Origin of the sequence: Kribbella sancticallisti (assembly GCF_039530625.1) — a bacterium.
GTDB lineage: Bacteria > Actinomycetota > Actinomycetes > Propionibacteriales > Kribbellaceae > Kribbella > Kribbella sancticallisti.
On sequence record NZ_BAAAOS010000055.1, the window covers coordinates 1 to 113,449 of the forward strand.

A 113,449-nucleotide genomic window follows, 5' to 3' on the forward strand; every position below is an offset into this window, starting at 1 on the left:
CTTCGCCGGCGCGCCGGCGCCGCCGCGGCGCGGCGAATCGCCAGCGCTCTTGCGCGGCGCGGCGCCTCTGGCACCCGTCTTGCCGGCTTCGCTTGTCTTCCGTCCTCCAGCTGCGGACTTGCGAGGCTCTCCCGTGGCCTTGCGGGGTCCGGCTGCTTTGCGGGGCCGTGGTTCGCCTGCGCGGGCGTCGTCTGCGCGGGGTATGCGGGCCCAGGGAGCTTTGCGGGGCTCGTCGGCGGGTGGGGGCTTGCGGGCGTTGCCGCGGGGAGCCGCCTTCTTGGCTTCGCCTGGGGGCTTGCGGCCTTCGCCGGTGCGTGGCTTGCTGGGACGCTGAGCACCGGAGCGGGTGCTGTCCGTAGCGGACGGACGGCGAGACGGGTTCTTCCGGCGCGGGTCTCCCCGGTCCGGCTCACCGCCACGCCTGCGTGGCGGTTCGTTGTCCCGTCTGTCCGTCATCCGCTCATCCCCCGGTTGTCGTGTTCGCCTGCGCCCCTGTCGAGGCCCGCGTGTTCGCGGGCGGCTTGGTGGTCGCCCCCGGCTTCGGCGTCACCGGCTTGTTCGTGGCCACCGGCGGCTTCACGGGCGTCTTCACCGCCGGCTTCACTGCCGGCTTGACCGGCGGCTTGGGAACCACCGGAGTGGACGGCGTCAGCCCGGTCGGCGTTCCCGGCCCGAACATCGCCGTACCGGTTCCGGCCTTGCCCTCCGCGGGCACGCCGAGCACCCGACCGTCGGACAGCCGCAGGAACACCGGGTTCGGGTTCGGCACCATGCCCATCTTCAGCGAGCGGTCGGCCAGGTTCTGCGGCGACTCGAGCGTGCGGACCTGCCGCTCCAACTGCTCCTGCTGGTCGCGCAACTGGTTGGCCTGCGCGTTCAGCTTCGTCACCTCGAACGTGCCCCGCTGCAGCTCGGTGTTGAGCAGCAGCAGGCCGACCAGGCCGGCCGCGAGCAGCGCCACCACGAAGATGACGAACGGCATCCGCGGCGGCCGGAACGGCGCGCCGTAGACGACTCTGAGCTTCGGCTCCGCCTTGACCGCCGGCGCCGGCGTGACGCGCGCCTTCGACGGACTGAACACTGTGCTCATCAGGCCACCAAGCCCTTCTCGCGAACGCGTTCGGCCGCCCGAACCCGGACCGAGGCGGAGCGCGGGTTCTCCGCCAGCTCCTCGTCGGTCGGGCGCTCGGCACCCCGCGTCAGCAGCTTCAGATACGGCTCGTGACCGGCCGGAATCACCGGCAGGTCGTCGGGCACGTCGGACTTGGTCGCGGCCGCCAGTGTCTGCTTGGCGATCCGGTCTTCCAGCGACTGGTAGCTCATGATCACGATCCGGCCGTGCAGCGCGAGCGACGCAACCGCGGCGGGCAGGGCGCGCCGCAGTACCTCGAGCTCGCCGTTGACCTCGATCCGCAGCGCCTGGAAGGTCCGCTTGGCCGGGTGTCCCCCGGTCCGGCGGGCCGCCTGCGGGATCGCGTCGCGGACCAGTTCGGACAGCCGGGCGCTGGTCGTGAACGGCTCGACCTCGCGGGCCTTGACGATCCGGTCCGCGATCCGGCGGGAGAACTTCTCCTCGCCGTACTGGAACAGGATCCGGGCCAGGTCGGCCGCGCTGTAGGTGTTCAGGATGTCGGCGGCCGTCGTCGGCGCGGTGCTGTCCATCCGCATGTCCAGCGGCGCGTCCTGCGCGTAGGCGAAGCCGCGGTCGGCCTCGTCCAACTGCATCGAGGACACGCCCAGGTCGAAGAGGATGCCGTCGATCGCGGGGATGCCGAGGTCCTCGAGCACGCGCGGCAGTTCGTCGTACACGGCGTGCACGAGGGTGATCCGTTCGGCGTACGGCGCCAGTCGCGCGCCGGCCAGGCGGAGCGCCTCGGGGTCGCGGTCGAGCCCGATCAGGCGGGCCTGCGGGCACTGCTCCAGGAACGCCTCGGCGTGTCCCCCCAGACCGAGCGTGGCATCGACGAGAACGGCACCGGGGTGCTGGAGCGCGGGAGCCAGAAGGGCGACGACGCGATCGAGCATGACGGGGACATGGCGTCCCTGCGCACCTCGCTCTGCACCGTCCATCTCGACCCTTCCATAGCCGCGGGAGCGACCCTGCCCCCGCGGGTTCTCGACTGCTGTCCAGCTGTGTTGCGACTGCCGGTCGTGCTCGTGCGGGGGCGGGGTGGTGCGGTGTGGAAGGCCGGTTGGACCGTCCGGTGGAGCGAAGTGGAGCAGCCGGCCGAGCTCCGCGGGTGCGAAAGTCGTCCGGTCAGATCGCGGGTACGCCCTCCGGGGAAGTACCTGCGGTCTTGGCGCCGGGGAAGTGGCGCCAACACCCAGGTCGGAAGTCGGACCCGTGATCTCACCGGACGCCCGGTGCGCTCGCAGGTCGTGCTCGGTCCTGTACTGCTCCGCTGTGCTCAGAAGATGCCGGGCAGGACCTCCTCGGACAGGTCGGCGAATGCCTGCTCCTGCTCCGCGGAGTACCTCTTCCAGTTCTCCGTGTTCCAGATCTCCACCCTGTTCATCGCCCCGATGACGACGCAGTCGCGATCCAGTCCGGCGTAATCGCGCAGCATCGGCGGGATGGTGACCCGGCCTTGCTTGTCCGGCACCTCGTTGGAGGCTCCGGCGAACAACATCCGCAGGTAGTCGCGGGCGCCCTTGTTCGTGATCGGCGCCTGCTTCAGCTGCTCGGTCAGTTGGACGAACTCGCTTTCGGGCCACACGAACAGCGACCGCTCCTGTCCGCGGGTGATCACCAGACCCTCGGCAAGTTCTTCGCGGAACTTGGCAGGTAGAAACAGCCGGCCCTTGTCGTCGAGCTTGGGGAAGTGAGTTCCGAGGAACACGCTCCACCTCCCCGTTGCGGACTCTCCGTCTCAGGTCGAGCTTGTTGTCCACCATTTCAGTACCACTGCGCTCCACCTTACTCCACTTTGCCCCACCGTCAACCAAATTGGGCCCGTTTCGCTCCCCCGTACGCTGGAGGTCACAAATCGGCAACTGCGGGTGAGGGCGTTTTCCATGAACTCCGAAACGACTGGTAACGAAACGCGCGGAGATCTAGGCCCGACCCCTGGGCCGGGTCAGAATGATTCGGCCATCAACCAATGGGGAGGACCAAGGGTGAGCACCACCGCGACCAGCTCGGCCATGGATTTCGACGAGCTGACAGAGGTGGCGGGACGGGTCCGCCAAGCCATCGAGACTGTGATCGAGGGCAAACCCGATGTGGTCGAAGTAGCCGTCACCGTGCTGCTGGCCGAAGGACATCTACTGATCGAGGACGTGCCGGGCGTCGGCAAGACGATGCTGGCCAAGGCACTGGCCCGGTCCATCGACTGCACCGTGCGCCGGATCCAGTTCACGCCGGACCTGCTGCCGTCGGACATCACCGGCGTGTCGGTCTTCAACCAGGAGGTCCGCGACTTCGAGTTCAAGCCCGGCGCGGTGTTCGCGAACATCGTCGTCGGTGACGAGATCAACCGCGCCTCGCCGAAGACCCAGGCCGCGCTGCTGGAGTCGATGGAGGAGCGCCAGGTCACCGTCGACACCACGACGTACCAGCTCGAGGCGCCGTTCATGGTCATCGCGACCCAGAACCCGATCGAGATGGAGGGCACCTATCCCCTCCCCGAGGCCCAGCGCGACCGCTTCATGGCCCGGCTGTCGATGGGCTACCCGGAGCCGGCCGCCGAGCTGCGGATGCTCGACGGGCACGCCGCCGCCGAGCCGCTGGACACCCTCCAGCCGGTCACCGACGGGCAGCAGATCCTTCGGCTGGTGAAGACCGTGCACTCGGTGCACGTGTCGGAGTCGGTGAAGGAGTACGCCGTCGCCCTGGTCGGCGCCACCCGGCGTTCGCAGGAGCTGCGGCTGGGCGCCAGCCCGCGAGCCACGCTGCACCTGATCCGGGCCGCCCGGGCCGCTGCCGCGCTCGACTCGCGGGAGTTCGTGCTGCCGGACGACATCCAGGAGCTCGCCGTACCGGTACTTGCCCACCGCGTACTCCCGGCCGCCGAGGCGCACCTGGGCGGGCGTGGATCTGCCGACATCATCTCCGGGCTCGTGGCCTCGGTGCCGCTGCCCCGCACACGTCGGGACTGAGACATGCGGCAGGCACTGCGCGGACTGACCACCCGGGGGCGGGCGTTCGTCGCAGCCGGTATCACTGCTTCCTTGTGTGCGTTGCTGCTCGGTCAGAAGGACCTGCTGCGCGTCGGCATCCTCCTGATCGCGCTGCCGGTCGTGGCGGCGCTGGTCGTCGGCCGGACCCGGCTGCGCCTGCAGGTCAGGCGCAGCCTCGCTCCGGACCAGGTGCCGGTCGGCACCCAGGCCACGGTCGAGCTGGCCCTGACCAACCAGGGCCGCATGCCCGCAGGACTCCTGCTGCTGGAAGACCGCATTCCTTATGTACTGGGCCACCGGCCGCGGTTCGTGGTCGACCGCGTCAGCCCCAACTGGCGGCGTACGGTCACTTATCCGGTGAAGTCGGATGTGCGCGGCCTGTTCCAGGTCGGCCCGTTGATGCTGACTGTGGCCGACCCGTTCGGGCTGGTGGAGACCAGTCGCACCTTCACCCGTAGCCAGCACCTGCTCGTGACGCCGCGGGTGTACCAACTGCCCGAGGTTCGGCTCGGCGCGGACCGGGCCGGCTCCGGCGAGAACCGGCCGCGCGCGATCGCCTCCGCCGGTGAAGAGGACGCGACCGTCCGGGAGTACCGCGACGGCGACGACCTGCGCCGGGTGCACTGGCGGTCGACGGCGCGCCGCGGTTCGCTGATGGTCCGCCGCGAGGAGCAGCCCTGGCAGAGCAGGTGCGCGATCTTCCTCGACGCGCGCACCATGTCGCACCACGGGCACGGTCCGTCGTCCAGCCTCGAGTGGGCCGTCAGCGCGGCCGCCTCGGTCGGCGCGGACCGGATTCGCCGTGGCTACGTGACCACCTTCCTGGGTGGCCCGACCACCCTGTCGGCAATCAGTCACCGCAGTTCCACCGCTGTCCACCAGCCGCTCACCAGCCAGCAGTTGCTGACGGAGTGCGCGACGGTGGAAGAGCACAAGTACTCCGAGATCGGCCCGCTGCTGACCGTCGACCGGCACATCCAGGAGCCGAGCCTGGTGGTCGCGATCATCGGCGCCTGCAACTCCGACGACATCACCTCGCTGAACCGCTGGCGCACCAGCCAGGCGACCGGCGTGGCCCTCTTGCTCGATGCGGCAAGCTGGGCAGTAGGTGCGGAAGGAACCGAGAAGGCCGCCCGGCTGGCCGCCCAGACCGAAGCGACCGAGAACGAACTGCGCCGCAACGGCTGGCGGGTCGCCAGAGTGCAGCGCGGAGACCATCTCCCCACCGTGTGGTCCACCCTGGGACTACGGAGCGGAAGGATCGCATGACTGTGCCAATGGCCGGGCAAGGTCGGGTGGCCCGATGACCGGCCACGTGAGGATCTCGATCGCGGCCTGGGTCGCGACGGTGCTGGGCGCACTGGTGCTCACCCCGGTGTTCTCCGGCGGCTTCCTCTTCATCAGCGCTTTCCTGTGCGCGGCGGTCACCGGAGTCGGGATCCTGCTGCAGAACTGGCGCGCCCCGCGCTTCGTCGTACCGGTGGTCCAGCTCGCCGTCCTGGTCGAGCTGATCTCGCTGGGCTTCCTGCGGGAGACCCTGCGGTACGGCGTGGTGCCGTGGCGCGAGACCGTCATCGCGTTCAACGACCAGATGGTCAACGCGATGGACTCGATCAACCGCTTCAGCGCTCCCCTGCCGCAGGACGAGCACCTGACGTTGTTCGCGTCTGCTGTGATCGCTGCTGCCGGACTGCTGATCCACGTGGTCGCAGTACAGCTTCGTCAGGCGGCCTGGGCCGGTCTGCTGTTGCTGACGATGTACACGGTGCCCGCCGCGACCGTGCACGGCGGGCTGCCGGCGCTGCTGTTCATCCCGCCGGCCGTTGGCTACATCGTGCTGCTGTCGGCCGAAGGACGGACCAGGCTCAGCCGGTGGGGACGCCGCATCTCTGGCGTCTCGCATCTGGACGCGGCGGAGCCGATCGAGGCCTCGGCGCTCGGTCAGGCCGGCCGCCGGATCGGCCTCACCGTTGTCGCCCTGGCCGCGCTGCTTCCCGCGCTGCTGCCCTCGCTGCCCGAAGGAGTGATCGGGAACGGCCTGGCCGGCAGTGGGACCGGTACCGGCATCGGCGCGACGATCACGGCAAGCGACCCCATGCTGGACATGGGCAAGAACCTGAAGCGCGGCGACAACGTCACCGCCCTCACCTACACCGGCGGCCCGGCCGACGGCACGTACTTGCGGCTGACCGCGCTCGACCTGTTCGACGGCAACACCTGGCGGATTTCCCCGCGCACAGAGGGCCGCAGGATCGGCGACGACGCGCTCAGTCCGCCGCCGGGATTCACCGGCGACCTGAGCCAGGTCCCGCAGACCAAGTTGAAGGTCGAGGTCAGCCGGAACTTCCGTTCCCAGTTCGCCCCGGTGCCGTATCCGCTGCGGTCGATCTCGCTGAAGAAGAACTGGCGGTACGACGGGACCGCGCTGGACGTGGTCTCCTCCAACGGCCAGGTCGTCGGCGGCCAGGACTACAGCCTCACGGCGTACGAACTGAAGCCGACCTCGCAGCAACTGAACGACAGCGTCCCCGGCGGCGAGCCCGACCAGTACACCAGTCAGGTGCCGGGCCGGACTCCCCGAGGGATCAGGGAGAAGGCGAACGAGGTCACCGCCGGCTCCAACGGCAACCATCTCGTGATGGCCAGCAAGCTGCAGGACTGGTTCCGCTCCGGCGAGTTCACCTACAGCACGGCGACCAGCGGCCAGAGCGGGATGCGGGCGCTGAACCAGTTCCTGCTCGATAACAAGACCGGGTACTGCGAACAGTTCGCCACCGGCATGGCGTTGATGGCGCGCATCCTCGGCATCCCCGCCCGGGTCGCGATCGGATTCCTCCCCGGCCAGCCGGGCGAGGACGGCGAGCGCGTCGTGCGGATGCACGACATGCATGCCTGGCCCGAACTGTTCTTCTCCGGAGTCGGCTGGGTCCGGTTCGAGCCGACCCCGTCGGCCCGGGTCGCGACCACCCCGAACTGGACCTCCCCGGTCGCACCGGGCACCAACACCCCGACCACCGTTCCCAGCACGGCACCGACCAACCCGGGCGCCACCGACAGCCCCAGCACCGCCGGGCCGCTGGGCCCGCGCAACCTGCCCGACGAAACCGGCCTCGGCCCGGTCAACGGCGGCAACTGGTTCACCAACGGCGGCGGCAAGGCGATCGGCATCAGCGCCGGAGTCATCCTGCTGCTCGGCGTCCCGTGGCTGGTCCGCACGCTGACCCGCCGCCGGCGTTTCGCCCGGCCGCCGGGTCGGCTCGGTGTCGAAGGTCTGTGGGCGGAGGTCCGCGACACCGCACGCGACGTCGGCCTCGACTGGTCGGAAACCGCCACCCCACGCCAACTCGGCGAGTGGCTGGTCACAAAGGTCCCCGCCGACAACGCGCCCCAGGCTCTCCGCCTGGCCCGAGGCATCGAATCAACCCGGTACGCCGGTTTGTCCGCGGACCTAGACCTTCGCACAGAAGCAGAAGCAGTCCGCAAGGCCCTATGGAGCCAAGCCAAGCTAACCCGCCGCTGGCGAGCCCGCCTGATGCCCCCGTCCTGGCGCTGGTACCTGAACCGAGGCAGCGCAGAGGCCACGGATCTGTTGGACGAGTTCGACCTCTTGCTGGCCCGAATCCGCTCAGCCCTACTGCCTAACCGGAGCAGCCGCCCAACCAGCTAGCCGCACATAGGAACCGCCGCCCGGAGTACTCCGCGGGCGGCGGTTCTTCACGTCCACGGCCCTTGCCGCAGGCCAACGCAACCAACAGAAACCGAAGTCACCACCAGCACCACGCAGCTGCGCTCCCCTGCCCGACCGCAGCCCCGCCAACGCCGGCGCTCCCCCGGAAGCGCGCCAGCGCGTTGGCGACTGCGCCGGTGGTGCTCATCGCCCGGCGCCCGTAGCAGCGGCAGCGGCAGCGGCAGCGGCAGCGGCAGCGGCAGCGGCAGCGGCAGCGGCAGCGGGTGGAGTACAAAGCAGAACCACACCCGGCTCGTGGCGTGGGTGTGGTTCGGGGGTTCTCAGCCGAACGGGGCCGGCTGGGTGCTCAGATGTCTTCGTCGCGGCGGCGACGCCAGCGGTCCTCCATCCGCTCCATGAAACTGCCGGACGAGTCGTGCTTGGTCCGGTGCTTCTTGGACGGCGGCGGAGGCGGCGGCATGTCGTCACCATCACTGGCGTTGCTGATCCGCTTCATGCTCAGCGCAGCGATGTAGAGACAGGCAACCATCACCACGAAGCCGATGACTCCGATGATGGTGTTCGGGATGATCGCGCCGGTCATCAATACGACGATGCCCAGCACGAATCCAACGCCGGCAAGCACTGCCCGGCGCTTGTAGTACAAGCGCACATTTGTCCCTCGCATGGCGGAGACGAACTTCGGGTCTTCCGCAGCGAGGGCACGTTCGAGCTGCTCGAACTGGCGCTGCTCTTCTTCCGAGAGGGGCACCGTCGATCCCTCCATGGTGAGCGCGATCTCGATAGGCCGAGTCCAGTCTAGGCCGCCCATGCGGTCCACGAAACCCTGACCGCCTGTCCCGCGCGTCACGGTCCGGCAACTCCACCCTGTAACCACGCTGAACAGTCCCGTTTTCCACCTCCCACCAGCACCTTCCCCGGCGTGTCGCAACCTCCCGGCACCTCACCCACCACAGCCAGTAACCACCATTTGCACAACCTTCATCTCGCCCGTCGAAGGCGGCGCCCACCAAGCACCAAACACCCCAGCGCCCGCAACACCACCAAACCTCCGCAAAGCACTCTGTACTACGCGCTTCAGTCTCCGAAGGCGGAGCGAGCTGACCGGTGGGCACACCAGCTCGCCGTCGGCCCAGACGCCGGCGTATGAGGCGAATCGCACTGCGGCTGTCGAGCACCAACGGCAAACTGCCGGAGGTGCCCGTGACGGCGCTGCCGGAGGTGAGCGTGGCGGCGGTGCCGGTGGTGGTTGGTGCCGGGTGGTTTAGCGGGTGGCGAGGATGTGGAGTTGGGGGGCCATGGCTCGGAAGGCCGGGTGTTGGCTGGCGGCGCGTTCTAGTTCGGCTAGGGCTTCTGGGGCGCCTGGTTCGGAGTCGACTACGGCGGCGGGGACCAGGTCGGCGAAGGTGCGGACGCCGTGGACGGTGTGGACCATGAAGCCGGCTTCGGCGAGTTGCGCGATGATGCCGGCCTCGTCGAAGCGGCGGGGCATCGGGTCGGCTGGACCCCAGCGGCCGTCGGCGTCCTGCAGCGCGACGCGCGCCTCGGCCAAGTGACCCGCTAACGCGCGGGCCAGGACCACAGCGTTGCGTTGGGCAACCAACAGGCTCAGCACGCCGCCTTCTCGTAGTACTGACGCCATTGCCTGCAGCGCCTGGGCGGGGTCGTCGACGACCTCGAGGACTCCGTGGCAGAGAACGGCGTCAGCACTCGACTCCCCCGCCAGCCCGGGGAGTTCGGCGGCGTCGCCCTGGACGCCGCGGACGAGTTTGCTCACGCCCTCATCACTCGCCCGTCGCTCCAGCGAGGCAAGAGCGTCGGGGCTGGGGTCGACCACGGTGACGCGGTGCCCCTCGACGGCCAGCGGTACCGCGAACCCACCGGTGCCACCACCGAGGTCGACGATGTCGAGACCTACTCCCGGGTCGATCCGCGCCCGTCCCGCAAGCGCCACCCGCAGCGCCTCGGCGACCAGCGCCGTACGTACCGAGCGTCGACGTCGGTCGACCATCAGAATGCCCTCCTCGACTCCACCATCCGCTGCGACCACACCCTACTTCCCACCCACTCCCCACCTCGCCATCCGCTCGGCCGAGGAGGTACCAACCCGCGCCGGAGGGCCGCGGTTGGTCGGTGTTCAGCATTCTTTGTGTGGCGATCAGACGGAATTTTCGTGGGGTCACCAGCCGGGCGAAGGCACCGGAGGATCAAGCCGTCGCGGAAGAACTCGTCAGCTGGCTTGCATCCAGGGTTGGGCTAGGACTGATTGGGGGTTGGAGGCGTCGGGGAGGACTGCCTGGTGGGGGGCTAGGTGGAGGCTGGACTCGACCAGGGCGTAGAAGGTTTCTACGGCGCGGACCAGGTCGTCGGCCTCGCGGGTGGTGACGGCTCGTTCCAGGCCTGCTTCGGCGGCGGCACGTTGGGTGGCGCCGGCGGCGAAGAAGCTAGCCCATTCGCCGAACTCGGGGGCCACCTCGGAGAGGAGGACCCAGGCGTTGCGCTGGACGCGGCGGCGCGGGCCTGAGCGCACCGGGCGGGCCCGGACGGCGAGGACCGCGGCGGCGATCCGTAGCGCTGCCACGTGGGCGCTCGAGTAGCGGATCAGGTGGTCGTCGGCCTCGCGGGCCTCGGCCAGCGCGGCGCGGGCCCGGGAAAGATCGCGGCTGGCCGAGCCTGCGGCCGCCGGGGACACCGGGGAAACTGTCATCGGTCCGTCACCCTCTCCAACTGCCAGCGTCCGGAGTCCGGGTCGTGCGCGAGATCGAACATCTCCCGCCGACCGTGCCGGCCGCACCCCGCCTCTACCCGGAAGACCGCCCGCTGCGGTCCCCAGTCGGCGTCCAGCACTCCGACGGCCGCGGAGGAACCCGCGACAGCCGTCGCGGTCGCCGCGCCGACGCCGGAGCCGATCACGCCGCGCTCCCACCAGGCCGCGGTCTCCACCCACTGCGCCTCGATCGAGCACACCCGCCACAACCGGCCGCGCCACAGGAACTGCTCTGGAGTCGCGATGCCGTCCACGACGCCTGAACGCACCTCAACGGCTTCGTCGAACTCCCACATGCTGCCTCGCCTCCTGTGCACGAACTTCTTCCCCTGGTCAGCGGCCCGGTGGGTGAGCGCCAGGTGGGGGTCGAGGTCCACCACGGCGCCCGGCCCACCGGGACCACTGGTTTTCGATGCGGCCGCAACTCCGCACCGAAGTCCTTCAGTTGTGCCGATCGCCTGCCACCGGTCTCCCGACGAGCCCGGAGCTTCGGCAATCGAACATCTGTTCGAACACTGGAAGCGTAACCCTGGCCGCCGACAAACGTCAACGGGCCGTAAGGCTGGAACGGCCCGCTCGCGGCCCTGCCGCGGCCAGACTGATCCCATCGCCCGGATCGGCCCGCCGAACAGCCGACGGTCCGGGCCGACCGACTGGAGGAGATCGATGCCCGCACCCACCCGCCGCACCCTGGTCGTCGCCGCGGTGGCGGTCGCCGCCGTGGTCGCGGCCGTCGCGCTGCCGCTGTTCCAGCCCTGGCGGCTCGTCACCGACAAGGTCGTCGACGAGGCGCTGCCGGGCACCGATCCGATCTCCATGACCACATCCTCGTCGCCGCCACCGACAATTTCCGGCGAGCCCACGGCCACCCCCTCGGCGCCCGCACCCACGACGTCCGCCACGCCGCCACAGACCTCCAAACCTCCGCAGACGCAGGCCGGACCTGTACGGCTCGCCACCGGCACCTTCATCAGCCACGAGCACGGCACCGCCGGCACGGTGTCGATCGTCCGCCTGCCCGACGGCTCGCGGCTGCTGCGGCTGGAAGGCCTCGACACCTCCGACGGCCCCGATCTGAAGGTCTGGCTGACCGACGCCCGAGTGCTCGAAGGCAAGGCCGGCTGGCACGTCTTCGACGACGGCAAGTACCGCAACCTCGGTGATCTCAAGGGCAACCGCGGCAACCAGAACTACGCCATCCCGGCCGGCCTCGACCTCGCCGCCTTCCGCAGCGTGTCGATCTGGTGCGACCGTTTCAACGTCTCCTTCGGCGCCGCCGAACTGACGAAGGCCTGAGGAAAACCGGATGTGAGCGGCCGACCGCGCGAACTAGGGTCGGCCGCATGGCAGCAGACTTCGTCTCCGCGCGAGACCTCAGCGCGGGCTTCCACGACGAAGTGATCCACCCGCTGGTGGCCGGAACTCCGCACGCGGCAGGCCTGCTGGGCTGGGGCTCCGACGTCCTCGGCTACGACACGGCCCGGTCGATGGACCACGGCTGGGGCCCGCGACTGCATATCTTCGTCGATGCAGACGAGGTCGGCAGAGTCGCCAGGGCCATCGATAACGGCCTCCCCGGCGAGTGCCGCGGACATCCCGTGCGCTTCGGCTCCGACATCCAGGAGCCGGTCCACCACATCACCGTGACCACGGTCGAGGCGTGGCTGCAGGACGACGTGGGCCTCAGCACCGCAGACCTGTCGCTCGCGGACTGGTTGATCACGCCACAGCAGAAGCTGCTGGGCATCACCGCTGGCCGCGTGTACGCCGATGACGGCCGACTGCAACCCATCCGCGACGCCCTGAACTGGTACCCCGACGACCTGTGGACCTGGATGCTCGCCTGCCAGTGGTCCCGGATCGAGCATGAAGAGGCGTTCGTGCAGCGCACGGCCGAGGTCGGGGATGAGCTCGGCTCGCGTGTCGTCGCAGCACGCCTGACCCGCGACCTGATGCGACTGGCCCTGCTGATGGACCGCACCTACGCGCCGTACACAAAATGGCTCGGTACTGCGTTCGCCCGGCTCGACCACGCGGACGGGCTGGACCACGACCTGGCGGAGGTGGTCGGCGCGGACAAGCTGGTGGATCGCGAGCGCGCCCTCGTGACGGCGTACGGGAAGGTGGCGCGGCGGCACAACGCGCTCGGGATCACCGAGGCCCTGGATCCCGAGCCCAGGCAGTTCCACGACCGGCCGGCGCTGGTGATCGGTGCGGACCGGTTCGTGGCGGCCCTGATGGCGAAGGTGCGGGAGCCGCGACTGACGGAGCTCGCGCGGGTCGGCTCGATCGACCAGTTCACCGACAACACCGATCTGCTCAGCAATCCCAGTGCGTACCGGAAGTTGATCGGTATCTACGAGAAGTAGGGTTTCGAAACGTGAGCACTCATCCCAACGTGAAGCTGGTCGCCGACGCCCTGGCGGCGGCCGGCGCGACCGGCGAGATCCGGATCCTGGACGAGGCGGTCCCGACGGCGGCGGCCGCGGCGGCGGAGCTCGGCTGCGAGGTCGGCGCGATCGCGAACAGCCTGATCTTCGACGGCGACGGCGCGCCCGTTCTCATCCTCACCTCCGGCGCGCACCGGGTGGACACCGCGAAGCTGGCCGCCGAGCTCGGCATCGGCAAGCTCCGCCGCGCGAAGCCCGAATTCGTCAAGGAGCACACCGGCCAGTCGATCGGCGGGGTCGCGCCGGTCGGACATCCGGGCCCGGTGCGAACCCTCGTCGACACCGCGCTCGACCAGTACGCCGTGGTCTGGGCCGCGGCGGGCATCCCCCACTCGGTTTTCCCCACCACGTATGCGGAGCTGCTTCGCGTCACCAACGGCACCCCGGTCACCGTCAACTGAGCGCTGCGATGATTTCGGCGCCCGGCAAGAGTCCTACCTGTCGACCGCCCCACCAGGGGCCGATCGATGGGAGACGACAGATGAAGGTCTCTGGACCGCTGGATGCCGAGTTCACCGCTGAGCTGGAGAAGGACGGGTCGTTCGCCACGTATCTGACCGTGCCCGGCTCCGCTGAACTGCTGGAGACGCGGCGGGCGGTGAAGGTGAGCGGGACGATCGACGGGCATCCGTTCGACGCGACGCTGATGCCGTCGGGCAAAGGCCCGCACTGGCTGCCGCTGCGGGCAGCGCTGTGCAAGGCGATCGGCAAGAGCGAGGCCGGCGAAGAGGTCAAGGTGCACCTCCTCCAAAGGCACACCTGACCGCGGCGTCAGCCGACCAGCTCGCGGATCTGGGTGCGGACGAAAGCGCGGGCCGCGTTGCCGCGCCTGACTCGCCAGAGGGGTGACGTGGCGCTGGGAGTTCCGTAGCGGCGTTGCTCGATGTCGGTGACCACGGCGGTGGGGAAGCCCAGCGACGGCAGCAGGTCCAGCGCGGCCCGCTTGGTGATCAGCCGGCCTTCGCGCAACGTCACACCGGCGCGGGCCACGACGATCGGACCGTGGTCGACCCAGACATCGGTGTACCAAGGCCTTCGCTTGAGGGTCACAGGGAGCCAGAAGTGTTCCAGGTCGTCGCGGACGAAGGCGGCCAGCTCCTCGTCGGTTGTTGCCGGTAGCAAAGAAGAGGGCGGCGGACCGAAGAGCGCGTGGTCGGCAAGGGCCAGTTCGCGCCGGGTGACCGCGGTGACCGGGCGGTCGAAGTACCGGCGTTGGGCCCAGGTCGGGTGGCGCAGGGTTGCGTCGGCGAGCTGATCGACCCGCAGATAGCTGCAATGCAGTTTGTCGGCGAGCGGATTCGCCTTCTCCAGCGAGCGATGCAGCTCCAGCAACGGAGCAGGGTCTGCGATCGGGGCATCGAGCACGGCGACGAGATCTAGGTCGCTGCGGCCGACCTGGTAGTCCCCCAGGACAAGCGATCCATGCACCCACACGGCACGTACGGGCAGGATCTCGCGCAGAGAAAGCGCGAAGCCGTCCAGCAACGGCTGGACGGCTTCGGCTGAGGTCACGCGTACAGGTTAGAAGGCCGGCTTCAGATCCACGTCAGCCGCACGGACGTAGGCCATCCGGTGCCCGAACCAGATCTGGTAGTAGCGGTCCTTGCCGAGCACCTGGACGTGGTCGTTCGGAGGAACGCCGTCGAACGTCACCGCTCGGTAGTAGTCGGTCTCGATGCTGGCGTCGCCTACCGGGTAGGCCTGGCCCTCACCGATCGTGTACTGCAGCGGCGTGACGGTCTGGTACGGAATGGTCGCCGGGTAGGCGGCCTGCTCCGGGTAGGCCCGCCCATAGACCGGCACAGTCGTCTTGCCCGGCTTGGGCTTCACCACGAGGCCCGGCTTGGCAAAGGCGTCCGGAGCCGAGGCAGGGCTCTTGAACCAGCCCTTGGCACCCAGGTACCAAACGGCGACCCAGTCCCCTGACCGCTCAGCCACCACGTACTGCGCACCGGCTGCCGCACGTGCCCCGATGTCCGACACCTGCGTGGTGCTGGCGCTCGAACCAGGCCGCAGCCCGAGGTCCTTCACCAGCGGAGCGGCGTCGTCCGGAGCCTGCCGGAGGTAGACGAAGTTCGAGCCCTGCGGAGTACAGGTGCCGTCGCTGTTGCAGCCGGTGATGACCTGCACGTTGTCGGCGAAGCCGGGCTTGATCGTCACGATGGAGCCGGCCTTGACCGGGAAGACGCTGTGCCCGTAGATCGGCGCCTCCAGCAGGTCGAAGTAACGCTCCCAGTCCCAGTACGGTCCCGGATCCCAGTGCATGCCCGCGACGGTCGTCGGCAGCGTGCCGGGGATCTGGTCGTGGCCGATGATGTGGGCCCGGTCCAGCGGGATGTTGTTCTTGGCGGCCAGGTAGCGGACCAGCCGGGCGGAGTTGCGGTAGAGCGCCTCGGTGTACCAGGTCGCACCCTGGGCCGCGATGCCCTCGTGCTCGATCCCGATGCTGTGCATGTTCACGTACCAGTTGCCCGCGTGCCAGGCGACGTCGTCGGACTTCACGTGCTGCCAGGTGTAGCCGTCGGACGAGCGCATCGTGTACTGCCAGCTCACGTACGTCGGGTCCTGCACCAGGTTGAGGGTGCCCTGCCAGCCGCCCTCGGTGTCGTGAACGATGATGTAGTCGATCTTGCCGGTCTTGGGCCGGTCCGCCAGGTCATGGTTGCCGTAGTCACCCGGAGCAGTCACCTGGTACGGCGCGGGCAGCCACTCACACGCGAGTTGCTTGGGGCACTCGGCACTCTCTGCGGCCGTGACACGAGCAGGACCGGCCGGCAGCGCGGTACGAGCCAGCTGGGCCTTGGCCGGCGTCACCTTCAAAGCAGGCATGACGAGTTGCTGGCCGGTGTTCGTAGTACGGGCAGCGCCCTTCGCCAGGATCGTGTAGACGTCGTCGGCGAAGGCTGCGGCGCTAGTGCGATCGGTGGCCCCGGCGTACGTGCTCACTGCGCCGTACCAGTCCGCTGCGGAGGTGTCGGCGCCTACCGGAAGCTTGAGCGAGCGCTGGTAGTCGGCCAGCAGTGCGGCGCCACCGGCGATGTTGGCGGCGGTGTCGTTCCGCAGCGCGACCGGATCGAGGCCGGTCAGCTTGGCGGCGGTGTAGAGCGTGTTCAGCGACTCGGCCTTCACCTGCTTGGGACCACCCGACAGGTCCACAGACGTCGAGGGGTTCACCGCCGTCAGGTGCATAGGCCCGTAGCCACCAGACGTGCTCGACTTGCCCTGGTGGTCATCCCACCGGGACTCGGCGTACGACACGGCGAGCAGCACAGCCTCCGGTACGCCGTACTGCGCTGAGGCGGCACGGAAGGCCTCGGCGGCGACGCCGGACGGCGAGGGGGTGGCAGCGGCCGCTGGGGGCGGACCGCCGGACGACACGCCGACCACTGTCATGGGCAGCGCTACCGCGGCCAGTGCGGCGAGAATCTTCGGACGACGACGCATGGTTGAATCTCCCTGACCCTGAAAGGGGATATGACGGTCACTCAAGACCGGCAGCCTGTTCACTGTGGGTCGCGGAGATCCGGATGTCAACGGTTTACCAAAACTGGGGCCAATAGGTTCGAGGGTTACGGGGAGCAGGCCGATGGAAGCGTTGCCGTTGGCGTTCACGACCGGCTGGGCGAGCGGCATCAACGCCTACGCCTGCGTGCTGATCCTCGGTCTGCTCGGCCGGTTCGCCGACGTCGACGACGTCCCCACGGCGCTGACCGGCAACGGCGTCCTGATCGCAGCCGGGGTGCTGTTCGCCTTCGAGTTCGTCGCCGACAAGATCCCGTACGTCGACTCGGCCTGGGACGGCATCTCCACGCTGATCCGGCCGACCGTCGGCGCCGTCATCGCGGCGCTGATGTCCGGCGAGGCGAGCACCCTCAACCAGGCGCTGATCGTGACCACCGGCGGCGTCGTCGCGCTGGTCTCGCACCTGGTGAAGTCGAGCCTGCGGCTGGCGATCAACACCTCGCCCGAGCCGGCCAGCAACATCGTCGCCTCCTCCGGCGAGGACATCGCGGTGGCGAGCGTCGTCACGCTCGCCGCGTTCCATCCCACCGCCGCGCTGATCATCGCGGCCGTCCTGCTGCTGCTCGGCCTGATCGCCGTCTACTTCGCGTTCCGCGCGATCCGCCGCGGCCGGGCCAGATTCCGGGCCTGGCGAGAGAAACGAAACAATCCGGCAGCTGGGAGCAGTGCAGTCTGATGGCCCGCGTGATCGTCATCGGGGCCGGCCTCGCCGGTCTCGCCGCCGCTGTACGGCTGGCCAAGCTCGGCCACCAGGTCACCATCTGCGAGAAGGACGACCGCCTCGGCGGCGCCCTCGGCCGGATCGAGGCCGACGGCTTCAGCTGGGACGCCGGAGCAGCCAGTACTACGCTGCCGGCCGCGCTCCGCGATCTGTTCCGCAAGAGCGGCCGCCCGATCGAGAGCCTGGCCCAACTGGAGCCGATCACCGAGCCGCGGCGGCACCTGTTCAGTGACGGCTCCGTGCTCGACCTGGCGGTGAACGACCGCGGCCAGCAAACGGCGGCCTGGACCGACCTGGCCGGGGAGAAGACGGCCCAGCAGTGGACCGCCCTGGTCGACGGCTACGGCGAGACCTGGCAGATTCTGCGGAAGTCCTCGCTCGAGCCGCCGTTGATGGACCGGCTGCCGCTGTCCGCGATCCGGAGCCTCAAGCCCTGGCAGTCCTTGCAGCGCGCCGCCGAGCGCGGCCTCGACGACGAGCGGGCGCGCGCAGTACTGAAGTACTACGCGACGCAGCACGGGTCCGACCCGAAGCTGACGCCGGGGTATGTCGGGGTCTGGTCCTACCTGGAGCGCACGTTCGGCCGCTGGACCATCGACGGCGGCTTCGGCGTACTGGCCGACGCGCTCGCCCAGCGGGCCAGCGAGCGCAAGATCGACATCCACACCGGTACCGAGGTGGTCGGGGTGACGACCGAGGCCGGCGTGGTCAAGGGCGTCCGGCTGGCCGACGGGAAGTCGCTGCCGGCCGAGGTCGTTGTCAGCGACATCGACCCGCGAGACCTCTACGGCCAGCTTGTCGACGACCCGGCGGCCAAGAAGGTCCGCAAGAAGGTCCTGTCCACCCACCAGGCCCAGGCGGCCTATGTGGTTCACCTGGGTTTGAAGGAACCAGTGCCCGCTCTGCCGTTCGAAACCGTCCTACACGGCAACCCGACGGTAGTGGTCCGTGCAGGCGGCCAAGCACCGGCAGGACATCAGGCCTGGTCAGTACTGGTCCACGGCTACCCCACAGACGATGTGATGGATCTCCTAGTGGCCCGTGGCCTCCACATCCGGGACAGAGTCGTCTCCAGGCAGACCTCCTCCTCATGGCTGGCCGGAGTCGCCTGGGAGGGCTACAAGACCGCCCGGCGCCGCGCTGCGAACGTCTCCCCCGTCAAGGGCCTGTACTGCGTCGGCGCGGGCGCCCACCCCGGTACCGGAGTACCCGCGACGACCCTCGGCGCGGCGATCGTCGCGGACGCCGTCGGCAAAGCCTGATACCGGCCTGGGGTCGCGGAGGTCGGCGCACTAAGATTGATCGTTCATGTGTGCCGTGTCGGGGCCGACTCGAAGGTGGGCAGGCCCGGCAGTAGAGAGGACCCCGGTGGATCAATCCCCCACGTCGACCGATCTCGAGAACGTCGAGCGGGCTGAGCTCGAAGCTGAGCAACAGCACGTCGACCGGGTCTACACCCGGGTCGCCGAAGCCGCCCGGTCCGCTTCCCGGATCGCGGTCGAAGGGCACCAGCGCGGTCAGGCCCAGAACGTCGGCCGCGTCCGCGAGGAAGAGCAGACCGGCCTCTACGAGCGCGACGTCCTGGTGTTCGCCGCCGCTCGCCGGATCGCCGAACTGGACGCCGAGCACGAGGGCCTGGTGTTCGGCCGGCTCGACTCCGACCAGGGCGACGACAGCGAGGCCGCCCCGACCGCCGCGAACCTCGACAAGCTGTACGTCGGCCGGATCGGCGTCCGCGACGAGGAGTACGAGCCGCTGGTGATCGACTGGCGTGCTCCCGCCGCCGAGCCGTTCTACCGGGCCACCTCGACCGACCGGCTGCGCGTCGTCCGCCGCCGCGTACTGCGGAACAAGGGCCCGCGCATCGTCGGCCTCGAGGACGACCTGCTGGCGCCTGAGCGGGCGCCGGAGGACCTGCCGGTGATGGGCGAGGGCGCGTTGATGGCATCGCTGTCCCGGGCCCGCGGCCACACGATGCGGGACATCGTCGCCACCATCCAGGCCGAGCAGGACAAGGCGATCCGGGCCCCTGCCCGCGGTGTCACCGTCATCGGTGGTGGCCCCGGCACCGGCAAGACCGTGGTCGCACTGCATCGCGCCGCCTACCTCCTGTACTCCGACCGCAGGCGCTTCGAGCGCGGCGGCGTGCTCGTCGTCGGGCCGTCGGCCGCCTTCATGGCTTACATCGAGCGGGTGCTCCCCAGCCTCGGTGAGAACACCGTGTCCCTGCGGGCCGTGGGCGAGCTGGTCGACGGCGTCCGCGCGACCGCTGTCGACGAGGCGGACGTCGCCGCGATCAAGGGCTCCCTGCGGATGCGCGGCCTGCTCTCGCGCGCTGCCCGCGATCGGGTGCCGAACGCACCGACCGCGCTGCGGGTCTTCGTCAACGGCGCCACGGTCGAGCTGGACGTGAACCAGCTCGACAACGCCCGCCGCAACGCACTTCGCCGTACTCCGCGCAACCGCGCCGCCGCCGAAGCTCGCAAGGGACTCGTCGCCGCCCTGTGGACGCGGTTCCCCGAAGACCTGCGCAACGGCGTGTACGGCGACCGCGAGTCGTTCGGCGACATCGTCACCGACCTGCCGGCCTTCAGGTCGTTCTTCGCCGCCTGGTGGCCGGTGCTCACCCCCGGCACCGTACTGCGCTGGCTCGGCGACGCCCGGCGCGCTCAGCGGTGGTCGCGTGGTGACTTCACCCCGGCCGAGATCGACCAGTTGGCCGCGGCGATTCGCAGTACGGACGAGTTCACCATCGCCGACGTCGCGCTACTGGACGAGCTCGGGACGCTGCTCGGCCGGCCGCCGGTCGTCGAGGCGGGCAAGGACGAGGAGTTCGACTGGCTGGAAGGCCTGTCGGACGGCGTGAACGAGGTGCTCACCACCTCCGAACGCCGGGCGCGCGCCGTGGCGGCCGCCGACGCGGACGAGCCGGACGAGTACGCCCACGTACTCGTGGACGAAGCGCAGGACCTCTCCCCCATGCAGTGGCGGATGGTCACGCGCCGAGGCCCGCAGGCCAGCTGGACGATCGTGGGCGACCCGGCGCAGAGCTCCTGGCCGGACCCGGCCGAGGCTCGCGCAGCGATGGACTCCATGCTGTCGCACCTGCAGCGGCACTCGTTCCGGCTGTCCACCAACTACCGGAACTCAGCGGAGATCTACTCGTTCGCCGGTGAGGTGATCCGGCAACAGATCCCGGACGCGGACCTGCCGGACGCGGTACGGCGTACCGGGGTGGAGCCGGAGCACCGGATCTTCGACGCCGGCAAGGTGGCGCAGGCCGCGGCCGACGCCGCCGGCGAGCTCCTCCAATTGGTCGAGGGAACCGTCGGGGTGATCGTCCCGCCGAAGCTCCGCGCGTCTATCGACCCGGTTCTGGCCGAGCTCGGCGATCCGCGCGTGGTCGCGCTCAGCCCCCTGGACTCCAAGGGCCTCGAGTACGACGCCGTCGTGGTCGTCGAACCAGACCGGATCGTCAGCGACACCCTAGGCGGCGTTCGAGCCCTGTACGTCGTACTGACCCGCGCCACTCAGCGGATGATCACCGTGAACAGCACCACCCACTGGCTGCCTTAGCCGCGTGGGATGACGTAGTCGACCAGGTCGGCGTCGTTGGCGGTGAGGTCGGACCAGCGGGTGGTGTGGTGGAGGACGGTGAGTCCGCTGGTCGGGTATTTCCGGGTGAGCTCGACGCGTTGTGGGCTGGTGCCGTCGAGGGCCAGTTCGTCGGCGAGCCACGGGACGCCGGGCGCGTGGCCGACCAGGATCACGGTGCGGGCATCGGCCGGGACGTCGTGGAGCACGTCGAGAAGTTCGTCGGTGCCGGCGCTGTAGACGCGGCGGTCGTACCAGACGTCCGTGGCGATCGCGCCGGCCTCGGCGGCACACTGCCAGGTCTCGCGGGTGCGGACCGACGGCGAGCACAGGACCAGGTCGGCTTCGATGCCTTCGGCAACCAGATACCGGCCGGCCGCGGCGGCGTCGGCGCGACCCCGGTCGGCCAGCGGGCGCTCGAGGTCGGGCATCGACTCCGGCGGCACGGCCTTGGCATGCCGGAGCAGCACGAGGGTGCGATCGACGATGAGGTCCGACGGGTCAGCCATCGGCCCAGGATAGGGCGTCAGCCGGACTGGCGGGCTGCGACGACGGAAGGAGCAAGTGGCGAGGGCCGCAGGTTGCGGAACACCTGCCGCGTCGCGGTCGAGCGGTTCAGCGTGATGAAGTGGATGCCGGGCGCGCCACCGGCCAGCAGCCGGTCGCACAGCTCGGTCGCGATCTCGATGCCGACGGCCCGCACCGCGGCCGGGTCGTCGGCGACCGCCTGCAGCCGGTCCGTGACCGGCTTCGGCAGCGCCATCCCGGTCAGCTCGGCCATCCGCTCGATCTGCTTGATGTTCGTCACCGGCATCACGCCCGGCAGGATCGGGATGTCGCAGCCGAGAGCCGCCGCCCGGTCGACCAGCCGGAAGTAGTCGTCCGCGCCGAAGAACATCTGGGTGATCGCGTAGTCCGCGCCGGCCGCCGCCTTGGCCGCGAGCACCCGCGCGTCGGCGTCCAGGTCGGCCGCCTCCGGGTGCTTGTCGGGGAACGCCGCGACGCCGACGCAGAAGTCGCCGAGCGTCTTCACCAGTTCGACCAGTTCGACCGCGTGGTTCATCCCCTCGGGATGCGCCACCCACGGCTGGGACGGACCACCCGGCGGGTCGCCGCGCAGTGCCAGTACGTTGCGGACGCCCGATCCGGCGTACGCGCCGATCACCGAGCGGAGCTCGTCGCGCGAGTGCGCGACGCAGGTGAGATGCCCCAGCGGCGTCAGCGAGGTGTCCTGCGCGACCCGCTCGGTGACCCGGATGGTGCCGTCGCGGGTGGTGCCGCCGGCGCCGTACGTGATCGAGACGAAGGTCGGGCGGAGCTGTTCGATCTCCCGGATCGACCGCCACAGCACCTCCTCGGCCTCGGGGGTCTTCGGCGGGAAGAACTCGAAGGAGAAGGAGGGCACACCACTCGCGAGCAGCTCGCGAATCGTCGGCGTGCTGCCCGGAAGCGTCGACGGAAGTCCGGTGGCCATTGCTCAAGGCTACCGGGACGTGTGCCCGGGCGCCCGGACCGACTACTCTCCGAGACGTGTATGCCGAAGCAGACATCCCGACCGAGATCCAGCGAGCACTGACCAGCTTCCTGGACATCCAGCAGGAACGACTCGCCGCGATCGGGCCGGAGCTCGAGGAGCAGGTCCAGGCGGCGCGCGACGCCACCAGCGGCGGCAAGCGGCTGCGACCGTCCTTCTGCTACTGGGGTTTCCGGGCCGCCGGCGGCAATCCGGAGCTGCCGATCCTGAAGGCCGCCGCGAGCCTGGAGATGCTGCACGTCAGCGCTCTGGTGCACGACGACGTGATGGACTCCTCCGACGTACGCCGCGGCGCGCCGGCCGCCCACCGGCGGTTCGAGGCGCTGCAGCGGGCCAGGTCCGCGGCCAGCGGGACCGGCGGGGACCCGGTCGGGTTCGGGATCGGCGCCGCCATTCTGCTCGGCGACCTCTGCCTGATCTGGGCCGACGAGATGATGCACACCTCCGGCTTCGACGCCGCCTCGCTGGCGAGCGCGTCCAAGTTCTTCGACGCCGTCCGGGTCGAGGTCACGGCCGGCCAGTACCTCGACCTGGTCGCCCAAGCCTCGGGCGAAGCCGACATGGACCGCGCTTTGCGAGTACTGCGGTACAAGGCGGCCACCTACACGGTCGAGCGGCCCCTGCACATCGGCGCCGCTCTCGGTGGCGGCGGGCAGCACCTGATCGACTCCCTGTCGGCGTACGGGTTGCCGCTGGGTGAGGCGTTCCAGCTGCGGGACGACCTGCTCGGGGTGTTCGGCGATCCATCAAAGACCGGGAAGCCGGCCGGCGACGATCTGCGCGAGGGCAAGCGGACCGTGCTCACCGCCTATGCCGTCGAGCACGCCTCCGAGGTGCAACTGGCCGAGTTCGACCGGCTCTTCGGCCGGCCCGACCTCGACTCCGACGAGATACAACTGCTCCGCGAGATCCTCCAGGACAGCCGCGCGGTACAGGCCTGCGAGAACCTGATCACCGAGCGGACCGAGGACGCGCTGGACGCGCTGGATCGGGCTCCGATCGACGACGAGACCTCCCGCAAGGCACTGGCCGACCTCGCCATCGCGGCCACCTCACGCCACCTGTAGACCTGCGTCGGACAGGCCTGAGAATTCAGGCCTTCGCCAGCAGCGCGATCAGGCGGAGCAGATCGGCGGTCACTTCAGGGTGGCCGAGCACGATCAGCTTCAGCGAGCCTCGGTCCTCGTCGTAGGCCGACTCGACCCGGAGCCGGCCGAGGCCGCCCTGGTTGATGGACGCCATCACGTGGGTGCTGATCCGGTCCGCGCCCGCCCGGTCGATCGCGTCGACCTGCACGATGCACGACACCTCGACGTGCCGGTCCCGCTCATCCGCGCCGAAGCCGGCCGCGCTGGTGCCGGTGAACGCCTCCAGGTCCTCCCGCGCGATCCGGTACTGCTTCCCGATCCGGACCGCCTTCAGCCGGCCGTCGCGCACGTAGTTCCGGATCGTCCGCACGTGCAGGCCGAGCCGGTCCGCCACCTGCTCGACCGAGTACAACTCCTGGGCCATCCTAGATGTCTATCACATACCTTAGAATTCCCTATAAATGTACTTAAAGGGAAGGATAGGGAAGTTTTGAACACTTACACCGCCACTACCCCGGTGACGAGCGAGCAGGACGCGGTCGACCTGATCGGGGAGGCGTCTTACTGGCATCAGGCCGAGTGGGTGCTGGTACCGGTCGAGTTGCTGCCGCCCGAGTTCTTCCAGTTGCAGACCAAGGTGGCCGGACCGATCGTGCAGAAGTTCGCCCAGTACGGGATGGGGCTGGTGATCGTCGGGGACGTCTCGACCCACGTCGCGGCGAGCAGTCCCTTCCGCGACTGGGTGCGCGAGTCCAATCGCGGTCGTCAACTGCGGTTCATGCCTGACGTGGCCACGGCGCTAGATTGCCTGCATGGCAGAGGAAGTGACAGCGCAGTCACCGGCGATGGCTCGGCCGGTGATCCTCCGGCAGGGCTGGCGTGACCTGTCCTTCGTGCACTGGGCGGTAGAGCCGGATGCTGTCGCCCACTACTTCCCGGCAGGCACCCAGCCCGACACGTTCGAGGACCGGACGTACGTCGGGCTGGTGCCGGCACGACGGCCAGCAGCACGATCGAGACCCGCGTAGGCGATCAACTGGAGCCCGGGCCGCTAGAGCACTTCCTGACCGCCCGGTGGGGCCTACACGTCCGCAGAGCGGGCCGGACCTGGTATCTGCCCAACGAGCACCCGACCTGGGTACTGCGTGCTGCCGAGCTCCAGAGGTTGGAGGACCACGGGCTGCTCGCCTCTGTCGGACTCGGCGAGCTCAGCAGGCGCCAGCCAGACCACGTGGCCTTCAGCGCCGGAGTACCGGCGTTGTTTGGGCTGCCGACGTCGGCGGGTCGGCCTAGACGACCGGTACGTCGCTGACAAGGTCCGGCACGTCGGCTGCCTCACTGAGGAGGATCCGGAGCTGGCCGGACTCGTTGGCGTCCTCGGCGAAGATCTGCAGGGCCACCTCGACCGTGTCGCGGTCGTGCTCGAGCAACTCGCGCCAGCCCTCCCACAGCACCACCTCCGGCTCACCGGTGGACCGGTCGCTCAGGGAGTCGGCCAGCGCGTCCCAGTTCCGCCCGAACCAGCGAGGCAGATCGAAGGCCGTCGCGCAGACATCGAGGAAGCCGGCCTTGTCGTGCACCCCGGTGCTGTCGAGCTGGACGAAGTTCCAGCCGGCAGACGTCACGCTGCGGCGTACCTGCTCGGTGGTCAGGTCGGTGTGCCAGCGGTAGACGCCAGGCCGCAGGCCCTTGCTCAGGAGGGTGCGCAGGTCAGTCATCCGTTGGTCCCCCCGTCCGCCTGGATCCGGCGGAACGACTGGTAGTGGTCGTCGGTGTAATAACGCTCCTCGCCCTTCCCGGTCACGATCCGGCGGGCGCCGCGGTCCTTCTCGCCAGGGGTCTTCACGGTGTACTCGCGGTAGTAGCCCCGGTCCTGCTTGGGCAGGAGCTTCTCGAAGTTGCCGAACACGGCCCCGTCGCGGCTGTACGGGTACGGCCCGCCCTTGTCGATCAGTTCGAGCGTGTCCCTGGCCTCCTTCGGGAGGTCGGCCACGGCCACGAAGGCGAGGCCGCTCACCGGATCCGTGCTGGGCGCAGTCTGCGACTTCGAAGGGCTGCAGCCGAACAAGGACGCCGCGAGGGTGATCACCAGCATGGCGATCACCACGGCGGCGACGATTCGGGCAGCCTTCGGGTTGTTGATCACCCAGCACTCCGCAGCCGCCTGCTGAACTCCCCCGCGGCCTCGGCGGGATCGTCCGCCTCAGTGATCGCCCGTACTACGACCACCCGGCTGGCCCCGGCCTCGATCACCTGGTCCAGCCTGCCGAGGTCGATACCCCCGATGGCGAACCAGGGCTTCACCGACTGCCGGCTGGCGGCGTACGAGACCAACTCGAGGCCGGCGGCGCTGCGGCCGGGCTTGGTCGGGGTCTCCCAGCACGGGCCGACGCAGAAGTAGTCGGAGCCCTGCTCATCGACAGCGGCATTCACCTGGCTGAAGGTATGAGTGGAGCGGCCTATCACCGGCTCCATCCCGGTGATGGCCCGTGCTGCGTGCACCGGCAGGTCTCGCTGGCCGAGGTGCAGGACGTCTGCTCCAGCCGCGAAAGCGATGTCGGCGCGATCGTTGACCGCCAGGAGCTTGCCGTGCCGCTTGCAGGCGTCGGCAAACACCTCCAAGGCAGCCAGCTCGTCGGCTGCCTCCAGGTCCTTCTGGCGGAGCTGGACGATGTCCACGCCACCACCCAGCGCGGCATCCAGGAACTGCACCAGATCGCCCTGCTTCTCCCGCGCATCCGTACACAGGTAGAGATAGGCGTCCGCCAGCTGGTCACGTACTGCGGTGTGCTCAGTCACAAGGGCCAGCTTGTCATGTGTATACCGTCGTAGTCTGGGCGCATGGCTGATGAAACCTCCGATGTCGTGGTGGTCGGCGCGGGGCTGATCGGTCTGGCGACCGCTTGGCGGCTCGCTGCAGACGGTATCCAGGTGACGGTATGCGATCCGACACCCGGCAGCCAGACCTCTTCGGTCGCCGCCGGCATGCTGGCTCCGGTCACCGAGGTCGAGTTCGGCGAGGACGAACTGCTGGCTCTGAATCTGGCCAGTGTCGCGGCCTGGCCCGCCTTCGCCGAGGAGCTCGAGGCTCTCACCGGGCAGTCCGCCGGCCTCAACCGCACGGGAACTCTCTCGGTCGCGTACGACATCGACGACGCCGCCGCGATCCGGCGGCTGGCCGACTACCAACGGCGTCTCGGCCTGGAGGTGGAGGAGCTCACCGGTCGGCAGACCCGCAAACGCGAGCCACTCCTCGCCGCCGGCGTGGCGGCCGGAGTCTGGGTCCCGGGCGACCACTCGGTCGACAACCGTCAGGCCGTCGCCACCCTGCTCAAAGCCGCCGAGCTCACCGGCGTCCGGATCATCAGGCAACGAGTCACCCGCATCCTCACCACCGGTACTACGGCCGTCGGCGTCGAGCTGGAGGACGGGACCTCCCTCCGGGCCGGCCAGATCATCGCTGCCGCCGGACCCTGGTCCGCGCAGCTGGCGGGAATCCCGGACGAGCTGAAGGTCCCAGTAAGGCCGCTCAAGGGTGAGATCCTGCGCCTGCGAGTCCCCGAGGCGTACCGGCCTGCCCTCAACCACACAGTGCGGGCGACAGCGCGAGGGTTCGCGGTCTACCTGGTCCCCCGGCCGGGCGGCGAACTGGTCGTCGGCGCCACCACCTCGGAGCTCGGCTATGACACCCGGGTGCTCGCGGGCGGGGTCTTCGCGCTGCTACGGGACGCCCGGACGGTTCTGCCGATCACCGACGAGCTCGAATTGGTCGAGACGGTGGCAGGTCTGAGGCCGGCCACTCCTGACAACGCGCCCATCCTGGGACCGTCCGGACTCGACGGTCTGCTGTGGGCGACCGGGCACTACCGCAACGGAGTACTGCTGACTCCGATCACCGCGGACGTCATCGCCGAGACAGTGCGGACCGGAGTGCTCCCGAAGCTTGCCGAGCCCTTCCTGGCGGCCCGGTTCGGGGCAATGCCTAAGGTAACGAGGTGAGTGAGGACATGTTCGTGCTCGTCAACGGCAGTACCGAGAAGATCGCCGCGGGAACCACTGTCGCCGAGGTGGTCGACCGCTGGGCCCGCAGCCCGATCGGGGTGGCCGTCGCGGTGAACGAGGCAGTGGTGACGCGGGCCGAGTGGCCTGGGACCACGTTGGCCGAGGGTGACCGGGTGGAGATCCTCACCGCGGTCCAAGGCGGTTGAGGAGGAACCATGAGTGACGACACCCTGGTGATCGCCGGACGCGAACTGTCGTCCCGGCTGGTGATGGGGACAGGCGGCGCGCCGAGTCTCGAAGTACTGGAAGAGGCGCTGGTCGCGTCCGGGACGGAACTGACCACGGTCGCTCTGCGGCGGCTCGATCCGGCGCAGCAGGGGTCCGTTCTCGACGTGCTCCGCAAGCACGACATCGCGGTACTGCCGAACACCGCCGGGTGTTTCACCGCCGGCGAGGCCGTTCTCACCGCCCGGCTGGCCCGGGAGGCGCTGGAGACGGACCTGATCAAGCTGGAGGTCGTTGCCGACGACCACACACTGCTGCCCGACGCCGTCGAACTACTGGACGCCGCGGAGATCTTGGTGGCCGACGGGTTCTCCGTCCTCGCCTACACCAACGACGATCCCATCCTGGCCCGCCGGCTGGAGCAGGCAGGATGTGTCGCGGTGATGCCGCTCGGCTCGCCGATCGGTTCGGGCCTGGGCATCCGCAACCCGCACAACATCGCGATGATGGTGGAGGCCGCCGGAGTTCCGGTCGTCCTCGACGCGGGCATCGGCACCGCCAGCGACGCCGCGCTGGCGATGGAACTGGGGTGTGCCGCGGTGATGCTGGCCACGGCCGTCACCCGCGCCGAGCGGCCCGCCTTGATGGCCGCCGCGATGCGGGACGCCGTGACCGCCGGGCGCAACGCCTACCTGGCCGGCCGGATCCCGCGGCGTTACCACGCCGCCCAGGCGTCGTCCCCGCTCGAGGGGCGCGCCTCCCTCTGAGACCGCCCCTGAGTCCGCCTCCGAGTTCGCCAGAACTTCGGTTAGATGCCCCCGGCACCTGTTGCCGGGGGCATCTGCTTGGGCCGGAACCCCAGGTCGTGAACGGATTCTGTGACCGGCTAAACGCGATCCGTTGATCGATTGTGAACCACAACCATGTAGTTCAGCGTTGAATTGTAAACATTGCATTACAGCCGTAACAAGTGACCCACCTGCACCTGTTGTCACATCAGTAACACCACTTACCGTCAAGGGACGTTCACACGGGGAGATGGATGATGAGCAGCACGTGGCGAAAAGTCCTGCGGGTACTGACCGGGATCACGGTCCCCCTGGTGGCAGCCGGGGTGATCACCGCCGGGTCGCCCGGCTTCGGGCAGTACCGGGTGAAGAACGGTGACACGCTCAGCCACATCGCGGCGCAGTACGGGACGGATGTCAGGACGCTGGTCGAGCTGAACAGCCTGCCCGGCAACGGCAACGCGATCTACGCCGGCGAGGTGCTCAAACTGCCCGGCAAGGCCTCCAAGGCCAGTCCGGCCAAAGCGAGTCCGGCCAAGCGGTCGCAGCTCGGCCGGGTGACCTACGTGGTGAGGCGCGGCGACACGATCGGCAAGATCGCCAAGCGGTACAAGTGTTCCCAGGCCAACCTGCTCGCGGCCAACGGGCTGAAGCGGTCCGACCACATCTACGCCGGCAAGGCGCTGCAGGTGCCGGTCAAGATCCGCCCGAAGCCGGTCGCCAGGAAGCCGGCCAAGAAGGCGACGAAGAACAACAGCTTCGCCGGCCGGATCTATGCCGACCACATCGTCAGCGCCGCGAACCGCAACCGGGCCACGCTGAAGAACCGCAAGCTGCCGACCCGCGCCCAGATGCGGGCGATGATCGCGGCGACGGCGACGAAGTACGGCGTCGATCCCGAACTCGCGCTGGCCATCTCCTGGCAGGAGTCCGGCTGGAAGCAGCGGGTCGTCTCCCCCGCCAACGCCGTCGGCGCGATGCAGGTCATCCCGTCCACCGGCAAGTTCTCCGCCGGCATCGTCGGCCGCAAGCTCGACCTGCTCAAGCCGCAGGACAACGTCACGGCGGGCGTGGTGCTGCTGAGCCGGCTGACCACGGCGGCCAAGCGGCTCGACCTCGCGATCGCGGGCTACTACCAGGGCCTCGGCGGCGTCCGGCGCAACGGGATGTACCCGGACACGAAGCTCTACGTGAAGAACGTGCTGCGGATCAAGGCCCAGCTCGAGAAGGGCTGGAGCCCGCTCTGACAACGGTGACATGACGGTCACCGAGCGCGGTCCGGCGCGGCGACGGAGCCGCCGCCGGACCGCTTATTTACACTCTCAGAGCAGACAGCTTCGAGAGGCGGCTCACCGCACGTGACGGATGACGTAGACACCCAGGTCGGCGATCGCCTGGTCGGGCGAGTGCTCGACGGGCGGTACCGCGTGGGTGCGCGCGTCGCCAAGGGCGGGATGGCGACCGTCTACGAGGCGCTCGACATGCGGCTGGACCGGATCGTCGCGCTCAAGGTGATGCACCTCGGCCTGGGTGACGACGCCGAGTTCGGCCGCCGGTTCGTGGCCGAGGCGCGGGCCGCCGCCAAGCTGTCCCATCCGAACGTGGTGGCCGTCTTCGACCAGGGCGACGACAACGGCACGCTGTTCCTGGCGATGGAGTACGTGCCCGGCCGCACGCTGCGCGACGTGATCCGCCAGCAGTCGCCGCTGCCGCCCGCGCGCGCCCTCGACCTGCTCGCGCCGGTCCTGTCCGCGCTCTCGGCGGCCCACGACGCGGGCATCGTGCACCGCGACATCAAGCCCGAGAACGTCCTGATCTCGAACGACGGCACCATCAAGGTCGCCGACTTCGGGCTGGCCCGGGCCGTCACCACCACCGGCAACACCGCCACCCAGGGCCTGCTGATGGGCACGGTGTCGTATCTGGCGCCCGAGCTCGTCACCGAAGGCAGCGCCGACGCCCGCTCCGACGTGTACTCGGCCGGCATCCTGCTCTACGAACTCCTCACCGGCAGCAAGCCGCACACCGGTGACACCCCGATCCAGGTCGCCTACGCCCACGTCCACGCCGATGTGCCGCCGCCCTCGCAGCTCTGCCCGGGCATCCCGCCGTACGTCGACGCCCTGGTGCAGCGGGCGACCGCGCGGGACCGGGATCTCCGGCCGGCCGACGCGCGAGTCTTCAGCCGCCAGATCCACCGGGTCCGCAGCGCGATCAACGAAGGCCTCTCGGACGACCCGGAGCTGACCGGCGACCTGACCCTGCCGATCCAGCAGCTACGGCAGGACAACGAGTACGACGACGGCTACTCGCGCGGCACCGGGTACGTCGAGCAGCAGCCGCGCAACGACACGATCGTCGTACCGTTCGAGCCGCCGCGGCCCGTGGTGCGGCGGCCGGCCACGGCGACGAAGGTTCCGCGACCGCGGCAGCCGAAGAAGGGGCGCGGCCTGATCGCGCTCATCGCAGTACTCGCGCTCGCTGTCGGTGTCGGCACCGCCGGCTGGTACTACGGCATCCACCGCTACACGTCCACGCCCGGGCTGCTGCAGATGACCGTGGCGGACGCCAACGCCAAAGCCGTCGAGCTGGGCCTCACGACGACGCTGGCGAACCAGGACTTCTCGGAGGACATTCCGAAGGGCGAGGTGATGGACACCGATCCGGAGCCGGGCGCACGGATCCGGAAGGACGGCGAGATCTCGCTGACCGTGTCGAAGGGCCCCGAGCGCTACCGGGTGCCGCAGCTCGCCGGCCTCGACCAGGAAGCGGCCAAGCGGGCGCTGGAGTCGATCAAGCTGGTCACCGGCCAGATCAACGAGGCGTACTCCGAGACCGTGCCGACCGGCCGGGTGATCGCGTTCTCGCCCAAGTTCGACACGGTGATGAAGCCGGGCGACGCGGTGAACCTGGCGATCAGCAAGGGCAAGGAGCCGATCGCCGTACCGGACCTGACCGGCAAGACCGCCCGGGAAGCCATCCGGACGCTGCGCAAGGCCGGCTTCACCGTCGGCCGCACCGACCGGTTCGACGAGAAGGTCGCCGAGGGCCGGGTGATCAGCCAGACCCCGAACAGCGGCACCCTGTTCGCCAAGGACAAGGTCCAACTGGTCGTCTCGAAGGGCCCGCCGCTGCGCGAGGTGCCGAACGTACGGAGCAAGAAACTCGCCGACGCGCAGAAGATCCTGACCGAGGCCGGTTTCACCGTGAAGGTGGAGAAGGCGCCGTTCAACCTCGGCCTCAACCTGGTCGCGGGCCAGAACCCGGCCGCCGGCCAGAAGGTCAAGCCCGGCACCCAGGTGATCGTCACTGTGGTCTGACCCTTCCGGCGATCGCCGCCCGGGCCTAGGCTGAACTGCCGGGAGGTGATCGAGATGCAGGCTGACGTAGGCGACAAGATTCACGTCCGCGGCCGCAAGGTCGGCAACCACGATCGGCTGGGCGAGGTGCTCGAGGTGCGCGGCGAGAACGGCGCGCCGCCGTACCTGGTCCGGTTCGACGACGGCCACGAGTCGCTGGTGTTCCCCGGCTCGGACTGCGTGGTGGAGCACCACACGCCCTGAACCTGTCAGGTGTCTGAGAAGCTTTGCGCGTGAATCACCCGCGCATCGCCGTTCTGGCCCTGCTCGCCGTGGCGGCAGCCTGGGGTTCGACGTTCTTCCTGACCAAGGATCTGCTGGACCGGATGGACGTCGCCGACTACCTGGCGTTGCGGTTCGCGATCGCCGCGATCGCGCTGATCGCGATCCATCCGCCGGCGATCTCGCGGTTGAGCCGGCTCGACCGCGGCCGGGGCGTCGCGCTGGGCATCACCTACGGCATCGCCCAGTTGGTCCAGACCGAGGGCCTGCGGCACACCTCGGCCAGCGTCTCCGGCTTCGTCACCGGCATGTATGTCGTGTTCACGCCGCTGCTCGCCGCGGTCATCCTGCGGCACAAGATCGGCCGCTGGGCCTGGATCGCGGTCGTGCTGGCCACCGTCGGCCTTGGCGTCCTTTCCCTGCGCGGTTTCAGCATGGGCACGGGTGAACTGCTCACACTCGCCTCGGCCGGGCTGTACGCGCTGCACATCATCGGTCTCGGCGCCTGGTCCACCCCGTCGAACGCGTTCGGGTTGTCGGCGCTCCAGATGGTCACCATCACCGCGGTCTGCGCGATCGGAGCGATCCCCGGCGGCTTCTCGCTGCCGGGCGGTGGCGGAGACTGGGTCCGGGTGCTCTACATGGCCCTGATCGCGGGGGCGCTCGCGCTGATCGTGCAGACCTGGGCGCAGGCCCACCTGACTCCGACCCGGGCGGCGATCGCGATGACGATGGAGCCGGTGTTCGCGTCCGCGTTCGCCGTACTCTTCGGGACGGAGAGCGTGACCGCGCGGATGCTGATCGGCGGGGCGCTGGTGATGTCGGCGATGTACCTGGTCGAACTGGCCCCGCGGCGCAAGATCGAGGCCGAGGTCCAGCACCTCGCCCAGTGAGAGGGATGATTCGGCCATGCGGGACGACAGCGAGCGGCGGGTGCGGTGGTTCCCGTACGCCGTGATCGCGGTCCTGCTCGCCTTCCTCGCGGCCGGGACGGCATCCAACCTGGAGCGCAACCCGCAGCCCCAACTGGTCGCCGACGGCGTCCCCGGCCGGTCGCTGCCGGCCACCGACGTCCCCTATGACCTGGTCCGGCACGCCCTCGCTGATCTCGACGCGCTGACCCTTCCCGACGGCGCGACGGTGGCCGGCTGGGACGGTCCGTGGCGGTTCGTCTGGCCCCGCGACGCGTCGTTCGTCGCCGCCGCGCGCTGCTCGGTCGGCCAGTACGCCGAAGCCGGCAAGGTGCTCGGCTTCCTCGACAAGATCAGGCCGACGGCGGGTCGTTGGGGCGCCCGGTACACCGCGCCCGACGGTGTGGAGCCGGGAGACGGGCGCGAGCCACAGCTGGACGGGTCGGGTTGGGTGCTCTGGGCAACGTGGTTCTGTTCCAACCCGCCGGTGCACCCTGGGAGCGCGAGCGAATCCACCACCAGCACGCCGGCGCCGTCCGGCGTACCGGAGGCCGCGGGGATCGACCTCGCCGCCTACTGGCCGATGGTCCGGGAGTCCGGCGACCAGATCGTCGCCGAACTCGGCGAGGACGACCTGCCGGCGGCCTCGCCGGACTACTGGGAGCGGCCTGAGTCCGAGGTGACGCTCGGCACGATCGCTCCGCTGCTGACCGGGCTGCGTTCCGGCTTGGCGATCGCCGCCAAGCTGGGCCGGACGGCCGAGGTCGCTTCCTGGCAGGACGCGCTCGACCGGTTGTCGGCGGCAACCGACCGGCGGTTCGGGCCGCACTATCCCCGGACGCCGGCGAAGGCGGTCAGCTTCGTCGAGCCTGGTATCGAGCCGATCGGCATCGAGGGCGGCGCCGACGCCATCGTGACGGTGCTCGGCCCGCCGTTCGCCCCGGCTCGCGACGAGGTGTCACAGGCGATCGAGCGCACCAGGAAGGTGCTGACCCAGCCGAACGGCGGAGTCACCCCGGGCGAGCAGTGGCGTACGGACGGCGTCGCATGGACTCCGCAGACCGCCCTGTTCGCCCTCAGCGCGGCAGCACGCGGCGACCGCAGTACTGCGGAACGGTTGCTCGAGTGGCTCGACGCGTATCGCACCCCGACCGGAGCCCTGCCGGAGAAGGTCAATCGCGACCTCCACCCGGCAGGCGAGGCTCCGTTGGCCTGGACCACCGCACTGGTGGTGCTGACCGCCTCCGCGTTGAACCACCCGCTGCCGATCCCCTAGCAGATCTCCATCACGTCGTGCGTGGGCGCCTCGGGACGTGAGGTGCTCGTCGCGGTCGAGTAGAAGAACGCGGTCGAGGCGATGTCGTCCTGCAGCGGCAGGTAGCGACCACCCGAACGCCAGCCGAGTGCCTGGACGTCGGCCCGCAGTTTCGTGCGGAAGCGGATCGGGTCGGGCAGGTGGAAGCGGTACATGCCGAACCGCTGCTGGCTCTGGTACTGCCCGTCCGGGCGGATCACCTGCGGCATCCCGAGGTACGGCGTACTGAACTCGGCGTAGCCGCCTCGGTCCGGGCCGAGGTCGAAGTTCCAGGCTCCGCCGAAGTAGTCCTCCGTGCCGGTACCGCAGATGGTCGGGAACTCCTCGTCGTCGTCCAGGTAGAACTTCACCTCGCCCTCACCCCACCAGCCGGTGCTGTTGACGCCCCACGCCAGGTAGGTCCCTACGTAGTGTCCGGGCCCTTCCACGCCGTCCAGCAGGGTGTGCACGGTCTTGGAGGGCAGCGGGTTGCTCCGCCGCCACTGCGTGTGCAGGTACGCCGACCCCTCCGCGACCGCGCCCAGCCAGTAGTCGATCTGGAAATACACGACCACTGCCTCGTTGTGCGTGTTCTCCAACGTCAGGTGAGCCTGCGAGCGGAACGGCATCTCCCAGTAGCAGTTGAAACCGCCGTTCGGGTTCACGGCGACCGGGAGCGAGTTGACCTGGGCGAACCGGCCCCAGCCGGAACAGAAGAAGTCCCCCACGGGTGCTTCGACCGCGGGCGCCTCGTCGCCGTCCCAGTGACCGCGCAGCACCAGACGGCGCCAGTTGTCGCTGTGCGTGGTGAGCCAGATGTGCGTGACGCAGCCGGGGCCGGCGATGTCCGCGAGCGTCACCGTCTCCCCCGCCGCGATCTCGATTGACGGCGAGACCTTCCAGCCGAGGCCCAGGTCCCGGGCCGCGTTCGCGCCGGTCCCCTCGGTCCGGCGGCCGCCCTGACCGGGCTCCCCGGTCGGGTTCTCCGCGCTGATGGAACGGGTCTGGACGTCGGCGACGGCACTGATGCCGGCCAGGTTTCCAAGAGTCATGTCCGTGAGCCTAGGGTCCGGAAACGCTGTCAGGACGAATCAGAAATCGATTTCTCACTCTGTGGTCAGACTCGGAGGCAGCAAAAGGACCCTCGGCTCAGTCTTTAGTGGTACCGGCTGGACAAACCGGCCCGGACGAGGAGACGGCCTTGACATTCGAGGAATGGGCGCGGGTGGGGCTGCCGAAACTGCTCAGGTTCGCGACGGTCCTGTGCGGGTCCGGCGATCTGGCCGCGGACCTGGTCCAGGACGTCGCGGTGAAGGCACATCGGCACTGGGACCGGGTCGCGACGGCCGACTCGCCCAACGCCTACCTGCGCAAGATGCTGGTCAACGAGTACCTGTCCTGGCGCCGGAAGTGGTCCCGGTTCGTGCCGCGCGCGGAGATCGTCCCGAGCGAGCAGATCGCCGACCACGCGAACCAGCAGGCCGACCGGGACCAACTCCTCACCGAACTGGCGAAACTGCCCAGGCGGCAGCGCGCAGTACTGGTACTGCGGTACTTCGGTGGCCTGTCGGACCCCGAGATCGCCGAGACCCTCGGCTGCTCCGCCAGCACCGTCCGAGCCCACGCCTCCCGGGCCCTCGCCGCCCTCCGCATCGAGATGGCGGCCCCGCAGACCTTTCACCACCCCTCCCGACCCGGAGTGACCCATGCGCACTGAGGAAGACCTCCGTACCGCTTTCGACCACCTGGCCGACACCGCACCGTCGGCCGACGAGATCCTGCCGGCGATCCACCCGCCGCGCCCGCCCCGCCGCAGCCGCACGCCGCTCATCCTGGGCACGGTGGTCGCCACTGTCGCAGCGGCTCTCGCGGCGCCGCTCGCGGTCAGCCACCTGAAAGGCGCCGACCCGGCTCCGGCCGGCCCGGACCGGAACTCCGCGCTGGTGAACTGGGTGACGATGCGGATTCCCGCCACCCTCGGCGACCGCGGCCGGACCTATCGGACCGATTACCAGGTCCAGTACTACATCGGCGGCACGACCGCGGCATCCACCTGCCTGCTGTCGACGCATCGCAACGGCGATTTCGTCCCGGCGACGATCCCGGCCGGCAGCCCGACGGTGATGATCAACGAGACGAAGGCCCGGCTGGTCTCCGCGCCGGCCTCCAAGCCCGCCCTCTCGTTGCCGCCCGAGTACTTCAGCAGCGCGTCGATCGCTCCCGGCAAGGGAGCGAAGGCAGAGCTCACCAGATATCTCAGAGTTCCTGGCGAGACGATGACCACTGTCGTCTGGGAGCCCGCGCCAGGTCTGTGGCAGCTGATCACCTGCTCGTCGCAGGTCGACAACGGCTGGCTCGATGCCCCTCACCACCCCGACGTCAAGCTGGCGACCTCGATCGCCGAATCGGTGAAGGCGCAGCCGCAACCACTGCTGACGCCGTACCGGGTCACTCACCTGCCCACCGGCCTCCACGAACAGCGCGGCAACACTTTCGATGCCGACAAAGGCACCGGCGCGGGTCATGGATTCACCACTTGGTTCAGCGACGGCAATCCGTCGACCGGCGCGCCGAAGGCCACCATCGCGTTCAACGGGAACGGCCGGCCCGAGCCGGGCGACGACCTGAAGATCAGCTACGACGGAACCATGAAGTTCCTCGAGCGCTACCAGCAGCAGAAACCCGATCTGACCATCAACGGCCGCCCGGCGTGGAACCACAGCGGCGAGGCCGTGATCCAGCCGCCGGCCGAGGGCGGCAAGACAGCGGCCCCCGGATTCACGATGGTGGGCGACGGCTTCCTGGTCAGGATCACCGGCTACCCGGGGATCACCCAGGCCGAGATTCTCAAGGTCGCCGAGGGCTTGCAGTTCGCGCCCAGCTCGGTCGACAAGACCACCTGGTTCGACGCTGCCACCGCCCTCGCCGGGTGACGACGGCGTCGCGATCAACCGGTCGGCGTTCGGGCGGGCCGAGGAGTTGGCTTCGCAGTATCAGCAGGCGCGGATCTTGGCGGTGAAGCCGTGCTGGAAGGTGAGGCACGCCCAGGGGCGGCCCTGGTCCTTGGCGGATCGCACGATCAGCGGGTAGGCGTCGGCGCCGCGGATCTCCGGGCTGTTCTCGGTCTTGAGTGAACCGACCGCTCCCCCGCGCGCCTCGGCGGCGGCCCGCACGTCCTCGACGGTCACCGCGCTGCCGGCCTGCCGGTTGGCGGCGGCCTCGGCGTCGTCGGCGACCGACAGTGCGAAGTCGATCTCCGGCGGCGTCGCCCAGGTGGTCGTGGTGATTGGGAACACCAGGCCGAACATCAGCAGCCCCACGAACCCGATGAGCGGGCGCGCCTTGCGATCCTTGCCTGTCGCCAGCACGGCGGCGCAACACAGCGCGAGCAGCAGGGTGAGTCCCCGGAGTGCCCAGTTTCGGTCGAGACGGCTGTCTACTGCGAGCGCCGCTGCGATCGCGATCACCACGCAGACCAGGCCGGCGGCGGCAGCGCGGAGAGGCGGGGACACAGATTTCATGGCGCTGACGATAGACGGCGGGCGTTTCATCGCACCGCCTAGCGGAGGGCAGCCGCTTATCGCAGTGAATCGGCCGCTCACCGATCGCCACGCCGCTCGAGGTCACCCCACCGTCGGCGCTGCTGGCAGATTCGAAGGGCGCGTCCTACCGCCCCAACGGATTGGATCTGCCGTGACCATGGACGATTTCGAGACTCCTGGATCGTGGAGCGTCTCCCGCCGCCGTGCCCTCCAACTGACCGGCGGCCTGGCGGCAGCCGGCACCCTGTCAACGACCTCCGCCACCGAGGCAACCGGCAGTACCGCGGACCCCGCCAGTACTGCGGACGCCGGGCAGGCGACGCTGACCGAAGGCACCAACTTCATGGTCGCCGTGTCCCCCGACGGCCAGTGGCTCGCCTTCGACCTGGTGACCGCGATCTGGGTGACACCAGCGGCAGGCGGCCGGTCGCGGCGCCTCACCGACGACCTGCAGGACGCCACCCGGCCGAGGTGGTCTCCGGACGGCAGGAGCATCGTGTTCCAGTCGTATCGCGACGGGAACTTCCACCTGTGGTCGATCCGCCCCGACGGAACCGGGCTGCGGCAGTTGACCAGCGGGCGCTTCGACCACCGCGAGCCCGCGTTCGCGCCGGACGGCCGGTCTGTGGTGTTCTCGTCGGATCGCGGTGGCAGCTACGGCATTCATCGGCTCAGTCTGGGCAGCGGCGCGATCGCCGCCCTGACCGACGGGGAGACCGAGGAAGCCGAGCCGGTGGTCTCGCCCGACGGCACGAAACTCGCTTTCACGGTCGACTCGTCCTCGATCGTCGAACTCGACCTCGCCACCGGCCAACGCCGTACCGCGGTGCCCGCGCAGACGGGTTCCAGCGTCTACGGGCCGGACTACTCCCCGTCAGGACAGCTCGCCTATGTCCGGCTGACCGGGCCGGCCTCCGACCTCGTGATCGGCGACCAAGCGGTGACGAGCGGCAAGGACGTGTTCGCCGTGCCGCCTTCGTGGGCCGCGACCGGCGAGATCTTCTACACCGCTGACGGCTCGGTGATGAAGCACCAGGTCGGCGGCGGGCACGCCGTCGTCGCGTTCACGGCGACGGTGCCGGTCACGTCGCGACGACCGCGACCCAAGTCGCCTGACCTCGAGTCCAGGAAGCGCCGGCCGGTGCTCGGGATCGCGAGCCCGACCGTCTCACCGGACGGTCGCTGGATCGCGTTCCGGGCGCTCAACGCCTTGTGGCTGGCGGCAACAAGTGGCCGAGGGCAACCACGCAAGGTCGTGGCGGACGGCTACTTCAACTCGGATCCGGACTTCTCCCCGGACGGCAAGAAGCTCCTCTACGCCAGCGATCGCGACGGTACGGCCGACCTCTGGCTGCACGACTTGGCAACAGGGGCCGACAGCAAGCTCTCGTCTTTGCCCGGGGCACAGACCGCGCCCAGATTCTCGCCGGACGGCCGGCAGGTCGCGTACCAGGACCAGGACGGGATCGCCTGGGTGCTCGACGTCGCCTCCGGCGAGGTCCGGCAACTGACACCGACGTTGTTCCAGCCCGGCCGGGTGAGCTGGTCCGCCGACGGCCGTACGATCGTGCTCGCCGCGGTGAAGCCGTTCTCCAAGCGCTTCCGCGAAGGCACCAGCCAACTCCTGTACGTCGACGTCGCGACCACAGCGCTCGAGTACGTCGAACCGATGCCCTTCCGGTCACTCGCCACCCGAGGGGATGACGGCCCGGTCTTCTCCTCCGACGGCAAGTGGCTCGCCTTCATCGTCGAGAGCCTCCTGTACGTCGCTCCGGTCGACCAGCGCGGGCGGTTCACCGCGAAGCCCCGGGCGGTCACCTCGGAGGTGACGGACTCGCCGGTCTGGCAGGACGAGCGGACGCTGCTCTACCTGCACAACGGGCTGTTGCGCAGGACCGACCTGCGCGGATCGCGTCCGCGGACGGTCAAGGTCGACCTGCACTGGCAGCGGGCGACGGTGAACCAGCACGTGACGATCCACGCGGGCGCCTTGTGGGACGGGCGATCCGAGGAACTGCGGCGCGATGTGGACATCGTCGTCGACGGGTCGAGGATCGCCGGCGTGCGACCACATCAAGGCAAGCCGGACATCGACGCGTCCGGGCTCACGGTGATGCCGGGGCTGATCGATGCCCACAACCACTGGCACCTGCGCGGCCGTGCGTGGGGTGCGCGGCAGGGCAACCTCTGGCTCGCCTACGGGATCACGACTACGCGCTCACCGGGCGATCCCGTCTACCAGATGCAGGAGACGCGGGAAGCGCTCTCGCACGGGTCTCTGGTCGGGCCGCGCTACTTCGCCACCGGCGAGGCGATCGACGGGTCCCGGGTCTACTACAACTTCATGCGGCCGACCTTGTCGCTGCGGCAACTCGGCCTGGAGATCGACCGCGTCGAGGGCCTCGCCTACGACCTGGTGAAGACCTATGTCCGGTTGCCGATCGAGTACCAGCGCAGGACGATCGCGGCCGTCCACCGCCTCGGGCTGCAACTGTCGTCGCACTACCTCTACCCGGCCGAGCATCTCGGCATGGACGGAATGGAACACACCGGAGCGACGAACCGGCTCGGCTACTCGCACACCGTCAGCAGGCTCGGTCGTGCGTACGCGGACGTGATCACGCTGTTCACCAAGTCCGGGATGTCGGTCACGCCGACCCTGTTCAACTCGACGATGGCGCACGTGGACGACCCTTCCCTGCTGACGGATTCACGCACCACCACGCTTTTCCCGGCGTGGGAGTACGCGGCGCTGCAGAACGAGGTGAACACCGCCAGAGGTCCGGCCGGCGTGACCACCAGGGCCCTGCTGGCGGGCAACGTCGACATGGTGCTGCGGATTCATCGAGGTGGCGGTCTGGTCATCTCCGGCACGGACACGCCGCTGGACAACATCGCGATCTCGCTGCACGCCAATCTGCGGTCGATGGTGTCAGGCGGGTTCACGCCGTACGAGGCGCTGACCACGGCTACCCACAATCCGGCGAGGTGGCTGGCCCTGGAGGACAAGCTGGGCGTAGTACGGGCTGGAGCGCAGGCTGATCTGTCGTTCGTGCGGGGTGATCCGCTGGCCGACATCACGCATGCGGCGGCGGTCCAGCAGGTGATGGTCGCAGGCAAGCTGCACACGGTCGAGCAACTGCTCGCGCCCTTCGCCGGGGTCCAGGTCGCCACGGCTCGCGGCCCGAAGCCGCTTAGTCGGGAGAAGGCGCACGCCCATGACTCGGAGTACTGGTGGCATGAGCCGGAGTGGCTGCATCGCGTCTGCTGTGACGGCTGAGATCGGACATTTCCGCACGGGATATTGCAGTAATCAACATTAGCTTCTACCGTGATCGCGACTTGGTGTGCCCGCCCGTTCACCGATCGTGAGGAACCGTCTGATGTTGAAGCTCCTCCTGCCGTTAGTCCTCAGTTCCAGCTTCCTGGTGCCGGCCCAGGCGAGCGCTTCCAGTTGGACCCTGCCCGGGGTCGGCGGTGTCGGCGCGACCGTGGAGTCGGCCGACGGACGGCTGCGGCTCAAGGTCAGCTCGAAGTCCGCCGACGTGCTCAGCGTCGCGGATCTCGGGGTGATCACCTCGGCCGGCGACCTGTCGAAGGACCTCGCGCTGACCGCCGAGAGCCACCGGACGCTGCGTACGTCGTACCGGATGACGACCGGGAAGCAGCGTGATCGGAGCGTCTATCAGGAGGAGAGCCGGTTGACCTTCGGGAACTCGAGCGGCTCGTTCGCGCTGGTCGTGAGGGTTTCCGACGACGGGGTCGCGTTCCGGTACGAACTGCCGGGGCCGGTGACTGTTCAGCGGGAGACCGGCGGGTTCGAACTGGCGCCCGATGCGACCAGTTGGCTGCAGCCCTACAACGCTCAGCATGAGAACGAGCACGCGCAGGCGACCGCGTCGACGGCGCCCACCGGACAGTTCGGGCATCCCGCGCTGTTCCGGGCCGGGGGCAACTATGCGCTGCTTGCCGAGTCAGGTCTTGACGGCCGGTACTCCGGCGCCCGCCTCACGCACACACAGGGCTCCAGCCGGTACGACGTACAGCTCGCTGACGCGGCGGTGGCGTCGTCAGGTGCTCTGGCGACGGCTTGGCGGACGATGATCGTCGGGGATCTCGCCACGGTGACCGGGTCCACGCTGGTGGACGATCTGGCTGATCCGGCGCGGTTCAGTGACACGAGTTGGGTTCAGCCGGGTCTGTCCTCGTGGTCCTGGCTGGCCGAGAACTCCAGTCCGCGCGACTTCGAGCGGCAGAAGGATTATGTGGACGCGGCGGCTCTTCGCGGTCTGAAGTACGTGCTTGTGGACGAGGGGTGGAGCCCGGTTTGGCTGCCTGAGTTGACTCGGTATGCGCGGGCGCGAGGCGTCGAAGTACTGGTTTGGTTTCACTGGACGAATCTCGAATCGCAGGCGCAGCGGGACGAGTGGCTGCCGAAGCTTGTTGCCTGGGGCATCAAGGGCGTGAAGGTGGACTTCATGGAGTCCGACACGCAGGGGCGCTATCGATGGTATGACGCGATCCTGGCCGACACGGCGAAGTACCGGTTGATGATCAACTTCCATGGTTCGACTGTGCCGCACGGGCTGGCGCGGACCTGGCCGCATCTGATGACGATGGAGGGCGTCCGCGGCGAGGAGAACGGGCTCAATGCGACCCGCAACACGATTCTGCCGTTCACCCGGAACGTGATCGGCTCGATGGACTACACGCCGACGCGGTTCGCGACGCCGTCCAACCCGAAGCCGCAGACGACCAACGCGCACGAGCTTGCGTTGCCGGTCGTCTATGAGTCCGGGTGGACGCATATCGTGAGCTCGCCTGAGGAGCTTGCTTCTCAGCCGGAAGGTTCCCGGTTCCTGACGCAATTGCCGACCAGTTGGGATGAGACGCGGCTGATCGCGGGGGCGCCGGGGTCGGAGGCTGTGATCGCTCGGCGGAGTGGGGCGCGCTGGTTCGTTGGTGGGATTCGGTCGGGCGGGGCAGGGACGGTCGCGGTACCGCTGTCGTTCCTCGGTGGGTCCGGGCGGTGGCTGGTCGAGGTCGTCTCGGATAGCGGGAGCACGCTGTCTCGGACCTCTTCTGTGCGTCGGGCTTCGGAGCAGCTTGCGATCGGGGTTGCCGAGCGCGGTGGGTTCGCCTTGCAGGCTTGCCCTTACACGGCTGGGCTGACCACCTGCGACAAGCCGTATCGGCAGGCTCCTGGCACGACGGTTCTGGTGGACGCGTCGTCGACGGAGGTCGCGCCGGGTGGGACCGTGCAGGTGCAGGGGATCTTCGTGGCGCGGACTGGTGGTCCGGTACGGGATCTGGTTGTGGCGCCGGAGGTACCGGCTGGTTGGACGCTGGTCTCGAGGAGTCCGGTGCGGAAGAACCGGCTCGACGATGGCGAGAGTGTGAGTGGTAGCTGGACGCTGAGGCTCGGTCCCGCTGGCGCTCGGGGAGATGTCGAGCTGGTTGTCGCGGGCAACTACACGGCTCCCGACGGGCGGCGGATCCACTCGGCCGGGGCGGTGGCGATCTTCGCGGAGCCGCTGCCGCCGCGGGGTTCGACGTACGTGAGTGATCTGCCGTGGACGAACGAGACGAACGGCTACGGACGCCCGCAACAGCGCGATCACAGCCACGGCGGCGACAACCCACCCGGCACACTGTCGATCGCCGGCCAGACGTTTGCGAAGGGCGTCGGCTCCCATGCCGCCAGCTCGCTGACCACCTGGCTAGGCGGCGCCTGCACTCGCTTCGTCGCCGACGTCGGAGTCGACGACGGCACTACTACCGGCGAAGGCTCAGTCACCTTCGTAGTCGTCGGTGACGGCCGCACGCTCGCTAGCACCCCGGTCATCCGCGCGGGCGATTCTGCCACTCATCTCGACCTGGACGTCACCGGCATCAAACGGTTGACCCTGGCAACCACAGACGGCGCCGACGGAAAGAACAGCGACCACGCCGACTGGGGCGGCACCGCCCTCACCTGCGCACCCTGACCCGGAACCTCAGCCGTGGGCTGCGCGGACGAGGTTCTTTCCGAGAGTGTGGATTGCTTCCCGCAGTTCGGGTGGGTTCACGACCTGGAAGCGCGCCTGGATGGAAGCGATCCGGTAGGCGTACCACTCCGGCTCATCGGTGCTGCCGATGAGCCGGGTGTGGGTGGCGTCGACCTCCTCCAACCGCCCGAGATTACGAGCGATCCAGTGCTCGACGTCCGCGATCGGCGCCTCGATCAGTACCTCGACCTGGTACTTCCAGCCCTCGGAGAAGTGCTCCAGAATGGTCCGCACCGGGTCGAGGTCCTCGGGTGGAATGAACGTGTCCGGCAGTACGTCGATCGTGGTGATCCGGTCGACCCGCAGTACGCGGCGGGCGTCCTTGGTGTGGGACCAGCAGAGCAGATACCACCGACCGTGCCTGATCGAGATCGCCCACGGATCGACCTCCATGACGAGATCCTCGTCCCGGCGATAGCCGATCCGCAGCCGGTGCCGGTTGACGCAGGCCTGCACCAGTTCGGCCGTGATCTCCGGGTCGGGGTAGCTGCTGTCGGCGTTCGGATGCGGCGTGATCAGCCGGCGGATCGCCTCGGCCGGCTCGGCCACCGACGTCGGCAGCACCCGGATGATCTTGTCGAGCGCGCTCCCCGCGGGATCAGTGGGATCGGCCGCCCGGTGATGCCCTTCGAGCGCCGCCATCATCAGCCCGAGCGCCTCCGCCGTGGAGAACATCAGCGGCGGCAGACGAAACCCCCGGCCGACGCGATACCCGCCGTACCGGCCCGGGGTGGACTCGATCGGGAGACCCACCTCGCGCAGGATCCCGACGTACCGGCGGGCGGCGCGGTCGGTGACGCCGAGCCGCTCCCCCAGGCGCTCGCCGGTGATGCCCGGGCTGTTCTGGATCAACTCGAGCGCCAGCAGTGCCTTGGCGGTCGGGCTCGTTTGGTCCACCAGCACAGTTAACCCGCATTCCCGGAAGTGGATCGTCCGCGATCGATACTAGTCTGTCCCGGCATGGAGCCGCTTGATCCCGATTCGTTGTCGTACCGGCCGGCGAACGAAGCCTCGTGGGAAGACCTGCAGACTGTCTTCGGGACCAGCGACGCTGGGCAGTGCCATTGCCAGCGGTTCAAGACCACGGGTTGGATGTGGACCACGACCACCGAGCCGGAACGCGCCGCCGCCTTGCGCGAGCAGACCAACTGCGGCGAGCCCGGCGCGCGTAGTACGAGCGGGATTGTTGCGTACCTCGAGGACGAGGTACCGGTCGGCTGGTGCGCGATCGAGCCGCGTACGGCGTACCCGCGGTACTTCGGGCGGACGCCGGTTCCGTGGGCCGGTCGGACCGAGGACAAGGAAGACGACTCCATCTGGGTCGTGTCGTGCCTCGTGACCCGGCTGGGCTACCGGCGGCGCGGGGTTTCGTACGGGCTGGCCGCGGCGTCGATCGACTTCGCCCGCGAGCGTGGCGCGAAGGCGCTGGAGGCGTACCCGATGATGACGCAGGCCGGCAAGGACGTCACCTGGGGTGAACTGCATGTCGGCAGCTACAGCATCTTCGAGGAGGCCGGGTTCGTAGAGGTCAGCCATCCGACGCTGCGGCGTTATGTGCTGCGGATCGACTTCTAGAACGGCCGTTTCGGCTGGGGCGGCGCGTCGGGTTTCAGGAGGGCAGTTTCGGCTGCTTCGGGTCGACTTCTAGAAGGGGAGTTTCGGTTGCGGCGGGGCGTGGGTCGGGTCGACGCCGTCGAACAGACTGCTGACGGATTCGCCCTCGTGGATGCGCTTGATCGCCTCGGCGAACAGCCCCGAGACCGAGCTGACCTGAAGCTCGGGGAAGCCATCCGGTCGCGGCACGGTGTCAGTACTGATCACCTCGGTGATCGACGGATGCGACCGCAGCCGCTCGACCGCCTTCCCGGCGAACAGCCCGTGCGTAGTCGCGACTGCCGCCTGAGTACAGCCAAGATCCTTCAACCGATCGAGCAGTTCGATGATCGACCCACCGGTCGCGATCTCATCGTCCAGCACGATCGCCTTCTTACCGGCCACATCACCCACGATCGCGTCGATCACCACCCGATCATCAGCCAGCCGCTGCTTGCTCCCCGCCGCCACCGGCAACCCGAGCAACCGCGCGAACTGCGTCGCCGTCTTGGCGTTCCCGAGATCCGGGCTGACCACGACGGTGTTGGTCAGATCAGTCCCGCGGAAGTGCTCAGCCAGTACGCCGATCGCGGTCAGGTGATCGACCGGCACCGAGAAGAACCCGTGCACCTGAGGCGCGTGCAACGCCATCGTCAGCACCCGGTCCACCCCGGCCGCGACCAGCAGATCCGCAACCAGCCTCGCGCCGATGGAAATCCTGGACGCGTCCTTCTTGTCCGACCTCGCGTACGCGTAGTGCGGCATCACCGCCGTGATCTGAGCCGCCGAAGCACCCCTGGCGGCATCGATCATCAGCAGAAGCTCCATCAGGTGCTCCTGCGTCGGCGGAACCAGCGGCTGAACGATGTAGACATCCCGCTGCCGGCAGTTCACCTGCAACTGGACCTGTAAGCAGTCATTGCTGAACCGATGGATCTCCACCGGCGACAACTCCACACCGAGATCGGTACAGATCTGCTCGGCAAGACTGGAATGGGCACTTCCGCTGAACACGACGATCTCTCGCACGGCTCTCCCCGAACGCTGTGACCCCGACGTGGGCAGCTTATCTTGGGGTGTTTCGGCGGGGGTGGTTGCGTACCCCCAGGGGTGGTTCTGCGTGCGGGCGGCTCGTACCCCCCGGCGAACTCTCGGTACGGGTGACTTCACTGAACGAGTCACGTACGCGGGCTCCGGCGTGTGTGAATCACCAGGTTCGCGGCGTTAGGACGCACCCGCGCCGACGCGATCGCGTGCGTCAGCGGTTCCGCAACCCAAGCGCACCGATCAGAGAACGGACCGCGTCCTCGGCGAACACCTCGTGGCCATCGGGTGTGGTCTCGATCTGCCGCGCGGTAGGCAACAGCCCGGTGTCCGTCCTGAAGGGCGGCAGGTCCAGGGGCGATTCGGGGCAGCCACCTGCGCCGGCCCCGGCCTCTGTCACCCGCCCTAGCCGCCTTCCCCAGCCGCCCGCCGTACTCCGCACGGAGTACGGCGAAGTGTCTGCCGGGGCCAGACGCGTCAACCTCGCCGGCTTGACAGCGTGATCGCCATGACTTCTCAACTACGGGCGCCCGACCACTCCGGTGCCGATACCAGACCGAAGAGATCACGGACCAAGACCGTGGTGCCGTGGCTGATGCTGGCTGTGTGGACCGGGCTGGTGGTCGCCGGCTTCTCACTCGCCGGCAAACTCGACTCGGTGACCCGCGATGGCCAGGCCGACTACCTGCCGGCCAGCGCCCAGTCGACCAAGGTGCTCCAGGCCGAAGCCGAGCTGCCCGGGGGTGAGAACGGCCTGCTCGTGGTCGTGTACGAACGACCCGACGGCCTCCAACCGGGCGATCGGGAGGCGGTCGTACGCGGCCACACTGAGCTGGCGAAGCGATTCGGCAACGACCCCGCCACACCGCCCGAGATCATCGACTCCGCCGACGGCACCGCCCTGATGTACGCGCTTCCGCTCGACCGAGAGGCGATCGACGAGGAGGCCCGCGCCACCGCCGAGGCGCGTGACCTTCTCGCCGACCGGCCGAACGGTCTGAACGCCTATGTCACCGGTCCGACCGCGCTAGGGGCCGACATGGACGAGGTCTTCGATGCCGTCGACGCCACGTTGATGCTCGCTACTGCCGTAGTGGTGGCGATCCTGCTGATCCTGACGTACCGCAGTCCGCTGCTGTGGCTGGTCCCGCTCACGGCAGTCGGGGTCGCGGCGATCATGTCGATGGGTGTTGTCTACGCACTCACCCAGATCTTCGACTTCACCGTGACGAGCATGAGCTCGGCGCTGCTGATCGTCCTGGTCTTCGGCGCGGGCACCGACTACGCCTTGCTTCTCGTGTCTCGCTACCGCGAGGAGCTGCACAACCACGAGCGGCCGATCGACGCGATGCTGGCGGCGCTGCGTGGGGCCGGCCCGGCAATCCTCGCTTCGGCGGCGACGGTGGTAGCCGGCCTGTTGTGCCTGTTGGCCGCGGATCTCAACAGCACCAGCGGTCTCGGCCCGGTGGGTGCGGCGGGCATCGGGTCCACGCTGCTCGTCATGTTGACGCTTTTCCCGGCCCTGCTGGTGGTGCTCGGGCGCCGGGTCTTTTGGCCGTTCGTGCCGCGACTCGGGGTTGAGACACACGCATCTGGTTCTCGGTGGGCGCGGCTTGGCGAGCTGGTTGCGCGCCGCCGCGTCGTCAGCTGGGCGGTGCCGCTGGTGATCCTGGGCGGTCTCGCGCTGGGCACAGTGGGTGCCAGCGGCTCGCTTCCGCAGCTGGACCAGTTCGCCCGTTCGACACCGGAGTCGGTGGCCGGGGCGAAGCTGATCGAGGCGCGCTACCCCGACCAGAGCGGTCAGCCGCTCACCGTGATGAGTCGGCCGGACCAGAGCCGCGAGGTCCTGGCCGCCGTCGAAAGTACCCGGGGGGTTGCCGAAGCCGAGATCGGCCGGACCAGTGACGACTGGGTGGAGATCTCCGTGATCCCGGTCGACTCGCCAGAAAGCGCGGGTGAGACGGCAACGATCAAGCGGCTGCGTGAGCACGTGCACGAGGTCGCCGGCGAGGCCGTGCTGGTCGGTGGGCCGAGTGCCGAAAGGCTTGACGAGGCCGAGACCAACAAGAGCGACCGCAATCTGGTGATGCCGCTGATCCTGCTGGTGGTGCTCGCCATCCTCGGCCTACTGCTGCGGGCGATCGTGGCTCCGCTGGTATTGGTCGCCACCGTCGTGGTGTCGTTCTTCGGAGCCCTCGGACTGTGCAACCTGTTGTTCGAACAGGTGCTCGGTTTCGCCGGATTGGAGCCGTCGGTGCCTCTGATCGGGTTCCTTTTCCTGGTCGCACTCGGGGTCGACTACAACATCTTCTTGATGACCCGGGTACGTGAGGAAGCCGCCCGGCACGGCACTGTCGAGGGCACGAAGCGTGGCCTCGCGGTGACCGGTGGCGTGATCACCTCGGCCGGCGTCGTGCTCGCGGCGACGTTCGCGGTGCTCGCCACGCTGCCGCTCGTCATGCTCGTCGAGATTGGGATACTGGTCGCCGTCGGCGTGCTCATCGACACCTTGCTGGTGCGGTCCATCGTGGTTCCCGCCCTGACGATGTCGCTGGGTTCGCGGATCTGGTGGCCCAGCAAGCTCTGGCGCACGGGATAGGACTGTGTCGATGACCCTGTCGATGACACTGTGGGAACGATGATGGCGCTCCGTCCGTCAGTAGCCGATCGGCTGCTGGCGGCGGCGGCGTTCGTGCTCGGCGTCGTCGTCGCCATCACGCTCCAGGCGGTTGATTTCGACGGCGAGCGAAGCGTGGATCTGTGGGCGATCGGCCTCCTGGGCGCGATGTCGGCACCGTTGCTGGCCCGCCGGCGCCGGCCGATCCTCGTCGTCCTCGCGGTCCTCGCCGTGTCGACGCCGTACCACATCCTCGACTATCCCCATGAGGCCACGATGCCGGCCTCACTTGTGGCGGCGTTCACGGCGGCGCGCTACAGCGCGCCACCGCGGCGGGCCGCCGCCGTCCTGCTGGCGGTGGCCGCGGTGACCGTGCCGGTCCTCGCCGACGAGGCGTCGGGGGCACCTGACGATGCTTTCCTCGGCGTCGGCTGGCTGTTCATGGCCTTCTTTGCCGGGCTGGCGGTCCGCTTCCATGAAAACTGGAAGGCCGCCGTCACCGCGCGGGTCGAGCAGGAGCGTGCCGACGAGGTCGAGCGGCGGGTCGCCGAGGAGCGGGTCCTGATCGCTGCCGAGCTGCACGACGTCCTAGCGCACGGCCTCGCGGTCGCGAACGTCCAGGCGTCCGTCGCTGCGCACCTGATCGACCAGCTGCCGAGGCGCGGGGATGCGTCGCTGCAGGAGCTGTCCAGCACGCTGCACAACCTGTCGGACACGAGCCGGGCCACACTCCGTGAGCTGCGTGCCGTTCTGGACGTGCTGCATGGTGGCGATGCCGAGCCAACCGAGCCGGCGCCCCACCTCGGCGAGCTGCAGCGTCTGGTGGAGATGGCCGAGGCGGCTGATGTCCGGGTCGACCTGGAGGCTGACGGGCTCCCGGACGAGTTACCGTCGACGGTGTCCGTCGTGGCCTATCGGATCATCCAGGAGTCGCTCACCAATGTCATTCGACACTCGACGGCCAAGCACGCGACCGTCCGACTCGACCAGAACGGCCACCGGCTGCGGATCGCGGTCATCGATCGCGGGCCCGCGCGAGCAACCGTGACACCGGCCGGCTTCGGGATCGCCGGAATGACAGGGCGAGCACAGGCCGTCGGCGGCGAACTGTCCGCCGGCCCGGGCAAGTCCGGAGGATTCGAAGTACGGGCCAGCCTGCCGCTGCCGGAGATCTGGCGGGTGCCGTCGTGATCCGGGTCCTGCTCGCCGACGACCAGACCCTGGTGCGCGGCGCGTTCGCGCTGCTGGTCAACTCCGCTGACGACATGGAGGTCGTCGGAGAGGCCGGCACCGGCGACGAGGCGGTGACGCTGACCCGGGACCTGCGCCCCGACGTCGTCTTGATGGACATCAGGATGCCGAGCACCGACGGCATCGAGGCGACCCGGCAGATCATCGCTGACGATGGATCGAGCCGCAGCAAAGTGCTGGTCCTGACCACGTTCGAGACAGACACCAACGTACTGCGCGGCCTTCGCGCGGGGGCGTGTGGATTCCTGCCCAAGGACACCCGTCCGGACGCGCTGCTGGACGCCATCCGCACCGTCGCGGCGGGGGAGGCGCTGCTGTCGCCCGGCGCGACCAGGGCGGTCATCACCCGTGCGATGAGTCGCCCGGACGCCCCTACGCCTGAGCGGCTGGCCAGCCTGACGGCGCGCGAACGCCAGGTGCTTCGGCTGGTCGCCGCCGGCCGAAGCAACCAGGAGATCGCGGACGAACTGGTCGTCAGCCCGCTGACCGCCAAGACTCACGTGGCCCGCATCCTGGCGAAGTTGGGCGCTCGCGACCGGGTCCATCTCGTGATCGCCGCGTACGAAGCCGGGCTCCCCTAGGTGTGATGTCCAGCCAGGTTGTCCAGCCGGGTGATGGTGAGGTCTTGCCGATCGCGCTGTGAGGCGGGTGGTGGTTGTAGACCTCTGGAGGCCGTGGTAAGAGCGTGGTGCACTGTTGCCCGGCTGGACCCGACAGCTTCAGCGATCGCCCGGATCGACAGGCCGCCGGTTTTCAGGTGCCGGGCGGTGAAGCACCTGAGCGGGCACCCACCATCCGGGGTTACTCGCCGTAGAGTTCGTCGAAGTCTAAGGCGGCCCAGCGGAAGTACACGGGGGCTTCGAAGGTGCCGGGGAGTTTGCCAAGGCCTTTGATGATTGTGGAGGTTCCCGTGGCGTGGCTGACGGCGTACAGGTAGGCGGACTTGGTGTCCTTGTCGATGCCGGCCAGGAGCGTGCTCTGGGTGCCGCATCTCTCGGCGATCAGGGTCTCGAAGCCCTGCCAGGTGCTGCTGCGGACCTGCTTGACCACTGGCTTCATCGGGGCCGTCGTGGGGATGTGGATGGTGTAGAGCGCGCCGCCTCTGGTGGTCGCCAGGAACGTGTCGTACGTGCGTGTCTTGCTGATCAGGGTCATCGTCTTCACCGCGGCGAAGCCTGGCGCGGACGCCATGTTCCGCCAGACGCCCTGGGGATCGCGGGTCCAGCGGAACAACACGCCGTCGTTGCGCAGGCCGTACTCGTGGGTGCGGCTGAAGTTGTCGTTCTGGGGCGCGTAGCGGGATTCCGCCAGGTAGACGAAGGAGTCCCAGCCGCCGCCGATGCGTCGATGGGAGACCGACGTGGGTTCGAGGCTGTCGTACGTGGTGCGGTACAGCGCCGAGCCGATCACCGCATAGCCGAACACTCGGAGTCCGCTGGGCATCGGTTCTTGGACCATGGTGGTGGTGAGCCGCGGCTGGCCGTCGGGGTACAGGTCGCGGATCACGGCGCCGACGCCCTCGTTCGTGGGTGGCGACGTTGCGACGAGGCCCTGCATCTGATGGTCACCCGAAGCCGACACGGATCCCAAGGACATCCGGCACGTCGCCGACGCAGCGCTCGGCGCGGACGCCGTACCGGGTGCGGAGGCTGCGGTTGACTTGCCGATTGCCGTTCCAGGGAGCAGGCCCGCCGTGAGCACGGCCGCACCCAGTAGACCCATCGCTCTCGAGCTTGTCCTCATGGCAACCCACCCCTTGGTTACCAAGTTCGATGCACTCGGTGGGGCGAAAGTTGTCGAATCAGCGCAGCAGCCGAGCGACCGTCTCCGCGGCCTGGCGGCAGTCGGCGGTGGAGGCGTCCAGGTGGGTGACCAGGCGGAGTTGGGTGGCGCCGACGCCGCCGATCAGAACGCCCTCGGCCTTCGCGCCGGCAATGACCTCGGCGACGGACTTGCCGACGCCGGAGAGGTCGGCGACGACGATGTTGGTCTCCACCTGATCCGGCTTCACCGAGCCGGGAGCAGCATCGGCCAGGATCTCGGCGATCAGCCGAGCGTGGGCGTGGTCCTCGGCAAGGCGTTCGACGTTGTGCTCGAGGGCGTACAGCCCAGCCGCAGCCAGTACTCCGGCCTGCCGCCACCCCGCGCCCAGGCGCTTCCGCCAGACTCGGGCCTCCTGGATCAACCCGGCCGACCCCACAAGCACCGAGCCGATCGGAGCCCCCAGGCCCTTCGACAGGCAGACGCTCGCCGCCGCGGCTCTCGAGGCATAAGCCGACACCGGTACTCCGGACGCCACCGACGCGTTCCACAGCCGAGCCCCGTCGAGGTGGAGCGGCAGGCCGAGTACGTCCAGCTCGTCGGCCAGGGCGTCGTACCCGGTCTGGATCGTGCCGCCGCCGAAGTTGTGCGTGTTCTCGACGGAGACGGCGGCCGTCGTCACGAAGTACGGGCCGAGGTCGGGGGCGACCAGGGCGCGGATCTGGTCGAGGTCGATCTGGCCGCCCGGGGCGCTCCACGTGCGGGTGGTGATGCCGCTGATCGCCGCGTGCGCGCCGAGCTCGGCCCGGGCGACGTGGGCGCCGGCCTCGCAGAGGACCTCGGTGCCGGGGGCTGCCAGGGCACGGACGCCGAGGATGTTGGCGAGCGAACCGGAGACGGTGAACAGGCCCGCTTCGTGGCCGAGCAGGCCGGCGACCGTCTGCTCGAGCTCGGTGACAGTGGGGTCCTCGGCGTAGACGTCATCGCCGGTGGGGGCGCTGGTCATCGCGGCCAGCATGCCCGGGGACGGGCGAGTCACCGTGTCAGAGCGTAGGTCGATCATGCCTTGGCGCCGCGCAGCCGTTCGGCTACCAGGAAGGCGAGTTCCAGCGACTGGTGGCGGTTGAGCCTCGGGTCGCAGGCGGTCTCGTAGCGGTTGACCAGGTCCTCGGCTACGAGGGCCTCCCCGCCGCCCAGGCACTCGGTGACGTCGTCGCCGGTGAGTTCGATGTGCATGCCGCCCGGCCACGTACCGATCTGCTCGTGCGCGTCGAAGAAGCCCTGGACCTCGTTGATCACGTCGTCGAAGTTGCGGGTCTTGTAACCGTTCGGCGTCTCGTAGGTGTTGCCGTGCATCGGGTCGCACACCCACGCGATCGGCGAGCCGTGGTCGCGGACCGCCTCCAGCAGCGGCGGCAGGCCGTCGCGGATCTTGCCCGCGCCCATCCGGGTGATGAAGGTCAGCCGGCCCTCGATGCCCTTCGGGTTCAGCTTGTCGATCAGGGCCCGGATGTACTCCGGGGTGGTGGTCGGGCCGATCTTGACGCCCAGCGGGTTGCTCAGCGAGGCCAGGAACTCGACGTGCGCGCCGTCCAGCCGCCGGGTCCGCTCGCCCACCCAGAGCAGGTGGCCGGACACGTCGTACGGCTGCTCGGTGCGGGAGTCGATCCGGGTCAGCGCGTGCTCGTACTCCAGGATCAGCGCCTCGTGCGACGCGTAGAAATCGACGGTCTTGAACTCGTCGTGGATGGCTCCGCAGGCCCGCATGAAGGCGAGCGCGCGCTCGATCTCGGAGGCGAGCTGCTCGTATTTCTGCCCGACCGGCGAGGACCGCACGAAGTCGGTGTTCCAGGCGTGCACCTGGTGCAGGTCGGCGTACCCACCGGTGGTGAACGCGCGGGTCAGGTTCAGCGTGGCGGCGGCCGCGTTGTAGACGCCGCGCAGCCGCTGCGGGTCCGGGATCCGCGACTCCTCGGTGAACTCCAGGCCGTTGACGGCGTCACCCCGGTACGACGGCAGCGTGACGCCGTCGCGGGTCTCCTCACCGCTGCTGCGGGGCTTCGCGTACTGACCGGCGATCCGGCCCACCTTCACCACGGGCACGCTCGCCGCGTACTGCAGCACCACGGCCATCTGCAGCAGCACCCGGAGCTTGGCCCGGATGTTCTCGGCGGTCACCCCGTCGAAGGTCTCGGCGCAGTCACCACCCTGCAGCAGGAACGCCTCGCCCCGGGCGACGGCGCCGATCTTCGTGGTCAGGTCGTCGCACTCACCGGCGAATACCAGCGGCGGCATCTTCCGGAGCTGCCCGATGACCTGCTCCAACGCACCCTGGTCCGGCCACTCCGGCTGCTGCAGCGGCTTCAGCCCCCGCAACTCCTCGAGAGTAGGAACTCCGGGCACTTCCCCCGCACTCAACGTCGCAAATTGCATACCCCAACCCTATTCCAGCCACCCCGCCCCTCGCCCACCCGTCTCACAGACCCGGTACGCCGGTCCGCGCGCACGTGGTCCCCCGCTCCACCCACACCTGATCCCCCGCTCCACCCACGCCCGGTCCGCCGCTCCACCCACGCCCGGTCCGCCGCTCCACCCACGCCCGGTCCGCCGCTCCACCGGCACCTGGTCCGCCACTCCACCCGCAACCGGCTCGCCACTCCACCCGCACCTGGTCCCCGCTCCACCCACGCCTGGTCCGCCGCTTCGCCCGCACCTGGTCCGCCACTCCACCCGCAACCGGCTCGCCACTCCACCCACGCCTGGTCCGCTTCTCCACCCGCACCCGGCTCGCCACTCCACCCGCGCCTGGTTGGCCGCTCTGCCCGCACCTAGTTCGCGCATTCCCGCCCCCGATCCCCCCGCCGGTTGCCTCGGCCCCCTCTGGCGTGATTTGGGGAGGATCGCACCCCGTAATAGGGGCGAAATCCTCCCCAATCTGTAGGAGGTGGCACGGCTGGGGCCGCGCCGGGCGGGCCCGGGGGGGTTGGCACGGGCAGGCGCGGGTTTGCGCGGGGCGGGCGCGGGGTTGTTGTGCGGGAGCAGGTGGCCGGTTGTGCGCGGGGTATGCCCGGGGCAGGCGCAGAGGTTGTCCGCGGGGTTTGCGCGGGGCGGGCGCGTGGTTGTTGTGCGGAGCAGGCGGCCGGTTGTGCGCGGGGCAGGCGCTGGGTTTTGCGCGGGGCAGGCGCGGGGCTGTTGTGCGCAGCAGGCGGCCGGTTGTCCGCAGAGCAGGCACAGGTTGTCCGCGGAGCAGGCACAGGTTGTCCGCTGGGCACGCACGGGAGTTGTTGTGCGGAGCAGGCGCCCGGTTGTGCGCAGGCGCAGAGGTTGTGCGCGGAGCAGGCGCAGAGGTTGTCCGCTGGGTACGCGCGGGGGTTGTTGTGCGGAGCGGGCGCGCCGGTTGTGCGCGGGGTTTTGCGCGGGCAGGCGCGCGGTTGGCGCGGGGAGGCGTGGAGGTTGTGCGTGGGGTGGGCGTGGAGGTTGTGCGCGGGGTGAGCGGGGTTTTGCACAGGAGGGGATGACGGGCTGGGAGGTGGGTGGAGTACGGGCATCTTCTCTGGTGTGGGAGACGGCGGGGTGGTCTGGGAGGGGATGTGGTGGAGGGCGCCGGTGAAAGGGAGGCGGGTGCGGGGGTGGCGGGGGTTGGTGACGAGGAGGTGCGGTTGTTTGTGGAGTTGCGGGGGCGGCAGGAGGGGGCGTTCAGTCGGGCTCAGGCGGTGGAGCATGGGATTACTGACAAGGCCCTCACTCGAAGGCGTCGAGCTCGGCAGATCCAGCGGGTGTACTCCGGGGTCTATGTGGACTTCACCGGGCCGGTTCCGTGGGAGTCGCGGGTGTGGGCGGCGTGGCTCGCCTGCGGTCCGGATGCGGCTTTGACCGGCGTCACGGCGCTGCGGCGATTTGGTCTCGACGGCGACTGGGTCGATGACGAGATCCACGTCGCCGTGCCGCACTCGCGCCGGGTGGATCCTCGGCCGGGAATCACGGTGAGTCGGTACCGCGATCTGCCCGCTCGGGTGCAGGAGGTCCGTCAACCGCCGTGTGTGCGCCTGGAGGTCGCCCTGTTGGTGGTGGCGAGTGCGGCGCCCACGATCGTCCGGCAGGCGGCGATCCTGCTGGACAGCTGCCGGCAGCGGCGGACGACACCCGAACGGCTGCTCGCCGAGTTGGAATCGCTGCCTCGTCTGCCTCGGCGTCGGGTACTACGCCAGGTTCTGCTGGACGCCGCGGATGGAGTCCAGTCGTTTCTGGAGCAGGTCTACCTCCGCCGGGTGGAGCGGGTGCACGGCATACCGGGTGGTCAGCGGCAGGTCCGGGCCGAGTCCGGTGGTCGTGGAGATGCGTCAGCGAGGTTGGTCTACCGCGACGTCGAGTACGCGCAGTACGGGGTTGTCGTCGAGCTCGACGGGCAAGCGGGGCATGCTGATGCGCTGTCTCGGTGGCGCGACATGAGTCGGGACAACGCGGCGGCGGTGGAGGACAAGGTGACGTTGCGGTTCGGCTATCAGTTGGTGAGCCAGCCGTGTACGACGGCCGCCCAGGTCAGCGCCGTACTCCGACGCCGCGGCTGGTCCGGCGCGACCCGCCCCTGCTCCCCCACCTGCCCGCTCCCCTAACGAGCGCGAGTCTGGGGAGGTTTTCAGGCCGATCCAGGGGTCAATTCCACCCCAAACAGCTCAGGGGTGACGAGCCAGCACCCGGTTCAAGTGAGGGAGAGGGAATCCGGCTCGGGCCTGGGAGCGAGCACGCAGCTCAGGGGTGGGGGAACACCCAGCTCAGGCGTGAGGGGAGCAAGCACCAGGCTCAGGCGTGAGGAAACACCCGGCTCAGGCGTGAGGAGCAAGCACCCGGCTCGGGCGATGAGGGAGCGAGCACGCAGCTCGGGGGTGAGGGGAACACCCGGCACAGGCGCGAGGGAGCAAGCACCAGGCTCAGGCGTGAGGGAACGGCTCGGGTGGGGTGATGCAGCGCCTGCCTGGTTCAGCTGAGGGAGCTGGCGTCGGGTGGGACGTCTACGGCGTTGGACTGGAGGACCGTCAACGGGATGGTGTCGAGGGAGCGCTCGTGGGTGGCGGCGAGCACGATCGGGGCGGCGGCGCCGGCGTGGTACGCCTGGAGCCAGCGGGCCGCGACGACGCACCAGCGGTCACCAGGGCGCAGACCCGTGAAGTGGAACTCCGGCCGCGGAGTGACCAGGTCGTTGCCGACGGACTGCTGGTGGGCGAGGAACTCGGGCGTCATCACCGCGCAGACCGTGTGGCTGCCGAGATCCTCGGGGCCGGTCGTGCAGCAGCCGTCGCGGAAGAAGCCGGTCATCGGGTCGGTGCCGCACTCCTCGAGCGGCCCGCCGAGTACGTTGAGGTCGGTCTCCAACGAACTCAGGAGGCCTTCGTGTCGCCGAGGCGCGGCTTGATGTGGTCGTCGATGGACTCGCCGGCCTTGAGCAGGTCCTTGGCCTTCTCGGCGTACATGTCGACGTACTCCTGGCCGGACAGTTCCATCAGCGCGTACATGATCTCGTCGGTCACCGAGCGGAGTACGAACCGGTCGCGCTCCATCCCCTCGTACCGGGAGAAGTCCAGCGGCTTGCCGATCGCCACGCCGGGGCGGACCAGCCGCGGCAGCCGGCGGCCGGGCTCCTTGACCAGCCACTTCGGCATCACCGTGCCGGGCGGGTTGAGCTTCTCGGTGTCGATCATCGCGACCGGGATCACCGGCACGCCGGCCACGATCGCCATCCGGGCGACGCCGGTCTTGCCCTTGTAGAGCCGCCCGTCGGGTGAGCGGGTGCCCTCGGGGTAGATCCCGAACAGCTCGCCCTTCTCCAGGATCTCCAGCCCGGTGTTCAGCGCGGCCAGCGAGGCGCGCCCGCCGGACCGGTCGATCGGGATCTGGCCGATCGAGCGGAAGAAGGTCGCCATCACGCGTCCCTTCAGCCCGGGCGCGGTGAAGTACTCCGACTTGGCCGGGAAGACGATCTGCCGGGGCACCGCGACCGGCAGGAACACCGAGTCGCTGAACGCCAGGTGATTGCTCACCAGCAGCGCCGGGCCCGTGGCCGGGATGTTTTCCAGTCCCGTCACCTTCGGACGGAAGAACAGCTTCGCAATCGGTCCGACGAGGAACCGCCTGAGGAACAGGTACAGCAACGCCTTCACCTCCGCCATTCGGCCGACACCAAGTCTCCTGCACCACGCTTGGGCGTGCCAGGCCCCGGTGTGTTTCAGGCAGGCGGCGGAGAGGGTGCGTCCACCGTCGGTGCAGGAGACTACGTTCCACTGTCCTCCTCCAGCAACGTCACCGCCAGGAATACGCAGGTAGCACTCTGTGTTGGCACCTGGTTGCAGACTGGGTGCGACATCGGTCACGAGACCCGAAAGACACCCGAGCCGGGGTGGGCCAGCCGCCTCCCGGCTGCGACCATTGCGTTTCATAGGCGTGTCAGGACCACCGGAACACCTCGAGGAGCATCCCCGTGCCAGTGCAAGCTCATGCGGAAGAGTTCCGCAGTCCGGGATCCGGCGCGAACGCCGCCACCGGGATCCTGCTGAGCCACGGTTTCACCGGATCGCCGAAGTCGATGCGCCCGTTCGGCGAGCACCTGGCCGCCGAGGGGTACGGCGTCGCGGTACCGCGGCTGCCCGGACACGGGACGCAGTGGCGGGAGATGAACAACACCCGCTGGCAGGACTGGTACGCCGTACTGGACAACGAGTTCGAGCGGCTCCGCAAGGAGCACGACCGGGTGTTCCTGGCCGGACTCTCGATGGGCGGCTGTCTCGTACTGCGCCTGGCCGAGCAGCGCGGCGAGGACGTCGCCGGGCTGATCCTGGTCAATCCGTCGGTCCGGACGGACGACAAGCGGCTGGTGGTCCTCCCGCTGCTGCAGCGGATGGTCCCGTCGTTCCCGGGGATCGCGAACGACATCAAGAAGCCCGGCATCGACGAGGGCGCGTACGACCGGATGCCGCTGCGGGCGTTGCACTCGCTGTCCCAGTTGTGGCAGGTGACCCGGGACGATCTGGCGAAGGTGACCCAGCCGGTGCTGTTGTTCCGCAGTACTGTCGATCACGTGGTGGAGCCGAGTTCGGGCCGGGCGATCCTGGCCTCGATCTCGTCCCGCGACGTCACCGAAACCCTGCTCGAGGACAGCTACCACGTGGCCACTCTGGACAACGACGCGCCCCGCATCTTCGCCGACACCACCGCCTTCATCGACCGGGTCGGCGCCCATGCGTGACAACGGCCTGACCGCCGCGGCGTACACCTCGATGGGCGGCATCGACCCACTGGTCGCCGAGCCCGTCCTCTCCGCCCTCGCCGAGGCCGGCATAGCCGCGTACTGCGGTCCGCCGGCCGAGCCGGATTCCAGCACGACCAGCCCCCCTGTCGCTGACGCGACCGGCACCACCGCAGCGCCGCCTACCGCGGCGGCAGCGGCCGGGGCGCAGGCTGAGTCTGCCGACGGCGCAGCCGAGGCCGGCGGGCCTCCCTCCATCACCGAGCCGAGCGGCGCCGAAGGCGACGCGACGGCGGACCCGAGCCCGGGGCGCACCGACGCGGAGGCGCCGGCTGCTGCGAAGGCGGACGCGACCGCTCCTGCCCACACGCCGATCAAGGCGGACCAGGTGGAGCCGGTGAATATTCCGGCTGGGTTCGAGGAGATTTTCGTTGATGCGGACTCCGAGGAGCGGGCTCGGGCGGTGATTGAGCGGAGTACGGAAGACGCCGAGTGGAAGTCGTTGGTGGAGCAGTTCAACGCGCCGTCGGCCGAGGGGCATGACGCGACTCCGGTGCCGCGGTGGCCCGCGAGTGAGGACGTGGACGAGAACTCCTACGAGCCGCTCATCGACGTACCGGCCGGGCTGGTCGTCGGCGACACCGACGAGGATCCGCCGGAGCCGCCGCCGGCGCGGCGTACGGACGACCCGCACGACCACTTCGTCCCGCCGGAGCCGCCGAAGGGCCCGCGGCTGGACTGGATCAGCCGGCTCGCGTGGCTCGGCCTGGTCGGCGGCCCGGCGCTGCTGATCCTGGCCGCGCTGCTCGACTTCGGCACCGGCCGGATCACCACGCTCGCGGTGGTCGGCTTCGTCGGCGGATTCCTCACCCTGGTGCTCCGGATGAAGGACCGCCTTCCACCAGATGACACACCTGACGATGGAGCGGTCGTCTGACGCTAAGCTGCGGATCGTCGGACAATCCGACGAGCCCAGGCGAGGGAGGCACCCCGTGCAGGTCACCGAGACGGTGGAGATCACCGGCCACCTGATGGACTCCGGGCTGTTGTCCCGGGTCCTCGACGACATCCGCGGGTACGGCGGTGAGTACACGCTGGACAAGTTCGACCTGGGCTACGACAAGGACGACCCGTCGACGGTCCGGATGACGGTCGGCGCCGAGGACGACGAAGCCCTGCAGCGGCTGCTGATGCGGATCCAGACCAAGGGCGCGAACCTGGTCAACCCCGGCACCCCGGAGATCTCCGAGGTGGTCCAGGACGGTGTCTTCCCCGACGGCTTCTACTCCACCACGAACCTGCCGACCAGTGTCCGGCTGAACGGTCACTGGGTCTCCGTGCGCAACCCGGAGATGGACTGCGGCCTGCTGGTCGAGGGCGACGACGTACGGACCATCCCGATGTCCGAGGTGAAGGCCGGGATGAAGATCATCTCCAGCGCCCAGGGCGTGAAGGTGACTCCGCCGATCGTCGCGAACACCGAGGAGTCGTTCGGCTTCATGGAGTCGGAGGTCTCGAGCGAGAAGCCGCAGCGGGTGCTGGTGAAGCAGGTCGCGGACGGCATGCGCGAGGCGAAGGCGAACGGCCTCAAGGTGCTCTGGGTCGGTGGCCCCGGCATCGTGCACACCGGCGCCGCTCCGGCCATGGTCGCGCTGGTCGAGGCGGGTTTCGTCGACGTCCTGTTCGCCGGCAACGCGCTCGCGACCCACGACATCGAATCGGCCCTCTACGGTACGTCGCTGGGCGTCGACCTGGCCCGCGGCCGCGGGGTGGAGCACGGCCACGAGCACCACATCCGGGCGATCAACACGATCCGCAAGGCCGGCTCGATCGCGAACGCCGTCGAACAGGGCGTGCTCACCTCCGGCGTGATGCACTCGCTGGTGAAGAACGGCAACACCTTCGTGCTGGTGGGATCCGTGCGCGACGACGGCCCGCTGCCCGACGTCTACACCGACGTTCTCGCCGGCCAGCGCGCGATGCGGGCCGAACTGACGGACGTCGGCTACTGCCTGATGGCGGCGACCATGCTCCACTCGGTTGCCACCGGCAACATCCTGCCCGCCTCGGTCCCGCTCACCTGCGTCGACATCAACCCGGCCACCGTGACCAAGCTGGCCGACCGCGGCTCGTCCCAGGCCCGCGGCATCGTCACCGACGTCGGCCTTTTCGTCGAACACCTCGCCCGCGAGCTCTCCCCCACCTACGCCGAGACCAAGTAACTCTCGCCGGGCTGAACTTGTCGGTGCCTTGGTCCAAGCTGGGGTCATGGCACTGAGAACGAAGACTCACTGGTTCGGCGTAGTGCTCAACTCGCCCGACCCGCAGAAGCTCGGCCGCTTCTACGAGCGGTTGCTCGGCTGGACCATCCACGCCGACGAGCCCGGCTGGGTGACCCTGGCCCCATCCAAAGACGCGGGGTACAACCTCGCCTTCCAGCGGGAGAAGTTGTACGAGCGCCCGGTCTGGCCGGCTGCGGAAGGTCAGCCGCAGATGCAACTCCATCTCGATCTGGAGGTGGACGATCTGGACGAGGCGGTGGCTCACGCGGTCGAGGCCGGCGCCGAACTGGCGGAGTACCAGCCGCAGAAGGACGTCCGCGTCATGCTCGACCCGGACGGGCACCCGTTCTGCCTGTACGTCGACTGACCCGTGTGGGGCGGGTTACGGCGGGGTCCCCGGGTGCAGGGCAGGATGTGGGTATGACGGAACTGGTGCACCTGGGTGTCGAGGCGGGCGTCGCGGTGATCACGTTGGACTCGCCGCACAACAAGAACGCGCTCTCCCAGCAGTTGACGAGTGAACTGCTCGCGCACCTGCAGGCGGCGGACGCGGACGACGCGGTACGGGTGATCGTGATCCGGTCGGCGCTGGACGTGTTCTGTTCCGGTGCCGATCTGTCCGAGGCGACGACTGTTGGCATGGGCGTGGGCGCCCAGCGGATGGTGGACGTGCAGCGGGCGATCGTGGCGAACTCCAAGCCGGTGGTGGCTCGGGTCGCCGGGCCTGTTCGCGCGGGCGGGATCGGGATGGTCGCGGCCGCGGATATCGCCGTGGCCGGTGAGAGTTCCACCTTCGCGCTGACCGAAGTACGGCTCGGGCTCGCGGCCGCGACGATCTCCCTCACGGTGATCCCGCGGCTCACCGATCGAGCCGCCGCGCTGACGTTCCTCACCGGCGACGGCTTCGACGGCACCGAGGCCGCCCGCCTCGGGCTGGTCACCCGCACTGTTCCCGACGAGGACCTGGACGCGGCGTTGGACGCAGTACTGAAGTCGTTGCTGAAGGGCGCACCACAAGGCCTGCGCGAAACCAAGAAGCTCCTCAACCGCGAACTGCTCGCCGACATCGATGCCCGCGGCACCGACTTGGCTGAGCTCTCCGCCTCTCTCTTCGGCTCTCCCGCCGCCCAGGAAGCCATGCTCGCCTTCCTGAACCGCAAGAAGAGCTGACCCGCTGGCGCGAGGCGGTTATTGATCCGTTGCCGGAGTATCGGGACTGAGCTCGAGCAGCATCGGCAGGTGATCCGAGCCTGCGGCCAGGTCTTCGCGGGTGACCCCTTCGACTGAGTCGATAGGGATCACGCGGCCGGTCAGGCCTGGGGAGAGGAGAGCTCCGTCGATGCGCTTGACCGGGTTGTTGGAGTGGAACGTGGGCCCGGCGTCGACGCCGAGGTCGGTCAGGCCCTCAGCGACCAGACGGTCCCAAACCGGGCCGCCTGGTTCTTCGTTGAGGTCGCCGACCAAGAGATAGGGCAGGTTGAAGGACTTGCAGCCCTTCAGGACCTGGTCGAGCTCGTGCTGGCGGCCGCGGATGTGCAGCCCGAGATGGCACACGACGAGTGCTAGCTCGACGCCGCCGAGCGCGACGCGCCCGCCGACCGCACCACCGGGTAGCTGGGTGGCGATCAGCCGCAGCCGGCGGCGTACGAACGGGCGCCAGACCCGCCAGTGCAGGGATTCCGCGATTTCGGTGCTGTCGGCAACCAGGATCGCGTTGCGGGCCGCCGCGGCGACGTACCGGAGGCCGAAGGTGGCCGCCATCGCCTCGCGCTTGCGCCTGGTCCCCCACCAGGTCGGCGCCTCCTGGATCAGCGCGACGTCGGGCGCGCAGGCGCGAACCACCCGGGCCAGCGCCGCACGATCGTCGCCCCAGCGGTGCACGTTGTATGACAGCACCCGCAGCGACGGGCCGTCCGTCATACCTCCGGCTCGCCCTGCAGTTCACGCTCCGGCTCGGACGACGCAGTACGCATCCCCGTACGTCGGCCGACCGACTTGCGGGCGGCGCGTTCCAACCGGGCGGACCGGCCGCTGCGGGCGGCGGTCTTCGCCGTCACCGCGGTGGTCTTGACCCGCACGCGGCGCAACCAGGTCGCCTCTTCCCGGGCAAGATCCGCCGCACCGACCATGCCGGCCTCCGGACCCAGTACCGCGCGCACGATCCGCGCCTCCGGGCGGAACCCACGGCCGGTCAGCGTGCGCTTGAACGCCTCCCGGGCCGGCGCGAGCAGCAACTCGCCCGCGTCCGACACGCCACCGCCGATCACGAACGTGCCCGGGTCGAGCGCGGCCGCGAGATTGGCCAGGCCGATTCCCAGCCAGCGGCCGACGTCCTCCAGCAGTTCGACCGCGACCGGGTCGCCGTCCTTGGCCAGCTCGGTCACCATCGGACCGTTGATCTTGCGGGGATCGCCGTCGGCCGCGCGGAGCAGATTGTGCGCCACGGGCGATCCCGACAGCGCCAACTCGCGCGCCTCGCGGGTCAGCGCGTTGCCCGACGCGTACTGCTCCCAGCAGCCGCGGTTGCCGCACTCGCAGCGATGCCCGCCCGGCACGACCTGCATGTGCCCGAACTCGCCGGCGATGCCGAACTTGCCGCGCTGCAGGGCGCCGTCGTTGAGGATCGCGCCACCGATGCCAGTACCGAGCGTGACGCAGACCAGGTGGCTCTCGCCCTGACCGCCGCCGAACCGCCACTCCGACCAGGCCGCCGCGTTCGCGTCGTTCTCAACCACGACCGGCAGCCCGAGGCGCCGCTCGACAGCGTCCCGCAGCGGCTCGTGTCGCCAGGCCAGGTGCGGCGCGAACAGCACGGACGAGCGGGTGCCGTCGACGAACCCGGCCGCGCCGATCCCGACCGCGATCACGTCGTGCCGCGACTCCAGGTCATGGACGATCTCGGCGATCGCGTCCTCGGTCTCGCGCGGGTCCTTGGTCGGCGTGTCCCGCCGCAGCCGGTCCAGGATGTTGCCCTCGGGATCGACCACGCCGGCGGCCACCTTGGTGCCGCCGATATCGATCCCGATCGTCAGCGCCTGCGTCAGAGCCATCGCACGACCCTCCTAGCCGTACCCCCTGAGACTCCTGAAACGGTACTAGACGGCGCCATCACCGAGGGCTCTCCAGCGTCGGGATCGGGCGGCGGGCCACGTCGGCGGCGCCGATCAGGCCCGCGTCGTTGCCCAGCTCGGCCAGGCCGAACCCCGGGTGCGGGCGGTTCGCCTTCGCCGGCAGGTTCTTCTCGAAGGCGACCTGCGCCGACCGCAGCAGCAGCTCCTTGGCCGCGCTCACCCCGCCGCCGATCACGATCGTGGTCGGGTCGAACAGGGTCGCGATGCTCGCCAGCCCCTCGCCCAGCCAGCGGCCCAGGTCGTCCAGCAGTTCGACCGCGCAGGGGTCGCCCTCCGCCGCGGCCGCGGTGATCATCGGTCCGGTCAGTTCGGCCGGATCCGTGATCCCGCAGACGCTCAGCATCTGCGCCGCCGCCAGCGAGCCCGACTCGGCTTGCGCCCGGCCCTCACGGACCAGCGCCCGGCCCGACGCGTACTGCTCCCAGCAGCCGCGCGCGCCACAACCACAGCGATGCCCGCCGGGCACCACCCGCATGTGCCCGAGCTCGGCCGCGACACCGTGCGCACCGCGGAGCAACTGCCCGTCGATGACGACTCCGCCGCCGATGCCGGTACCGACCGTCACGCAGACCATGTGCTCGACGTCCTTGGCGGCGCCGAAGGCGAACTCGCCCCACGCGGCGGCGTTGGCGTCGTTCTCGACGACCACCGGGACCTTCAGTACTTCGGCCACCCGCGCGCCCAGCGGCTCGTCGCGCCAGGCCAGGTTCGGCGCGAACAGCACGGTCGACCGGTCCGAGGACACGAACCCCGCGGCGCCGATGCCGACCGCTTCCACCTCGTGGTCGGCGATCAGCTCCGCGGCCGCCGCACAGATCGCCTTGGCCGTCTCGTCGACCGACTCGGCCGGGGTGTCGCGGTGCGTCCGGGCCAGGATCGTGCCGTCCGCGTCGACGACCCCCGCGGCGATCTTCGTACCGCCGACATCGATGCCGATGCTCAGTCCCATGGTTCGGGGTCCTCACTCACGTCGATCCGGTCCACCGGGGACCGGGCGGGCCGTTCGGGTTCCTGCGCCCCGGCGGTACGCGACTCTGCGTCCACCCGGGCCTGCCGCGCGGCCTCCGCGGCATCCTCCAGCAACGACCGTACCGAGCCCAGTACCGCGGCAGCGGCCATCGACAGCTGCTCGATCGTCTCGGGGCTGGTGCTGCGCACCTTCGCGATCAGCTGGCAGACGGGACACCATTGGCACTCGGGCCCGCCACTGTGCGCCGTACCGTGCGCGTGATCGTCCTGTACTCCGGTCCGCTCAGCCCGTACGCCGAACTGCTCGGCGCCGGGCTCACCCTCAGGCCCGGGCGCCTCGCCCCGGGACGTCTCGTCGCGGGACGTCTCGTCGCGGGACGTCTCGCCCCGGGACGTCTCGCCCCGGGATGTCTCTTCGGCGGGCGGCGCGTCCTGCTGGCGGGGTGTCTCTTCGGCGGGCGGCGCGTCCTGCTGGCGGGCGGCCTGCTGGAGGACGGCGAACAGCTTCGCGGCCTCCTCGGCGACGGAACCCACGGGCTCCTTGCTCATCTGGTGCCCTCCGTGATCGCCTGCGGCTCGTTCTCGAACTGCTGGCTCATCTGCTCGCGGATCTCCTGCGCCAGCAGCGGCAACTCCGATGCCGGTTGCAACTGATCCACCGGCGGCTGTTCCCTGGGCGCGAACCGCACCTGCAGCCGGCCGTCGTCCAGGCGAGCCCCGGCGACCACCCCACGCGCCAGCGCGGCCGGCAACGGCAGCACGCGGCGGTACGAGCCGACCGTGATGATCAGTTCGTCCCCATGCCTGGCCAGTTCGAGATCGCTGGCGGATGCCAGCGGCAACGGCATGGTCAACGTGTAGGTGCGCCCGTCGGTGTCGATGTGGCGGTCCACCCACAGCGAGGTCTCGTCGGTCGCCCGCGCGAACGGGTCGTCCTTGCCGTACATCTCGACGGCGAAGGCGGCCAGTTCCTCGACGCCGACCGGCTCGCAGGCGCGGTACGGCGACTCCCAGATCGGCAGCGGCCGGAAGGAGTCGGCGACGTCCTCCAGGATCCCCCGCTGCGCCGCGACCCACTGGCGACGCCAGTTGTCCGCGCCCGCGGCCGGGAACACCCGGTTGGCGATGACGCCGTCCACGCGGTACCCGTACAGGGACAGGGTCGTGAGCGAGCGTCGCGCCTCGGCGACGACGACGGCCTCCGGGGTCAGCACCAGCCGCACGGACGCGTCCGGGCCGGCCAGGAGCGCGCGGATGTCGGCGAGGTCGCCGTGCAGCCGGCGGAGCGCGTCGAACACGTTGTCGTCCGGCATCGGAATCCCGGCGGCCTTGCTGAGCAGCGGCCGGAACGTGCGGACGACCTTGCGCTCGACGTTGAAGATGCGGTCCATGTACCAGTTGAGGGCCTCCGGCAACGCCAGCAGCCGGAGCGTCTCGGCGGTCGGCGCGCAGTCGACGACGATCACGTCCCAGCGGCCCGACCGCAGGTGGTCGCGGACCTCGAGCAGCGCGAGGATCTCCACGGCTCCCGGGAGCACGGTCAGTTCCTCGGCCTCGATCGGGTCGACGCCGGCGACGTGCAGGACCGACCGCAGGTAGGCCTGGATGTCGCCCCAGGAGCGCTCGAACCGGCGCTGGGCGTCGATCTGCTGGACGAACAGCAGGTCGTCGATCTCGGTCGGCTCACCACCGACCTGGCTGTCGAACGCGTCCGACAGCGAGTGCGCGGCGTCGGTGGACAGCACCAGCGTGCGCAGCCCGCGCAGCGCGGCCAGCGTGGCGGTACCGGCCGCGGACGTGGTCTTCCCCACGCCACCCTTACCTGTGTACAACAGAACCCGAGTCACTGAGATCAGGACTCGACGCGCTTCTTGAGCCCCTTCAGGGCGGTGTCGATGATGACCTTCTCGGCCTTGCGCTTGAGCATGCCGATCATCGGGATCGCCACGTCGACCGCCAGCCGGTACGTCACCTCGGTCTGCCCGTCGCCGACGTCGCGCAGTACGTAGGCACCGTCCATGCCCTTGACCATCTTGGCCTGGACGAGCGTCCAGGTGACCTCGTTGCGGGACCAGACGTAGTCCAGCGTGTACTCGTCGGAGATCGCCCCGGCATCCACCTTGAACCGCACCTGTTTCGGCCGGCCGGCCTCGTCGGTGGACAGCACCTCGGTCTCGCGCATCGAGTCGGCCCACTCCGGGTAGGACTCGAAGTCCGCGATCACCGCCATGATCGCCTTCGGGGTCGCGTTCACGACGATGGTCGAGGTGGTCTGCTCTGCCATCGATTCACCTCTTCGCTGCCGGGACGGTTGCTCCACGCGAGAGACTATCGCGGGTTCCCAGCCGGGCCTGCCCTCGCCCGCGGCGCGGCCCGCCTCGAGTTCGTCCTTGAGCGCCCAGAGGTGGTCCCGGTAGCGGGCGACGTACTGCTCCTGCAGTCTGCGCAACCGCCGCCGCCCGGCGGGCCGGACCGGGTCCACCCGGAGGTACCAGTGCACGACCACGCCGTCGCGGACCTGCTCGAGCCACCACTCCGCAGTACCGATCGCTGCTCCGGTGACGGCCCAGCGGACGCCCTCCAGGCCGCGGCGCTCCGACGGGGTCAGGGTGAGCTCGGGCCACCACTCACGCCAGAGGGTGTCTGCTCCGAGCCGCTCCGCGACGTAGGCTGGATCAGCAACGACCAAGTCGTCGCAACTGATGTCGAGCGATGGCATAGCTAGTTCCCTGAGTCACACTTGTCTGGCTACTTGTGGGTAGGTGACGGTAGCGTGCGCCGGAGTCGACCCCCCTCTTGACCGACACCGGCGTGACCGACTGAGGAGACGCGGATGCGTGAGTACACCACCCCTGCTGTGATCGAGCCACCGACCACCGGCAGTCTGACCGATCCCGTCTGGGCGAACGCGTCCTCCCATCCTGACACCGCGGTGTTCAGCCGCCGGGTCGGGACCGGGTGGCTGGACATCACCGCGGCCGAGTTCGCCCACCAGGTGGGCGCGGTGGCGAAGGGCCTGATCGCCGCCGGGGTCAAGCACGGCGACCGGGTCGCCCTGCTGAGCGCGACCCGGTACGAGTGGACCCTGATCGACTACGCGATCTGGAGCATCGGCGCGGCCACCGTGCCGATCTACGAGACCTCCTCCGCGTCGCAGATCCAGTGGATCCTGACCGACTCCGAGGCGGTCGTCGCGGTCGTCGAGAACGCCGCGCACGGCGCCGTCGTCGAGTCCGCTCGGGCCGAGGCGCCGACGCTGCAGGAGGTCTGGCAGATCGAGTCCGGCGCGGTCGACGAGCTCACCGCTCTCGGTCAGGACATCACCGACGCCGAGTTGGACAAGCGCCGTACGGCGGTCGTCCCCGGCGACCTGGCCACGCTGATCTACACCTCCGGCACCACCGGCCGGCCCAAGGGCTGCAAGATCAGCCACGGCAACTTCATGGACGAACTCGGCACCGCCGTCAAGGTGCTGCCGACGTTGTTCCGGCTGAACGGCGCGTCCACGCTGCTGTTCCTGCCGCTGGCGCACGTGTTCGCCCGGATCATCCAGGTCGGCTGCGTGATGATGCGGGTCAAGGTCGGCCACACCGCCGACGTGAAGAACCTGGTCGCCGACCTCGGCGAGTTCAAGCCGACCTTCATCCTCAGCGTGCCGCGGGTGTTCGAGAAGGTGTTCAACACCGCCAGCCAGACCGCGCACGCGGGCGGCAAGGGCAAGATCTTCGACGCCGCCGCCGCGACCGCGATCGAGTACTCCCAGGCCCAGGACAAAGGTGGCGCCGGCTTCGGGCTGAAGGCCAGGCATGCGCTGTACGACAAGCTCGTCTACGGCAAGCTGCGCAACGTGCTCGGCGGTGACGTCGACTACGCGGTCTCCGGTGGCGCTCCGCTGGGCGAGCGCCTCGGCCACTTCTTCCGCGGCATCGGCGTGCCGGTGCTGGAGGGCTACGGCCTGACCGAGACCACCGCCGCGCTGGCCGTGAACCTGCCCGACGACATCCGGATCGGAACCGTCGGCAAGCCGCTGCCCGGCGTCACCGTCGGCGTCGCCGAGGACGGCGAACTCTGCTTCAAGGGCGGCCAGGTGATGCTCGGCTACTGGAAGAACGACGAGGCCACCGCCGCCGCGATCGACTCCGACGGCTGGTTCCACACCGGCGACCTGGGCGAGTTCGACGCCGACGGCTTCATCCGCATCACCGGCCGCAAGAAGGAGATCCTGGTGACGGCCGGCGGGAAGAACGTGGCCCCCGCGGTACTGGAGGACCGGATCCGGCTGCACCCGCTGGTCAGCCAGTGCATGGTCGTCGGCGACGGCAAGCCCTACATCGCCGCTCTCGTCACCATCGACCCCGAGACCATCGGCGCCTGGGCCTCCAAGCACGGCAAGTCCAGCGAGATGTCGTCACTGGCGACCGACAAGGACCTGATCGCCGAGATCCAGACCGCCATCGACGACGCCAACACCGCCGTCTCCAAGGCCGAGGCGATCAAGAGGTTCACCATCCTCGAGAACGACTGGACCCAGGAGAACGGTGAGCTGTCCTTGAAGCTCTCCCTCCGCCGCCACATCGTGATGGAGAAGCACGAGTCCGACGTGGAAGCCCTCTACGACAAGTAGTTCCGCACCCTCTTTCGCCGTCCGCTCGACCTGGCTGCCCGGGCATGAATTCCGCCTTCCGGGTGTTGTAGGTCGAATCGGGCCGGCTCGCTCCGACGTACCCCGTGAGAGCCCGGGAGCGCGGGCTGCGGATGTGACGGAAGAGGCTGCTGATGACGTCCACGGCGGATCGGATCTTGCGGACGTACCTGGTCCTGATGGTGATCTCGACGAGTGCGTCCTCGATGATCTGGGGCATCAACACGTTGTTCCTGCTCGATGCGGGGCTGAGCATCGGCGAGGCCTTCGCGGCGAACGCGTTCTTCACCGCGGGGATGGTGTTGTTCGAGGTGCCTACAGGTGTGGTCGCGGACACTGTCGGTCGGCGGGCCTCGTATCTGTTGGGTTCGGCCACGCTGGTCGGGTCGACGCTGCTGTACCTGGTGCTGTGGCAGAGTCAGGCGCCGTTCGCGGCCTGGGCGGGAGCGTCGATCCTGCTCGGACTGGGCTTCACGTTCTTCAGTGGTGCGACCGAGGCCTGGCTGGTGGACGGGTTGAACGCCACCGGGTACAGCGGCTCGCTGGAGTCGGCGTTCGCGAAGGGGCAGATCGCGGGAGGGATCGCGATGATGGGTGGCACGATCGCGGGCGGCGTACTGGCCCAGGTGATCGACCTGGGCGTTCCGTACGCCGTACGGGCGGTGCTGCTCGCGCTCACCTTCGTCGTGGCCTGGCGGGCGATGCATGACGTCGGCTTCGAGCCGCAGCCGCGGCGTTCGCTCCCGACCGAGATGCGCGGCATCCTGCGTGCGTCGCTCAAGCACGGGTTGGGCAACCCGCCTGTTCGCTGGTTGATGCTCGGCGCGCCTTTCGCCGCGGGTGTCAGCGCGTACGGCTTCTACGCGGCTCAGCCCTACCTGCTGGAGCTCTACGGCAGCGCCGACTCCTACGCGATCGCGGGCTTGGCCGCCTCACTGGTCGCCGGAGCACAGATCGCGGGCGGAGCGTCGGCGTCGCTCGTGAGCCGCGCGTTCCGGCGGCGTACGTCCGTGCTGCTCATCACCACGATCGTGACCGCGGCGGCCCTCGCGCTGATCGGCCTGGTGGCGAACTTCTGGGTCGTGCTCGCGCTGCTGGCGATCTGGGGCATCATGTACGCCGCCGCCATGCCGGTCCGGCAGGCCTTCCTCAACGGCCTGATCCCCTCCGCGCAGCGGGCCACGGTGCTCTCCTCGGACAACCTGCTCGCCTCCGGCGGCGGCGTGATCATCCAGCCCGCGCTCGGCAAGTCAGCCGACGCGTGGAGCTACGGCACGGCGTACGTCATCAGCGCCGTCATCCAACTGCTCGCCCTCCCGTTCATCCTCCTCGCCCGCCGCGAACGAGCAGTCTCCGACGCCCCGCCCGCCACCGCCACGGAAGACCAAGTCCTCACCCCAGCGTGACCTCAGACCTCCACAGTCTTGGGGATGCCGAGCTCCAACCACAGAAGAGCAGCCCGTACTTCGGGAGCCGCGACGGCGAAGGCTTCCTCGATGGCGGAGCGGCCTTGGGTGAAGTGGCTCCAGCCTTCGTAGTGGACCGGGATGACGGTCTGTGCACGAAGAAGCTCGCAGAGTTCGACGCCATCGGGACCGGCCATGGTGTAGCGCAGGCGGCCGGTGATGGGGAACTGGACAGCGCCCAGGTGAAGCAGCACGGTCCCAACGTCGAGACGAGTGGCGACCTCGCGGACGTCGGAGGACAGGACGGTGTCGCCGGAGATCCACAGCGCGCTCTCCTCCTGCCCCTGCCACTCCAGGGCGAAACCGGCCACCTCGCCGGTGATCGGGCGGCTCAGCGGAGGACCGTGACGGCACGGAGTCGCGGTGATCTTCAGCGCGGGCGAGCCGGGCTTCTCCAGCGAGTAGATGGACCAAGGCGACAGGCCAACCGCACTGCCGCCGAGTCGACGGCCACCGGCCACAGTCGTGATGACGTTGTCGGCCTCGGGCAGTAGAGCGCGGCCTGCGTCGTCGAGGTTGTCGGCGTGATGGTCGTGGGTGAGAAGCACGGCATCGACCGGCGGCAACTCCGCGACGGCAACGGCCGGCCCGGCCACCTTGGTGGAAGCCGAGCCCCAGCCGAAGCCGTACCGGCGCCCCGGTGGATCGAAGGTCGGGTCGGTGAGCAGACACCACCCCTCGAACTCGATCAGCGCGGTGGGGCCACCGATATGGGTGATCCGGACATCGGTCACGACTTGGCAGGCACCGCGTGGCTCAGCGCCCAGTCCAGTACTTCGTCCGCGATCTTCTGCCAGCCTTCCTGGGCGGGCAGCAGGTGCGCGTACCCCTCGTACAGCTTCACCTCAGTCACCGTGTTGGACTTGTAGTGCTTCGCGTTCGAGCGCTGGACCTCCGGCGGCATGATGTGGTCTTCCGAGCCGGACACGAAGAGCAGCGGCGCGCGGTTGTCGTTGTGGTAGTCAACCCAGGTGTCCTGATGCCCGGGCTGGAAGTTCGCGAGCACGCTGCCCCAGAGGATGCCGCCGTTCGCCGGGATCGCGTACCGCTCGTACAGCGCCCGGGACTCCTCCTCGGTGAACGTGTTCGTGAACGCGTACTTGAACTCCTCGAACGACAACGGGACGGCCTTGTGCCGGTTCGCCGGGCTCTTCAGCACCGGGAACGTCGACTTCACCTGCGACAGCGGTACCACCCGGACGCCTTCGGTCGGCGCCGAGTTCATCGCCACGGCGGCCGCGCCGAAGCCGTGGTCGAGCAGGATCTGGGTGAAGGCGCCGCCGGCGGAGTGCCCGATGATGATCGGCGCCGACGGCAGTTCGCGGATCACCGCCTCGTAGTGCTCGATGATCTGGGGCACCGTCAGCTTGAGGATCGGCGTCGGGTCGGCGTTCAGCGACTCGACCTCGACCTCGAAGCCCGGGTAGCCGGGCGCGAGGACCGTGAAGCCGCGTTCCTGGTAGTGCTCGACCCAGTTCTCCCAGCTTCGCGGCGTCATCCAGAAGCCGTGCACCAAGACGATCGTGTCGGGAGCAGCCATCGCAGAAATCCCCTTCCGTCAGGTCCGTGAGCAGCCGTGGAGCTGACCCGTGAATGCTCGTCAACGTAGCCGGGACCGATCCGGCCGACATAGGATCTGCGTGCACGCTTCCGGGCTGCTGATGCACAGTCCGCCTACCTGATGCGGAGGCCGGCGATGGCGGTCATCCTCGACACGACCGGCCTGCCGCCCCAGGATCGCGCGGAGGCCTTCTACGCCGCGATGATGTCGGCGAGCGTACCCTCGCGGGTGGAGCACGAGGACCGGCACGGCAACGTGCACGCCCGGATGGACTTCTGGCAACTGGGCGCACCGGACCTGTTTCGCAACGAGGGCTCCGGGATCCGGCTGGTCCGGACCACCAGGCACATGCGGCTCGGAGCCCCCGATCGGCTGGCGCTCGCAGTACAGGTGCTCGGGACCGGTGCGTTCGACCAGGCCGGGCGCGCGCAGACGGTTCGCGCGGGAGAGTTGATGCTCGTCGACCTGACAGCGCCGTACCAGTTCGCCTGGAGCGGCAACGGCGCTTCCCTGGCCTTCCAGATCGACTACAGCGATCTAGGTCTGAGCGTTGAAACCGTGCGCGCGGCAGCAGGGCGGCTGCGCAGTAGCCCGGTGTATGAACTGGTCCTCCACCACCTCAGCGGACTCCCGCCGGTCAGCGACGCACTCCAAGGCGCCCGCTCCGCCCCGATGCTCGGTACTGCGACCACGCACCTCGTGCGCGCCCTGCTCGCCTCCGCAGCGGACGACGACACCCACCAGCGCCCAGCGATGACCGACGTCCTCTTCACCAGAATCACCTGGTACGTCCGCCATCACCTGGCCGATCCCGATCTCACCCCGGCGCAGTAGCCGCGGAGCACTTCATCTCACTCAGGTACCTCTACAAGCTGTTCGCCAGTCACAACCTCAGCTTCGAGCAGTGGCTCATCAGCGAGCGTCTCGAAAGCGCCCGCCGTCACCTCTCCTCCCCCGCCGGCCGGCACCAGCCCATCGCCGCGATCGCCGCGCAGTGGGGCTTCGCAGACGCCGGACACTTCGCCCGCCGCTTCCGCCACGCCTACGGCATGACACCGCGGGAATGGCGCCAAGACCAGAACCCTTGACCTCAGCCGGCGTCGGGAGCGGTGAACTGCACCTCGTCGGCGTGTGCCACGACCTCCAACTGGTCCCCGAGGGCCCACTCGGCGACGCGTGACACGACGGAGGCCGGCACCGCCTCGGCAACCCCCGGTACTGCGGGAACCCCCGTCGTCGTGTGCGCGTCATGCGGCAGGACCACCCGGAAGTCGCGAGCGAGCGCAGTACGGGCTGTCGCGCTGACGCACATCTCCGACATCAGCCCACAGATCGCGAGCGACCCGACTCCCCTGTCCGCGAGCAGTTCGGTCAGCGGGGTGCCGGCGAAGGCGTCATCCTGCGACTTCCGGATCACCGGTTCCCCGTCCTCGACCGGAAGCCGCAGCTCCCAACCAGGCGTCCCAGGCGCATCAGCCAGCCCGGCCGCCCCGTCGTTCTGGACATGAACCACCAGAGCCCCCGCGGCCCGCGCCTTGCCAAGTAACACCGCGACCCGATCGACCAGCCGATCCGCCTCCGGCACTGCCTCCAGACTCCCGAGCTGAACATCGATCACCAACAAGGCTTCAACAGGCATGCCGCGATCATCTGTGCGCCAGTGCAGCCGGTCAAACGGATTCAGCTGGGGAAGTTGCCGGCTCGGAGGAGGGCCGTGGGGAGGGTGGTGTCGAGGGACTGTTCCAGCCAGGCGGAGGTGGAGAGGGTTTCGGTCAGATCGAGGCCGGTTTCCAGGCCCATCCGGTGGAAGAGGTAGATGAGGTCTTCGGTGGCGACGTTGCCGGTGGCTGCGGGGGCGAAAGGGCAGCCGCCGGCGCCGCCGATGCTGGCGTCGAGCGTGGTGACGCCCGCCTGGACCGCGGCGACCGCGTTCGCGACGCCCGTATTGCGGGTGTCGTGCAGGTGAAGGCGGAGCGGAAGGTCGCTGAGTTGCCCGGCGAGGGCCAGGCGTTCGGTGATGTCGGTGGGAACGGCGACGCCGATGGTGTCGGCCAGGGCGAGTTCGTCCGGGCCTGCGGCGACCACTCGCTGAACGACTCCCCGCAGGCGCTCCACCGGCACCTCGCCTTCGAAGGGACAGCCGAAGGAGGCGCCGATGGTGATCGTGGTGAAGACTCCGGCCGCCCGCGCGGCCTGTACGAGTCCGGCCGCGACGTCGCACGCCTCGGCGGTGGTCATGCCCTGGTTCCGGTCGCAGAAGGTGTCGGTGGCAACGACCACGATGTCGACCTCGTCGACCCCGGCCGCCAGCGCACGGTCCAGCCCGCGCCCGTTCATCACCAAGCCCGCGTACCGGACGCCGTCGTACCGCGGCAGCGCGGCCATCACCTCATCCGCGTCGGCCAGTTGTGGAACGCGGCGCGGGTTGACGAAGCTGGTCACCTCGATCCGCCGGGATCCGGCCCGGACGGCGCGTTCGACGAGTTCGACCTTCGCCTCCGTGGACAGCACCACGGACTCGTTCTGCAGGCCGTCCCGTGGCGAGACCTCCACGATGTCAATCACCCGAAACCTCCGCGAGATAGGCCAGCGCGGCAGCCTCGCTGACGACTTCGGCGTACTTCGCCTGCAGGTCGGACAGGTTCGCCTCATGCGGCTCGGCCGCCCGGTCCCCGACCGCGTCCCGGACCACCAGCGGCACGAAGCCGTGCTGGATCGCGTCGACCGCCGACGCCCGGACGCACCCGCTCGTGCTCACCCCGACCATCACCACCGTGTCGATGCCGCCGGCCCGCAGGGTCGAGGCGAGCGACGTTCCGAAGAACGCGCTGGCGTACTGCTTCACGAGCACCAACTCCTCGGCAGTTGGCGCCACCTGCGGCATCAACTCCCCCATCGCGCCACCACCGTCGAACAACTGCCGCAACGCCGTCACCTTCCGCACGAACAACCCGCCGTCGATCCCGCCCGGCCCGTAGGCGACCCGCGTGTGCAGCACCGGGACCTGTACTGCGCGGGCCGCCGCGATGACCCGGCCCGCGGAGTACAGACAGCCATCGGAGGGTAGACAGAGCGGGCTGTCGGCGTCGAAGTACGCGCGCATCAGGTCGACCGCGAGCACGGCGGGCCGTCGCTCGGGCTCCAGCCGGCCTCCGAACGCGTTCATCGCGCAACGGGTGGACGCGGCGCGGCCAGGCCGGTCTCTTCCAGGCTGCGCTCCAGGATCGTCTCGATCGACGGGCCCCGGTCGAAGGTGGGCAACGGATCAGGCCGCGTACTACGGCGCTCAGCGCGCAGGTCCTCCGTGGCCCGGCCATCCACCACGCCTGCCTCGTCGCACACCACGCCGTATCGGCGAGCACCCTCGACGCTGATCAGTCCCCGTAGCACCTCGAGTCCGACCAGCGCCGCGTCCCGAGCCAGCGGATCACCCCAGCCACCGCCACCCCACGTGACGAAGTGGAGCAGATCCCCGACGGCCACCGGTACGTCGTGCACCTTGCTGCCGAGCATCTCCCGCGAACCGTCGGCGCGTTCGAGCCACTTGCGGCTGCGGGCTCCGGGCTCGCCGCCGTTGACTCCCCACGGATACGTGAGCCAGCGGTCGTCGTGGATCGCGATCGTCCCCGCCTCCAGGAACCGGTAGGCCACGTCGACCCCGTTCCCGCCGCGATGCAGGCCGGCGCCGCCGGTGTCCGTCACGGTCTCCCAGCGTTCGATCCGGAGCGGGTAGTACGACTCGAGGTACTCGCACGGGATGTTGACGAACGACGGCCAGAGCGAATGCCCGTCCGGCCCGTCGCCCACCGGCCGGCCGGGAATCCCGCCGAAGCCGATCGAGTACAGCTGGAACCAGTCCCCCTTGCGATCACCCGGTCCGTAGTTGCCGGAGTACATGAAGTGAGGCGAGGAGGAGAACCCGGCGGCGTTGAGCAGCGACGGATTCGTCTGGCCGAGCAGACCGCCGAACAGGTCGAAGACCCGGCCGATGCCGTGGTTGCGCGCGTTCAGGGCGGCGGGGAACTTCGGCTTCCAGAACGACTCGTCGGGGATCTTCACGTCCACCAGCGGGTAGAACCCGTCGTTCCAGAGGATCTGCGGATCGGCGACGGTGATCATGTAGATCCCGAAGAACATCCGGACCAGGTTCTCGTTGATGTAGTAGTTGATCGGGCCCTGCGCCTGCGGACTGCTGCCGGTGAAGTCGAGCAGGACCTTCTCGCCGGTCCTGGTGAGGCTGAGCTTCAGCTCGTACGGGCCGTAGCCGAGGCCGTCGTCGCAGATGTAGTCGGTGAACGAGATCGTCTCGCCGTCGGTGAACACCATCTCCAGCAGCGTCTTCATCGCCCGGTGGTTGCGGTCGAGCAACTGGTCGAGCGCGGAGTTGTAGGTGTCGGCGCCGAACCGCGCACACATCTCCTGGACCCGGCGCGACGCGGTCCGGCAGGCCGCGACGATGCCGTACAGGTCGGCGCGGTTCCAGTCCGGCTTGCGCACCTGGTTGAGGATGATCCGCAGCGCGTCCTCGTCGAGCACGCCCTTCTTGTAGAGCTTGAACGGCGGGATCACCACCCCTTCCTCGTAGATCGTCCGGGCGTCGGTCGGCATCGAGGCCGGGGACTTGTCGCCCACGTCGGACATGTGGCCGAACATCGCCGCCCAGCCGACGATCCGGCCGTCGACGTAGATCGGCATCACCACCAGCCAGTCGTTCGCGTGGCTGATCGCGGCGCCGCAGGAGTACGGGTCCGAGGTGAGCAGCACGTCGCCCTCCTCGATGTCCCCGGCGAAGTTCTCCAGGAAGTCGGGGATCGACAGCCCGAACTGGCCGACCATCATCTTGCCCGCGGGGTTGGCGATCAGCGGGAACTCGTCGTGCTGCTCGCGGATACCGGGGGACAGCGCGGTCCGGAAGAGCACCTCGTCCATCTCGTAGCGGGCGTTGCGCAGGCCGTTCTCGACCAGGTCGAGGGTCACCACGTCCACCTCGACGGAGCGCAGCGGATCGGTCGCGGTTTCGATCAGACGAGCCATGGGTCAACACTCCCTAGCGATAGGACGGATCAGCAGGCACCCGCTCCGGTGCACTGTCGCCGCATGCTCCGGCAGCACCAGGGTGGTCGAGTCCATCTCGGTGATGATCGCCGGACCAGCGACGACGTTGCCCGCGCGGAGCTGCTCCCGGTCGTACACAGCGGCTGTCAGTTCGGAGCCCTCGACCCAGATGCTGTGGTGCGCCCGTACTGCGTGCCGCGGGTCCTCGTCGCCTGCTTCCAGTTCGGGTGAGGTGACGTCCGGTCGGGGTCCGTGGGCGGTGGCCCGGACCGTGACGAGCTCGTGCTCGGTGTCGAGGACGAAGGAGAACAGCCGCTGGTGCTCGGTGTCGAACGCCGTCCGCAGCGCCGCGAGCCCGCCGCCGTCACCGTCGAAGGTGTCGAGGTCGACGGGGATCGGGATCTCGAAGCCCTGCCCGTGGTAGCGCAGATCCACCGAGTAGACGACGCGCTGGTCCTCCTCGGCGACCGCCTGCTCGACCAGGGAGGCGCGCACTTTGCCGGCGAGCTCGTCGAGGAGTTCCCGCAGGCTGTCGTCGGTGAGCTCGCCGAACCGGCGGACCAGGGTTCGTACGGTTTCGTTCCGCAGGTTGGTGGTCGCGTCGCCGTAGGCGCAGAGCACTCCGGGCGACGGCGGGATGATGACGGGCCAGGCCCCGGTCAGCTTGCCCAGCGCGTTGGCGTGCAGCGGTCCGGCGCCGCCGAACGCGACCAGGGCGAAGTCGCGCGGATCGAAGCCCTGCTGCACCGAGACCAGCCGCAACGCGCCGAACATGTTCTCGTTGACGATGTCGACGATGCCCGCGGCGGCCGCCTCGGTCGACTCCAGTCCGGTGGCGTCGGCGATCGGCTTCACCGCCGCTCGTGCCGCGTCACGGTCGAGCGTGATCTCGCCACCGGCCAGGTCGGTGGGCAGATACCCCAGTACGACGTTCGCGTCGGTGACCGTCGGCTGATTACCACCGGCCGCGTACGCCGCCGGCCCGGGCGAGGCGCCCGCCGACTGGGGTCCGACCCGCAACGCCTGCGTCAGTGGCGGCACATGCGCGATCGAGCCGCCGCCCGCGCCGACAGTGCGCACGTCCACGGAGGTCGCCCGGACCTTCAGGTCCCCGACGGTGGTCTCGCGGCCCACTCGCGGCGTCAGGTTCTGCACGAGGGCGACATCGGTCGACGTACCGCCCATGTCGAAGGTCAGGAAGTCCGGATAGCCGGCCTGCTCCGCCACCCAGGTCGCGCCGGTCACTCCCCCGGCCGGTCCCGACAGCAACAGGTTCACCGGGCTGTCGGCCGCTACAGCCGCGGAGACCAGGCCGCCGTCGCTGCGGAGGATGCAGAGCCTTCCGTCCACGCCCGCCTCGCGGAGCTGCGACTCCAGGTTGGCGACGTAGCGAGCCACCTGCGGCTGGACCACGGCGTTCGCGACCGTGGTGATCGTGCGCTCGTACTCGCGCAACTCCGGCAGCACCGAGGACGAGATCGAGACGGACATCCCGGGGAGCTCCTCGGCGGCCAGTTCGGCCACGCGCCGCTCGTGCGCCGGGTTGGCGTACGAGTTGATCAGGCTGACGCTGAGCGCCTCGATTCCCCGCGACCGCAGGGTCCGCAGCTTCGCCCGGACGTCCTCCTCGTCCAGCTCGGTCACCACGTCCCCGTGTGCGCCGATCCGGCCGACGACCTCGACCGTGTCCTCGAGCGCGGCCAGCGGTTCGGGCTTGGGCCAGATGATCCAGCCGGCCAGACCACCCGGTACGAACGACCGGGCGATCTGCAGCACCTGCCGGAATCCGTCGGTGGTGACCAGGCCGACCCGGGCGCCCTTGCCCTCGAGGATCGCGTTGGTGGCGACGGTGGTGCCGTGGAAGACCTCACCGATCTCGGACATCCGGACGCCGGCCGCCGTACAGGCGCGCTCGATGCCCCGCAGTACGCCGATCGACTGGTCCTCGGGGGTGGACGAGGTCTTGGCGCGATAGGTGTCGCCGGTGTCCTCGTCGATCAACAGGATGTCGGTGAACGTTCCCCCCACGTCCACGCCGAGCCGGTACGTCATGGTTCCTCCTCAGATGACACCGGCCGAGCGCAGCGACGTCATCGCGTCGTCGCCGAGACCCAGCAGGTCGCGGTAGATCTCTTCGTTGTGCTCGCCGAGGTCCGGGCCGACGTGCCGGACCCGGCCCGGGCTCGCGGAGAGCTTGGGGACGACGTTGTGCATCGCGAACTCCCCCAGCTCGGGATGCAGCAGCCGGACGATCGCCTCCCGGGCCCGGAAGTGCGGGTCCCCGAGCATGTCCTTGGCCTGATAGATCCGGCCCGCGGGAACCCCGTGGGCGTTCAGCTTCTCGAGCAGCTCGTCGGCCTTGACGGTGGCGCTCCAGGCGGCGATCAGGCCGTCCAGCTCCGCCATCGACTGGCCGCGGGCGTGGTGGGTTGCGTACCGCTCGTCGGTGGCCAGCTCCGGCTGCCCCATCGCCTCGGCCAGCCGGCGGAACACCGTGTCCTGGTTGGCGGCGACCAGGATCATCTCGCCGTCGGCGGTCGGATAGACGTTGCTCGGGGCAACGTTCGGCAGGGTGGTCCCGGTCCGCTCGCGCTGGTAGCCGGCGATCTGGTACTCCGGGACGAGGGACTCCATCATCGCCAGGACGGCTTCGTAGATCGCCGAGTCGACGACCTGCCCCTGGCCCGTCCGCTCCCGCTGGTGCAGGGCGACGAGGGTGCCGAGACAGGCGAAGGTCGCCGCCAGCGAGTCGCCGAGGGAGATCCCGGCACGGGCCGGTGGGCGGTCGGGATCACCGGTGACGTAACGGATTCCGCCCATCGCCTCGCCGATCGACCCGTAGCCGGCGCGTTCGGAGTACGGGCCGGTCTGGCCGAACCCGCTGACCCGGGTGACGATCAGGCCGGGGTTGAGCTCCCACAGTTGCTCGGGGCCCAGCCCCCATCGCTCGAGGGTGCCGGGGCGGAAGTTCTCGATCAGTACGTCGGCTCGGGCGATCAGGCGGCGGACCAGGTCCTGCCCGGTCCCCGTCCTGAGGTCGGCGGTGACCGACTTCTTGTTCCGGGCAACGACCGGCCACCACAGGGACTTGCCGTACGGCTTCTCGCGGCCCCACTGCCGCATCGGATCGCCGCGCTCGGGGTCCTCGACCTTGATCACCTCAGCGCCGAAGTCGCCGAGCAGTTGACCGCAGAACGGCCCGGCCAGGAGCTGCCCGAGCTCCACCACGCGGATGTCGTCCAGGGGCAGCGGGTCACTCATGCAGTCCTCAATCTCAGCCTAAATTGCATACGATTTGCCGGAATGATCGAAAACCTAGGCCGAATCGAGCGCGCCTGTCAACGACTTCTTCAGATGATTGCATGCAATCTCGTCCGTTGATACGGTGACGCCCACCATGAGCGACCGCACCCCGAGCGCCGACGACGCCTACCACCTGATCCGCGAGCAGATCCTGTCCGGCCACCGCGCCGGCGGCGACTGGCTGCGCGAGGGCGAGTTGGCCGAATCGATCGGCGTCAGCCGTACTCCGGTCCGGGAGGCGCTGCGCCGGCTCACGGCCGAGGGCCTGGTCCACTACGAGCGCAACCGCGGCGTACAGGTCCAGGACTGGAGCGAGCACGACCTGGACGAGATCTTCAGCCTTCGCGCGGTCCTCGAACCCTGGGGCTGCCGCCTCGCCGCCGTCGCCGGCATCGTCGACGTCGACGTCCTGGACGACCTCGCCACCCAGATGGACAAGGTCGCTCCCGGTGGCCGTCCGACCGACGTCGACAAGCTCACCGATCTGAACAACCTCTTCCACCGCACGATCCTGGAGGGGGCCCAGAACAGCCGGCTGACCGGCGTGATCTCCTCGGTCGTCCAGGTCCCACTGGTCTGGCGGACCTTCACCCGCTACACGCCCGAGGCGCTCCAGCGCAGCCTCGCCCACCACCACGAACTGGTCGCGGCCCTGACCGCTCAGGACCCGGTCTGGGCCGAATCAGTCATGCAGAGTCACGTCCGGGCCGCCTGGCACACCCTCCGCACTCCCGACTGACGTCCAGGGGCGGAGCTTCTCGGGGTTCCGCACTGCCCAGATGTGCCTGATCCGGTCGCCTGCGACCTCGAAGGCGATCACCCCCACCGTGACGCCGTCCAGTTGAGCGATCAGGCCGGGCTGTCCGTTGACCGTGCGCTCCAGAATCGTGAATCCGAGCGCCTGGGTGGAGGCTTGGACGGCGAGGTCGACGTAGAAGCGCGCGACCTGCTCGCTGCCCGTCATCGGGCGCAGTACCGCGGTCGCCAGGCCGCCGCCGTCGCCGATCGCCGTGACAGCGGGATCGAGCAGGCCGATGAGAGCTTCGATGTCCTTGGCTTCCCAGGCCACTTTGAAGTCCCTGACGAGGTCGGCGTGCCGGGCTGCCGGAGTCGCGGGGGCCTGGGCGACGCGGAGGCGACGGCGGGCCGACGAGGCCAGTTGGCGACAGGCCGCCGGCGTACGGCCGACGATCTCGGCCACCTCGGCATACGGGTAACCGAAGACCTCGTGCAGGACGAAGGCGACGCGCTCGGCCGGGGTCATCGCGTCGAGCACGACGAGGAAGGCCATCGTGATCGACTCGTCGAGAGTGACCTGCTCGGCCGGGTCGGCGGTGATCCCGCCCGATCGCCGGCCGTCCCACTCCGTACCGTCGGGCACCGGCTCCGGGATCCATTCGCCGACGTACTTCTCCCGCCGGACCCGGGCCGAACGCAGCAGATCGAGGCAGATGCGGCTCGCGACCTTCGTCAGCCAGGCGGCAGGGGTCTCGATGGCTTCCCGCTGCGGGAGGGACAGGGCGTACCACCGGGCGTACGTCTCCTGTACGACGTCCTCGGCCTCGGCGAGTGAGCCGAGGAGCCGGTACGCCAGATTGATCAACTGGCGCCGCTCGCTCATGATCGCGCTCAGGTCCGGATCGAGCCGGTCGTCTCCCGGCCCGGCTGGGGTGGTCATGACAGCTCCCTTGGTCGCGGCGTTCCTTACCCCTTCCGACGAGCCGGGCCACCGAAGTGTGAGGTCGCCTGACATCCCGGCTGCCTGTCTCGTCGGAGCGGGTGAGACGAAGGAGACAACCGATGAACGACTTTCAGGCTATCGCCGATCGCGTCGAGCTCGCGGCGCTGCAGGCCGAGTTCACCGACGCGGGCATGACGCACGACCTCGATCGGTTCGCGGCGTTGTTCACCGAGGACGGCCGGTGGGTCATCCCCGGTGTGGAGGAGTTCGGCAGCCGGGCGGAGATCCGGGCCGGCATCGAACGCCTGCAGAAGCTCTGGCAGTACTTCGTACAGAACGCCCACCCCGGCGTGCTCGAACTCGAGGGCGACACCGCCACCGGCCGCACCTACATCCAGGAGTTCGGCCTCATGCGCGACGGCAACTCGTACGCGAACTACGCCCTGTACCACGACCGCTACCGCCGTACCGAGAACGGCTGGAAGTTCGCGGAGCGCGTCTACGAGGTTCGGTACCTCGACACCACTCCGCTGGAGGGCTCGGCCCCCGCATGAACACCTTCCTGTGGATCCTCGCCGCCCTGGTCGCGGCCCTCTTCTTCGCATCCGGCGCCAAGAAGCTGCTCCAGTCCAAGGAGCAGTTGGCCGCCGGAGGCTTCGCGTGGACGGAGGACTTCAGTCCCGCGATGATCAAGGCGATCGGCGTCCTGGAGATCCTCGCGGCGATCGGCCTCATCGTCCCGCCACTCCTCGACATCGCACCGGTCCTGGTACCGCTGGCGGCCGCCGGCCTGGTCCTGTTGATGCTGGGCGCAACAATCACCCACCTCCGCCGCAAGGAACTCTCGGCGATCGGCATCACCTTGGTCCTGGCGCTCCTCCCCCTCATCCTCGTCTGGGGCCGCTTCGGCCCGTCCCCGCTGAGCTAGCCGTACTCACTTCGGTCTGGGCCAAATCGACTGGCGAGCTCGGCCGGCGCGGACGAAGATGGCCCGCATGAGCGACGAACCCGCACGCTGGAGCCAGGCAACCGTCTACCCGGACATGTGGGCCGACCCGGACGACGACCCCCGCAACAACGAAGACAGCCCGGACGGCGAACTGGCGACGCTGCAGGACTTCCTGAGGAACTACCGCATAACCCTGCTGATGAAGTGCGAGGGCCTGACCCCGGAGCAACTGGCCCGTCGGTCGGTGCCGCCGTCGACGATGTCGCTGCTCGGCCTGCTCCGGCACCTCGCCTGGGCGGAACGGGACTGGCAGAACTGGATCACCGACGGCGACCCGCGGCCGAACCTGTACGGCGAGGGTGACGGCGGTTTCGAGGGGGCCGTCGCCGACCAGGCCGAGGTTGACGCCGCGTACGCCGCCCTGGCCCGCGAGCAGGCCGCAACCGACGCCGCCCTGGCCGAACACCCGGACCTGGGCGAGCGCGTGGGCAAGGACAAGATCGCCGTCCGGGAGTTGCTGGTCCACAGAATCGAGGAGTACGCCCGCCACTGCGGCCACGCCGACCTACTCCGCGAGTGCGTCGACGGCCGGGTAGGCCAGTAGCTTTCAGCGGCCGCCGGTGAAGGCGATGCCGTTGGTGATTTGTTTTTGGGCGAAGAAGAAGATGGCCAGGCATGGCAGGGTGATCAGGACTGAGGTTGCCATCAGCAACGGGGTGTCGGTGCCGTTGACGGACTGGAAACCGGCCAGGGCCAGCGGCAGCGTCTTCCACTGGTCGGAGTTGATGTAGATGGCGGGGCCCAGGAAGTTGTTCCAGTAGCCCATGAACAGCAGGATCGAGATGGCGACGACGGCGGGCCTGGCCAGCGGCAGGTAGACCGAGAGGAACATCCGGAACCAGCCGCAACCGTCGACCACCGCGGCGTCGGCCAGTTCGGACGGCATCCGGGAGAAGAACTGGCGGAACAGGAAGATGTAGAAGGGCGACCCGAAGAACGCCGGCAGGATCAGCGGGTAGAGGGTGTCGATCATGCCGAGGTTGTTGAAGAGCATGAACTGGGGAACCATGGTCACCTCCCCCGGCAGCAGCATGGTGGCCAGGACCACACCGAAGACGACGCCGGAGAAGCGGACCCGGAGCCGGGCGAAGGCGAAGCCGGCCAGGGCGCAGGAGAAGACGGTGCCGACGATCGGGATCAAGGTCGTGAGCACCGAGTTGAGGGCGTAGCGCCAGAACGGGAACGACGTGATGGCGCGGGCGTAGTTGTCCCAGAGGAATTCGCGGGGCCAGATGCTGGCGCCGGAACTGCCCACTCCCGCCAGGGAGCGCAGGGACGTGGCGATCATCCAGAGGAACGGGTAGACGAAGGCGAGCGAGCCCAGCGCCAGTACGACGTACAGGACGATCGTCAGCGGGAGGTTGCGGCGCCAGTACGGGCGGTCGGCTCGGCGGACGACGGCAGGCTCCTCCAGAGCGGGTCGGGACTCGATCAGGACAGCCATTCAGCCCTTCCTCACCCGGACCCGGCGACGGCGGCCGCCCAGTTCGGTCTCGTAGTACACGGCGAAGGCACTTCCGCGCAGGGTCACGGCGGTCAGCGCCAGGATGATGACGAACAGGATCCAGGCCAGCGCGGAGGCATAACCCATCCGGAAGTTCTGGAACGCGTTGTCGTAGAGGTAATAGACGAAGAACAGCAGCGAGTCCTTCGGGCCGCCGTTCGCGACGAAGCCCTGGGTGAAGATCTGCAGAGCGCCGATGATGCCGGTCAACGCGTTGAACAGGATGATCGGTGACAGCTGCGGCAGGGTGACGTGCCAGAAGAGGCGCACCGGTCCCGCGCCGTCCAGAGCCGCCGCCTCGTACAGGTTCAGCGGCACGTCCTTCAGCCCGGCCAGGTAGATCACCATCGCGCCGCCGACCGTCCACAGACTCATCAGGATCACCGTCGGCAACGCCCAGGAAGCATCGTTGAACCAGCCCGGCCCCTGCACGCCCAGCTTCCCCAGCAGATCGTTCGCCAGCCCGTACTGCGGATTGAACACCCACAGGAACAGCACGATCTGGGCCACGCCGGACACCAGGCTCGGCAGGTACCAGACGGTCCGGAAGAACCGGATCCCCGGCAGGTCGACGTTCATCAGCAGCGCGACCAGGAACGCCAGCGCGGTCTGCAACGGCACGCTGATCACCGCGTAGAGCAGCGTCACCTTGATCGCCTGCGCCACCCGCGGGTCCTGGAAGGCCTCGGTGTAGTTGGCGAGTCCCACGTACCGCGGCGGCGTGATCAGGTCCCAGGAGGTGAGGCTGACGACGATCGAGGAGATCATCGGGCCGACAGTGAAGACCAGGAAGCCGATCAGCCAGGGCGAGATGAACAGCCAGAACGCGATCGTCTTGTCGGCCCGCGGCCACCTGCGCCTCGCCCCGTACGCCGCCAGCCCGATGACGGCGTACAGGACGATCAGCAGCACCAGGAACGGGACCAGCGGCACCAGCGCCGCGGGAACACCCCAGGACTCCGCGAGCGCGCGGATCCAGCCGATGGTCGGGTTCATGGTCTACCTCACTGCTTCAGTGCGGCGGTGCACTTGTCGTTGAGCCCCGGCAGGATCTTCGCCACGTCCTCCTTGCCGCTGCCGAGCGGCGTGTAGCTGGTGATGCCCTTGTCCGCGTCGCCGGAGATCTGTGCCTCCCGCTTCACCGAGGGGCTCACCTCACCGGTCTTCAGCGCGGTGGTGAACGCCGCCAGGTTCCGTTCGGCCGGCAGCACCTTCTCCAGGGTCGAAGTGGACTCGGCGATGATCGGTACGCCGAGCGCCGTGTTCCCCTGGATCAACTGGTTCTGCGCGTCCGGGTTCGAACTGGCGAACTCGACGAACTTCTTCGCGTTCTCGAGCTTCTTGCCGGTCGCGTTCTTCGCGATCGCCAGCCCACCGACCTCCATCGGGAATCCCTTGCCCGGCACCGGCACCAGGGTCCAGTTCGGCTTGCTGATCTTGGCGAAGTCCGCGACGGTCCACGGGCCGAAGTCGCTGAAGGTGCCGAGCCGGCCGGCCGCGAACCACTGCGCCTGGTCCTGCCCCTCGATGTCGAGCGACGATGGCGCGTACTTGTCCTTCTGCAGGTCCACGATGTACTGCGCGGTCTTCAGCCCCTGCGCGTCGCCGAAGGTGCAGGCGGTCGCGTCCGCGTTGTAGAAGCCGCCACCGGCCGCGGTCAGCCAGCCCTTGAACCACAGGTTGCTGGTGCCGAAGACCCGGGTCTTGCCCTCACCGTGGGACAGCTTGGCCGCGATCGTCCGGAACTCCTCCAGCGTCAGCGGTGTCGTTGCGCTCGGCAACGGCAGCCCGGCGGCCTTGAACGCGTCCACGTTGATCGCCATCACCTTGGGCTTGGCGGTGAACGGCATCGCGTAGTACTTGCCGTCGAACTTCAGCGACTCGCTGATGTTCGGCTGGACGAACCTGCCCGGGTCGACCTGCTGCTCGGCGAAGCTCGGCGCGAAGCCGGCCAGGCTGGTGTTGCTGATCTCCATCACCGTCGACTGCGTGCCGGCCGCGATCGAGGTCTGCAGCTTCTGCTCGTAGTCGGACTGGATCCAGTTGGTGGTGACCTTGATGCCCGGGTTCGCCTGCTCGAAGGCGGCCGCGATCGCCTTGAGCGAGGCGGCCTCGGAGTTCGTTCCCCAGAAGGAGAAGGCGATATCACCGTTCTCGTCGCCGGCACCGCTGTTGGCGGCGGGTTGACTGCCGGTGGCGCATCCGGCGGCGAGCAGCAGGGCGGCCAAGCCCGCTCCGACAGGGAGGAGGCGGCGGTTGAAGAGCTTCATGAGAGGTCCTTCGTCTGAGGGCTGACCCGGACGCTGTCGCCGGGCTCAAGGGTTCTGGTGCCGGCTGATCCGACCGTCACCGTAAGCGGCCCCGGTCCGCCGTACAGGGTGATCTCGGTCGTCCGCCGTCCTTCTTGGGTGATGCCTAGGTCCCAGTCGCCGACCCGCACGTGGTCGGCCCGCAGCCAGCCGATCTCGGCCGGCAGATGGGAGTCGATGGTCAGGGACGCCGACGCGGCATCCGGCTCCAGCCCGAGCAGGCCGGCCACCAGGTGCTGGACGACGGTGAAGGAGACCTCCGGGTAGTCGTCCCGGCTGTCGATCAGGTGCCGCAGCCAGCGCCACCCCGACTGGTCCCGTCGGTGCCGGAAGAACACCTCCGGCAGATAGCTGAACGCCTCGATGTTGGGCGGCGGGCTCGACTCGAGGTGCTCCTCGATGAAATCGAGAAATCGTTCGTTGCGTTCGCCGGTCCCGCTCAGGCCGAGCATCGGGACGAACCAACTCGTCTCCAGCCCCCAACCGAAGTCGAGTTCGGAGTCCTTGGCCCGGCCGCGAGCGAAGCTTCCGCTCGCGTCGTCCCACCACGCCGCCAGGAATCGCTCCTGGATGACGCCGGCCGCCGTCCGGTACGAGTCGCCGTGCTGCCGGGCGACCGCGTTCAGGGCGGCGTAGTGCAGCGCCAGCCCGTCGGCCGCGACGGTCAACGGCCGCTCGGGGTGTTCGTTGTAGGTGGCGGTCCCGACGAAGATGTCGCCGGTGCCCGGAGCTTCGGGGACGCCGTCGCCGTCGCTGTCGTGCGCGGTGACGAAATCCTCGACCGAGCGCAGGTAGTAGGCCGCCAGATCAGGGTCGTCGATCCAGCGCCGGTCGCCGGTCCAGTCGTACTGGCCCAGCGCCCGGTAGGTCAGGTCGAACACCGCGGGGATCTCCCGGACGAAGTGCTCGTCGCCGTGGTAGTCGAGGTCGGCGATGGCGCCGTCGAAATGGAACGCCCAGAGCGGATACCACCGGCGCGCGGCGGTGGCCGAGCGGGCGAAGTGGCGAAACATCGCGAAGTTCTCCGCGTCCAGACCGAGCAGATGCGCGCCGACGGCCTGGTGGCAGACGTCGCGCGAGTAGAACATCGGCCGGGACGGATAACCCGCCCAGTACGACGGCAGATGGCCCGGCGCCGCGTCGGTCTGAACCCAGGCCAGGGCACGTTTCCGGGCCCAAACGAAGGCATCCTCGACGTAGCCGAGGTCTGACGTGACGGACAGATCAGACACCTGAGCACTCTTCCGGCAGAAGGGATATTAGCGCTAAAACTAGGCATCTCGAGGACATCCGTCAATATCTTCTGGGGTATCGATTTTACCGCTATAGTCAGCGCCATGCCCGCATTTCACTTCGAGGTCCGCTCCCCCGACGGGGCGATCTGCCGCACCGGCACGGTGTCGGCCGGCGCCACCGTCACCGAGGTCGAGACCGGCGATCCCGGCGTGCTGATCTTCGAGATCACCGCGGTGGGGCCGGTGCGGATCCGCTGGACCTGGCCGGTCGATTCGGCCGTCACGCTGTGGCGGGCGACCCAGGGTTCACACCGTGAGCTGCCGACCGACTGGGGCTCGCATCGCGACATCAGGTCGGTCCGGTCGGCTCCGGTCGCCTCGTTCGTCACCGCGGACGACCTGAGTCCTTGCACGATCTCGCTCTCCTCCGCGGTGCGCGGCTGCGACTTCGCGATCGGCGTCAACGAGGAGAGCGCGGAGCAGTTGATCCAACTGGCCGTGGACGACGTCGAGCCGACCGATGGCGAGCACCGCTTCACCCTGCGGATCGACCTCCGCGGCCTGCATTTCGCTGACGCTCTGCGCGGGGTGACGGATGCCTGGACCGCAGAGCTCGGCGACCGGATCACGCCGGTGCCAGAGCTGGCTCGCCAGGCGATGTATTCGACCTGGTACTCCGACCACCAGCACGTCTCGGCGGAGTCAGTAGAGCACCACGCCCGCGTCAGCGCGCCGTACGGGTGTAAGGCGGTGATCGTCGACGACGGCTGGCAGACGGCGGACACTGCTCGCGGGTACGCGCATTGTGGTGACTGGGAGCCGACCAGCAGCACGTTCCCCGACATGACCGAGCACGTACGCCGGGTCCACGAGCTCGGCCTGGACTACGTGCTGTGGATCGCGCCGCCGTTGATCGGCGCGCACTCGAAGGCGTGGGACCGGTTCAAGGACCGCACGCTCGGCTACGTCGACGGCCTCAGCGCGTCGGTCCTGGATCCGCGCTATCCCGAGGTCCGCGAGCACATAATCGAGTGCTGCGTCCGGCCGGTCCGGGACTGGGGCGTCGACGGGCTCAAGATCGACTTCATCGACTCGTGGGCCGGGCAGGACGCACCGCCCGCGCCGTACGGCGACTGCGAGACGGTCGACGAAGGCGTCGAGCTGATCCTCGAGGCCGTCACGGCCGAGCTCAGGCGGCTGCGGCCCAGTCTGCTGATCGAGTTCCGGCAGGACTACGTGAACCCGCGGCTGTGGCGGTTCGGCACCTTCCTGCGGGCGGGCGACTGCCCGATGGACGCGGTGGAGAACAGGGTGCGGACGATCGACAGCCGCTTGCTCGCGGGTGATCGCGCCGTCCACTCGGACATGCTGATGTGGCATCCGTCCGCCACCAAGGAAGCCGTCGCCCAGCAGTTCATCGGGGTCCTGTTCAGCACACCGCAGGTGTCCGTCGAGCTCGCGAGCCTGCCCGCCGAGCACGACCGGGTGGTGCGGTTCTGGCTTGGGTTGATGAAGGACCACGCGGACACGCTGCTGCACGGAGTACTGCGGCCGTCGCGGCCGGACGCGCGATACACGCAGGTGACCGCCGTCGGCGAGAAGACCACCGTGGTGGCCGTTTTCTCCAACCCTGTGGTGCGTTTGAGCGATCCACGCGAGGTGGCGCTGCTGGTAAACGGTGGCAGCGCGCCGGGCTTGCTGGTGGAAGGTGCGGGTACTGGACCCGTTCAGCTCGTAGTGTCTGACTGCGCAGGCGCCGAGTTGTCCCGGACGACGACCACACCGCCCGCCGGGCTGTGGGCGGTCGACGTACCGGTCGGTGGGGTGGCACGGATCGAGAGGGGCTGAATGGCAGTCGAGAAGAAGCGACCGGTACGCCGGACGACCGTGGCCGACGTGGCCCGGCTGGCCGGGGTCTCGGCGATGACCGTGTCGAACGTGCTGAACGCGCCGCACCGGGTCAGCGAGCCGACGGTCCGCACCGTACAGGCCGCGATCGACGAACTCGGCTACACGCCGAGCCACGCGGCCCGGGCGTTGTCGTCCGGCCGGAGCCAGGTCATCGGGCTGCCGCTCTACCTCGAGGACGACACGTTCGCCGACCAGAACCCCGGGCTGGGCGGCTTCCTGCACGGCTTGCTCGGCGGATTGGTGAAGGCCGCCGCGGTCTCCGGCTACGGCGTGCACGTGACCACGCCGACCGAGGGCGCAACCGAGATCGCCCTGTACGAGAAGCTGATCGCGGCCCGGCAGGTGGACGCGATCGTCGTCCTGGAGACGATGCCGCGCGATCCCCGGATCGAGTTCCTCAGCAACCGCGGCTTCCCGTTCGTCGCCTTCGGCCGGACCGGGCCGGCCCAGCGGCAGTGCTGGGTCGACGTCGACAACGAGGTGTCGATGGCGGCGATCGCGCGGCACGCCCGCTCGACCGGCCGGACCCGCGCCGCCTATCTCGCGACCGACAGCGGCCTGCCCTGGGTGCATCAGCGGCAGGAGGGTTTCCTGCGCGAGTTCACCTCACCGCACGCGGTCCAGTCGTTCAGCGACCTCGACGCTGTTGTCGCCTACGTGGAAAACGCTCTGGACCGTTCCGACCGGCCGGATCTCTTCGTCGCCGACAACGACGCCTTCGCGGTGGTGGCGATGCGGACTCTGCAGCGGCGCGGTGTGAAGGTGGGGCAGGACATCGCCGTGACCGGCTTCAACGACTTCCCGTTCGCCAGCATGCTGGACACCCCGCTGACGACCGCGCGCATTCCGCTGCGCGACATCGCCGGCTGCCTGTTCGACCGCGCCCTGCACGAGATCAACGGCGATCCGGATCAGCCGGGCCGCCTCGTCACAGCTCCCCTGGTCGTCCGCGCCAGCGCTTAGCGCCTGCCACGAACCTGACGATCCACGGCGATCGGTTGTCCGGTCGCCAAACCACCATCAGCTCGTACGGCGAAGCGTCGGGCACGGGCACGAAGACCACGTCGGGCCGCTGGTTCCGGCGCGCCAGCGAGGTCGGCAGCAGCGCCACGGCCTGGCCGAGCGCGACCACCTCGAGCAACTGCGAGGTGTCCTCGACGACCGGGCCCGCGGTCACCCGGTCGGGATGCCCCAACCAGTAGTCGCGATCGGAATCGCCGGCCCCGGACCACCGCGGCGCCGGCCAGTCGAGCAGATCCGCCGTGCTCAGCACCTCGCGCCCGGCCAGTTCGTGGCCGACCGGCAAGGCCGCCATCCGCGGCTCGCTGACCAGATGCTCCGAGGCCAACCCACCCGCTCTGTACGGCGAACCGAGAATCGCCACGTCCGCACGGCCCGAGCGGACGAACTCGACCTGCTCGCCGAAACCGCTCACCACGACCCGGATCTCGGGTGCCTCCGCCTCGGCCCGGAAGTCCGCGACGACCCGCTGCAGGAGATCGGTGGCGACGCCGGGTTTCGCGGTCACCACCAAGCTCGCGGGATGAGCCGCGCGCCGCGTGCGCAGTACGGCGGAGTCCAGCGCGTCCAGGACCAGGGCGGACTCCTTGAGGAAGGTCTCGCCGGCCTCGGTCAGCGCGATCCGCTGGTCGGTGCGGTCGAAGAGGTCGACGCCGAGCCGCCGCTCGAGCTGCCGCATCGCGCGCGACAGCGGCGGCTGGGCGATCCCCAGCCGTTCGGCGGCCCGGGTGATGTTCAGATCCTCGGCCACCGCACGGAAGTACCGCAGTTCACGGATCTCGGGTTCGGCCATACCGCCAGGGTATGCCCGGGTACCTGATCGGTCTTTTTCTTCCGGCGCCGCGGCGGGTGGACTGAAGACATGACCAAAGACATCGCACTGGTAACCGGTGGGAACAAGGGACTCGGACGCGAGATCGTCCGGCAGTTGGCCACCGAGGGACTGACCGTCCATCTCGGTGCCCGTGACAACGAACTCGGCCGGGCGGCCCAGCGGGAACTGGCGGCCGAAGGACTGGACGTCCGATTCGTCCAGCTCGACGTGACCGACGACGCCTCGGTGGAGGCCGCGGCCAAGTCGATCGAAGCGGAGAACGGCAGGCTGGACGTGCTCGTCAACAACGCGGGAATCATGATCGAGTGGGACACGGCCGCGGCGGACGTGACCGTCGACCAACTCCGCCAGGTGTACGACGTGAACGTCTTCGGCGTCGCCCGGGTGACCCGCGCGTTCATCCCGTTGCTGCGCAGGTCGGCGAACGGCCGGATCGTCAACCTGTCCAGCGGTCTCGGCTCGATCAGCATGCTCAGCGACCCGGAGAACCCGATCTCGCAGCGCGGGTTCCTCGCCTACAGTTCGTCCAAGGCCGCGCTCAACGCCCTCACCGTGCTCTACGCCAACGCCCTGCGCGCTGACGGCATCAAGGTCAACGCCGCCAACCCCGGCCTCGTCCCGACCGACCTGAACGTCCGAGCCAACGTCGACCGCGGCACCCGTACTCCGGCCGAGGGTGTCCAGGCACCTGTCGAACTGGCACTCCGCCCGACGACGACCGGCGCCTTTGTCAGCAGCGGCTCGGCTGTTCCACTTCCCTGGTAAGAGCTCGGCGCGCGAGCACCAGCGTGACGACGGTGCCGACGACGCCTGCGAGGGTGATGGTCAGGCCCGGCCGGATGAAGGTGCCGAGGGCGCCGGCGAGCGCGATGCTGACGCCCTGAATCGCCATCAACCCGCTGGTCTGGACAGTGAACAGCCTCCCCCGGTACGCCGGGTCGGCAGCGCCGAGGATCAACGGATCGATGCCCTGGTTGAACGCGTAGCCACTCCCCGAGATCGCCAGCAACACCGCGGCGACGGCGATCCCGGGAGTGGCCACGAACGCGATCGCGGGAAGCTGGCTCAGCAGGATCAGCGGGATGACGAGCCGTCGCCGGGTGGAAGGCTTCAGCCGGGCGGCGGCGATCTCGCCCAGCACGGTGCCGACGGAGTACCCGGTGAACAGGGCGCCGGCCGCGGTCGCTGCCGCGCCGGTCTCGGTGGTGTAGGCGACGGCGAGACCGTCGGGCATGGACGAGAACGCGGGCACCACCCAGGACAACAGAATCAGCCGACGCAGTCGGACGTTGCCGAGCAGGTACTTCAGCCCGCTGATGGACTCGCGCACCGTGCTGCCGGTGGTCCCGGTGGCAGGCGTGTACGGCGTACCGAAGCCGATCAGCGCGGCCGAAGCGAGGAAGGTCGCCACGTCGAGGCTGAGCAACCAGGCCGGGCCGATCGCCGCGACCGCGACGGCACCGAGCGCGAACCCGGTCAGCACCGTCACCTGACCGATTGCCCTGAGCAAGGATCGGCCGATCGGGAAGAGTTCGGCGTCGAGCAACTGGGCCAGGCTGGCGGCCCGAGCACCGGCGAAGATCGGCGCGACGATCCCGGTCAGCAGCAACAGGCCGAGCAGAGCACCCACTCCGAGACCGGGAATCAGCATCAGCGCGATGCAGGCCGCGCTGATCAGGTCGCAGCAGACCAGCACCCGGCGGGCCGGAAAACGGTCCGAGATCGAGGAGAGCGCGATCCCGCCGACGGCGTACGGCAGGAAGGAACAGACCAGAACCAGGGCCGACAGCAACGGCGAGCCGGTCCGCTCGAAGACCAGGATCGACAACGCCACTTGGGCCGCTACCGTGCCGATCATCGAGACGGCATGCGCGATGAAGACGGCACGCAAGCCCGGGACGCGGAGCACGGAGCGGTAGCCGACAGCTGTGCCGGCACGAGAAGTGGTCACGAGATCGAGACTGGGACAGCGCGCCCGACTGGGATAGATTTTCGGTTGTGGCCGAAAGTCCGCGGGCATGACCGTCCTTCGCTTCACCCAGGCCGACGCCCTGCGGTGCCGGTTCGGCACGTCGCCGCTGTGGGAGACGATGTCGGCGGTGCGGGTGCTGCACGGGCATCATCACCGGCCGCTCTACTCCCCGTGGATAGCCACCAAGGCTGAGCGTGCGGCCGATCTCGACCTCCGCCTGCTCCGGGCCGTCCAGCCGCGCGCCGGGTTCACGCCGGACTTCCTGACCCCGCCGCCCAGGGCGTCCCGGGCGAGGTTCGCGACCGAGATCGCCCGGGTTCGGGGTACGCCCCTGGATCGGGTGCGCGCCGAGTTGATCCGCTCGCGGGACGAGTTGAACAATCCGGGCGCGGCCGAGATCAATGGCATGCTGGCGGATCCGGCCGGAGCGCGGGAGCGGTTGGCCGACGAGATCGAGGCCGCGTGGGCGGCGCTGATCGAGCCGGACTGGTCGATGATCAGCCGCGTTCTCGACGACGACATCGCCCATCGTGGCGAGCAACTCACCTCCGGCGGGCTGGCGGAGTTGTTCGACGATCTGCACCCGACCCTCACCTGGGAAGACGATCGACTGGTCGCGTCGCGCAGTCGCGGGGAAGATCGTGAACTGACCGGAGAGGGGCTGCTGCTCGTCCCAGGAGTCTTCGCCTGGCCCTTTCTCGTGATGGTGGTCGACCCCAGCTACCAACCGACCTTGGTCTACCCGGCCCGGGGAGCAGCGCGGCTCTGGTCGGACGCGCCGCCGCCGCCCGATCCGCTGGCGCGGTTGCTCGGCCGGACCCGGGCGACGTTGCTGGTCGCCCTCGATCCACCCGCCACCACGAGCGCCCTCGCAGCGCAGTACGGGCTGGCGTTGGCGACGGTGGCGGAGCATCTGGCCGCGTTGCACGGAGCGGGGCTGGTCACGCGGCGGCGGACGGGTCATCAGGTGCATTATCGGCGGCCCGAGGTCGGGCAAGCCGTCGTCGATGCCTCCATCGGGTGAGTGAGAATGCACGAGTGAGCAAGGTTCCGAAGGCAGCCGCGGCCAGCAACCGCCACACCCGCCGCTGGCCGGCCTCGCTGGCAGTGGTCGCGGCGCTCGGGCTGCAACTGGCGATACCGCCGCAGATCCTGGACGCGCCCCGCTGGATCATGCCCGCGTGCGGCGCCGCGCTGCTGGTGCCGCTGGTCTGGACGAACCCGTTCCACCTGCGCCGCGACGAGGCCTGGTTGCGGTGGATCGAACTGGCGCTACTGGCCGTGCTGGTCGGGATCAACGCGGTCTACCTGGCCGGGATGATCGGGGTACTGACCGCCGGCGACACCGGCGACGGCAAGGTGCTGGTGAAGGCCGCGCTGCTGATCTGGGTGACGAACGTGGTCGCCTTCGCCGTCTGGTACTGGGAGATCGACCGCGGCGGGCCGTTCGCGCGAATGCCCGAGCACGACCACGAGGAGGAGCGACCGGACCTGCTCTTCCCGCAGATGACGGCCGACATCCCCGGCTGGGAGCGCTGGTTGCCGGGCTTCACCGACTACCTGTTCGTCGCCTTCACCGCGGCAACCGCCTTCAGCCCGACCGACACGATGCCGCTCACAGCGCGGGTGAAGACCCTGATGGCGATCCAGTCGGCGATCTCGCTGCTGACCATCGCCGTAGTCGCCGCGCGCGCGGTCAACGTCCTGTAGGGAAACGGCCCCGACGTCCGTACGGCAATATCCCTATCGACGCCACTGTAATGAGTGTGCGAGGGTTATGCCCATGTACAGGTGGGAGCTGTGATGCAGAGCCAGGACGCCGCGCGGACCAAGTCCATCGGACTCGGATTCGCGCTGTTCTCCGCGATCACGTTCGGTGGGTCGGGACCGTTCGCGAAGGCGTTGATCGGTGCCGGGCTGTCGCCCCAGCAGGCGGCCTGGATCCGGATCCTGGGTGCGGCCGCGCTGCTCGTTCCGCTCGTACTGATCTTCCGGGGCAGCGCCGGTCTGCGCGCCGCCCGGGCCTCCTGGCCGCAGTTGGTGCTCTACGGGCTGACCGGGATCGCCGGTTGCCAGACACTCTTCTTCATCGCCGCCAGCCGGCTGCCGGTGGGCGTGGCGATCCTGCTCGAGTTCTCCGGCCCGGTGCTCGTGGTGGCCTGGCTCAAGTTCGGTCGGAAGGTGGCCGTGCCGAAGTCGGCCGCGCTCGGCGTCGGGATCGCCCTGATCGGACTCGCGACCGTGGTCGAGATCTGGGCCGGCCTGCAACTGGACCTGGTCGGCCTGCTGGCCGGGCTCGGCGCCGCTGCCTGCCAGGCGACGTACTTCATCCTGATCGACAAGCTGACCGGGGTCGCCGACCCGCTGGTGATGACGGCGGCCGGCAGTGTGGTCGGCGCGGTGGTGCTGACCGCGATCTCGTCGCCGTGGACGGTTCCGTGGAACGCGCTGACCGACACCATCGCGATCGGTGACCGGTCGGCGCCGGGCTGGGTGTTCGCGGCCTGGCTGATCGTGGTCAGCACCGTGGTCGCGTACCTTGCCGGCGCCGCCGCGGTCCAGCGGCTGTCCGCGGCGATCGGCGGCGCGGTCGCGTACGTCGAGGTGGTGGCGGCGAGCCTGTTCGCCTGGTTGCTGCTGAACGAGACCCTCAGCACCAACCAGATCATCGGCGGCGCCATCGTGCTGCTCGGCGCCTTCGTCGCCCAGTCGTCGGTCGGCAAGGTCGTGCCGCCGGAGGTTCCACCGCCGGGGGATGATGGCGAGCATGGAATCCATCGCGGTGACGTCGTCGGGGCAGCTCCGGGGCAGGACCACTGAAGGGATCACCGCCTATCTGGGCATCCCGTACGCCGCGGACCCGGTCGGACCGGCCGCGTTCGAGGCACCGCGTCCCGCTGCCGGCTGGGACGGAGTGCGGGACGCGACCTCGCTCGGAGCCACCGCGCCGCAACCGCCGTACGAGCCTCCGTACGACGTACTGCTGACGAACCCGACCATCCCGGGCGCCGGCTACCTGAACCTCAACGTCTGGACGCCTGGTGGATCAGGCCTGCCAGTGCTCGTCTGGCTGCACGGCGGCGCGTTCCGCAACGGGTCGAACGCGGCCCCGGCGTACGACGGGACGGCGTTCGCACGGGACGGGGTGGTCCTGGTCAGCGTCAACTACCGGCTCGGGGTGCAGGGATTCGGTGTCGTCTCCGACGGGCCGAGCAACCGCGGCCTGCTCGATCAACTCGCCGCGCTGCAGTGGGTTCAGGAGAACATCGCGGGGTTCGGCGGTGATCCTGACCAGGTGACCATCGCCGGGCAGTCGGCCGGTGGGATGAGTGTCGCCACGTTGATGTCCATCCCCGCCGCGCACGGGTTGTTCCAGCGGGCGATCGTGCAGAGCGGGACGGCGCAGGCCACCGCGCTGGCTTCCGACGGAGCACTGATCACGGGCGAAGTTGCCAAGCGGTTGGGTGTTCCGTCGACGGCGGCCGGTCTCGGGTCGGTCAGCGTCGAGGATCTGCTGGCGATCCAGCGGGTGGTGTCGTTGGAGTTGCGGCAGAACCCCGATCCGGTCCGGTGGGGGCCGACCACCGTCGCTGCCGGCGGTGGAATCATGCCGTTCTTCCCGGTGATCGACGACTCGCTGATCCACGAACGGCCGATCGACGCCATCACCGCGGGTGCGGCTCGCGGTGTCGAGTTGCTGGCCGGCGTCACGACGGACGAGTTCCGGCTGTTCTCGATTCCTTCCGGACTGGCGGCGTCCATCGTGCCGGAGGTGCTGCCGATGCTGCTGCGGCGGCAGGGCATCGATCCGACGATCGCTGAGTACTACGCCGCGCAGCGCCCGGGCCAGTCACCCGGTGAGGTACTCGGCGCGATCACGGGCGACGGGTTCTTCACCTGGCCCACGATCCACCTCGCCGAGGCGCAACGCGCGCACGCGGCGACGTACCGGTACGAGTTCGCCTGGCAGTCGCCGATGCCCGGGCTCGGGGCGTGCCACTCGCTGGAGTTGCCGTTCGTCTTCGACACGCTGGCAACGGCTCGGTCGCCGCTCTTCGGGACGGAGTCGCCGCAGGAACTGGCCGATCGGGTGCACGCCGCGTGGGTGAGCTTCGTGACCATGGGAAGCCCGGGCTGGCCGCGGTACGACGCGACCGCCCGGCCCGTGATGGTCTTCGATCACCCGGATTCCCTGGTCGTGGAGAACCCGCGTGGCGCCGAGCTCGCGGTCTGGAGTCAGTGAAGTAGCGACACGACCAACTCCTTCGGCAGGCCGTGGGTTTCGTGCAGGTACTCGAAGTCCGTCTCGTCCAGGGTCTTCTGGAAGCGTTCGTGGCCGAGGATCCGGCGGCCGCGCTCGAGCAGGTTGCTGAACCGGATCTCCTCGTCGATCAGCATCCGGCGGACCAGGGTGAGGACCTCGCCCTGGTGGAAGTGCTCGCTGGTGTGCTCGAACAACTCCATCGGCAGGTCCGACAGCGTCCTGGTGTCGTCGCTGCGCCACAGGATGGTCAGCACCCGGCGGATCAGCCGGCGCAGCACGTAGCCGCGCCCGGTGTTCGACGGGTGCACGCCGTCGCCGATGATCACCATGCTCGACCGGAGGTGGTCGATGACGATCCGCTCGTCCTCCTCGTCGAGCTTCCACAACTCCGGCACGATCCGCGTCCACGGCTCGAACAACTCGGTCTCGTACACCGAGGTCTTGCCCTCCAACAGCATCGACAGCCGCTCCAGGCCGAGCCCGGTGTCGATGTTCTGCTGCTGCAGGGGTTCGAGCGAGCCGTCCTCGAGGCGGCGGTACCGCATCATCACGTGGTTCCACACCTCGACCCAGCGGTCGTCCGTGGTCGGTGTCCCCTCCGGTGATCCTTCGCCGGTCCACAGGAAGATCTCCGAGTCCGGTCCGCAGGGTCCGGTCGGGCCGTTCGACCACCAGTTGTCGTCGGTGGTCAGCTCGATCGGAACGCCGAGCGACTGCCAGGTGCGCAGCGACTCCTGGTCCTGCTCGATCTGGTCGTCGCCGCCGAACACGGTCACGTACATCCGTCTGGGGTCGATCCCGAACCCGTCGGTGAGCAACTCGTAGCCCCAGCGCAGGGTCTGCTCGCTGCCGTAGTCGCCGAGCGACCACGAACCGAGCATCTCGAACACGGTCAGATGGGTCGGATCACCGACTTCGTCCAGATCGGTGGTGCGCAGACATCGCTGGACGCCGACCAGTCTGCGACCCAGCGGATGTGGTTCGCCTTCCAGATAAGGCGTCAGCGGATGCATGCCCGAGGTGGTGAACAGCACCGGGTCGCCGGGCCGGGGAATCAGCGAGGATCCCGTGGTCGGGATGTGGCCGCGGGATGTGAAGAAGTCGATGAAGTTCCGGTCGATGCTCATGGGAGTGGTCCTTTTCTGGAGATGACCGGAAAGGGACCGCGGGCCGGGACAACAGAAAACCGGCGGACCGTTTCCGGTCGCCGGTTGGGGTGAAGAAGATGTCAGGCAGCGGCAGCCGGAGAGCGGGAAGCTCGTACGGCTGCTGCAAGTCGGGACATCTGATGCATGGCGTCAACAGTACATGATCGTCAGCGGACGTCCAGCAACTGCCGGAGCAGCTCACCCGACCGCGCCCAGGTCCACTCGTCCCGGACCCACGCTCGGCCCGCCTCGCCCATCGCTCGCGCCCTGGCCGGATCCGTCAGCAGTTCCGTCAGTCGTACCGCCGTCGCGACCGGGTTGTAGGGATCGACCAGATAACCGGTCTCGCCGTGCCGCACGGTGTCCGCCGCTCCGCCGGAATCGCCCACGACGACCGGCTTCCCGGTCGCGGACGCCTCCAGCGTGACGATGCCGAGCGCCTCCGGCTCGAGGCCGAAACGCCTTGTCCTGCAGGGCATCGCGAACACGTCGGCCGCATCGAGGTACGGCGGGATGTCGGCCCACGGCACCGAACCGGTGAACCGTACGGCGTGCGCCACACCCGTCCGCCGGGCGAGTTCCTCGAGCCGGTCCCGGTCGGGTCCACCTCCGACGATCAGCAGGACCGCCTCGGGGACCTCGGCGCGAACTCTCGGCCAGCCCTGGATCAGCGTGTCCTGTCCCTTGCGCGCGACCAACCGCGACACACAGGCGACCACCGGGACGCCTTCGAGCCCGAGCCCTTTACGCACCTGCTCTCCCCCGCTTTCCGGGAAGAACCGCTTGGTGTCGACTCCTGGGGTCAGCCGCCGCATTCGGTCGGCCGCCGGTCGGGAAAGGGCCGGCGCGATCTGTGCCGCACACCAGGTGGAGACGCTTGTCATCGTGTCAGCCGCATCACCGATCCGGCGCAGCGCCTGTCGTGCTCCCGGCGTCCCGGCCCACCAGGTCTCGTGCCCGTGCGTGAGCGCCACGATCCGCCTCGCCCCGGCCTTCCGCAGCGCGGGCCCCATCAGTCCGAGCGGGGCAGCCGCACCGAAGAGGACCCGGTCAGCGCCGTACTCCCGCATCACCCGTACTGCGGACCGAGTGACCCGCGGCGTCGGCAACAGCATCGCGGTACGGTCTCGCACTACCGGAAACGACAAGCCTTCGTCGTACTGCGTATCGCCCGGCGTCCGGCTGGTCAGCACCACCAGGTCGGGCAGTTCGTCGCACAGCGACCGCACGAACGTCTCGATCCCGCCTTGGCGTGGCGGGAAGTCGTTGGTGACGACGAGGACGGTCATTTCTGGACCAGTGGTGGAATCGTCTGGCCCTGCTCCGTCGCCCAGGCCCGGCCCATCGCGATCCGCTCGGGCGGCGTCGGATGGCTCGCGAACAGCCAGTACCGCCAGCGGCTGGGCTCGAGGCCGGAGATGTTCCGAACCGAGAGTTGGTGCTGCATGTCGATGAAGTCGCCCGGCTCCTTCGTCAGTTGCAGCGAGTGGTAGTCGGCCCGCGCCTCGATCCTGCGGCTGACCAGATTCTGCACCGGCGAGGCGAGGAACGTCCCGGCCACGATCAGCGCCAGCAGGAAGGCGGTCCGGCGCGGATCGGCCATCCGGGCCCCGAGCAACAGCTTCAGCAGCACGACGGCGAAGGCGGCGCCGAGGGCGCCGATCAGCGTGCCGTGCAGGACGTCGTCCTCGGCGGCATGGCCGAGCTCGTGCGCGACCACCAGCCTGACCTGGGCCGGCGGCGCGTCGTTCAGCAGCGTGTCGTAGACGACCAGCCGCCGGGTCGAACCGAAACCGGAGACATACGCGTTCAAGGTCGTGGTCCGCTTGGACGCGTCCGCGACCAGCACGTCCTTGACCGGTACGCCGTCCTCCTCGGCGAGCTGGATGAACTCGGTGCGCTGCGGGCCCGGCGCCATCGAGGTGAACTCGTTGAACCGCGGCTCCACCAGCACCGGATAACCGAACGAGACGCCGAGCACCAGCACCGGACCGGCGATTGCCGCAGGCACCCACCACCAGGTCTTCCAGCGTTTGGCCAGCGCGATCAGCCCGACGCTGATCGCGATCAAGGCGATTGCCACCAGCAACCAGTTGACCAGCCGGTCCCGCAGCCACAGCGGCCAGGCTTCGGTGGACAACCCGTACTTCCGGGTCACCCGCTCGGCCATGATGTCCGTCGGCATGGTGATCACGCTCGCGATCAGGCCGAGGATGAGCACGAGCACCGGCACAGCGAAGTACCAGCGGCGCAGCTTGAGTACGTCGTACAGGCGGCGGCCGAGAGGGCTGAAGCCGATCGCCAGCGGCACCAGCAGCGACAGCACCCACGACGTCGTCGACCAGGGCAGCAGCTCCTCGCGGAACTGCTGCTGGCGCTCGATCTCAGCGGTGGTGAAGTCGATCGCCGGATTCGGCTCCGGCAGGTCGATCAGATGCCAGGGCGTGGTCGTCACGATGACGATCACCAGGGCGGCGGCAAGCAGCACAGCAGCGCCCGCGGGCGCCCACTTGGCGGCTCGCTCAGACACCGGCCAGCCTCTTGAGGTACTTTTGCCAGTCGGCCGTGAACTCCTGCTCGGTGGTGCCGAGCACGGTGCGGAAGGCGTCGGCCAGTCCGGTCGGGCTCTTCGACGCGTGCACGGCCCGGTAGAACTTCACCAGCTTGCTCTGCCCCTCCCGCTCGGCGATCAACCGGCAGGCCAGCCAGCCCGACTCGTACGCGACGGGCAGGTCCGCCGACGACGCGGCGAACGCTTCCGGCGCGGGCAGCGCCTTCGGCACCTTGCCCGCTCGGATCGCCTTGAACAGTTCCTTGGCCGCCGACTCGTCCTGCACGGACACGGCGGTGAAGGCGACGTAGTCGGCGAACCCCTCGGCCAGCCACAACGGCACCGGCGAAGCGGTCGCGGTCGAGGCGACGTGCGTGGTCTCGTGGGTCAGCACGATCCGGCGGCCCTGCTTGCCGAGCTCGTCGAACAGCTTCGGGTTCGCCACGATCCGGGTCGGCGCGCCCGCCTGCGGCGTGTCCAACTCGGCCATCGTGACCGCGGCGATCTGGGTGTAGGCGTTCGGCTGGGCCCCGAGCACCGCCTCCATCTGGGCCTGCTTGGCCGGCAGGTAGATGACGGCCTTCTGCTTCCAGTTCTTGCCCCAGACCTTGGTCACCGACTCGACCGCGCGATCGGTGACGGTCGCGTAGTCGTCCGCGTCGGCCTGCGAGTCGAGGCTGATCACCAGGCTGTGCTCGCCCTTGGCGACCTCGATCCCACCCAGCGACCAGATCGGCCGGCGCTGACCGGCCACGAACCGCTCGGAGAAGGACGCGGCGTAGGTCTCACCGTCGCGGGTCACGAACGTGACCGGCAGTGTCTCCCGGGCGGGCTTCAGGTCGTACCCGGTGATCTGCCAGGACACCTCGACCTGGGCCAGCCAGGCCTCGGTGCCGCCCAACTCGGTCTGCCGGTCCGGGGTCAACGCCGCGGGGTCGTCGCTGACGTAGCGCATCCGGAAGGTGGCCAACGGCAACTTGCCGAGGTTGGAGTAGACGGTCCGGGCCTGCTCGTCGAACGCCTTCGCCTGCGGATCGAGCGTGCCCAGGAAGGTGGCGCGGCTCTCGTTCTCGATCGCCTCGGCCATCTTGTCGAGCACCGCCTGCCCGGCCGCGTTGCGGCGTACGCCGTCGGCGACGTCGTCGGGGGTCTGCGAGGTGGTCTCGGAGGGCTGCGTGGTGTTGCCGGCGGCCCCTGGGTCGGCAGGCGCGTCGGCGAGTTGGCGCAGCCCGGCGAATCCGGCCGCGCCGACCACGCAGACCGCCACGCCGAGCGCGACCTTCTTGACTATCGGGCCGTGGCTGGACAGGAACGACCCGGCCGCCTCGAGCATCGGCGGCCGCTTGATCCCGTCCACGGCGTGCTGGGCCGGGATCTGGATCGTGGTCTGCTCGGACGGCGAGACCCGGTCCGCGGCGTCGTCGCCCCGGCGCAGCGTGTCGCCCTGTTCGTCGATCACCTCGGCCCCTCGCTGCTCACCTGCCCCAGTCAGGGGAGTTACTTTAGGTGCTCCTCAGACAGTGAAGCACTTGGTGGGTGAAACGACTCGGCTCCGGGGTGCTGTCCCCGGAGCCGAAGGTCATGCCTGAACGGGCGCGATCAGCCCGGGCGGACCGCGCCGACGTAGCCCGACATGTAGTCGATGGCGTCGGTCTTCACCGGCTTGCCCGGCCGCGGCGCGTGCACCATCCGGCCGTTGCCGATGGCCATGCCGACGTGGCTGATCGGGGAGCCGAAGAAGACCAGGTCACCCGGCTGCAACTGGCTGCGGCTGACCCGGCGGCCCTCGCCGTACTGCGCCTTGGACGAGTGCGGCAGCGAGACGCCGGCCTTGCCCCACGCGTACAGCGTCAGACCCGAGCAGTCGAAGCTGCTGGGTCCTTCGGCGCCCCAGACGTAGCTGTCGCCGATCTGGGCCATCGCGGCCTGGACCGCGACGCCCGCGCGGCCGTTGGCCGGCACCGGGGTGTCGTCGTCGTCCATCCGCTCGCCGTCGCGGCTCGGCCGCTCCTTGCGGGCCTCCTCGGCTTCCTTCTCGTTCTCTTCCCGGATCTTCTCGCGCTCGGAGTCGGTGAGCTTGTCGAGCACCTTCTGCGCGGCGTCCAGGTTCGCGTCGAACTGCTTCTTCAGGCCGTCCTGCTTGGCCTGCACGGCCTGCAGCGCGCCGAGTTCGCTCTGCGCACTGGCCTGGAGATCGGTGAGCTTGCCCTGGGCGGCCTGGAACCGGCGGAGCGCCGAGTTCTGCTGACCGGCGAAGGCCTGGGCCGTGGAGGCCTGGCTGAGGAACTGGTCCGGGTTCGTCGACAGCAGCAACTGCGCCGTCGTCGTCATCCCGGACGTCTGGTAGCCGGCCACCGCCAGCGAGCCGATCTGCCGCTTCACGCCGTCGACCTGGGTCTGCTGCTTGGCGATCGCCGTCTGCAGCGCCTTCACCCGGTCCTGGGACGTCTTGATCTGACCGCGAAGGTCGTTGGCCGCCTCACCGGCGATCTCCGCCTTGTGCTGCAGATCTGCGACTTGAGCCTTCGCCTGCGGCAGCGTGGGCTTCGGATCGGCGTCCGCTCCCTGCTGGATGAAGACCACACCGGCTCCGACAGCGGTGGTGGTGATGGCGGCGAGAGCAATTCCCTTGAAGCGGTTCGTGCGGCCGATGGACACAGCCCGGTCGGTCCCTTCCTCTGCTCGATGCCGTCCCCGTCAACCCGCCGGACCACTGGACCTGGCGGGCCACACCCTCGGCTTGAATCGTGCTGCCCGGCCGGTCTGGTCAACCGGCACTCTGAGGCAACGAGAGGTAAGAGTAGTAACCGATTCGTGACCGGTGCAATCCGCCCCTCTGGTTTGATCCAAACTTAACGTCGGGAAAGCCCTTGCAGACTCAGCACTCAGACCGCGTCGGCCGCGGTTTCGCCTTGCCCAGCAGTGTTTGGCTCGACACTACTGACCGCATGCACCAGCCGCAGCGGCGGGACGAGACCGGACCGGGCCAGCACGTCGAGCGCCGCCAACTCCTCGTCGTCGACCCGCAGCGGGCTCTGCTCCGGGGGCAGGCCGAGCACCACGCTGACCACGCAGTCCCGGCAGCCGGGACCTCTCATCACACACGCGTCGCAGTCGATCAGCACAACGTCCTCCAAAGTGGGGAAGCATCCGGACTTGCATCCGGCTGAGAAGGACGCTAAAGGCCCCCACCGACAGTTTCCGCGTCACCGCGGTACCACGCGGCGCAATGCGGGCGGTTCGGAGTACGGGTCAGGGGCGGGCGATGCGGGCGATCAGGCTGGTCGCGGACAGGGCCCGGGCGCCCATCGTGATGATGCTTTCGGCAACTTCGCGGTCGGTCGAGACGACCACCACCGGGCGGCCGGGCGGCTCGGCGCGAACCAGTTGCCGGATCACCTCATCCGCGATCACGCCGGCCGGGCTGAACCGGACCCGGACACCCCGCGGTGGGTTCAGCTGGACCGGCCCGGACAGCTCGGCTCCGTCGAACACCACCGTGACCTCGATCCGCCGCTGCGCCACCAGCGCGCCCAGCGCCGTGACGAGGCGCTGCCGCTGGGAGTGCAGCGGGGAGTTCGGCCAGGCGGTCTTGGTGACGTTGTAGCCGTCGATGATCAGGTGCACCTGCGGCAGCGCGAGCAACTCGTCGAACAAGGCCGGGTCGTCGTCCGGCGCCGAACGGCCGACCGGTGAGGCCGACGGTTCCACGCCGGCGACGGTGTCGGCCGGGCGCAGATCTCCCCCGGGTGGCAGAGCCAGCTCGCGACGGAGTCCTCCCGCTGCTTCGACCAAGGTGTCCAGGAGCAGCCGGGTCCTGGTGGACGCCAGCTCGCGCTCTTGGCCCGCGGTACGGCGGGCTGCGTGCTCGATCGCCTCCAGTTCGGTGATCCTGGCGCGGAGCTTGCGCAGCTCGCGCTCGACCTCGGCACGGGCCGCGTCGACCCGCTGGTCCGCGGTGTTGGCTTCGGTGGTGCGCAGTTCGAGGTCGCTCTGCAGGCCGGAGATCCGCTGCCGGGCCTCGTTCAGCTTGCGCCGGAGCGTGACGTTCTCCGCCTTGAGCTCGGTGACCTGTTCCCGCAAACGTTCGCGCACTTGACGCGTCTCGGTGCGGGCCTGATCGAGTTGGTCGGTGAGCCGGGCCACCGCGTCGTCATCGGCCCGAGGCTGCTCCACGGGCACCTGGGCCGCCTCGGCGATCCGCTGCTCCCACTCGTCCGGGCGGAGCAGGTAGGCCAGCGCGGCCACCTCGATCGGCTCCGCGGCCGGTACGGCGATCCCCTCGGCGACGGCGTCGCCAAGCTCGGGGTGCTCGCGGCGCACCTCGAAGGCGATCAGCCGGCGGAAGTGGTCGTCGGTCTGCAGGATCGGTCCGAGCACCGACGCCGAGAGCTTCGCGCGCTTGCCCGGCGCGAAGCTGGCGAACCGCCGCAGCGGGGGTGGAATGTCTGTCGCGGGCAACTGACCCAGAGCCTGGGCGGCGAGGTTCAGAACCCGTTGCCGCACCGGTTCGGGCAAGGTGGTGGCAGCGGAGCTCGCGGCGGTGCCGGCCTCAGTCACCGGTCCGCAGTCCGGTCGGAACGGCCCCCTGGCTCAGCCAGTGATGCAGACCACAGCCACCGGGCGCACGGCCCGGAATCGCGGTGATCGCTTGTGTACGCATACAGAGAGCGTAGTCGGTAGTGCGCCGTCGGCCATGTGGTTTGGTGTCGACGAGACAGTGGTGGGCCGCGTGTCCGGTCGGGAAATGTCGGTGCGGGCTTCTAGCGTCGTCGCCATGAGCAGCCCAGCGCCGGATCCAGCCGCTGCCCCGGCGTCCGGACGAACCGCGCCGATCCGTGGCGTGCAGCCGAGCTTCGACGACCTCGGCACCCCGTTGCGGGACGTCACCTTCTGCGTGGTCGACCTGGAGACCACCGGCGGCGCGCCGGGCGATTCCGGCATCACCGAGATCGGCGCGGTCAAGGTTCGGGGCGGTGAACTGATCGGCGAGTTCCAGTCGCTGGTGAATCCGGCCGAGCCGATCCCGCCGTTCATCGCGGTGCTGACCGGGATCACCGACCGGATGGTTGCCACCTCACCCCGGATCGGATCGGTGCTGCCGGCCTTCCTGGAGTTCGCCCGCGGCTGCGTCCTGGTGGCCCACAACGCGCCTTTCGACGTGGGATTCCTGAAGCACGACAGCCAGGTGCACGGGTACGACTGGCCCGACTTCGCCGTCGTCGACACCGCGCTGCTGGCCCGCCGGGTGCTGACGCCGGACGAGACCCCGAACTGCAAGCTCGGCACGCTGGCCAAGCTGTTCCGCACCAAGGTCACCCCCAACCACCGCGCTTTGTCCGACGCGCGCGCGACGGTCGACGTACTGCATGGGCTGTTCGAGCGGGTCGGCTCGCTCGGGGTGCAGACGCTGGAGGACCTGCAGACGTTCTCTTCCCGGGTCGCGCCTCAGGTCCGGGCGAAGCGGCACCTGGCCGAGTCGTTGCCCCACGCACCTGGTGTGTACCTGTTCACCGACGACCGCGGCGAAGTGCTCTACGTCGGCAAGTCGAAGGATCTGCGCAACCGGGTCCGCTCGTATTTCACCGCCTCCGAGACCCGCACCCGGATCGGCGAGATGATCGGCATCGCGTCCGGCGTCCGCGGCATCGAGTGCGGTACGTCGCTGGAGGCCGAGGTGCGGGAGCTCCGCCTGATCGCGGAGCACAAACCGCGGTACAACCGGCGCTCCAAGTTCCCCGAGCGGCAGCACTGGCTGAAGGTGACGGTCGAGCCGTTCCCCCGGCTGTCGCTGGTGAAGCAGGTCCGCGACGACGACGCCGGGTATCTCGGTCCGTTCAGTTCGCGCAAGACCGCCGAGCGGGCGATGGCGGCGCTGCACGAGGCCTTTCCGATCCGGCAGTGCACGGACCGGATGTCCCGCTCCCCTTCGATGTCTCCCTGCGTCCTGGCGGAGATGGGTCGGTGTGTGGCGCCCTGTGACGGGCGGATCGACCCGGAGAGCTACGGCGCACTGGTCACCTCGCTGCGGTCCGCACTGACCGACGACCCCGGACTCGTGGTCGCGGCATTGGACAAGCGGATCGACGTACTGTCCGCGGACGAGCGGTTCGAGGACGCCGCGGTGCACCGTGATCGGTTGAGCGCGTTCGTGCGGAGCAGCGCCAAGATGCAGCGGATGTCGTCGGTCACCGGGTGCGCGGAGATCTGCGCGGCGAGGCGGACCGACGACGGCGGTTGGGAGCTGCACGTCATCCGCCGCGGCCGGCTCGCCGCCGCCGGGATCAGCCCGCGCGGTACGGATCCAAGGAGATACCTGGAGATGCTGCGGGCTTCGGCCGAGACGGTGCTGCCCGGCATCGGACCGGTCGCTGCCGCCTCGCCGGAAGAGATCGAGCTCGTACTGCGCTGGCTCGACTCCCCCGGCATCCGGCTGGTCGAGATGGACGGGACGTGGACCTGCCCGGTCAGCGGAGCGGGTCGCCATGTCAGCCGGCTCGACAACGCCCATTCCAACGAAGACCACCGCGCGCCTGGCGAACCTCGCCGCCGGATGCGCCCGTTGGGTGCGGCCGCGCGGTGACGCTCCTCGTGATGTGATCAAGTTCATGCGGGGTTCGGCATGGTGATCAGGTTCGAGCTGGGTGTCGATGATCTGGCTGACACCCGTTTCGCGATCTCGCCTGCTCAGGAGACCTTGTTCAGCTTGTGGGTGCTGCGCGATCCAGGGATGTCCGCGATGCATCTCCCGTGGCGGCGGTCGGTGATCGGTGAGTTGGATGCGCTCGACATCGAGCTGCTGATGGCGTTGGTCGGCAAAACCCTGGCCCTGCCGGACTTCCTGACCCCTCGGCCATCCGGCTTCGCGCCGTCCTTCGAGGAACAAGTGGCTGTTATTCGCGCCACACCGGCCGAGCTGGTTCGGCGGGATCTGGTGCTCACTCACCAAGGGCGGTTGCCGCAGGTCTTCGAGGACGTGCGGTCGGCCTCGGACGCGCGTACGCAGTACTGGGTGGATGCGATCTGCGAGGTGTTGCGGGGGTATTGGGAGATCGCGCTCGCGCCGAGCTGGGCGAAGATGCGGCTGGTGCTCGAGGGCGATACGACGTACCGGGCTCGGCAGTTGGCCGTCGGCGGGGCGCGGTTGCTGTTCGCGGACCTGAATCCGTTCGTCGAGTGGCAGGACGGCATACTCCGGATCGACCGGATGCTCGGTCATCACGACGTCGCCGCCTCGGGGCGTGGGCTGCTCCTGATGCCGTCGATCTTCGCCTACAAGGCGCTGACGCCGTTGAGCGCCGACGAAGCGCCGTGGCTCGCCTATCCGAGTCGCGGGGTGGCGACGCTGTCCGCCGCGACCACGCGGACGGAATCGGCCTCCCTCGTGGCGCTGCTCGGCCAGCCTCGGGCGGTCCTGCTCCGGATGCTGGACGAACCGCTGCCGACCATCGAGATCGCCCGCCGCCTCGAGGTGACCCCGAGCGCCGTCTCCCAGCACCTACAGGTGCTTCACGCAACGAATCTCGTCAGCCGGGCCCGGGACGGCCGCTACCTGCTCTACCGCCGCAGCGCACTTGGCGACCAACTGCTGGGCTGATGCTCAGGCCTGCGGGAGCGGCGCACGTTCGTCGATCAGGCCCTCGCTCCGCAGATCTGCCCAGACCTGAGCCGGTACCGCGGTGTCGAACGAGGCAAGGTTGCTCCGGGCTTCGTCGGCCGAGCGCATCCCGATGACGACCCCGGCGACTACCGGATGTGCGAGCGGGAACGCGATCGCCGCCTCGGGCAGAGTGACTCCGTGCGCCTCGCAGACGTCCGCGATCCGATGCGCCTTGGCCAGCAACTCCTGCGAAGCCGGCGCGTAGTCGAACCGGGCGCCCTCGGCCGGACGAGCCGACGCGAGCAGACCCGAGTTGAAGATCGCCGCGGCGAGAATCGAGACGTTTCGTTCGGCGCAGGCCGGCAGCAAGGTGTCGAGCGCGCTCTGCTCGAGCAGCGTGTAGCGACCGGCCAGCATCACCACGTCGACATCGCTCTCCCGAACGAGCGTGGTCAGCAAGGCCGGGTCGTACATGCCCGCACCGATCGCCCCGACGAGACCTTCGTCACGGAGTTCGGCCAGTGCGGGATAGCCGTCGCGCAAGGCGGTCTCGAAGTGCTGCTCGGCGTCGTGCAGATAGAGCGCGTCGATCCGCTCCAGCCCGAGCCGGGTGAGCGAGTCCTCAACACTTCGCCGGATGCCGTCCCGGGAGAAGTCCCAGACCCGCCGATGCGTCGCCGGCACCTGGAAGGCTTCATCCAGCCGCCCCTGCGGGTCCTGCGGAACCAGCAGCCGCCCGACCTTGGTCGACAAGGTGAACTCGTTCCGCGGCTGCTCCCGCAGGAACTCCCCGATCCGCCGCTCGGAGTGCCCGATCCCGTAGTGCGGCGAGGTATCGAAGTACCGGATCCCGCCCGCGTACGCCGCCTCCAGCGCCGCGGCCGCCGTCCCGTCGTCCAGCGGCTCGAACAACCCGCCGAGCGGGCCGCCTCCGAACCCCACCGCCGTCACCTCGACCCCGGTCCGGCCGAGCCGTCTGCGCGCCATTCGTTTCGTCATACCCGAAGTCAAACTGCCTGGTCGCGGGTCGCGAATCGATTTAGGTCATTGCTTCATTCAGCTCCCCGGCGCGGGCCGCACTATGCTTCAGCGCGGTAGGGGCTGGTTTCGAGGAGAGGACGACATGGTCACCGCGATCGTGTTCATCAAGGCCGACGTCGCACGCATCCCGGAGGTCGCCGAGCAGGTGGCCGCGATCGACGGCGTCAGCGAGGTGTACTCCGTGACCGGCGGGCTCGACCTGATCGCGATGGTCCGGGTCGCCCACCACGACGACCTCGCCAGCGTGATCCCCGACCACGTGAACCGCGTTCCCGGCGTCGTCAGCACCGAGACCCACATCGCCTTCCGCGCCTACTCCACCCACGACCTCGAGGCCGCCTTCAGCCTCGGCCAGGACGAGGGTGTCTGAGGACCGGATTTCCAGCCTGTCTGACACGCGCTGAAGTTACGGTGAACGCATGAGCAACCCTCCCGCCGGCTGGTATCCGGACCCCACCGGACAGCCCAACACCATCCGCTGGTGGAACGGGACCCAATGGACCAACAAAACCGAGAAGGAAGAGCCCACCGCCGACCAGCCCGACGAGGCTCCCTCGGCTCAGGCTTCGTCCTCGTCAGCTGCGGCTGCTTCAGCCAAGGTCTCCTCGGCTGGAGCTTCTTGGGCTCAAGCCTCCACGCCCGAGGCCTCCTCAGCGCAGACTTCCTCGTTTCAGCCCGCCTCAGCTGACGGTTCCGCTGCAGATGTGTCCTCAGCAGGGCGCTCCTCCGCCGGAGCCGCGGCCACCGGCGCGTCCTCCGCCGCCGCGTCCTCCGCCACCTCTTCGCCCGCCGTCGGCGACGAGTCGGCGGTCAGTCCGGCAGAGAAGGCAAGGTCCACCTGGATGGACCCGACTCCGATCCCGGCCGCCGCTAATCACTGGACCCAGCAGCCCCGGTCGGTCAACGAGCCCGAGCTCGAGGTCACCACACCTCAGCCGACCGAGCCCGCCCAAACCGGCTGGAAACTGACGCTGGCCAGCGACTCAACCAGCGCTACACCCCAGGCAGGCGACTCCGAACCATCGGCTGCTGCAGAACCCGAGAAGCCAGCTCAATCCTGGGCAGCAACCAACTGGACCCAGCCCCCAACCGAGGCCCCAGTCCCCAAGCCGGACAACGAGCCAACCCAGGTGGTGCCTACCACTCCCTGGAGCCAACAGCCCGACAACGACCAAACCGCGGTCAACACCTGGCACCCCGACGCCCAACAGCAAACCGGCACAGACTCCTGGACCGCAGCCAGCCACCAGCAGGCTGGCGCGGACACGTGGACCGCAGGCGGTCAGCAGCAGGGCGGGATGGACACATGGAGCGCCGACAGCCAACAGCAGGGCGGCTCGGACGCGTGGACCGCAGGTAGTCAGCTGCAGGGCAGCACGGCCGGCGGCTGGGACGCCGCCCCGCAACAGTCCGATACCTGGGGCACCAGCGGCGAGCAACAGACCGGGACCGAGACCTGGTCCGCAGGCGACCATCAGCAGGGCGGCCCGGACGCTTGGACCGCAGGCGGTCAGCACCAGAGCGGCCCGGACACCTGGAGCGCCGACGCCCAACAGCAGAGCGGCCCGGACACCTGGACCGCAG

Annotated in this window: 109 protein-coding genes and 2 pseudogenes (1 of these 111 cut by a window edge); 56 read left to right on the plus strand and 55 right to left on the minus strand. The window is 69.1% G+C overall.

What is annotated here, in order from left to right:
- The 4 genes and pseudogenes from ABD255_RS34225 to mraZ all read right to left on the minus strand — a co-directional run.
- A pseudogene (locus ABD255_RS34225) lies at positions 1-456 on the minus strand (hypothetical protein); the annotation flags it as partial.
- 4 nt (positions 457-460) lie between these two features.
- A complete protein-coding gene (gene ftsL / locus ABD255_RS34230; protein WP_344220919.1) occupies positions 461-1,090 on the minus strand; it encodes a cell division protein FtsL in 630 nt (209 codons plus the stop codon).
- On the minus strand, positions 1,090-2,070 hold the full coding sequence (gene rsmH / locus ABD255_RS34235; protein ID WP_344220920.1) for a 16S rRNA (cytosine(1402)-N(4))-methyltransferase RsmH: 981 nt from the start codon (positions 2,068-2,070) through the stop codon (positions 1,090-1,092). The genes ftsL and rsmH overlap by 1 nt, the downstream gene beginning before the upstream one ends.
- Before the next feature lie 338 nt (positions 2,071-2,408).
- On the minus strand, positions 2,409-2,840 hold the full coding sequence (mraZ, locus tag ABD255_RS34240; RefSeq protein ID WP_344220921.1) for a division/cell wall cluster transcriptional repressor MraZ: 432 nt from the start codon (positions 2,838-2,840) through the stop codon (positions 2,409-2,411).
- A gap of 304 nt (positions 2,841-3,144) precedes the next feature.
- Here mraZ and ABD255_RS34245 point away from each other — a divergent pair, with 304 nt between their 5' ends.
- The 3 genes from ABD255_RS34245 to ABD255_RS34255 are packed head-to-tail and all read left to right on the plus strand — an operon-like array spanning position 3,145 to position 7,786.
- A complete protein-coding gene (locus tag ABD255_RS34245) occupies positions 3,145-4,098 on the plus strand; it encodes an AAA family ATPase (RefSeq protein WP_344221043.1) in 954 nt (317 codons plus the stop codon).
- 3 nt (positions 4,099-4,101) lie between these two features.
- A complete protein-coding gene (locus ABD255_RS34250; RefSeq protein WP_344220922.1) occupies positions 4,102-5,388 on the plus strand; it encodes a DUF58 domain-containing protein in 1,287 nt (428 codons plus the stop codon).
- Positions 5,389-5,422: 34 nt separating this feature from the next.
- Positions 5,423-7,786 carry a transglutaminase TgpA family protein gene (locus ABD255_RS34255; RefSeq protein WP_344220923.1) on the plus strand — a complete coding sequence of 788 codons (2,364 nt, stop codon included), beginning with the start codon at positions 5,423-5,425 and terminating at the stop codon, positions 7,784-7,786.
- Positions 7,787-8,153: 367 nt separating this feature from the next.
- On the opposite strand, the gene ABD255_RS34260 is transcribed toward ABD255_RS34255, so the two are convergent.
- From ABD255_RS34260 to ABD255_RS34275, 4 genes are all read right to left on the minus strand, one after another.
- Positions 8,154-8,657 (minus strand): DUF3040 domain-containing protein, encoded by a 504-nt coding sequence (locus ABD255_RS34260; protein ID WP_344220924.1) that lies wholly within the window; start codon positions 8,655-8,657, stop codon positions 8,154-8,156.
- 414 nt (positions 8,658-9,071) lie between these two features.
- On the minus strand, positions 9,072-9,818 hold the full coding sequence (locus tag ABD255_RS34265; protein ID WP_344220925.1) for a class I SAM-dependent methyltransferase: 747 nt from the start codon (positions 9,816-9,818) through the stop codon (positions 9,072-9,074).
- A 219-nt stretch (positions 9,819-10,037) separates the two neighbouring features.
- Complete coding sequence (locus ABD255_RS34270) at positions 10,038-10,514, minus strand: SAV_6107 family HEPN domain-containing protein (RefSeq protein WP_344220926.1); 477 nt, start codon at positions 10,512-10,514, stop codon at positions 10,038-10,040.
- A complete protein-coding gene (locus tag ABD255_RS34275; protein ID WP_344220927.1) occupies positions 10,511-10,951 on the minus strand; it encodes a DUF6504 family protein in 441 nt (146 codons plus the stop codon). The genes ABD255_RS34270 and ABD255_RS34275 overlap by 4 nt, the downstream gene beginning before the upstream one ends.
- Positions 10,952-11,240: 289 nt before the next feature.
- Between ABD255_RS34275 and ABD255_RS34280 the strand changes: the two genes are divergently transcribed.
- From ABD255_RS34280 to ABD255_RS34295, 4 genes are all read left to right on the plus strand, one after another.
- Complete coding sequence (locus tag ABD255_RS34280; RefSeq protein ID WP_344220928.1) at positions 11,241-11,870, plus strand: DM13 domain-containing protein; 630 nt, start codon at positions 11,241-11,243, stop codon at positions 11,868-11,870.
- Between the two features lie 47 nt (positions 11,871-11,917).
- Positions 11,918-12,943 carry a DUF4037 domain-containing protein gene (locus ABD255_RS34285; protein WP_344220930.1) on the plus strand — a complete coding sequence of 342 codons (1,026 nt, stop codon included), beginning with the start codon at positions 11,918-11,920 and terminating at the stop codon, positions 12,941-12,943.
- A gap of 11 nt (positions 12,944-12,954) precedes the next feature.
- The gene (locus ABD255_RS34290; protein ID WP_344220931.1) at positions 12,955-13,425 is read left to right on the plus strand and encodes a YbaK/EbsC family protein; all 471 of its coding nucleotides are present in this window, start codon (positions 12,955-12,957) and stop codon (positions 13,423-13,425) included.
- Positions 13,426-13,505: 80 nt separating this feature from the next.
- Complete coding sequence (locus ABD255_RS34295; protein ID WP_344220932.1) at positions 13,506-13,787, plus strand: DUF1905 domain-containing protein; 282 nt, start codon at positions 13,506-13,508, stop codon at positions 13,785-13,787.
- An 8-nt stretch (positions 13,788-13,795) separates the two neighbouring features.
- On the opposite strand, the gene ABD255_RS34300 is transcribed toward ABD255_RS34295, so the two are convergent.
- Positions 13,796-14,536, minus strand: a complete 741-nt coding sequence (locus ABD255_RS34300; RefSeq protein ID WP_344220933.1) for a nucleotidyltransferase domain-containing protein — start codon at positions 14,534-14,536, stop codon at positions 13,796-13,798.
- Between the two features lie 9 nt (positions 14,537-14,545).
- Positions 14,546-16,468, minus strand: coding sequence for an N-acetylmuramoyl-L-alanine amidase (locus tag ABD255_RS34305; RefSeq protein ID WP_344220934.1), 1,923 nt, complete (start codon positions 16,466-16,468; stop codon positions 14,546-14,548).
- A 142-nt stretch (positions 16,469-16,610) separates the two neighbouring features.
- Here ABD255_RS34305 and ABD255_RS34310 point away from each other — a divergent pair, with 142 nt between their 5' ends.
- The 3 genes from ABD255_RS34310 to ABD255_RS34320 all read left to right on the plus strand — a co-directional run bounded on the left by ABD255_RS34310 (position 16,611) and on the right by ABD255_RS34320 (position 20,843).
- On the plus strand, positions 16,611-17,222 hold the full coding sequence (locus ABD255_RS34310; protein ID WP_344220935.1) for a DUF4126 domain-containing protein: 612 nt from the start codon (positions 16,611-16,613) through the stop codon (positions 17,220-17,222).
- Positions 17,222-18,529 carry a phytoene desaturase family protein gene (locus tag ABD255_RS34315; RefSeq protein WP_344220936.1) on the plus strand — a complete coding sequence of 436 codons (1,308 nt, stop codon included), beginning with the start codon at positions 17,222-17,224 and terminating at the stop codon, positions 18,527-18,529. Before ABD255_RS34310 ends, ABD255_RS34315 begins: the two co-directional genes overlap by 1 nt.
- Positions 18,530-18,635: 106 nt before the next feature.
- On the plus strand, positions 18,636-20,843 hold the full coding sequence (locus ABD255_RS34320; RefSeq protein WP_344220937.1) for a HelD family protein: 2,208 nt from the start codon (positions 18,636-18,638) through the stop codon (positions 20,841-20,843).
- Here the strand turns inward: ABD255_RS34320 and ABD255_RS34325 are convergent.
- Together ABD255_RS34325 and metF are read right to left on the minus strand one after the other, a co-directional pair.
- Positions 20,840-21,370, minus strand: a complete 531-nt coding sequence (locus ABD255_RS34325) for a SixA phosphatase family protein (RefSeq protein ID WP_344220939.1) — start codon at positions 21,368-21,370, stop codon at positions 20,840-20,842. The two genes, ABD255_RS34320 and ABD255_RS34325, sit on opposite strands and share 4 nt — an antisense overlap.
- Before the next feature lie 17 nt (positions 21,371-21,387).
- The gene (metF, locus tag ABD255_RS34330; RefSeq protein ID WP_344220940.1) at positions 21,388-22,335 is read right to left on the minus strand and encodes a methylenetetrahydrofolate reductase [NAD(P)H]; all 948 of its coding nucleotides are present in this window, start codon (positions 22,333-22,335) and stop codon (positions 21,388-21,390) included.
- A gap of 56 nt (positions 22,336-22,391) precedes the next feature.
- On the opposite strand from metF, the gene ABD255_RS34335 reads away from it, so the two are divergent.
- A complete protein-coding gene (locus tag ABD255_RS34335) occupies positions 22,392-23,462 on the plus strand; it encodes a polyprenyl synthetase family protein (protein ID WP_344220941.1) in 1,071 nt (356 codons plus the stop codon).
- A gap of 25 nt (positions 23,463-23,487) precedes the next feature.
- On the opposite strand, the gene ABD255_RS34340 is transcribed toward ABD255_RS34335, so the two are convergent.
- The gene (locus ABD255_RS34340; protein WP_344220942.1) at positions 23,488-23,907 is read right to left on the minus strand and encodes a helix-turn-helix domain-containing protein; all 420 of its coding nucleotides are present in this window, start codon (positions 23,905-23,907) and stop codon (positions 23,488-23,490) included.
- Positions 23,908-23,973: 66 nt separating this feature from the next.
- Between ABD255_RS34340 and ABD255_RS34345 the strand changes: the two genes are divergently transcribed.
- The 3 genes from ABD255_RS34345 to ABD255_RS34355 are packed head-to-tail and all read left to right on the plus strand — an operon-like array spanning position 23,974 to position 24,795.
- Positions 23,974-24,366 carry a DUF4180 domain-containing protein gene (locus ABD255_RS34345; RefSeq protein ID WP_344220943.1) on the plus strand — a complete coding sequence of 131 codons (393 nt, stop codon included), beginning with the start codon at positions 23,974-23,976 and terminating at the stop codon, positions 24,364-24,366.
- Positions 24,329-24,511: a DUF2071 domain-containing protein gene (locus tag ABD255_RS34350; RefSeq protein ID WP_344220944.1), complete on the plus strand. Its 183-nt coding sequence runs from the start codon at positions 24,329-24,331 to the stop codon at positions 24,509-24,511. The genes ABD255_RS34345 and ABD255_RS34350 overlap by 38 nt, the downstream gene beginning before the upstream one ends.
- Before the next feature lie 8 nt (positions 24,512-24,519).
- On the plus strand, positions 24,520-24,795 hold the full coding sequence (locus ABD255_RS34355; RefSeq protein WP_344221044.1) for a DUF2071 domain-containing protein: 276 nt from the start codon (positions 24,520-24,522) through the stop codon (positions 24,793-24,795).
- On the opposite strand, the gene ABD255_RS34360 is transcribed toward ABD255_RS34355, so the two are convergent.
- Genes ABD255_RS34360 through thiE form a run of 3 tightly spaced genes read right to left on the minus strand, consistent with a single transcriptional unit; the run spans position 24,773 to position 26,282 of the window.
- Positions 24,773-25,201, minus strand: coding sequence for a barstar family protein (locus ABD255_RS34360; RefSeq protein WP_344220945.1), 429 nt, complete (start codon positions 25,199-25,201; stop codon positions 24,773-24,775). The two genes, ABD255_RS34355 and ABD255_RS34360, sit on opposite strands and share 23 nt — an antisense overlap.
- Complete coding sequence (locus ABD255_RS34365; RefSeq protein ID WP_344220946.1) at positions 25,198-25,629, minus strand: guanyl-specific ribonuclease; 432 nt, start codon at positions 25,627-25,629, stop codon at positions 25,198-25,200. The genes ABD255_RS34360 and ABD255_RS34365 overlap by 4 nt, the downstream gene beginning before the upstream one ends.
- Positions 25,626-26,282 (minus strand): thiamine phosphate synthase, encoded by a 657-nt coding sequence (thiE, locus tag ABD255_RS34370; protein ID WP_344220947.1) that lies wholly within the window; start codon positions 26,280-26,282, stop codon positions 25,626-25,628. The genes ABD255_RS34365 and thiE overlap by 4 nt, the downstream gene beginning before the upstream one ends.
- 42 nt (positions 26,283-26,324) lie before the next feature.
- Between thiE and thiO the strand changes: the two genes are divergently transcribed.
- The 9 genes and pseudogenes from thiO to ABD255_RS34415 all read left to right on the plus strand — a co-directional run bounded on the left by thiO (position 26,325) and on the right by ABD255_RS34415 (position 34,266).
- On the plus strand, positions 26,325-27,482 hold the full coding sequence (gene thiO / locus ABD255_RS34375; RefSeq protein ID WP_344220948.1) for a glycine oxidase ThiO: 1,158 nt from the start codon (positions 26,325-26,327) through the stop codon (positions 27,480-27,482).
- Positions 27,479-27,691: a sulfur carrier protein ThiS gene (gene thiS, locus ABD255_RS34380; RefSeq protein WP_344220949.1), complete on the plus strand. Its 213-nt coding sequence runs from the start codon at positions 27,479-27,481 to the stop codon at positions 27,689-27,691. Before thiO ends, thiS begins: the two co-directional genes overlap by 4 nt.
- Positions 27,692-27,700: 9 nt before the next feature.
- On the plus strand, positions 27,701-28,477 hold the full coding sequence (locus ABD255_RS34385; protein ID WP_344220950.1) for a thiazole synthase: 777 nt from the start codon (positions 27,701-27,703) through the stop codon (positions 28,475-28,477).
- A gap of 278 nt (positions 28,478-28,755) precedes the next feature.
- Entirely contained in the window at positions 28,756-29,745 is a 990-nt protein-coding gene (locus ABD255_RS34390) for a lytic transglycosylase (protein WP_344220951.1), read from the plus strand.
- Positions 29,746-29,856: 111 nt separating this feature from the next.
- Positions 29,857-31,608, plus strand: a pseudogene (pknB, locus tag ABD255_RS34395) (Stk1 family PASTA domain-containing Ser/Thr kinase); the annotation flags it as partial.
- 30 nt (positions 31,609-31,638) lie between these two features.
- Positions 31,639-31,818, plus strand: coding sequence for a PASTA domain-containing protein (locus ABD255_RS34400; RefSeq protein WP_344221046.1), 180 nt, complete (start codon positions 31,639-31,641; stop codon positions 31,816-31,818).
- A gap of 54 nt (positions 31,819-31,872) precedes the next feature.
- Entirely contained in the window at positions 31,873-32,061 is a 189-nt protein-coding gene (locus ABD255_RS34405; protein WP_344220952.1) for a DUF1918 domain-containing protein, read from the plus strand.
- A gap of 29 nt (positions 32,062-32,090) precedes the next feature.
- Positions 32,091-32,972: a DMT family transporter gene (locus ABD255_RS34410; RefSeq protein ID WP_344220953.1), complete on the plus strand. Its 882-nt coding sequence runs from the start codon at positions 32,091-32,093 to the stop codon at positions 32,970-32,972.
- Positions 32,973-32,988: 16 nt separating this feature from the next.
- Positions 32,989-34,266 carry a glycoside hydrolase family 15 protein gene (locus ABD255_RS34415; protein ID WP_344220955.1) on the plus strand — a complete coding sequence of 426 codons (1,278 nt, stop codon included), beginning with the start codon at positions 32,989-32,991 and terminating at the stop codon, positions 34,264-34,266.
- Here ABD255_RS34415 and ABD255_RS34420 read toward each other — a convergent pair.
- Positions 34,263-35,336 carry a glycoside hydrolase family 172 protein gene (locus ABD255_RS34420; RefSeq protein WP_344220956.1) on the minus strand — a complete coding sequence of 358 codons (1,074 nt, stop codon included), beginning with the start codon at positions 35,334-35,336 and terminating at the stop codon, positions 34,263-34,265. The two genes, ABD255_RS34415 and ABD255_RS34420, sit on opposite strands and share 4 nt — an antisense overlap.
- 149 nt (positions 35,337-35,485) lie before the next feature.
- On the opposite strand from ABD255_RS34420, the gene ABD255_RS34425 reads away from it, so the two are divergent.
- A complete protein-coding gene (locus ABD255_RS34425) occupies positions 35,486-36,001 on the plus strand; it encodes a SigE family RNA polymerase sigma factor (protein WP_344220957.1) in 516 nt (171 codons plus the stop codon).
- On the plus strand, positions 35,991-37,217 hold the full coding sequence (locus ABD255_RS34430; RefSeq protein ID WP_344220958.1) for a hypothetical protein: 1,227 nt from the start codon (positions 35,991-35,993) through the stop codon (positions 37,215-37,217). Before ABD255_RS34425 ends, ABD255_RS34430 begins: the two co-directional genes overlap by 11 nt.
- A gap of 60 nt (positions 37,218-37,277) precedes the next feature.
- On the opposite strand, the gene ABD255_RS34435 is transcribed toward ABD255_RS34430, so the two are convergent.
- Entirely contained in the window at positions 37,278-37,805 is a 528-nt protein-coding gene (locus tag ABD255_RS34435) for a hypothetical protein (protein WP_344220959.1), read from the minus strand.
- A 178-nt stretch (positions 37,806-37,983) separates the two neighbouring features.
- On the opposite strand from ABD255_RS34435, the gene ABD255_RS34440 reads away from it, so the two are divergent.
- Both ABD255_RS34440 and ABD255_RS34445 read left to right on the plus strand, forming a co-directional pair.
- Positions 37,984-41,106 (plus strand): DPP IV N-terminal domain-containing protein, encoded by a 3,123-nt coding sequence (locus ABD255_RS34440; RefSeq protein ID WP_344221047.1) that lies wholly within the window; start codon positions 37,984-37,986, stop codon positions 41,104-41,106.
- A 103-nt stretch (positions 41,107-41,209) separates the two neighbouring features.
- On the plus strand, positions 41,210-43,813 hold the full coding sequence (locus ABD255_RS34445; protein WP_344220960.1) for an NPCBM/NEW2 domain-containing protein: 2,604 nt from the start codon (positions 41,210-41,212) through the stop codon (positions 43,811-43,813).
- 9 nt (positions 43,814-43,822) lie between these two features.
- Here the strand turns inward: ABD255_RS34445 and ABD255_RS34450 are convergent, their stop codons facing one another.
- Complete coding sequence (locus tag ABD255_RS34450; protein WP_344220961.1) at positions 43,823-44,770, minus strand: helix-turn-helix transcriptional regulator; 948 nt, start codon at positions 44,768-44,770, stop codon at positions 43,823-43,825.
- A gap of 63 nt (positions 44,771-44,833) precedes the next feature.
- Between ABD255_RS34450 and ABD255_RS34455 the strand changes: the two genes are divergently transcribed.
- The gene (locus tag ABD255_RS34455) at positions 44,834-45,448 is read left to right on the plus strand and encodes a GNAT family N-acetyltransferase (RefSeq protein WP_344220962.1); all 615 of its coding nucleotides are present in this window, start codon (positions 44,834-44,836) and stop codon (positions 45,446-45,448) included.
- A 69-nt stretch (positions 45,449-45,517) separates the two neighbouring features.
- On the opposite strand, the gene ABD255_RS34460 is transcribed toward ABD255_RS34455, so the two are convergent.
- Positions 45,518-46,495 (minus strand): ribose-phosphate diphosphokinase, encoded by a 978-nt coding sequence (locus tag ABD255_RS34460; RefSeq protein WP_344220963.1) that lies wholly within the window; start codon positions 46,493-46,495, stop codon positions 45,518-45,520.
- Between the two features lie 523 nt (positions 46,496-47,018).
- On the opposite strand from ABD255_RS34460, the gene ABD255_RS34465 reads away from it, so the two are divergent.
- Genes ABD255_RS34465 through ABD255_RS34475 form a run of 3 tightly spaced genes read left to right on the plus strand, consistent with a single transcriptional unit; the run spans position 47,019 to position 50,959 of the window.
- Positions 47,019-49,109 carry an MMPL family transporter gene (locus ABD255_RS34465; RefSeq protein ID WP_344220964.1) on the plus strand — a complete coding sequence of 697 codons (2,091 nt, stop codon included), beginning with the start codon at positions 47,019-47,021 and terminating at the stop codon, positions 49,107-49,109.
- A 39-nt stretch (positions 49,110-49,148) separates the two neighbouring features.
- Positions 49,149-50,318, plus strand: a complete 1,170-nt coding sequence (locus ABD255_RS34470; protein WP_344220965.1) for a sensor histidine kinase — start codon at positions 49,149-49,151, stop codon at positions 50,316-50,318.
- Complete coding sequence (locus ABD255_RS34475; protein WP_344220966.1) at positions 50,315-50,959, plus strand: response regulator; 645 nt, start codon at positions 50,315-50,317, stop codon at positions 50,957-50,959. Before ABD255_RS34470 ends, ABD255_RS34475 begins: the two co-directional genes overlap by 4 nt.
- A gap of 220 nt (positions 50,960-51,179) precedes the next feature.
- Here the strand turns inward: ABD255_RS34475 and ABD255_RS34480 are convergent, their stop codons facing one another.
- The 3 genes from ABD255_RS34480 to ABD255_RS34490 all read right to left on the minus strand — a co-directional run bounded on the left by ABD255_RS34480 (position 51,180) and on the right by ABD255_RS34490 (position 54,572).
- Complete coding sequence (locus ABD255_RS34480) at positions 51,180-51,935, minus strand: hypothetical protein (RefSeq protein WP_344220967.1); 756 nt, start codon at positions 51,933-51,935, stop codon at positions 51,180-51,182.
- Between the two features lie 244 nt (positions 51,936-52,179).
- Entirely contained in the window at positions 52,180-53,202 is a 1,023-nt protein-coding gene (locus ABD255_RS34485; RefSeq protein ID WP_344220968.1) for a threonine aldolase family protein, read from the minus strand.
- Complete coding sequence (locus ABD255_RS34490) at positions 53,199-54,572, minus strand: class II 3-deoxy-7-phosphoheptulonate synthase (RefSeq protein WP_344220969.1); 1,374 nt, start codon at positions 54,570-54,572, stop codon at positions 53,199-53,201. Before ABD255_RS34490 ends, ABD255_RS34485 begins: the two co-directional genes overlap by 4 nt.
- Before the next feature lie 1,343 nt (positions 54,573-55,915).
- Here ABD255_RS34490 and ABD255_RS34495 point away from each other — a divergent pair.
- Entirely contained in the window at positions 55,916-56,752 is an 837-nt protein-coding gene (locus tag ABD255_RS34495) for a hypothetical protein (protein WP_344220970.1), read from the plus strand.
- Positions 56,753-57,116: 364 nt separating this feature from the next.
- Here ABD255_RS34495 and ABD255_RS34500 read toward each other — a convergent pair whose 3' ends face one another.
- Positions 57,117-57,509 (minus strand): DUF2237 family protein, encoded by a 393-nt coding sequence (locus tag ABD255_RS34500; RefSeq protein ID WP_344220971.1) that lies wholly within the window; start codon positions 57,507-57,509, stop codon positions 57,117-57,119.
- 5 nt (positions 57,510-57,514) lie between these two features.
- Positions 57,515-58,303, minus strand: a complete 789-nt coding sequence (locus ABD255_RS34505) for a lysophospholipid acyltransferase family protein (protein ID WP_344220972.1) — start codon at positions 58,301-58,303, stop codon at positions 57,515-57,517.
- A gap of 308 nt (positions 58,304-58,611) precedes the next feature.
- Here ABD255_RS34505 and ABD255_RS34510 point away from each other — a divergent pair, with 308 nt between their 5' ends.
- From ABD255_RS34510 to ABD255_RS34530, 5 genes are read left to right on the plus strand one after another with little or no spacing between them, the layout of a single operon-like run.
- Positions 58,612-59,376: an alpha/beta hydrolase gene (locus tag ABD255_RS34510; RefSeq protein ID WP_344220973.1), complete on the plus strand. Its 765-nt coding sequence runs from the start codon at positions 58,612-58,614 to the stop codon at positions 59,374-59,376.
- Positions 59,369-60,313: a hypothetical protein gene (locus tag ABD255_RS34515; RefSeq protein WP_344220974.1), complete on the plus strand. Its 945-nt coding sequence runs from the start codon at positions 59,369-59,371 to the stop codon at positions 60,311-60,313. The genes ABD255_RS34510 and ABD255_RS34515 overlap by 8 nt, the downstream gene beginning before the upstream one ends.
- Before the next feature lie 55 nt (positions 60,314-60,368).
- Entirely contained in the window at positions 60,369-61,598 is a 1,230-nt protein-coding gene (locus ABD255_RS34520) for an ornithine cyclodeaminase, nickel-pincer nucleotide-dependent (protein ID WP_344220976.1), read from the plus strand.
- 46 nt (positions 61,599-61,644) lie between these two features.
- Positions 61,645-62,025 carry a VOC family protein gene (locus ABD255_RS34525; RefSeq protein WP_344220978.1) on the plus strand — a complete coding sequence of 127 codons (381 nt, stop codon included), beginning with the start codon at positions 61,645-61,647 and terminating at the stop codon, positions 62,023-62,025.
- 53 nt (positions 62,026-62,078) lie between these two features.
- Positions 62,079-62,828 (plus strand): enoyl-CoA hydratase-related protein, encoded by a 750-nt coding sequence (locus tag ABD255_RS34530; protein WP_344220979.1) that lies wholly within the window; start codon positions 62,079-62,081, stop codon positions 62,826-62,828.
- Positions 62,829-62,846: 18 nt separating this feature from the next.
- Here ABD255_RS34530 and ABD255_RS34535 read toward each other — a convergent pair whose 3' ends face one another.
- Genes ABD255_RS34535 through ABD255_RS34560 form a run of 6 tightly spaced genes read right to left on the minus strand, consistent with a single transcriptional unit; the run spans position 62,847 to position 68,477 of the window.
- Complete coding sequence (locus ABD255_RS34535) at positions 62,847-63,578, minus strand: endonuclease/exonuclease/phosphatase family protein (protein WP_344220980.1); 732 nt, start codon at positions 63,576-63,578, stop codon at positions 62,847-62,849.
- Entirely contained in the window at positions 63,575-64,708 is a 1,134-nt protein-coding gene (locus ABD255_RS34540) for an ROK family glucokinase (protein ID WP_344220981.1), read from the minus strand. The genes ABD255_RS34535 and ABD255_RS34540 overlap by 4 nt, the downstream gene beginning before the upstream one ends.
- 58 nt (positions 64,709-64,766) lie before the next feature.
- Positions 64,767-65,738 (minus strand): ROK family glucokinase, encoded by a 972-nt coding sequence (locus tag ABD255_RS34545; protein ID WP_344220982.1) that lies wholly within the window; start codon positions 65,736-65,738, stop codon positions 64,767-64,769.
- Entirely contained in the window at positions 65,729-66,307 is a 579-nt protein-coding gene (locus ABD255_RS34550; RefSeq protein ID WP_344220983.1) for a hypothetical protein, read from the minus strand. Before ABD255_RS34550 ends, ABD255_RS34545 begins: the two co-directional genes overlap by 10 nt.
- On the minus strand, positions 66,304-67,569 hold the full coding sequence (locus tag ABD255_RS34555; protein ID WP_425554603.1) for an ArsA family ATPase: 1,266 nt from the start codon (positions 67,567-67,569) through the stop codon (positions 66,304-66,306). The genes ABD255_RS34550 and ABD255_RS34555 overlap by 4 nt, the downstream gene beginning before the upstream one ends.
- A 41-nt stretch (positions 67,570-67,610) precedes the next feature.
- Entirely contained in the window at positions 67,611-68,477 is an 867-nt protein-coding gene (locus tag ABD255_RS34560) for an SRPBCC family protein (RefSeq protein WP_344220985.1), read from the minus strand.
- Between the two features lie 114 nt (positions 68,478-68,591).
- Here ABD255_RS34560 and ABD255_RS34565 point away from each other — a divergent pair, with 114 nt between their 5' ends.
- Positions 68,592-70,382 (plus strand): AMP-dependent synthetase/ligase, encoded by a 1,791-nt coding sequence (locus ABD255_RS34565; RefSeq protein ID WP_344220986.1) that lies wholly within the window; start codon positions 68,592-68,594, stop codon positions 70,380-70,382.
- A gap of 152 nt (positions 70,383-70,534) precedes the next feature.
- Positions 70,535-71,806 carry an MFS transporter gene (locus tag ABD255_RS34570; protein WP_344220987.1) on the plus strand — a complete coding sequence of 424 codons (1,272 nt, stop codon included), beginning with the start codon at positions 70,535-70,537 and terminating at the stop codon, positions 71,804-71,806.
- A gap of 2 nt (positions 71,807-71,808) precedes the next feature.
- Here ABD255_RS34570 and ABD255_RS34575 read toward each other — a convergent pair whose 3' ends face one another.
- Positions 71,809-72,600, minus strand: coding sequence for an MBL fold metallo-hydrolase (locus tag ABD255_RS34575; RefSeq protein WP_344220988.1), 792 nt, complete (start codon positions 72,598-72,600; stop codon positions 71,809-71,811).
- A complete protein-coding gene (locus ABD255_RS34580) occupies positions 72,597-73,406 on the minus strand; it encodes an alpha/beta hydrolase (RefSeq protein WP_344220989.1) in 810 nt (269 codons plus the stop codon). The genes ABD255_RS34575 and ABD255_RS34580 overlap by 4 nt, the downstream gene beginning before the upstream one ends.
- 156 nt (positions 73,407-73,562) lie before the next feature.
- Between ABD255_RS34580 and ABD255_RS34585 the strand changes: the two genes are divergently transcribed.
- Entirely contained in the window at positions 73,563-74,261 is a 699-nt protein-coding gene (locus tag ABD255_RS34585; RefSeq protein ID WP_344220990.1) for an AraC-like ligand-binding domain-containing protein, read from the plus strand.
- A complete protein-coding gene (locus ABD255_RS43930) occupies positions 74,210-74,515 on the plus strand; it encodes a helix-turn-helix transcriptional regulator (RefSeq protein ID WP_425554610.1) in 306 nt (101 codons plus the stop codon). Before ABD255_RS34585 ends, ABD255_RS43930 begins: the two co-directional genes overlap by 52 nt.
- Positions 74,516-74,517: 2 nt before the next feature.
- On the opposite strand, the gene ABD255_RS34590 is transcribed toward ABD255_RS43930, so the two are convergent.
- The 6 genes from ABD255_RS34590 to ABD255_RS34615 are packed head-to-tail and all read right to left on the minus strand — an operon-like array spanning position 74,518 to position 81,743.
- A complete protein-coding gene (locus ABD255_RS34590; protein ID WP_344220991.1) occupies positions 74,518-75,066 on the minus strand; it encodes an isochorismatase family protein in 549 nt (182 codons plus the stop codon).
- Between the two features lie 41 nt (positions 75,067-75,107).
- Positions 75,108-75,992: a hydroxymethylglutaryl-CoA lyase gene (locus ABD255_RS34595; RefSeq protein ID WP_344220992.1), complete on the minus strand. Its 885-nt coding sequence runs from the start codon at positions 75,990-75,992 to the stop codon at positions 75,108-75,110.
- Positions 75,985-76,593 carry an isochorismatase family protein gene (locus ABD255_RS34600; RefSeq protein ID WP_344220994.1) on the minus strand — a complete coding sequence of 203 codons (609 nt, stop codon included), beginning with the start codon at positions 76,591-76,593 and terminating at the stop codon, positions 75,985-75,987. The genes ABD255_RS34595 and ABD255_RS34600 overlap by 8 nt, the downstream gene beginning before the upstream one ends.
- On the minus strand, positions 76,590-78,461 hold the full coding sequence (locus ABD255_RS34605) for a hydantoinase B/oxoprolinase family protein (RefSeq protein WP_344220995.1): 1,872 nt from the start codon (positions 78,459-78,461) through the stop codon (positions 76,590-76,592). Before ABD255_RS34605 ends, ABD255_RS34600 begins: the two co-directional genes overlap by 4 nt.
- Positions 78,462-78,464: 3 nt before the next feature.
- Positions 78,465-80,534, minus strand: a complete 2,070-nt coding sequence (locus tag ABD255_RS34610) for a hydantoinase/oxoprolinase family protein (RefSeq protein ID WP_344220996.1) — start codon at positions 80,532-80,534, stop codon at positions 78,465-78,467.
- A 9-nt stretch (positions 80,535-80,543) separates the two neighbouring features.
- Positions 80,544-81,743, minus strand: a complete 1,200-nt coding sequence (locus ABD255_RS34615; RefSeq protein WP_344220997.1) for a CaiB/BaiF CoA transferase family protein — start codon at positions 81,741-81,743, stop codon at positions 80,544-80,546.
- A gap of 136 nt (positions 81,744-81,879) precedes the next feature.
- Here ABD255_RS34615 and ABD255_RS34620 point away from each other — a divergent pair, with 136 nt between their 5' ends.
- Positions 81,880-82,524 carry a GntR family transcriptional regulator gene (locus ABD255_RS34620; RefSeq protein ID WP_344220998.1) on the plus strand — a complete coding sequence of 215 codons (645 nt, stop codon included), beginning with the start codon at positions 81,880-81,882 and terminating at the stop codon, positions 82,522-82,524.
- Here the strand turns inward: ABD255_RS34620 and sigJ are convergent.
- Positions 82,468-83,463, minus strand: a complete 996-nt coding sequence (sigJ, locus tag ABD255_RS34625; protein WP_344220999.1) for an RNA polymerase sigma factor SigJ — start codon at positions 83,461-83,463, stop codon at positions 82,468-82,470. The two genes, ABD255_RS34620 and sigJ, sit on opposite strands and share 57 nt — an antisense overlap.
- A gap of 122 nt (positions 83,464-83,585) precedes the next feature.
- Here sigJ and ABD255_RS34630 point away from each other — a divergent pair, with 122 nt between their 5' ends.
- The 3 genes from ABD255_RS34630 to ABD255_RS34640 all read left to right on the plus strand — a co-directional run bounded on the left by ABD255_RS34630 (position 83,586) and on the right by ABD255_RS34640 (position 85,019).
- A complete protein-coding gene (locus ABD255_RS34630) occupies positions 83,586-84,020 on the plus strand; it encodes a nuclear transport factor 2 family protein (protein WP_344221000.1) in 435 nt (144 codons plus the stop codon).
- Positions 84,017-84,394, plus strand: coding sequence for a DoxX family protein (locus ABD255_RS34635; protein WP_344221001.1), 378 nt, complete (start codon positions 84,017-84,019; stop codon positions 84,392-84,394). Before ABD255_RS34630 ends, ABD255_RS34635 begins: the two co-directional genes overlap by 4 nt.
- Positions 84,395-84,461: 67 nt before the next feature.
- Positions 84,462-85,019, plus strand: a complete 558-nt coding sequence (locus tag ABD255_RS34640; RefSeq protein ID WP_344221002.1) for a DinB family protein — start codon at positions 84,462-84,464, stop codon at positions 85,017-85,019.
- A gap of 3 nt (positions 85,020-85,022) precedes the next feature.
- On the opposite strand, the gene ABD255_RS34645 is transcribed toward ABD255_RS34640, so the two are convergent.
- From ABD255_RS34645 to ABD255_RS34660, 4 genes are read right to left on the minus strand one after another with little or no spacing between them, the layout of a single operon-like run.
- Positions 85,023-85,919, minus strand: coding sequence for a carbohydrate ABC transporter permease (locus tag ABD255_RS34645; protein ID WP_344221003.1), 897 nt, complete (start codon positions 85,917-85,919; stop codon positions 85,023-85,025).
- Positions 85,920-86,975, minus strand: coding sequence for a carbohydrate ABC transporter permease (locus tag ABD255_RS34650; protein ID WP_344221004.1), 1,056 nt, complete (start codon positions 86,973-86,975; stop codon positions 85,920-85,922).
- Positions 86,976-86,983: 8 nt separating this feature from the next.
- Positions 86,984-88,249, minus strand: a complete 1,266-nt coding sequence (locus ABD255_RS34655) for an extracellular solute-binding protein (protein WP_344221005.1) — start codon at positions 88,247-88,249, stop codon at positions 86,984-86,986.
- A complete protein-coding gene (locus ABD255_RS34660; RefSeq protein ID WP_344221006.1) occupies positions 88,246-89,520 on the minus strand; it encodes a hypothetical protein in 1,275 nt (424 codons plus the stop codon). Before ABD255_RS34660 ends, ABD255_RS34655 begins: the two co-directional genes overlap by 4 nt.
- A 105-nt stretch (positions 89,521-89,625) precedes the next feature.
- Between ABD255_RS34660 and ABD255_RS34665 the strand changes: the two genes are divergently transcribed.
- A complete protein-coding gene (locus ABD255_RS34665) occupies positions 89,626-91,371 on the plus strand; it encodes a glycoside hydrolase family 36 protein (protein WP_344221007.1) in 1,746 nt (581 codons plus the stop codon).
- Positions 91,372-92,397: a LacI family DNA-binding transcriptional regulator gene (locus ABD255_RS34670; RefSeq protein WP_344221008.1), complete on the plus strand. Its 1,026-nt coding sequence runs from the start codon at positions 91,372-91,374 to the stop codon at positions 92,395-92,397.
- Here the strand turns inward: ABD255_RS34670 and ABD255_RS34675 are convergent.
- Entirely contained in the window at positions 92,363-93,247 is an 885-nt protein-coding gene (locus ABD255_RS34675) for a LysR family transcriptional regulator (protein ID WP_344221009.1), read from the minus strand. The genes ABD255_RS34670 and ABD255_RS34675 overlap by 35 nt on opposite strands.
- Before the next feature lie 69 nt (positions 93,248-93,316).
- On the opposite strand from ABD255_RS34675, the gene ABD255_RS34680 reads away from it, so the two are divergent.
- Positions 93,317-94,054 (plus strand): SDR family oxidoreductase, encoded by a 738-nt coding sequence (locus tag ABD255_RS34680; protein ID WP_344221010.1) that lies wholly within the window; start codon positions 93,317-93,319, stop codon positions 94,052-94,054.
- On the opposite strand, the gene ABD255_RS34685 is transcribed toward ABD255_RS34680, so the two are convergent.
- Positions 94,020-95,240, minus strand: coding sequence for an MFS transporter (locus ABD255_RS34685; protein ID WP_344221012.1), 1,221 nt, complete (start codon positions 95,238-95,240; stop codon positions 94,020-94,022). The two genes, ABD255_RS34680 and ABD255_RS34685, sit on opposite strands and share 35 nt — an antisense overlap.
- A 67-nt stretch (positions 95,241-95,307) precedes the next feature.
- Between ABD255_RS34685 and ABD255_RS34690 the strand changes: the two genes are divergently transcribed.
- From ABD255_RS34690 to ABD255_RS34705, 4 genes are all read left to right on the plus strand, one after another.
- Positions 95,308-96,285 carry an ArsR/SmtB family transcription factor gene (locus ABD255_RS34690; RefSeq protein WP_344221013.1) on the plus strand — a complete coding sequence of 326 codons (978 nt, stop codon included), beginning with the start codon at positions 95,308-95,310 and terminating at the stop codon, positions 96,283-96,285.
- A 14-nt stretch (positions 96,286-96,299) separates the two neighbouring features.
- Positions 96,300-96,971 (plus strand): hypothetical protein, encoded by a 672-nt coding sequence (locus ABD255_RS34695; protein WP_344221014.1) that lies wholly within the window; start codon positions 96,300-96,302, stop codon positions 96,969-96,971.
- Between the two features lie 93 nt (positions 96,972-97,064).
- Positions 97,065-98,081, plus strand: a complete 1,017-nt coding sequence (locus tag ABD255_RS34700) for an EamA family transporter (protein ID WP_344221015.1) — start codon at positions 97,065-97,067, stop codon at positions 98,079-98,081.
- The gene (locus ABD255_RS34705) at positions 98,029-99,504 is read left to right on the plus strand and encodes a carboxylesterase/lipase family protein (RefSeq protein WP_344221016.1); all 1,476 of its coding nucleotides are present in this window, start codon (positions 98,029-98,031) and stop codon (positions 99,502-99,504) included. The genes ABD255_RS34700 and ABD255_RS34705 overlap by 53 nt, the downstream gene beginning before the upstream one ends.
- Here the strand turns inward: ABD255_RS34705 and ABD255_RS34710 are convergent.
- From ABD255_RS34710 to ABD255_RS34740, 7 genes are all read right to left on the minus strand, one after another.
- The gene (locus ABD255_RS34710) at positions 99,498-100,652 is read right to left on the minus strand and encodes an alanine--tRNA ligase-related protein (RefSeq protein WP_344221018.1); all 1,155 of its coding nucleotides are present in this window, start codon (positions 100,650-100,652) and stop codon (positions 99,498-99,500) included. The two genes, ABD255_RS34705 and ABD255_RS34710, sit on opposite strands and share 7 nt — an antisense overlap.
- Positions 100,653-100,840: 188 nt before the next feature.
- Positions 100,841-101,962: a glycosyltransferase family 4 protein gene (locus tag ABD255_RS34715; protein WP_344221019.1), complete on the minus strand. Its 1,122-nt coding sequence runs from the start codon at positions 101,960-101,962 to the stop codon at positions 100,841-100,843.
- Positions 101,959-103,203: a M48 family metallopeptidase gene (locus tag ABD255_RS34720; RefSeq protein WP_344221020.1), complete on the minus strand. Its 1,245-nt coding sequence runs from the start codon at positions 103,201-103,203 to the stop codon at positions 101,959-101,961. Before ABD255_RS34720 ends, ABD255_RS34715 begins: the two co-directional genes overlap by 4 nt.
- Complete coding sequence (locus tag ABD255_RS34725; RefSeq protein ID WP_344221021.1) at positions 103,196-104,683, minus strand: gluzincin family metallopeptidase; 1,488 nt, start codon at positions 104,681-104,683, stop codon at positions 103,196-103,198. The genes ABD255_RS34720 and ABD255_RS34725 overlap by 8 nt, the downstream gene beginning before the upstream one ends.
- Before the next feature lie 140 nt (positions 104,684-104,823).
- Positions 104,824-105,882 carry a C40 family peptidase gene (locus ABD255_RS34730; RefSeq protein WP_344221022.1) on the minus strand — a complete coding sequence of 353 codons (1,059 nt, stop codon included), beginning with the start codon at positions 105,880-105,882 and terminating at the stop codon, positions 104,824-104,826.
- 227 nt (positions 105,883-106,109) lie between these two features.
- Positions 106,110-106,361, minus strand: a complete 252-nt coding sequence (locus ABD255_RS34735) for a hypothetical protein (protein WP_344221023.1) — start codon at positions 106,359-106,361, stop codon at positions 106,110-106,112.
- Between the two features lie 115 nt (positions 106,362-106,476).
- The gene (locus tag ABD255_RS34740) at positions 106,477-107,784 is read right to left on the minus strand and encodes an NYN domain-containing protein (RefSeq protein ID WP_344221024.1); all 1,308 of its coding nucleotides are present in this window, start codon (positions 107,782-107,784) and stop codon (positions 106,477-106,479) included.
- 217 nt (positions 107,785-108,001) lie between these two features.
- On the opposite strand from ABD255_RS34740, the gene ABD255_RS34745 reads away from it, so the two are divergent.
- Positions 108,002-109,807, plus strand: coding sequence for a DEDD exonuclease domain-containing protein (locus ABD255_RS34745; protein WP_344221025.1), 1,806 nt, complete (start codon positions 108,002-108,004; stop codon positions 109,805-109,807).
- A 42-nt stretch (positions 109,808-109,849) separates the two neighbouring features.
- Positions 109,850-110,821 (plus strand): ArsR/SmtB family transcription factor, encoded by a 972-nt coding sequence (locus ABD255_RS34750; RefSeq protein WP_344221026.1) that lies wholly within the window; start codon positions 109,850-109,852, stop codon positions 110,819-110,821.
- Positions 110,822-110,824: 3 nt separating this feature from the next.
- Here ABD255_RS34750 and ABD255_RS34755 read toward each other — a convergent pair whose 3' ends face one another.
- Positions 110,825-111,823, minus strand: a complete 999-nt coding sequence (locus ABD255_RS34755) for an aldo/keto reductase (RefSeq protein WP_344221027.1) — start codon at positions 111,821-111,823, stop codon at positions 110,825-110,827.
- Between the two features lie 124 nt (positions 111,824-111,947).
- On the opposite strand from ABD255_RS34755, the gene ABD255_RS34760 reads away from it, so the two are divergent.
- Entirely contained in the window at positions 111,948-112,235 is a 288-nt protein-coding gene (locus ABD255_RS34760) for an Lrp/AsnC family transcriptional regulator (RefSeq protein ID WP_344221028.1), read from the plus strand.
- A gap of 300 nt (positions 112,236-112,535) precedes the next feature.
- Here the strand turns inward: ABD255_RS34760 and ABD255_RS34765 are convergent, their stop codons facing one another.
- A complete protein-coding gene (locus ABD255_RS34765; protein WP_344221029.1) occupies positions 112,536-112,703 on the minus strand; it encodes a hypothetical protein in 168 nt (55 codons plus the stop codon).
- Between the two features lie 4 nt (positions 112,704-112,707).
- Between ABD255_RS34765 and ABD255_RS34770 the strand changes: the two genes are divergently transcribed.
- On the plus strand, positions 112,708-113,449 hold the beginning of the coding sequence (locus ABD255_RS34770; RefSeq protein WP_344221030.1) for a hypothetical protein. It continues 1,418 nt past the right edge of the window; only the first 742 of its 2,160 coding nucleotides appear in the window; the start codon lies at positions 112,708-112,710; its stop codon lies beyond the right edge, outside the window.

Coding starts and splice junctions, on each gene's coding strand:
- ABD255_RS34670 (WP_344221008.1), top strand. CDS start 91,372: ATGGCAGTCGAGAAGAAGCGACCGGTACGCCGGACGACCGTGGCCGAC.
- ABD255_RS34415 (WP_344220955.1), top strand. CDS start 32,989: ATGCGGGACGACAGCGAGCGGCGGGTGCGGTGGTTCCCGTACGCCGTG.
- ABD255_RS34245 (WP_344221043.1), top strand. CDS start 3,145: ATGGATTTCGACGAGCTGACAGAGGTGGCGGGACGGGTCCGCCAAGCC.
- ABD255_RS34325 (WP_344220939.1), bottom strand. CDS start 21,370: ATGGCTGACCCGTCGGACCTCATCGTCGATCGCACCCTCGTGCTGCTC.
- ABD255_RS34390 (WP_344220951.1), top strand. CDS start 28,756: ATGAGCAGCACGTGGCGAAAAGTCCTGCGGGTACTGACCGGGATCACG.
- ABD255_RS34615 (WP_344220997.1), bottom strand. CDS start 81,743: ATGAGTGACCCGCTGCCCCTGGACGACATCCGCGTGGTGGAGCTCGGG.
- ABD255_RS34715 (WP_344221019.1), bottom strand. CDS start 101,962: ATGACCGTCCTCGTCGTCACCAACGACTTCCCGCCACGCCAAGGCGGG.
- ABD255_RS34250 (WP_344220922.1), top strand. CDS start 4,102: ATGCGGCAGGCACTGCGCGGACTGACCACCCGGGGGCGGGCGTTCGTC.
- ABD255_RS34610 (WP_344220996.1), bottom strand. CDS start 80,534: ATGACGTACCGGCTCGGCGTGGACGTGGGGGGAACGTTCACCGACATC.
- ABD255_RS34585 (WP_344220990.1), top strand. CDS start 73,563: ATGGCGGTCATCCTCGACACGACCGGCCTGCCGCCCCAGGATCGCGCG.
- ABD255_RS34465 (WP_344220964.1), top strand. CDS start 47,019: ATGACTTCTCAACTACGGGCGCCCGACCACTCCGGTGCCGATACCAGA.
- ABD255_RS34550 (WP_344220983.1), bottom strand. CDS start 66,307: ATGAGCAAGGAGCCCGTGGGTTCCGTCGCCGAGGAGGCCGCGAAGCTG.
- ABD255_RS34600 (WP_344220994.1), bottom strand. CDS start 76,593: ATGAACGCGTTCGGAGGCCGGCTGGAGCCCGAGCGACGGCCCGCCGTG.
- ABD255_RS34705 (WP_344221016.1), top strand. CDS start 98,029: ATGGAATCCATCGCGGTGACGTCGTCGGGGCAGCTCCGGGGCAGGACC.
- metF (WP_344220940.1), bottom strand. CDS start 22,335: ATGGCCACCGGACTTCCGTCGACGCTTCCGGGCAGCACGCCGACGATT.
- ABD255_RS34445 (WP_344220960.1), top strand. CDS start 41,210: ATGTTGAAGCTCCTCCTGCCGTTAGTCCTCAGTTCCAGCTTCCTGGTG.
- ABD255_RS34605 (WP_344220995.1), bottom strand. CDS start 78,461: ATGGCTCGTCTGATCGAAACCGCGACCGATCCGCTGCGCTCCGTCGAG.
- ABD255_RS34545 (WP_344220982.1), bottom strand. CDS start 65,738: ATGGGACTGAGCATCGGCATCGATGTCGGCGGTACGAAGATCGCCGCG.
- ABD255_RS34710 (WP_344221018.1), bottom strand. CDS start 100,652: ATGAGCATCGACCGGAACTTCATCGACTTCTTCACATCCCGCGGCCAC.
- ABD255_RS34580 (WP_344220989.1), bottom strand. CDS start 73,406: ATGGCTGCTCCCGACACGATCGTCTTGGTGCACGGCTTCTGGATGACG.
- ABD255_RS34690 (WP_344221013.1), top strand. CDS start 95,308: ATGACCGTCCTTCGCTTCACCCAGGCCGACGCCCTGCGGTGCCGGTTC.
- ABD255_RS34645 (WP_344221003.1), bottom strand. CDS start 85,919: ATGGCTGTCCTGATCGAGTCCCGACCCGCTCTGGAGGAGCCTGCCGTC.
- ABD255_RS34515 (WP_344220974.1), top strand. CDS start 59,369: ATGCGTGACAACGGCCTGACCGCCGCGGCGTACACCTCGATGGGCGGC.
- ftsL (WP_344220919.1), bottom strand. CDS start 1,090: ATGAGCACAGTGTTCAGTCCGTCGAAGGCGCGCGTCACGCCGGCGCCG.
- ABD255_RS34265 (WP_344220925.1), bottom strand. CDS start 9,818: ATGGTCGACCGACGTCGACGCTCGGTACGTACGGCGCTGGTCGCCGAG.
- ABD255_RS34440 (WP_344221047.1), top strand. CDS start 37,984: ATGGACGATTTCGAGACTCCTGGATCGTGGAGCGTCTCCCGCCGCCGT.
- ABD255_RS34255 (WP_344220923.1), top strand. CDS start 5,423: ATGACCGGCCACGTGAGGATCTCGATCGCGGCCTGGGTCGCGACGGTG.
- ABD255_RS34340 (WP_344220942.1), bottom strand. CDS start 23,907: ATGGCCCAGGAGTTGTACTCGGTCGAGCAGGTGGCGGACCGGCTCGGC.
- rsmH (WP_344220920.1), bottom strand. CDS start 2,070: ATGGACGGTGCAGAGCGAGGTGCGCAGGGACGCCATGTCCCCGTCATG.
- ABD255_RS34565 (WP_344220986.1), top strand. CDS start 68,592: ATGCGTGAGTACACCACCCCTGCTGTGATCGAGCCACCGACCACCGGC.
- ABD255_RS34310 (WP_344220935.1), top strand. CDS start 16,611: ATGGAAGCGTTGCCGTTGGCGTTCACGACCGGCTGGGCGAGCGGCATC.
- ABD255_RS34490 (WP_344220969.1), bottom strand. CDS start 54,572: ATGCAATTTGCGACGTTGAGTGCGGGGGAAGTGCCCGGAGTTCCTACT.
- ABD255_RS34295 (WP_344220932.1), top strand. CDS start 13,506: ATGAAGGTCTCTGGACCGCTGGATGCCGAGTTCACCGCTGAGCTGGAG.
- ABD255_RS34455 (WP_344220962.1), top strand. CDS start 44,834: ATGGAGCCGCTTGATCCCGATTCGTTGTCGTACCGGCCGGCGAACGAA.
- ABD255_RS34530 (WP_344220979.1), top strand. CDS start 62,079: ATGACGGAACTGGTGCACCTGGGTGTCGAGGCGGGCGTCGCGGTGATC.
- ABD255_RS34485 (WP_344220968.1), bottom strand. CDS start 53,202: ATGATCGACCTACGCTCTGACACGGTGACTCGCCCGTCCCCGGGCATG.
- ABD255_RS34620 (WP_344220998.1), top strand. CDS start 81,880: ATGAGCGACCGCACCCCGAGCGCCGACGACGCCTACCACCTGATCCGC.
- ABD255_RS34760 (WP_344221028.1), top strand. CDS start 111,948: ATGGTCACCGCGATCGTGTTCATCAAGGCCGACGTCGCACGCATCCCG.
- ABD255_RS34570 (WP_344220987.1), top strand. CDS start 70,535: ATGACGTCCACGGCGGATCGGATCTTGCGGACGTACCTGGTCCTGATG.
- ABD255_RS34755 (WP_344221027.1), bottom strand. CDS start 111,823: ATGACGAAACGAATGGCGCGCAGACGGCTCGGCCGGACCGGGGTCGAG.
- ABD255_RS34285 (WP_344220930.1), top strand. CDS start 11,918: ATGGCAGCAGACTTCGTCTCCGCGCGAGACCTCAGCGCGGGCTTCCAC.
- ABD255_RS34480 (WP_344220967.1), bottom strand. CDS start 51,935: ATGCAGGGCCTCGTCGCAACGTCGCCACCCACGAACGAGGGCGTCGGC.
- ABD255_RS34430 (WP_344220958.1), top strand. CDS start 35,991: ATGCGCACTGAGGAAGACCTCCGTACCGCTTTCGACCACCTGGCCGAC.
- ABD255_RS34360 (WP_344220945.1), bottom strand. CDS start 25,201: ATGACTGACCTGCGCACCCTCCTGAGCAAGGGCCTGCGGCCTGGCGTC.
- ABD255_RS34635 (WP_344221001.1), top strand. CDS start 84,017: ATGAACACCTTCCTGTGGATCCTCGCCGCCCTGGTCGCGGCCCTCTTC.
- ABD255_RS34315 (WP_344220936.1), top strand. CDS start 17,222: ATGGCCCGCGTGATCGTCATCGGGGCCGGCCTCGCCGGTCTCGCCGCC.
- ABD255_RS34675 (WP_344221009.1), bottom strand. CDS start 93,247: ATGGCCGAACCCGAGATCCGTGAACTGCGGTACTTCCGTGCGGTGGCC.
- ABD255_RS34540 (WP_344220981.1), bottom strand. CDS start 64,708: ATGGCTCTGACGCAGGCGCTGACGATCGGGATCGATATCGGCGGCACC.
- ABD255_RS34640 (WP_344221002.1), top strand. CDS start 84,462: ATGAGCGACGAACCCGCACGCTGGAGCCAGGCAACCGTCTACCCGGAC.
- ABD255_RS34350 (WP_344220944.1), top strand. CDS start 24,329: ATGGCTCGGCCGGTGATCCTCCGGCAGGGCTGGCGTGACCTGTCCTTC.
- ABD255_RS34435 (WP_344220959.1), bottom strand. CDS start 37,805: ATGAAATCTGTGTCCCCGCCTCTCCGCGCTGCCGCCGCCGGCCTGGTC.
- ABD255_RS34470 (WP_344220965.1), top strand. CDS start 49,149: ATGATGGCGCTCCGTCCGTCAGTAGCCGATCGGCTGCTGGCGGCGGCG.
- ABD255_RS34385 (WP_344220950.1), top strand. CDS start 27,701: ATGAGTGACGACACCCTGGTGATCGCCGGACGCGAACTGTCGTCCCGG.
- sigJ (WP_344220999.1), bottom strand. CDS start 83,463: ATGACCACCCCAGCCGGGCCGGGAGACGACCGGCTCGATCCGGACCTG.
- ABD255_RS34270 (WP_344220926.1), bottom strand. CDS start 10,514: ATGACAGTTTCCCCGGTGTCCCCGGCGGCCGCAGGCTCGGCCAGCCGC.
- ABD255_RS34630 (WP_344221000.1), top strand. CDS start 83,586: ATGAACGACTTTCAGGCTATCGCCGATCGCGTCGAGCTCGCGGCGCTG.
- ABD255_RS34650 (WP_344221004.1), bottom strand. CDS start 86,975: ATGAACCCGACCATCGGCTGGATCCGCGCGCTCGCGGAGTCCTGGGGT.
- ABD255_RS34745 (WP_344221025.1), top strand. CDS start 108,002: ATGAGCAGCCCAGCGCCGGATCCAGCCGCTGCCCCGGCGTCCGGACGA.
- ABD255_RS34655 (WP_344221005.1), bottom strand. CDS start 88,249: ATGAAGCTCTTCAACCGCCGCCTCCTCCCTGTCGGAGCGGGCTTGGCC.
- ABD255_RS34305 (WP_344220934.1), bottom strand. CDS start 16,468: ATGCGTCGTCGTCCGAAGATTCTCGCCGCACTGGCCGCGGTAGCGCTG.
- ABD255_RS34525 (WP_344220978.1), top strand. CDS start 61,645: ATGGCACTGAGAACGAAGACTCACTGGTTCGGCGTAGTGCTCAACTCG.
- ABD255_RS34405 (WP_344220952.1), top strand. CDS start 31,873: ATGCAGGCTGACGTAGGCGACAAGATTCACGTCCGCGGCCGCAAGGTC.
- ABD255_RS34590 (WP_344220991.1), bottom strand. CDS start 75,066: ATGCCTGTTGAAGCCTTGTTGGTGATCGATGTTCAGCTCGGGAGTCTG.
- ABD255_RS34535 (WP_344220980.1), bottom strand. CDS start 63,578: ATGACGGACGGCCCGTCGCTGCGGGTGCTGTCATACAACGTGCACCGC.
- ABD255_RS34505 (WP_344220972.1), bottom strand. CDS start 58,303: ATGGCGGAGGTGAAGGCGTTGCTGTACCTGTTCCTCAGGCGGTTCCTC.
- ABD255_RS34280 (WP_344220928.1), top strand. CDS start 11,241: ATGCCCGCACCCACCCGCCGCACCCTGGTCGTCGCCGCGGTGGCGGTC.
- thiO (WP_344220948.1), top strand. CDS start 26,325: ATGGCTGATGAAACCTCCGATGTCGTGGTGGTCGGCGCGGGGCTGATC.
- ABD255_RS34560 (WP_344220985.1), bottom strand. CDS start 68,477: ATGCCATCGCTCGACATCAGTTGCGACGACTTGGTCGTTGCTGATCCA.
- ABD255_RS34665 (WP_344221007.1), top strand. CDS start 89,626: ATGCCCGCATTTCACTTCGAGGTCCGCTCCCCCGACGGGGCGATCTGC.
- ABD255_RS34700 (WP_344221015.1), top strand. CDS start 97,065: ATGCAGAGCCAGGACGCCGCGCGGACCAAGTCCATCGGACTCGGATTC.
- ABD255_RS34680 (WP_344221010.1), top strand. CDS start 93,317: ATGACCAAAGACATCGCACTGGTAACCGGTGGGAACAAGGGACTCGGA.
- ABD255_RS34420 (WP_344220956.1), bottom strand. CDS start 35,336: ATGACTCTTGGAAACCTGGCCGGCATCAGTGCCGTCGCCGACGTCCAG.